The 110,455-nt window shown below is 72.3% G+C and carries 110 protein-coding genes, 3 pseudogenes and 1 riboswitch (2 of these 114 only partly in view); of the genes and pseudogenes, 46 read left to right on the top strand and 67 right to left on the bottom strand.

Annotation, left to right across the window (positions count from 1 at the left end; all coding sequences use genetic code 11):
• Positions 1–374, top strand: partial view of a hypothetical protein gene (locus tag ACWGR4_RS05470; RefSeq protein WP_452132775.1) — the end only. It extends 1,858 nt beyond the left edge of the window; 374 of the gene's 2,232 nt are visible here — the last part of the coding sequence; its start codon lies off the left edge, out of view; the stop codon is at positions 372–374.
• 29 nt (positions 375–403) lie between these two features.
• Here the strand turns inward: ACWGR4_RS05470 and ACWGR4_RS05465 are convergent, their stop codons facing one another.
• The 3 genes from ACWGR4_RS05465 to ACWGR4_RS05455 all read right to left on the bottom strand — a co-directional run bounded on the left by ACWGR4_RS05465 (position 404) and on the right by ACWGR4_RS05455 (position 2,289).
• Positions 404–868: a glycoside hydrolase family 3 protein gene (locus ACWGR4_RS05465; protein WP_380030946.1), complete on the bottom strand. Its 465-nt coding sequence runs from the start codon at positions 866–868 to the stop codon at positions 404–406.
• A 111-nt stretch (positions 869–979) separates the two neighbouring features.
• A complete protein-coding gene (locus ACWGR4_RS05460) occupies positions 980–1,570 on the bottom strand; it encodes a hypothetical protein (RefSeq protein WP_452132776.1) in 591 nt (196 codons plus the stop codon).
• Positions 1,567–2,289 carry a DUF3558 family protein gene (locus tag ACWGR4_RS05455; protein WP_452132777.1) on the bottom strand — a complete coding sequence of 241 codons (723 nt, stop codon included), beginning with the start codon at positions 2,287–2,289 and terminating at the stop codon, positions 1,567–1,569. The genes ACWGR4_RS05460 and ACWGR4_RS05455 overlap by 4 nt, the downstream gene beginning before the upstream one ends.
• A 137-nt stretch (positions 2,290–2,426) precedes the next feature.
• Between ACWGR4_RS05455 and ACWGR4_RS05450 the strand changes: the two genes are divergently transcribed.
• A complete protein-coding gene (locus tag ACWGR4_RS05450) occupies positions 2,427–3,173 on the top strand; it encodes a nucleotidyltransferase family protein (protein WP_380000780.1) in 747 nt (248 codons plus the stop codon).
• Positions 3,174–3,366: 193 nt separating this feature from the next.
• On the opposite strand, the gene ACWGR4_RS05445 is transcribed toward ACWGR4_RS05450, so the two are convergent.
• Together ACWGR4_RS05445 and ACWGR4_RS05440 are read right to left on the bottom strand one after the other, a co-directional pair.
• Complete coding sequence (locus tag ACWGR4_RS05445; RefSeq protein ID WP_380000778.1) at positions 3,367–3,876, bottom strand: MarR family winged helix-turn-helix transcriptional regulator; 510 nt, start codon at positions 3,874–3,876, stop codon at positions 3,367–3,369.
• 194 nt (positions 3,877–4,070) lie between these two features.
• Positions 4,071–5,270 (bottom strand): DegT/DnrJ/EryC1/StrS family aminotransferase, encoded by a 1,200-nt coding sequence (locus ACWGR4_RS05440; protein ID WP_380000776.1) that lies wholly within the window; start codon positions 5,268–5,270, stop codon positions 4,071–4,073.
• Between the two features lie 118 nt (positions 5,271–5,388).
• Between ACWGR4_RS05440 and ACWGR4_RS05435 the strand changes: the two genes are divergently transcribed.
• Together ACWGR4_RS05435 and ACWGR4_RS05430 are read left to right on the top strand one after the other, a co-directional pair.
• Complete coding sequence (locus ACWGR4_RS05435; protein WP_380000774.1) at positions 5,389–6,324, top strand: aldo/keto reductase; 936 nt, start codon at positions 5,389–5,391, stop codon at positions 6,322–6,324.
• Positions 6,321–7,097: a FadR/GntR family transcriptional regulator gene (locus ACWGR4_RS05430; RefSeq protein WP_452130824.1), complete on the top strand. Its 777-nt coding sequence runs from the start codon at positions 6,321–6,323 to the stop codon at positions 7,095–7,097. The genes ACWGR4_RS05435 and ACWGR4_RS05430 overlap by 4 nt, the downstream gene beginning before the upstream one ends.
• A gap of 371 nt (positions 7,098–7,468) precedes the next feature.
• Here the strand turns inward: ACWGR4_RS05430 and ACWGR4_RS05425 are convergent, their stop codons facing one another.
• Genes ACWGR4_RS05425 through ACWGR4_RS05415 form a run of 3 tightly spaced genes read right to left on the bottom strand, consistent with a single transcriptional unit; the run spans position 7,469 to position 10,907 of the window.
• Positions 7,469–8,215 (bottom strand): succinate dehydrogenase/fumarate reductase iron-sulfur subunit, encoded by a 747-nt coding sequence (locus ACWGR4_RS05425; RefSeq protein ID WP_380000770.1) that lies wholly within the window; start codon positions 8,213–8,215, stop codon positions 7,469–7,471.
• Positions 8,212–10,188 carry a fumarate reductase/succinate dehydrogenase flavoprotein subunit gene (locus ACWGR4_RS05420; protein WP_452130823.1) on the bottom strand — a complete coding sequence of 659 codons (1,977 nt, stop codon included), beginning with the start codon at positions 10,186–10,188 and terminating at the stop codon, positions 8,212–8,214. The genes ACWGR4_RS05425 and ACWGR4_RS05420 overlap by 4 nt, the downstream gene beginning before the upstream one ends.
• Positions 10,189–10,193: 5 nt before the next feature.
• Positions 10,194–10,907 carry a succinate dehydrogenase cytochrome b subunit gene (locus ACWGR4_RS05415; protein ID WP_439673787.1) on the bottom strand — a complete coding sequence of 238 codons (714 nt, stop codon included), beginning with the start codon at positions 10,905–10,907 and terminating at the stop codon, positions 10,194–10,196.
• An 88-nt stretch (positions 10,908–10,995) separates the two neighbouring features.
• Here ACWGR4_RS05415 and ACWGR4_RS05410 point away from each other — a divergent pair, with 88 nt between their 5' ends.
• Positions 10,996–11,922 (top strand): LysR family transcriptional regulator, encoded by a 927-nt coding sequence (locus tag ACWGR4_RS05410; RefSeq protein WP_380000764.1) that lies wholly within the window; start codon positions 10,996–10,998, stop codon positions 11,920–11,922.
• Positions 11,923–11,940: 18 nt separating this feature from the next.
• Here the strand turns inward: ACWGR4_RS05410 and ACWGR4_RS05405 are convergent, their stop codons facing one another.
• Complete coding sequence (locus tag ACWGR4_RS05405; RefSeq protein WP_380000762.1) at positions 11,941–12,390, bottom strand: PaaI family thioesterase; 450 nt, start codon at positions 12,388–12,390, stop codon at positions 11,941–11,943.
• 69 nt (positions 12,391–12,459) lie between these two features.
• On the opposite strand from ACWGR4_RS05405, the gene ACWGR4_RS05400 reads away from it, so the two are divergent.
• Positions 12,460–13,191 (top strand): TetR/AcrR family transcriptional regulator, encoded by a 732-nt coding sequence (locus tag ACWGR4_RS05400; RefSeq protein ID WP_452130822.1) that lies wholly within the window; start codon positions 12,460–12,462, stop codon positions 13,189–13,191.
• A 397-nt stretch (positions 13,192–13,588) separates the two neighbouring features.
• Here the strand turns inward: ACWGR4_RS05400 and ACWGR4_RS05395 are convergent, their stop codons facing one another.
• Together ACWGR4_RS05395 and ACWGR4_RS05390 are read right to left on the bottom strand one after the other, a co-directional pair.
• Positions 13,589–14,164: a TerD family protein gene (locus tag ACWGR4_RS05395; protein ID WP_020548622.1), complete on the bottom strand. Its 576-nt coding sequence runs from the start codon at positions 14,162–14,164 to the stop codon at positions 13,589–13,591.
• Between the two features lie 264 nt (positions 14,165–14,428).
• Positions 14,429–16,390, bottom strand: coding sequence for a histidine kinase (locus tag ACWGR4_RS05390; protein ID WP_452130821.1), 1,962 nt, complete (start codon positions 16,388–16,390; stop codon positions 14,429–14,431).
• 247 nt (positions 16,391–16,637) lie between these two features.
• Here ACWGR4_RS05390 and ACWGR4_RS05385 point away from each other — a divergent pair, with 247 nt between their 5' ends.
• A complete protein-coding gene (locus ACWGR4_RS05385; RefSeq protein ID WP_452130820.1) occupies positions 16,638–18,773 on the top strand; it encodes an MMPL family transporter in 2,136 nt (711 codons plus the stop codon).
• 47 nt (positions 18,774–18,820) lie between these two features.
• Here ACWGR4_RS05385 and ACWGR4_RS05380 read toward each other — a convergent pair whose 3' ends face one another.
• From ACWGR4_RS05380 to ACWGR4_RS05355, 6 genes are read right to left on the bottom strand one after another with little or no spacing between them, the layout of a single operon-like run.
• The gene (locus tag ACWGR4_RS05380; RefSeq protein WP_452130819.1) at positions 18,821–20,311 is read right to left on the bottom strand and encodes an ATP-binding protein; all 1,491 of its coding nucleotides are present in this window, start codon (positions 20,309–20,311) and stop codon (positions 18,821–18,823) included.
• 10 nt (positions 20,312–20,321) lie between these two features.
• Entirely contained in the window at positions 20,322–21,050 is a 729-nt protein-coding gene (locus ACWGR4_RS05375; protein ID WP_380000752.1) for a response regulator transcription factor, read from the bottom strand.
• Positions 21,051–21,851, bottom strand: coding sequence for a hypothetical protein (locus ACWGR4_RS05370; RefSeq protein ID WP_452130818.1), 801 nt, complete (start codon positions 21,849–21,851; stop codon positions 21,051–21,053).
• 39 nt (positions 21,852–21,890) lie between these two features.
• Complete coding sequence (locus tag ACWGR4_RS05365; RefSeq protein WP_452130817.1) at positions 21,891–23,111, bottom strand: ABC transporter permease; 1,221 nt, start codon at positions 23,109–23,111, stop codon at positions 21,891–21,893.
• The gene (locus tag ACWGR4_RS05360) at positions 23,108–23,884 is read right to left on the bottom strand and encodes an ABC transporter ATP-binding protein (protein ID WP_380030984.1); all 777 of its coding nucleotides are present in this window, start codon (positions 23,882–23,884) and stop codon (positions 23,108–23,110) included. Before ACWGR4_RS05360 ends, ACWGR4_RS05365 begins: the two co-directional genes overlap by 4 nt.
• Complete coding sequence (locus tag ACWGR4_RS05355) at positions 23,881–25,422, bottom strand: efflux RND transporter periplasmic adaptor subunit (protein ID WP_452130816.1); 1,542 nt, start codon at positions 25,420–25,422, stop codon at positions 23,881–23,883. Before ACWGR4_RS05355 ends, ACWGR4_RS05360 begins: the two co-directional genes overlap by 4 nt.
• Before the next feature lie 269 nt (positions 25,423–25,691).
• Here ACWGR4_RS05355 and ACWGR4_RS05350 point away from each other — a divergent pair, with 269 nt between their 5' ends.
• Complete coding sequence (locus ACWGR4_RS05350) at positions 25,692–26,279, top strand: hypothetical protein (RefSeq protein WP_380000742.1); 588 nt, start codon at positions 25,692–25,694, stop codon at positions 26,277–26,279.
• Between the two features lie 48 nt (positions 26,280–26,327).
• Here ACWGR4_RS05350 and ACWGR4_RS05345 read toward each other — a convergent pair whose 3' ends face one another.
• Positions 26,328–27,473 (bottom strand): epoxide hydrolase family protein, encoded by a 1,146-nt coding sequence (locus ACWGR4_RS05345; protein WP_380000740.1) that lies wholly within the window; start codon positions 27,471–27,473, stop codon positions 26,328–26,330.
• Positions 27,474–27,729: 256 nt separating this feature from the next.
• Here ACWGR4_RS05345 and ACWGR4_RS05340 point away from each other — a divergent pair, with 256 nt between their 5' ends.
• From ACWGR4_RS05340 to ACWGR4_RS05325, 4 genes are all read left to right on the top strand, one after another.
• Positions 27,730–28,341, top strand: a complete 612-nt coding sequence (locus tag ACWGR4_RS05340) for a hypothetical protein (protein ID WP_380000739.1) — start codon at positions 27,730–27,732, stop codon at positions 28,339–28,341.
• A 68-nt stretch (positions 28,342–28,409) separates the two neighbouring features.
• Positions 28,410–28,925, top strand: a complete 516-nt coding sequence (locus tag ACWGR4_RS05335; protein WP_380000736.1) for a pyridoxamine 5'-phosphate oxidase family protein — start codon at positions 28,410–28,412, stop codon at positions 28,923–28,925.
• 118 nt (positions 28,926–29,043) lie between these two features.
• Complete coding sequence (locus tag ACWGR4_RS05330; RefSeq protein WP_452130815.1) at positions 29,044–29,601, top strand: TetR/AcrR family transcriptional regulator; 558 nt, start codon at positions 29,044–29,046, stop codon at positions 29,599–29,601.
• Positions 29,602–29,673: 72 nt separating this feature from the next.
• Positions 29,674–31,239: an MFS transporter gene (locus tag ACWGR4_RS05325; RefSeq protein ID WP_452130814.1), complete on the top strand. Its 1,566-nt coding sequence runs from the start codon at positions 29,674–29,676 to the stop codon at positions 31,237–31,239.
• A 39-nt stretch (positions 31,240–31,278) separates the two neighbouring features.
• On the opposite strand, the gene ACWGR4_RS05320 is transcribed toward ACWGR4_RS05325, so the two are convergent.
• The 3 genes from ACWGR4_RS05320 to ACWGR4_RS05310 form a co-directional block, all read right to left on the bottom strand.
• On the bottom strand, positions 31,279–31,755 hold the full coding sequence (locus tag ACWGR4_RS05320) for a GNAT family N-acetyltransferase (protein WP_452130813.1): 477 nt from the start codon (positions 31,753–31,755) through the stop codon (positions 31,279–31,281).
• Between the two features lie 83 nt (positions 31,756–31,838).
• The gene (locus ACWGR4_RS05315) at positions 31,839–32,246 is read right to left on the bottom strand and encodes a VOC family protein (RefSeq protein ID WP_439673772.1); all 408 of its coding nucleotides are present in this window, start codon (positions 32,244–32,246) and stop codon (positions 31,839–31,841) included.
• A gap of 136 nt (positions 32,247–32,382) precedes the next feature.
• Entirely contained in the window at positions 32,383–33,240 is an 858-nt protein-coding gene (locus tag ACWGR4_RS05310; protein WP_452130812.1) for a helix-turn-helix domain-containing protein, read from the bottom strand.
• A 75-nt stretch (positions 33,241–33,315) separates the two neighbouring features.
• On the opposite strand from ACWGR4_RS05310, the gene ACWGR4_RS05305 reads away from it, so the two are divergent.
• Complete coding sequence (locus ACWGR4_RS05305; RefSeq protein WP_380000724.1) at positions 33,316–33,768, top strand: RpiB/LacA/LacB family sugar-phosphate isomerase; 453 nt, start codon at positions 33,316–33,318, stop codon at positions 33,766–33,768.
• On the opposite strand, the gene ACWGR4_RS05300 is transcribed toward ACWGR4_RS05305, so the two are convergent.
• Positions 33,734–34,480 (bottom strand): HAD family hydrolase, encoded by a 747-nt coding sequence (locus ACWGR4_RS05300; protein WP_452130811.1) that lies wholly within the window; start codon positions 34,478–34,480, stop codon positions 33,734–33,736. The two genes, ACWGR4_RS05305 and ACWGR4_RS05300, sit on opposite strands and share 35 nt — an antisense overlap.
• Positions 34,481–34,519: 39 nt before the next feature.
• Positions 34,520–35,674, bottom strand: coding sequence for an MFS transporter (locus ACWGR4_RS05295; RefSeq protein WP_452130825.1), 1,155 nt, complete (start codon positions 35,672–35,674; stop codon positions 34,520–34,522).
• Positions 35,675–35,839: 165 nt separating this feature from the next.
• Here ACWGR4_RS05295 and ACWGR4_RS05290 point away from each other — a divergent pair, with 165 nt between their 5' ends.
• A complete protein-coding gene (locus ACWGR4_RS05290; RefSeq protein WP_380000720.1) occupies positions 35,840–36,601 on the top strand; it encodes an AraC family transcriptional regulator in 762 nt (253 codons plus the stop codon).
• A gap of 71 nt (positions 36,602–36,672) precedes the next feature.
• On the opposite strand, the pseudogene ACWGR4_RS05285 reads toward ACWGR4_RS05290, so the two are convergent.
• The 3 genes and pseudogenes from ACWGR4_RS05285 to ACWGR4_RS05275 form a co-directional block, all read right to left on the bottom strand.
• Positions 36,673–36,849, bottom strand: a pseudogene (locus tag ACWGR4_RS05285) (AIM24 family protein); the annotation flags it as partial.
• Positions 36,850–37,032: 183 nt separating this feature from the next.
• The gene (locus ACWGR4_RS05280) at positions 37,033–38,100 is read right to left on the bottom strand and encodes a CNNM domain-containing protein (protein ID WP_452130810.1); all 1,068 of its coding nucleotides are present in this window, start codon (positions 38,098–38,100) and stop codon (positions 37,033–37,035) included.
• Complete coding sequence (locus ACWGR4_RS05275; RefSeq protein WP_380000716.1) at positions 38,097–39,533, bottom strand: hemolysin family protein; 1,437 nt, start codon at positions 39,531–39,533, stop codon at positions 38,097–38,099. Before ACWGR4_RS05275 ends, ACWGR4_RS05280 begins: the two co-directional genes overlap by 4 nt.
• 546 nt (positions 39,534–40,079) lie before the next feature.
• Between ACWGR4_RS05275 and ACWGR4_RS05270 the strand changes: the two genes are divergently transcribed.
• Positions 40,080–40,283, top strand: coding sequence for a hypothetical protein (locus ACWGR4_RS05270; RefSeq protein WP_126640583.1), 204 nt, complete (start codon positions 40,080–40,082; stop codon positions 40,281–40,283).
• 344 nt (positions 40,284–40,627) lie between these two features.
• On the opposite strand, the gene ACWGR4_RS05265 is transcribed toward ACWGR4_RS05270, so the two are convergent.
• The 8 genes from ACWGR4_RS05265 to ACWGR4_RS05230 form a co-directional block, all read right to left on the bottom strand.
• A complete protein-coding gene (locus ACWGR4_RS05265; protein WP_126640582.1) occupies positions 40,628–41,278 on the bottom strand; it encodes a LuxR C-terminal-related transcriptional regulator in 651 nt (216 codons plus the stop codon).
• The gene (locus ACWGR4_RS05260) at positions 41,242–42,558 is read right to left on the bottom strand and encodes a sensor histidine kinase (protein ID WP_380000712.1); all 1,317 of its coding nucleotides are present in this window, start codon (positions 42,556–42,558) and stop codon (positions 41,242–41,244) included. The genes ACWGR4_RS05265 and ACWGR4_RS05260 overlap by 37 nt, the downstream gene beginning before the upstream one ends.
• A gap of 120 nt (positions 42,559–42,678) precedes the next feature.
• On the bottom strand, positions 42,679–43,419 hold the full coding sequence (locus tag ACWGR4_RS05255) for an alpha/beta fold hydrolase (protein ID WP_452130809.1): 741 nt from the start codon (positions 43,417–43,419) through the stop codon (positions 42,679–42,681).
• 120 nt (positions 43,420–43,539) lie between these two features.
• Positions 43,540–44,670 (bottom strand): magnesium and cobalt transport protein CorA, encoded by a 1,131-nt coding sequence (locus ACWGR4_RS05250; RefSeq protein WP_380000708.1) that lies wholly within the window; start codon positions 44,668–44,670, stop codon positions 43,540–43,542.
• A 243-nt stretch (positions 44,671–44,913) separates the two neighbouring features.
• The gene (locus ACWGR4_RS05245) at positions 44,914–45,846 is read right to left on the bottom strand and encodes an SDR family oxidoreductase (RefSeq protein WP_452130808.1); all 933 of its coding nucleotides are present in this window, start codon (positions 45,844–45,846) and stop codon (positions 44,914–44,916) included.
• 3 nt (positions 45,847–45,849) lie between these two features.
• Positions 45,850–46,629 carry an enoyl-CoA hydratase/isomerase family protein gene (locus ACWGR4_RS05240; protein ID WP_452130807.1) on the bottom strand — a complete coding sequence of 260 codons (780 nt, stop codon included), beginning with the start codon at positions 46,627–46,629 and terminating at the stop codon, positions 45,850–45,852.
• Between the two features lie 132 nt (positions 46,630–46,761).
• Positions 46,762–47,148 carry a VOC family protein gene (locus ACWGR4_RS05235; RefSeq protein WP_380000703.1) on the bottom strand — a complete coding sequence of 129 codons (387 nt, stop codon included), beginning with the start codon at positions 47,146–47,148 and terminating at the stop codon, positions 46,762–46,764.
• Positions 47,149–47,190: 42 nt separating this feature from the next.
• The gene (locus ACWGR4_RS05230) at positions 47,191–47,964 is read right to left on the bottom strand and encodes an acyl-CoA thioesterase (RefSeq protein ID WP_452130806.1); all 774 of its coding nucleotides are present in this window, start codon (positions 47,962–47,964) and stop codon (positions 47,191–47,193) included.
• Between the two features lie 260 nt (positions 47,965–48,224).
• Between ACWGR4_RS05230 and ACWGR4_RS05225 the strand changes: the two genes are divergently transcribed.
• The gene (locus tag ACWGR4_RS05225; protein WP_380000699.1) at positions 48,225–49,451 is read left to right on the top strand and encodes an MFS transporter; all 1,227 of its coding nucleotides are present in this window, start codon (positions 48,225–48,227) and stop codon (positions 49,449–49,451) included.
• A gap of 49 nt (positions 49,452–49,500) precedes the next feature.
• Entirely contained in the window at positions 49,501–49,755 is a 255-nt protein-coding gene (locus ACWGR4_RS05220) for a hypothetical protein (RefSeq protein ID WP_078978779.1), read from the top strand.
• A 60-nt stretch (positions 49,756–49,815) separates the two neighbouring features.
• Here ACWGR4_RS05220 and ACWGR4_RS05215 read toward each other — a convergent pair whose 3' ends face one another.
• The 4 genes from ACWGR4_RS05215 to hpnH all read right to left on the bottom strand — a co-directional run bounded on the left by ACWGR4_RS05215 (position 49,816) and on the right by hpnH (position 53,258).
• Positions 49,816–50,283: a GNAT family N-acetyltransferase gene (locus ACWGR4_RS05215; protein ID WP_380000697.1), complete on the bottom strand. Its 468-nt coding sequence runs from the start codon at positions 50,281–50,283 to the stop codon at positions 49,816–49,818.
• Complete coding sequence (locus ACWGR4_RS05210) at positions 50,280–51,248, bottom strand: DJ-1/PfpI family protein (RefSeq protein WP_380000696.1); 969 nt, start codon at positions 51,246–51,248, stop codon at positions 50,280–50,282. Before ACWGR4_RS05210 ends, ACWGR4_RS05215 begins: the two co-directional genes overlap by 4 nt.
• A 366-nt stretch (positions 51,249–51,614) precedes the next feature.
• On the bottom strand, positions 51,615–51,938 hold the full coding sequence (locus ACWGR4_RS05205; protein WP_452133366.1) for a hypothetical protein: 324 nt from the start codon (positions 51,936–51,938) through the stop codon (positions 51,615–51,617).
• A gap of 315 nt (positions 51,939–52,253) precedes the next feature.
• A complete protein-coding gene (hpnH, locus tag ACWGR4_RS05200) occupies positions 52,254–53,258 on the bottom strand; it encodes an adenosyl-hopene transferase HpnH (RefSeq protein ID WP_380000692.1) in 1,005 nt (334 codons plus the stop codon).
• A 138-nt stretch (positions 53,259–53,396) separates the two neighbouring features.
• On the opposite strand from hpnH, the gene ACWGR4_RS05195 reads away from it, so the two are divergent.
• On the top strand, positions 53,397–54,005 hold the full coding sequence (locus tag ACWGR4_RS05195) for a TetR/AcrR family transcriptional regulator (RefSeq protein WP_380000690.1): 609 nt from the start codon (positions 53,397–53,399) through the stop codon (positions 54,003–54,005).
• Positions 54,006–54,048: 43 nt separating this feature from the next.
• Here ACWGR4_RS05195 and ACWGR4_RS05190 read toward each other — a convergent pair whose 3' ends face one another.
• From ACWGR4_RS05190 to ACWGR4_RS05175, 4 genes are all read right to left on the bottom strand, one after another.
• Positions 54,049–55,518: a peptidoglycan D,D-transpeptidase FtsI family protein gene (locus ACWGR4_RS05190; RefSeq protein ID WP_452133367.1), complete on the bottom strand. Its 1,470-nt coding sequence runs from the start codon at positions 55,516–55,518 to the stop codon at positions 54,049–54,051.
• Positions 55,515–56,891: an FtsW/RodA/SpoVE family cell cycle protein gene (locus tag ACWGR4_RS05185; RefSeq protein ID WP_452133368.1), complete on the bottom strand. Its 1,377-nt coding sequence runs from the start codon at positions 56,889–56,891 to the stop codon at positions 55,515–55,517. The genes ACWGR4_RS05190 and ACWGR4_RS05185 overlap by 4 nt, the downstream gene beginning before the upstream one ends.
• A 102-nt stretch (positions 56,892–56,993) precedes the next feature.
• A complete protein-coding gene (locus tag ACWGR4_RS05180) occupies positions 56,994–57,758 on the bottom strand; it encodes an ABC transporter permease (protein WP_452133369.1) in 765 nt (254 codons plus the stop codon).
• Between the two features lie 53 nt (positions 57,759–57,811).
• A complete protein-coding gene (locus ACWGR4_RS05175; protein ID WP_452133370.1) occupies positions 57,812–58,534 on the bottom strand; it encodes an ABC transporter ATP-binding protein in 723 nt (240 codons plus the stop codon).
• Positions 58,535–58,740: 206 nt separating this feature from the next.
• Here ACWGR4_RS05175 and ACWGR4_RS05170 point away from each other — a divergent pair, with 206 nt between their 5' ends.
• The 7 genes and pseudogenes from ACWGR4_RS05170 (at position 58,741) to ACWGR4_RS05140 (ending at position 66,761) form a co-directional block, all read left to right on the top strand.
• Positions 58,741–60,006 carry a sensor histidine kinase gene (locus ACWGR4_RS05170; RefSeq protein ID WP_452133371.1) on the top strand — a complete coding sequence of 422 codons (1,266 nt, stop codon included), beginning with the start codon at positions 58,741–58,743 and terminating at the stop codon, positions 60,004–60,006.
• Positions 60,003–60,653: a response regulator transcription factor gene (locus tag ACWGR4_RS05165; RefSeq protein ID WP_452133372.1), complete on the top strand. Its 651-nt coding sequence runs from the start codon at positions 60,003–60,005 to the stop codon at positions 60,651–60,653. The genes ACWGR4_RS05170 and ACWGR4_RS05165 overlap by 4 nt, the downstream gene beginning before the upstream one ends.
• 224 nt (positions 60,654–60,877) lie before the next feature.
• Complete coding sequence (locus ACWGR4_RS05160) at positions 60,878–62,920, top strand: hypothetical protein (RefSeq protein ID WP_452133373.1); 2,043 nt, start codon at positions 60,878–60,880, stop codon at positions 62,918–62,920.
• Between the two features lie 763 nt (positions 62,921–63,683).
• Positions 63,684–64,574, top strand: a complete 891-nt coding sequence (locus ACWGR4_RS05155) for an SPFH domain-containing protein (protein WP_380001147.1) — start codon at positions 63,684–63,686, stop codon at positions 64,572–64,574.
• A gap of 9 nt (positions 64,575–64,583) precedes the next feature.
• A pseudogene (locus tag ACWGR4_RS05150) lies at positions 64,584–64,793 on the top strand (hypothetical protein); the annotation flags it as partial.
• 122 nt (positions 64,794–64,915) lie between these two features.
• Positions 64,916–65,659 (top strand): GOLPH3/VPS74 family protein, encoded by a 744-nt coding sequence (locus tag ACWGR4_RS05145; RefSeq protein ID WP_452133374.1) that lies wholly within the window; start codon positions 64,916–64,918, stop codon positions 65,657–65,659.
• A gap of 31 nt (positions 65,660–65,690) precedes the next feature.
• Positions 65,691–66,761, top strand: a complete 1,071-nt coding sequence (locus ACWGR4_RS05140) for an EamA family transporter (RefSeq protein ID WP_452133375.1) — start codon at positions 65,691–65,693, stop codon at positions 66,759–66,761.
• A gap of 22 nt (positions 66,762–66,783) precedes the next feature.
• Here ACWGR4_RS05140 and ACWGR4_RS05135 read toward each other — a convergent pair.
• A pseudogene (locus tag ACWGR4_RS05135) lies at positions 66,784–67,179 on the bottom strand (class I SAM-dependent methyltransferase); the annotation flags it as partial.
• A 59-nt stretch (positions 67,180–67,238) separates the two neighbouring features.
• On the bottom strand, positions 67,239–67,571 hold the full coding sequence (locus ACWGR4_RS05130) for a YnfA family protein (protein WP_439673740.1): 333 nt from the start codon (positions 67,569–67,571) through the stop codon (positions 67,239–67,241).
• A 127-nt stretch (positions 67,572–67,698) separates the two neighbouring features.
• Here ACWGR4_RS05130 and purB point away from each other — a divergent pair, with 127 nt between their 5' ends.
• Positions 67,699–69,141, top strand: coding sequence for an adenylosuccinate lyase (gene purB, locus ACWGR4_RS05125; protein WP_380000668.1), 1,443 nt, complete (start codon positions 67,699–67,701; stop codon positions 69,139–69,141).
• A 303-nt stretch (positions 69,142–69,444) separates the two neighbouring features.
• The gene (locus tag ACWGR4_RS05120) at positions 69,445–70,986 is read left to right on the top strand and encodes an ATP-dependent DNA ligase (RefSeq protein WP_452132931.1); all 1,542 of its coding nucleotides are present in this window, start codon (positions 69,445–69,447) and stop codon (positions 70,984–70,986) included.
• A gap of 29 nt (positions 70,987–71,015) precedes the next feature.
• On the opposite strand, the gene ACWGR4_RS05115 is transcribed toward ACWGR4_RS05120, so the two are convergent.
• Positions 71,016–71,783 (bottom strand): amidohydrolase family protein, encoded by a 768-nt coding sequence (locus ACWGR4_RS05115; RefSeq protein WP_452132927.1) that lies wholly within the window; start codon positions 71,781–71,783, stop codon positions 71,016–71,018.
• Positions 71,784–71,960: 177 nt separating this feature from the next.
• On the opposite strand from ACWGR4_RS05115, the gene ACWGR4_RS05110 reads away from it, so the two are divergent.
• The 5 genes from ACWGR4_RS05110 to ACWGR4_RS05090 all read left to right on the top strand — a co-directional run bounded on the left by ACWGR4_RS05110 (position 71,961) and on the right by ACWGR4_RS05090 (position 78,384).
• Positions 71,961–72,458 (top strand): MarR family winged helix-turn-helix transcriptional regulator, encoded by a 498-nt coding sequence (locus ACWGR4_RS05110; protein ID WP_452132926.1) that lies wholly within the window; start codon positions 71,961–71,963, stop codon positions 72,456–72,458.
• 5 nt (positions 72,459–72,463) lie between these two features.
• Entirely contained in the window at positions 72,464–73,288 is an 825-nt protein-coding gene (locus tag ACWGR4_RS05105; RefSeq protein ID WP_380000665.1) for a GNAT family N-acetyltransferase, read from the top strand.
• A gap of 95 nt (positions 73,289–73,383) precedes the next feature.
• The gene (gene mug / locus ACWGR4_RS05100; RefSeq protein WP_452132930.1) at positions 73,384–73,944 is read left to right on the top strand and encodes a G/U mismatch-specific DNA glycosylase; all 561 of its coding nucleotides are present in this window, start codon (positions 73,384–73,386) and stop codon (positions 73,942–73,944) included.
• A gap of 780 nt (positions 73,945–74,724) precedes the next feature.
• Positions 74,725–74,978, top strand: a riboswitch (cobalamin riboswitch).
• 77 nt (positions 74,979–75,055) lie between these two features.
• Positions 75,056–77,389, top strand: a complete 2,334-nt coding sequence (locus tag ACWGR4_RS05095; protein ID WP_452132929.1) for a ribonucleoside-diphosphate reductase subunit alpha — start codon at positions 75,056–75,058, stop codon at positions 77,387–77,389.
• A 17-nt stretch (positions 77,390–77,406) separates the two neighbouring features.
• A complete protein-coding gene (locus ACWGR4_RS05090) occupies positions 77,407–78,384 on the top strand; it encodes a ribonucleotide-diphosphate reductase subunit beta (RefSeq protein WP_452132928.1) in 978 nt (325 codons plus the stop codon).
• Between the two features lie 120 nt (positions 78,385–78,504).
• Here the strand turns inward: ACWGR4_RS05090 and ACWGR4_RS05085 are convergent, their stop codons facing one another.
• On the bottom strand, positions 78,505–79,305 hold the full coding sequence (locus ACWGR4_RS05085) for a helix-turn-helix domain-containing protein (protein ID WP_452132925.1): 801 nt from the start codon (positions 79,303–79,305) through the stop codon (positions 78,505–78,507).
• A 157-nt stretch (positions 79,306–79,462) separates the two neighbouring features.
• On the opposite strand from ACWGR4_RS05085, the gene ACWGR4_RS05080 reads away from it, so the two are divergent.
• A complete protein-coding gene (locus tag ACWGR4_RS05080; RefSeq protein ID WP_452132924.1) occupies positions 79,463–80,476 on the top strand; it encodes a zinc-dependent alcohol dehydrogenase family protein in 1,014 nt (337 codons plus the stop codon).
• 93 nt (positions 80,477–80,569) lie between these two features.
• Positions 80,570–80,947, top strand: coding sequence for a VOC family protein (locus tag ACWGR4_RS05075; protein ID WP_380000657.1), 378 nt, complete (start codon positions 80,570–80,572; stop codon positions 80,945–80,947).
• Positions 80,948–81,142: 195 nt separating this feature from the next.
• Here the strand turns inward: ACWGR4_RS05075 and ACWGR4_RS05070 are convergent, their stop codons facing one another.
• Positions 81,143–81,292, bottom strand: a complete 150-nt coding sequence (locus ACWGR4_RS05070) for a hypothetical protein (protein WP_380000654.1) — start codon at positions 81,290–81,292, stop codon at positions 81,143–81,145.
• A gap of 187 nt (positions 81,293–81,479) precedes the next feature.
• On the opposite strand from ACWGR4_RS05070, the gene ACWGR4_RS05065 reads away from it, so the two are divergent.
• Complete coding sequence (locus ACWGR4_RS05065; protein WP_380000652.1) at positions 81,480–82,175, top strand: MOSC domain-containing protein; 696 nt, start codon at positions 81,480–81,482, stop codon at positions 82,173–82,175.
• 3 nt (positions 82,176–82,178) lie between these two features.
• Here ACWGR4_RS05065 and ACWGR4_RS05060 read toward each other — a convergent pair whose 3' ends face one another.
• From ACWGR4_RS05060 to ACWGR4_RS05040, 5 genes are all read right to left on the bottom strand, one after another.
• Positions 82,179–83,606 carry an amidase gene (locus tag ACWGR4_RS05060; protein ID WP_452132923.1) on the bottom strand — a complete coding sequence of 476 codons (1,428 nt, stop codon included), beginning with the start codon at positions 83,604–83,606 and terminating at the stop codon, positions 82,179–82,181.
• 30 nt (positions 83,607–83,636) lie between these two features.
• Positions 83,637–84,233, bottom strand: a complete 597-nt coding sequence (locus ACWGR4_RS05055; protein ID WP_380001137.1) for a LysE family translocator — start codon at positions 84,231–84,233, stop codon at positions 83,637–83,639.
• Between the two features lie 396 nt (positions 84,234–84,629).
• Complete coding sequence (locus tag ACWGR4_RS05050) at positions 84,630–85,304, bottom strand: hypothetical protein (RefSeq protein WP_452132922.1); 675 nt, start codon at positions 85,302–85,304, stop codon at positions 84,630–84,632.
• Positions 85,210–87,174, bottom strand: a complete 1,965-nt coding sequence (locus tag ACWGR4_RS05045) for a caspase family protein (protein ID WP_452132921.1) — start codon at positions 87,172–87,174, stop codon at positions 85,210–85,212. Before ACWGR4_RS05045 ends, ACWGR4_RS05050 begins: the two co-directional genes overlap by 95 nt.
• The gene (locus tag ACWGR4_RS05040) at positions 87,171–88,121 is read right to left on the bottom strand and encodes an antibiotic ABC transporter ATP-binding protein (protein ID WP_452132920.1); all 951 of its coding nucleotides are present in this window, start codon (positions 88,119–88,121) and stop codon (positions 87,171–87,173) included. Before ACWGR4_RS05040 ends, ACWGR4_RS05045 begins: the two co-directional genes overlap by 4 nt.
• An 82-nt stretch (positions 88,122–88,203) precedes the next feature.
• On the opposite strand from ACWGR4_RS05040, the gene ACWGR4_RS05035 reads away from it, so the two are divergent.
• Positions 88,204–89,007, top strand: coding sequence for a hypothetical protein (locus ACWGR4_RS05035; RefSeq protein ID WP_452132919.1), 804 nt, complete (start codon positions 88,204–88,206; stop codon positions 89,005–89,007).
• 61 nt (positions 89,008–89,068) lie between these two features.
• On the opposite strand, the gene ACWGR4_RS05030 is transcribed toward ACWGR4_RS05035, so the two are convergent.
• The gene (locus ACWGR4_RS05030) at positions 89,069–89,530 is read right to left on the bottom strand and encodes a hypothetical protein (protein ID WP_452132918.1); all 462 of its coding nucleotides are present in this window, start codon (positions 89,528–89,530) and stop codon (positions 89,069–89,071) included.
• A 122-nt stretch (positions 89,531–89,652) separates the two neighbouring features.
• On the opposite strand from ACWGR4_RS05030, the gene ACWGR4_RS05025 reads away from it, so the two are divergent.
• Entirely contained in the window at positions 89,653–89,997 is a 345-nt protein-coding gene (locus ACWGR4_RS05025) for a S26 family signal peptidase (RefSeq protein WP_452132917.1), read from the top strand.
• Between the two features lie 217 nt (positions 89,998–90,214).
• Positions 90,215–91,906 carry a dihydroxyacetone kinase family protein gene (locus ACWGR4_RS05020; RefSeq protein ID WP_380000639.1) on the top strand — a complete coding sequence of 564 codons (1,692 nt, stop codon included), beginning with the start codon at positions 90,215–90,217 and terminating at the stop codon, positions 91,904–91,906.
• Between the two features lie 89 nt (positions 91,907–91,995).
• Here the strand turns inward: ACWGR4_RS05020 and ACWGR4_RS05015 are convergent, their stop codons facing one another.
• The 5 genes from ACWGR4_RS05015 to ACWGR4_RS04995 all read right to left on the bottom strand — a co-directional run bounded on the left by ACWGR4_RS05015 (position 91,996) and on the right by ACWGR4_RS04995 (position 96,028).
• Positions 91,996–93,006 carry a serine hydrolase domain-containing protein gene (locus ACWGR4_RS05015; protein WP_452133041.1) on the bottom strand — a complete coding sequence of 337 codons (1,011 nt, stop codon included), beginning with the start codon at positions 93,004–93,006 and terminating at the stop codon, positions 91,996–91,998.
• A complete protein-coding gene (locus ACWGR4_RS05010; protein ID WP_380000635.1) occupies positions 93,003–93,932 on the bottom strand; it encodes a DUF6895 family protein in 930 nt (309 codons plus the stop codon). The genes ACWGR4_RS05015 and ACWGR4_RS05010 overlap by 4 nt, the downstream gene beginning before the upstream one ends.
• Entirely contained in the window at positions 93,929–94,666 is a 738-nt protein-coding gene (locus tag ACWGR4_RS05005; protein WP_452133042.1) for a hypothetical protein, read from the bottom strand. Before ACWGR4_RS05005 ends, ACWGR4_RS05010 begins: the two co-directional genes overlap by 4 nt.
• Before the next feature lie 54 nt (positions 94,667–94,720).
• On the bottom strand, positions 94,721–94,897 hold the full coding sequence (locus tag ACWGR4_RS05000; RefSeq protein WP_380000631.1) for a hypothetical protein: 177 nt from the start codon (positions 94,895–94,897) through the stop codon (positions 94,721–94,723).
• Between the two features lie 237 nt (positions 94,898–95,134).
• A complete protein-coding gene (locus ACWGR4_RS04995; RefSeq protein ID WP_452133043.1) occupies positions 95,135–96,028 on the bottom strand; it encodes a Vgb family protein in 894 nt (297 codons plus the stop codon).
• A gap of 143 nt (positions 96,029–96,171) precedes the next feature.
• Between ACWGR4_RS04995 and ACWGR4_RS04990 the strand changes: the two genes are divergently transcribed.
• Both ACWGR4_RS04990 and ACWGR4_RS04985 read left to right on the top strand, forming a co-directional pair.
• Positions 96,172–96,804: a TetR/AcrR family transcriptional regulator gene (locus ACWGR4_RS04990; protein ID WP_452133044.1), complete on the top strand. Its 633-nt coding sequence runs from the start codon at positions 96,172–96,174 to the stop codon at positions 96,802–96,804.
• Positions 96,805–96,834: 30 nt separating this feature from the next.
• The gene (locus ACWGR4_RS04985) at positions 96,835–97,113 is read left to right on the top strand and encodes a DUF4240 domain-containing protein (RefSeq protein WP_452133045.1); all 279 of its coding nucleotides are present in this window, start codon (positions 96,835–96,837) and stop codon (positions 97,111–97,113) included.
• Here ACWGR4_RS04985 and ACWGR4_RS04980 read toward each other — a convergent pair.
• From ACWGR4_RS04980 to ACWGR4_RS04970, 3 genes are all read right to left on the bottom strand, one after another.
• Entirely contained in the window at positions 97,086–97,889 is an 804-nt protein-coding gene (locus ACWGR4_RS04980) for an APH(3') family aminoglycoside O-phosphotransferase (RefSeq protein ID WP_380000622.1), read from the bottom strand. The two genes, ACWGR4_RS04985 and ACWGR4_RS04980, sit on opposite strands and share 28 nt — an antisense overlap.
• Before the next feature lie 61 nt (positions 97,890–97,950).
• Entirely contained in the window at positions 97,951–99,042 is a 1,092-nt protein-coding gene (locus ACWGR4_RS04975) for an acyltransferase domain-containing protein (protein WP_452133046.1), read from the bottom strand.
• Positions 99,039–99,557, bottom strand: coding sequence for a GNAT family N-acetyltransferase (locus ACWGR4_RS04970; protein ID WP_380001135.1), 519 nt, complete (start codon positions 99,555–99,557; stop codon positions 99,039–99,041). Before ACWGR4_RS04970 ends, ACWGR4_RS04975 begins: the two co-directional genes overlap by 4 nt.
• A 138-nt stretch (positions 99,558–99,695) precedes the next feature.
• On the opposite strand from ACWGR4_RS04970, the gene ACWGR4_RS04965 reads away from it, so the two are divergent.
• Positions 99,696–100,439 carry an SDR family NAD(P)-dependent oxidoreductase gene (locus ACWGR4_RS04965; RefSeq protein WP_380000618.1) on the top strand — a complete coding sequence of 248 codons (744 nt, stop codon included), beginning with the start codon at positions 99,696–99,698 and terminating at the stop codon, positions 100,437–100,439.
• A gap of 6 nt (positions 100,440–100,445) precedes the next feature.
• On the opposite strand, the gene ACWGR4_RS04960 is transcribed toward ACWGR4_RS04965, so the two are convergent.
• Together ACWGR4_RS04960 and ACWGR4_RS04955 are read right to left on the bottom strand one after the other, a co-directional pair.
• Positions 100,446–100,964 (bottom strand): HD domain-containing protein, encoded by a 519-nt coding sequence (locus ACWGR4_RS04960; protein WP_380000616.1) that lies wholly within the window; start codon positions 100,962–100,964, stop codon positions 100,446–100,448.
• 29 nt (positions 100,965–100,993) lie between these two features.
• Entirely contained in the window at positions 100,994–101,734 is a 741-nt protein-coding gene (locus ACWGR4_RS04955; protein ID WP_452133047.1) for a L,D-transpeptidase family protein, read from the bottom strand.
• Between the two features lie 201 nt (positions 101,735–101,935).
• Between ACWGR4_RS04955 and ACWGR4_RS04950 the strand changes: the two genes are divergently transcribed.
• Positions 101,936–102,865, top strand: coding sequence for a Gfo/Idh/MocA family protein (locus tag ACWGR4_RS04950; protein WP_452133048.1), 930 nt, complete (start codon positions 101,936–101,938; stop codon positions 102,863–102,865).
• Between the two features lie 55 nt (positions 102,866–102,920).
• Here the strand turns inward: ACWGR4_RS04950 and map are convergent, their stop codons facing one another.
• A complete protein-coding gene (gene map / locus ACWGR4_RS04945) occupies positions 102,921–103,688 on the bottom strand; it encodes a type I methionyl aminopeptidase (RefSeq protein WP_395786958.1) in 768 nt (255 codons plus the stop codon).
• 47 nt (positions 103,689–103,735) lie between these two features.
• Here map and ACWGR4_RS04940 point away from each other — a divergent pair, with 47 nt between their 5' ends.
• Together ACWGR4_RS04940 and ACWGR4_RS04935 are read left to right on the top strand one after the other, a co-directional pair.
• Positions 103,736–104,002: a helix-turn-helix domain-containing protein gene (locus ACWGR4_RS04940; protein ID WP_380000608.1), complete on the top strand. Its 267-nt coding sequence runs from the start codon at positions 103,736–103,738 to the stop codon at positions 104,000–104,002.
• A 193-nt stretch (positions 104,003–104,195) separates the two neighbouring features.
• Positions 104,196–105,086 (top strand): phosphotransferase family protein, encoded by an 891-nt coding sequence (locus ACWGR4_RS04935; RefSeq protein WP_380000604.1) that lies wholly within the window; start codon positions 104,196–104,198, stop codon positions 105,084–105,086.
• A gap of 168 nt (positions 105,087–105,254) precedes the next feature.
• On the opposite strand, the gene ACWGR4_RS04930 is transcribed toward ACWGR4_RS04935, so the two are convergent.
• Positions 105,255–106,862, bottom strand: coding sequence for an MFS transporter (locus ACWGR4_RS04930; protein WP_452133049.1), 1,608 nt, complete (start codon positions 106,860–106,862; stop codon positions 105,255–105,257).
• Positions 106,863–107,062: 200 nt separating this feature from the next.
• Here ACWGR4_RS04930 and ACWGR4_RS04925 point away from each other — a divergent pair, with 200 nt between their 5' ends.
• On the top strand, positions 107,063–107,770 hold the full coding sequence (locus ACWGR4_RS04925) for a TetR/AcrR family transcriptional regulator (RefSeq protein ID WP_452133050.1): 708 nt from the start codon (positions 107,063–107,065) through the stop codon (positions 107,768–107,770).
• A 69-nt stretch (positions 107,771–107,839) separates the two neighbouring features.
• On the opposite strand, the gene ACWGR4_RS04920 is transcribed toward ACWGR4_RS04925, so the two are convergent.
• Positions 107,840–108,502, bottom strand: a complete 663-nt coding sequence (locus tag ACWGR4_RS04920) for an HAD family hydrolase (protein ID WP_380000598.1) — start codon at positions 108,500–108,502, stop codon at positions 107,840–107,842.
• Between the two features lie 74 nt (positions 108,503–108,576).
• Positions 108,577–110,199, bottom strand: a complete 1,623-nt coding sequence (locus ACWGR4_RS04915; protein WP_452133051.1) for an acyl-CoA dehydrogenase family protein — start codon at positions 110,197–110,199, stop codon at positions 108,577–108,579.
• Between the two features lie 88 nt (positions 110,200–110,287).
• On the opposite strand from ACWGR4_RS04915, the gene ACWGR4_RS04910 reads away from it, so the two are divergent.
• Positions 110,288–110,455: the start of an MOSC domain-containing protein gene (locus ACWGR4_RS04910; RefSeq protein WP_452133052.1), read on the top strand. It continues 660 nt past the right edge of the window; 168 of the gene's 828 nt are visible here — the first part of the coding sequence; its start codon is at positions 110,288–110,290; its stop codon lies off the right edge, out of view.

Raw genomic sequence — 110,455 nt, 5'->3', positions numbered from 1 at the left:
CGATGATCGACCGCGGCCGACGCCTGGTGGTCTTCGCCGAGCGTGCCGATGGACCCGCCCCGTGGTACCGCAACTTCTACCGCTACGGCATGGAGACGCCCTACGAGTACGCGAGTCCGACCGAGATGAACTGCCTGCCCAACCGCGGCGGTACCGACAAGCGGCTGTTCCTGCTGAACAACTTCGTCACCGCGACCGGCGGCAGTCGCACCGACGCCGCACAGGTCAACGCCCGCCCGTTCCTGCTGGATCGGGCCCGGCGGTGCGAGCGCGAACGCGGCGCGCCGGTGAACTTCGTCGCGGTCGACTTCGCCGGTATCGGCGACGCGAAGGGCGCGGTGGACGTGTTGAACATCACCCGGAAATCACACTGATGAACCGTCAATTTATCGACAGTCGGCGGTCAATAGGACAGGCCGTGCCCGGTCTCGAAGAGTGGTTCCGCGTCGGCCGGCAGCGCGTCGACCAGCCGGCCGGCCGGCGCGTAGCGGCCGAACACCACGTCGAGCACGCCCACGTCGTCGGCGCCCCTGGTGCCCAGCAACGCCGCGCAGTAGCCGACCAGATCGGCCACCGCGGCGGGGCGGTACAGGTCGATCACGGCCACCGTGGGCACCGATGCGGCGATGTCCACGATCCGGTCGAGTTCGCCGTCGGCGTGGTCCTCGGGCAGCCGCAGCAGGGCCACGTCGGCGTCGGCGAGATCGCTCACCACGGTCGCGTAGCGGGCCGCGACGCCGATGTCCAGGTGCTCGGTGTACACGCGCAGTGCGTCGCGCAGCGGCAGAGCCGGGCCGCCGCTGGTGCTGATCCGCGAGCTGGTGCGGTTCGTGAGCAGCACGACGGCGTGCGGGTCCCGATCCGGCATGGGTGAGCCCTCCTCCTGGCCGCGGCACGCGCCGCCCTGACCCCGGACCCTACGCGCCGGGGACGACGCCTCGGGCACCAGGTTGCCGGCGCCTACCCAGATTCGGCCCGCTCAGCCCGCCGTCTCGAGCGCGGCCGCGGCGGTGCGGGCCAGTGCGACCAGGCGCTCGCGGTCGGCGGCGGGGACGGTGAGGTCGACCGCGACGACCAGGTCGCCGCGGGCCCGGGCGAAGGCCAGGCCCAGACCGCGGACGGGGTCCTGGTACAGCACCGCGGCCTCGGCGATCCCGGGCAGCGTCTCGCGCGGGCCGCCGCCGGTGGCCGACGAGCGTGCGGCGTCGGCCGGTCCGCCGACCATCGCCTGGGGCAACTGCCCGACGGTGACGGTCAGTACCCGCCGCTCGCGCCCGTCCAGGTAGTCGCAGGTGCGGCCCGCGTCCGCGGGACGGGTGTGCACGGGGCCGATCGCCAGCACCTCCTCGACCCGGGTGAGCGAGAGCAGGTCGCAGCCGCTGCTCGGCGGCGCGTTGCCGGCCGGCGCCGCCCGGGTGGGCCGGGGTGGGGCGCCCGCGGGATCGCCCGGTGTGGGGGTGGCCGAGGCCGCGTGTCGCGGCGCCGGATCGTCGCCGTCGCAACCGCCGAGCAGGCACGCCAGACCCACCACGGCCACCAGGCCGGCGGTGGATCCGACGCGCCCGGTCACACCCGGCCGATCATCGTCCGGGCGATCGTGGCCAGCACATCGGGCGGGACGTCCTTGTCGCTGCGGTCGACGTAGACGTCGGCGTCCAGGTAGGTGTCGCCCACGCGCTTGGTCCACACGACGCCGTTGGCGGAGGAGTCGCGGTAGGTGAAGGCCGCGTCGCCCACGCCGGCGAGCGCCACGGGGTTGTCGCTCGCGCCGATCGTGCCCTTCGCGGCCTGCTCGGCGGTGCTGTACCGGGGATCGCTGGTCGACATCATCACCGTCATCATGGACAACCCGCGCGAATCGCGGTAGTCGCAGAACGAACTGCTCGAAGAGTGGAGTTTCTCGTCCACTTCGGCCTTGACCACCGGAAGCCCGATGAACGAGGCCACCTCGGCGACGGTGAGCAGCTTGCACGGGTCGTTCAGATAGGGCGCCGCGGGCCCGGTCGCGGGCGCGGCGGTGCTGCTCGACGACGAACTCGCGGACGCGCTCGGCGAGGACGACGTGCCGCCGGTGGGCGGCGCGGTGGTGCGGCGCGGCGGGCGGGTGGCGCTTTCGCTGGGGCGATCCGTGGGCCGCTCGCTCGCCCGGGGGCTCGACGCGGGCGGGCTCTCCAGCGCGCGCACGGTGTCCAGCGGGGATCGATTGTCGGTACCGCAGCCGGCCACCGCGCCGGCCGCGGCCAGGGCGAGGAATACCGCGACGCCTGCGCGGACGGTCCTGATGCGCACTTTGGTGTTCCCCCCGATATTCGAAGTGCAGTCGTCCATGAGATGAACCTAGGCCCCCGAGGGTTCCCGAACGAGCGGTACCTCCCTTGGCCGTGCCCGCGGACCCCGAGGCGACTCCCGCACGGGATAATGCGCCCATGACTTCCGCTCCACACTCGACCACCCATCCGGGGGCCCGCGCGGTGACGCAGGCCGTGATCCTCGCCGGCGGGCAGGGTTCACGGTTGCGCCCCTACACCGACGATCGGCCCAAGCCGATGGTGGAGATCCCGGGCACCGGTACCCCGATCATCGGGCATCAGTTGCGCTGGCTGGCCGCCGAGGGCGTGACCGACGTGGTGGTCTCCTGCGGACACCTCGCCGAAGTGCTGCAGGACTGGCTGAAGAGCGCCGAGTTGCCGGTGCGCGTGGTGACCGTGGTGGAGACCGAACCGCTGGGCCGGGGCGGCGGGTTGAAGTTCGCCGCCGCGGCGCTGCCGCGTCCGGACGAGCCGTGGTACGCCACCAACGGCGACATCTGGACCAGGTTCTCGCTCACCGAGATGGCCGCCTTCCACCACGAGCGCACCGCGCTGGCCACGCTCGCGCTGGCTCGGCCCAGGATTCCGTGGGGGGTGGTGGAGACCGACAAGTACGGGCACGTCCTGGACTTCATCGAGGCGCCGCCCTCGCCCTACCTGATCAACGCCGGCGTGTACGTGTTCGCGCCCGAGTTCACCGCACTGCTGCCCGACGTGGGCGACCACGAGCGCACCACGTTCCCGGGCCTGGCGCGGGCGCAGAAGCTGGCCGGGTTCCCGATTCCGCAGGGTGCGTACTGGCGGGCGATCGACACCGCCAAGGATCTGTCGGAGGCGGCCCGGGAGTTGCGCGCCGAGGGCTGAGCCGGCGCGCGGTACTGCGTCGGAACGGGTCCGGCCCCGGTCGCGGTGGCGACCGGGGCCGGACTCTTCTCCCCGGCAATGTCGGCGGTTTCCTCCGGTGGTGAGTGTGTGGTTCGGGATCTCGTCGCGCTTCCCGTGACCCCCGCGGCCACGGGTTTGGGCGGTTTCGAGTTACCGCTTCAAGGCCGCGGAATCAGGACGTGATGCCCGCTCGCGCACCCGGGTTGGCGGTGTCGCGCACCACCCGGAGGCCGTCGAGGAGGCCGTCGAGCTGACCGTCGGCCAGCGGATCCAGCAGCCAGGTCTGGATCAGTTCGACGTGTCCGGGCAGGACACCGCCGATCCGGTCGGCGCCGTCGCGGGTGAGCACCGCGAACAGGGCCCGGCGGTCGGTGGGACAGTTCTCGCGGGCGACCAGTCCTTCCTTTTCCAGGCGGTCCACCACTCGGGTCACCCCTGAGGTGGACAGCGACGTCTGTGCGGCGAGATCGCTCATCCGCAGGCGCTGCTCCGAGGACCGGGCCAGGCGGACCAACACGTTGAAGTCCACCGTGGACAGACCGTGCTCGCCCAGTTGCGGGCTGAGACGGTCCATCAGGCCGGTGTAGACCTCCACGAGCAGGCCCATCGCGGTGATGCGGGGGTCGTCGAAGGGTGTGGTCGTCGAAGGGGTGGGGGATGCGGCTCTCGGGGGAGTGTGCATCCGTCCATCATAGCCAGTAGTTGACAAGTGGAATATGTCAGCTAAATATGTTGTTCAGGTCGATATCCTCAGAACAACTAAACCGTCCACGAGGGCGAGGCGATCCGGCAGGAGGGCCGAGGCCCGGATGCCGGCACACGCGAGGGCGGGGCCGGGTGCGACGCGCACCCGGCCCCGCCCTTCGCCGCGCTGTTTCAGCGGCTCGCCAGGAACGCGTCGACCTGCTCGTGGATGTAGGCCACGTCGCCGGCGTCCATCCGGTGGTTCATCGGCACGATCAGCGCGCGCTCCATCACCCGGTCCGCGTGGGGGTAGCCGGCCGGGTCGGCGCGGTGCACGATGTCCTTGAAGCCGGGCTGGCGCAGGATGTTGCCCGACCACACGGTGCGCGTGGACACCCCGCGCCGCTCCAGCCAGGACTGCATCTCGCCCCGGCTGAACGGGACGTCGTCGTTCAGCAGGATCGGGAAGTTGAGCCAGCCCGTCTCCAGGCCCTCGGTCTGCCTCGGCGCGGTGAACTCAGGCCGGGCGTCGAAGTAGGCGTGATGGGCCGCGAAATGCTCCCGACGGGTGGCCAGGAAGCGGGGCAGCTTGGCGAGTTGGGCCAGACCGAACGCGGCGCCGAGCTCGGACGGCTCGAAGTTCCAGCCGATCTCGTCGAAGATGAACAGGTTGTCGTACAGGACGCCGTCGATCTCCTCGAAGAAGTCGCGATTGCCGCGCTTGGAGCCGAACAGCTGCACCTCGCTGCGCCGACCCCAGCGGCGCAGCAGCAGGCCGCGGTCGCGCAGCTCCTCGTCGTCGGTGAGCACCATGCCGCCGTTGCCGGCGCAGGTGATGATGTGCGACATCGCGAAACTGGTCACCGAGATGTCCGAGCGGGTGCCGGTGGGCGTGCCGCGCAGGGTGGCGCCGAGCGCGTCGCAGGAGTCCTCGACCACCTTGAGGCCGTGCCGGTCGGCGATCGCCCGGATGGTGTCCCAGTCGGGGGCGTTGCCCGCGAGGTTGGGGGTCAGGATGGCCCGGGTGCGCGGGCCGATCAGCGCTTCGATCCGGGCCGGGTCGATCTGGTAGGTGTCCGGCTCGACGTCGACGAGCACGGGCACCAGGCCCGCCTTGACCATCGGCGCGATGTCCGTGGAGAAGGTCAGCGTGGAGGTGATGATCTCGTCGCCGGGCGACAGGCGCAGCAGTTCGATCGCCAGATACAGCGCGGAGGAACCCGAGTTGCACATGAGGCCGTTGCGCTTGCCGAACAACTCCGCGACGCGCGACTCCATGGCCGCGACGTTGGCGCCGATGCCCATCGCCGAGGGGGGTCCGTTCAGAACCGCCAGCATGGCGTCGATCTCGGCCTGGTCGTGCACGCTGCCGGCGTACGGGATCTTGCGCATGAGTGTGCCTACCCTCGTGGTGGTGCCGCGATCGCGGGCGTGACTGACGGTGTGTCAGATAGCGAGGTGTCATAGCTATCATGGCTATGATGGGCGGACAAGACGACGGGAGCAGAGCGTGCGATACACCACGGTGGGCAAGTCGGGTCTGAAGGTCTCCGCGATCGGCCTGGGCTGCAACAACTTCGGCATGCGCATCGATCAGGGCGGCGCCGACAAGGTGGTCGGCGCGGCGATCGAGGCGGGCGTGACCCTGTTCGACACCGCCGACGTCTACGGCGGGGGGCAGTCGGAGGTGCTGCTCGGCAAGGCGCTGGGCAGTCGCCGCGACGACGTGGTGGTGGCCACCAAGTTCGGCGCCAAGGTGGCCGAGGGGCCGTACGGTCGGGGCTCCTCGCGCCGGCACGTGGTGCGCAGTTGCGAGGCGAGCCTGCGGCGTCTGGGCACCGACCACATCGATCTGTACTACCAGCACTACGCCGACCCCGACACCCCGATCGAGGAGACGCTGGGCGCGCTCGACGACCTGGTCCGGGCGGGCAAGGTGCGCTACGCGGGTACGTCCAACCTGACCGCGTGGCAACTCGCCGACGCCGCGCACCTGGCCGGCGGTACCCGGTTCGTCGCCGCGCAACTGGAGTGGAGCCTGCTCGAGCGCACCATCGAGCGGGAACTGGTGCCCGCCGCACGGCACTTCGGCGTCGGCGTGATCCCCTACTTCCCGCTCGCCTCCGGTCTGCTGACCGGCAAGTACCGGCGCGGCGAGGCGTTTCCCGAGGACAGCCGGTTCGGCGCCATCCCGCGCTTCGCGCAGGCGGTGGCCACGGACGAGAACTTCGCCGTCGTGGAACGGCTCACCGACTACGCCGAGGGGCAGGGGCTGACCCTGCTCGAACTCGCCCTGTCCTGGCTCGCCGCGCAGCCCGAGGTGGCCTCGGTCCTGGTCGGCGCGACCCGCCCCGAACAGATCGCGGCCAACGCGGCGGCGGTCCGCGAGCTGACCCCGACCCAGGTCGCGAAGGCGGCCGAACTGGCCGTGGCGGTACCGGCGTGAGCCCCGCGGCGCAGCCGGTCCGCGCCGGCACCGAACGGTCCCTGCACAATGCCGGCATCGCGGACGAACTGGCCCGCCGGCTGCGCCGCCGGATCCTGGACGGCCCGCTCCGGGACGGCGACATGCTGCCCAAACAGGACGACCTGATCACCGAGTTCGGCGTCGGGCGCACCACGCTGCGCCAGGCGTTTCGGATCCTGGAGACCGAGGGTCTGATCACCGTCAAGCGCGGCAACACCGGCGGGGCGGTGGTACACGTCCCGCAACCGGCCGACGCCGCGCACATGTTCGGCATGGTCATGCACGCGCGCCAGGTCCGGCTGGACGACCTGGCGCAGGCGCTGCGGCGACTGGAGCCGGTGTGCGCGGCGCTGTGCGCGGCACGGCCGGATCGGGCCACCGAGGTGGTGCCGTGGCTGCGCGAGGTGCACGCGCGGATGGAGCGGGCCGTGGCGGACGGGCCGGCGTTCATCCGGGCGGCGCGCGACTTCCACGAGGCGCTGGTGCTGCTGTGCGGGAACGAGACGATGAAGATCCTGCTGGGCGCGGTCGAGGTGTTGTGGGCGCAGCAGGAACAGGAGTGGGCCCGGGACGCGTTGGCCGACACGGGTGAGCGGGTGCGACGCGCGGGACTTCGCGAACACGAGCACCTGATCGCGCTGATCGAGGCCGGCGACGAAACCGAGGTCTACCGCGAATCGGTCCGCCACCTGGAAGCCGCCCAGGACTACCCCCTCAAATCCCACTCCGCGACCCCGATCACGTCCCCGTAACCGACCGGGCGCATCCCCCGCGACCCCTCGGCGCCCTCATGCACCGGCGGGCCCGGTCACCTCGAACGCCGGCCGGGCCAAGCCGGGTTGTGGTCGGGACCGAAGTACCGCTGCGCGGCCGGACATGCGTATCCTCCGCGCCGGCCGCCAGGCACTGATCGCCTGCGGCCGGCACCGCGAGGACCGAACCCACCGCCCGCTCAACACCCCGGTGGGCGGGCACCTGCGACGTGCTCGAACATCGCCACCTCGCCGTGGAACAACCAGAAATCGGTTCCCGGCAACGCCAGTACGGCGGCCTGGTCCCGCGCCGGCGAGGCCGGCAACCTGCGCGAACACACACGCGAGTGCCGGCCCGAGCCCGACGCCGGTCAGCGGCCCCGCCACGTGGCACCGAGGACGTCGGCGTTGAAGCGGCCGATGACGCCCAGGGGGATGCCCTTCGGGCAGACCGCCGTGCATTCGCCCGTGTTCGTGCAGCCGCCGAAGTCCGCCTCGTCGTGGGCGTGGATCATCGCGTCGACCCGGGTGTCCTGTTCCACCTTTCCCTGGGGGAGCAGGCCCAGGTGGGTGGCCTTGGCGGCGGTGAACAACATCGCCGAGCCGTTCGGGCACGCCGCCACGCAGGCCCCGCAACCGATGCAGGTCGCGGCCTCGAACGCGGCGTCCGCGTCCGCCTTGGGGATCGGCGTGGCGTGGGCCTCGGGCGCCGAGCCGGTGGGCGCGGTGACATAGCCGCCCGCCTCGATGATCCGGTCCAGGCCGCTGCGGTCCACCACCAGGTCCTTGACCACCGGGAAGGCCGCGGCGCGCCACGGTTCGACGTCGATGCTCTGTCCGTCCCGGAAGTGGCGCAGGTGCAACTGGCAGGTCGTGGTGGCCTTCTGCGGCCCGTGCGGTACCCCGTCGATGACCAGGCTGCACGCCCCGCAGATGCCCTCGCGGCAGTCGTGGTCGAACGCCACCGGCTCCTCGCCCGACTCGGTGAGCCGTTCGTTGAGCACGTCGAGCAGTTCCAGGAACGACATGTCGGCCGACGCGTCGGGCACGTCGTAGGCGACCATGCCGCCCCGGTCCTCCGGACCCTTTTGGCGCCAGATGCGCAGGGTGAGCTTCATGCGTAGTTCCTCGTGGCCAGGGTGACGTTGTCGAAGGCGAGTCGTTCGCGGTGCAGGACCGGCGGGCCGTCCGTGTACTCCCAGGCGGCGACGTAGGCGAAGGAGTCGTCGTCCCGCGCCGCCTCCCCGCCCGGGCTCTGGTGCTCGGCGCGGAAGTGGCCGCCGCAGGACTCCTCGCGGTGCAGCGCGTCCAGGCACATCAGTTCGGCCAACTCCAGGAAGTCGGCCACCCGGCCGGCCTTCTCCAGCGACTGGTTCAACCCCGCCCCGCTGCCCGGCACCCGCAACCGCGCCCAGAACCGGGCCCGCAACTCGGGGATCCGCGCCAGCGCCTCGCGCAGCCCGGCCGCGTCGCGCTCCATCCCGCACTTCTCCCACATCAGCAGGCCCAACTCGCGGTGGAAGTGGTCGGCGGACAGGTCGCCGTCGACCGCGAGCAACCGCTTGACCCGGTCCTGGACGCCCTGTTCGGTCGCCACCACCTCCGGATCGTCCGCGTCCACCGCCCCGAACGGCCCCGCCGCCAGGTAGTGGGTGAGCGTGGTCGGCAGCACGAAGTAGCCGTCGGCCAGCCCCTGCATCAGCGCCGAGGCGCCCAGCCGGTTCGCGCCGTGGTCGGAGAAGTTGGCCTCGCCGACCACGAACAGCCCCGGGATCGTGGACTGGAGGTCGTAGTCGACCCACAGGCCGCCCATCGTGTAGTGCACGGCCGGGAAGATCCGCATCGGCACGGTGTACGGGTCCTCGCCGGTGATCCGCTCGTACATCGCAAAGAGGTTGCCGTACTTCTCCTCGACCGTCGCCGCGCCCAAACGCTCGATGGCGTCGGCGAAGTCGAGGTAGACGCCGAGTCCGCCCGGACCCACCCCGCGCCCCTCGTCACAGACCCGCTTGGCCGCGCGCGAGGCGATGTCGCGCGGGACGAGGTTGCCGAACGCCGGATACATGCGCTCCAGGAAGTAGTCCCGCTCCGCCGCCGGGATCGCGCCCGGCGCGCGGGTATCGCCGCCGGCCACCGGCACCCACACCCGACCGTCGTTGCGCAGCGACTCGCTCATCAGGGTGAGCTTGGACTGGTGCGCGCCGGAGACCGGGATGCAGGTCGGGTGGATCTGGGTGAAGCACGGGTTGGCGAACAGCGCGCCGCGCCGATGCGCCCGCCAGATCGCGCTCGCGTTGCACCCCATCGCGTTCGTGGACAGGAAGTACGCGTTGCCGTAACCGCCGGTGGCCAGCACCACGGCCTCGGCCAGGTGGGTGGACACCTCGCCGGTGACCAGGTCGCGCACCACCACGCCGCGCGCCCGCCCGTCCACCACCACCAGGTCCAGCATCTCGGTGCGCGCATGCACGGTGACATTGCCGGCCGCGACCTGGCGTGACATCGCCTGATACGCGCCGAGCAACAACTGCTGACCGGTCTGCCCACGCGCGTAGAACGTCCGGGAGACCTGGGCCCCGCCGAACGAGCGGGTGTCGAGCAGACCGCCGTAGTCGCGCGCGAACGGCACACCCTGGGCCACGCACTGGTCGATGATCTGCGTACTCAACTCCGCCAGCCGGTGCACGTTGGACTCGCGGGCGCGGAAGTCGCCGCCCTTGATCGTGTCCTTGAACAACCGGGCCACGCTGTCCCCGTCGCCCCGGTAGTTCTTCGCGGCGTTGATCCCACCCTGCGCGGCGATGCTGTGCGCCCGGCGCGGCGAGTCCTGGTAGCAGAACGAGACGACCGGGTGGCCGAGTTCGGCCAGCGTCGCGGCGGCGGAGGCACCGGCCAGGCCGGTACCGACCACGATCACCGGCAGTCGGCGCCGGTTGGCCGGGTTGATCAGCCGCGCGCCCAACCTGCGCTGCTCCCAGCGTTCGGCCAACGGGCCCTCGGGCGCGGCGTGGTCGGCGATCTCGGCGCCGACGGTGTACCGCGCGTACTCGCCGGGCCCGGTGTGCTCGCTGCCTTCGATGTGCTCGGTCATCTCGTTCACCCCACGATTCCGACGGTCACGGCGAACGGCACGGACAGGAATCCGGCCGTCATCAACACGGCGTAGCCGGTCGCGACGCGACCCATCAGCCGTTCGGTGCCCGGCCGTTGCCGGCCGAGGGTGCGGGTCATGCTCCACACGCCGTGGCGCAGGTGGAATCCGACCGCCACCACGGCGACCGTGTAGATCGCGGTGATGTACCAGTGTTCGAAGTCGGCGGTGACGTTGGTGTACGGCTTGCCGGCGGCGCCGGTCGGGTTGGCCACCCCGACGGTCAGGTCGAGCAGGTGGTAGACCACGAACAGGGCGATGATCACGCCGCCCCAGCGCATCGTGCGGGCGGCATAGGAGCCCTGCACGGGCGGGCGGTGTACGTACTTGACCGGCCGGGCCCGCCTGGCCCGGCGGGTGAGCAGGATCGCCATCGCCATGTGCACGACCACGCTCACGGTCAACCCGACGCGGATGATCCACAGGGTGCCCTCGTGCGGCACCAGCGGCTCGCCGATGGTGCGCAGCCAGTGCGCGTAGTGGTCGAAGCTCGACTCGCCGAAGAAGATCTTCAGATTGCCCAGCATGTGGGCGGTCAGGTAGGCAAGGAGCACGGCACCGCTGAGCGCCATCGCGATCTTCATCGTCACGGTGGAGCGGTGCGACGCTCCCTGCCTGCGCCGTCCGGCGGAGCCGGGAGCGCGGGTCAGGGTCGCCATGTCGTCGACGGTAGGGGGACCGAGGTCATGCCGTCCAAGATCGGAAATGCCTTGTTTCGATAGCCGCAGGCTATGCAAGGCTTGATCCATGCAGTTCCAGCAGCTCGTCTACTTCGTCGCGGTCGCCGAGACCCGGCACTTCACCCGCGCGGCGGCCCGTACGCACGTCGCGCAGCCGTCGTTGTCCAAGCAGATCCGGGCCCTGGAGCACGAGTTGGGGGCCGAGTTGTTCACCCGGGTGCGGGGCAACATCGCGCTCACCCCGGCGGGGGAGCGGCTGCTGCCGATCGCGCGGCGGATCCTGGCGGATGTGGACGTGGCCCACCTGGAGGTGGCCGAGCTGGTCGGGCTGCGCTCGGGGCGGGTCCGGATCGGGGCCACGCCGTCGTTGTCGGCGAGTCTGCTGGCCGAGGTACTGCGCAGTTTCCAGGACCGCTACGCCGGGATCCGGTTGCTCGTCGACGAGAACGGCTCGCGCGATCTGGTGCGCGCGCTGCTGCGCGGCGATCTGGACCTGGCGCTGATCGTGGTGCCGCCGCAGGGGGTCGGCGCGGCGCTGACCACCGAACCGCTGCTGCGCGAGGACCTGGTGCTCGCGGGCCGCCCGCCGGTGGCCGGCCCGGCCGTGCCGATCGCGGCGCTGCGGGGGGTGCGCCTGGTGATGTTCCGGGACGGCTACGACCTGCGCGAGGCGACCCTGACGGCGTGTCACGAGGCGGGGTTCGAGCCGGAGTTCGCGATCGAGGGCGGCGAGATGGATGCGGTCCTGCGGTTCGTCGAGGTGGGGTTGGGGCCGGCCATCGTGCCGAGCATGGTGCTGGCCGGGCGGCCCGGCCTGACCGCGACGCCGCTGGCCCCGCCGGGCCTGTCCCGCACCATCGCGCTCGCGCATCGCAGCGACGCCGCGCTCACCCACGCCGCGCGGGCGTTTCGGGAGGAGCTGGTGGCGTTCCTGACCCCCGAGCGACTGCCGGCGGGGGTCGAGCGGATCGGGCGGGCGACCCCGGGCGGGTGACGCCCGCCGAAGGCGGTCTCAGTCGAGCGCCATGACCAGGCACGTCGTGGTCGCCGTCGCGAGCACCCGGCCCCGGTCGTCGGTGAGTTCGGCCTCGGCGGTGCGGATGGTGCGCCCCCGGTGTACGACCCGGCCCTCGGCGCGCAGCGTGCTGCCGTCCAGCGGGCCCGGGCGCAGGTAGCGCACGGAGATGTCGAGCGAGGTGTAGCCGGTCGCGGGCGGCAGCGTGGTGTGCACCGCGCAGGCCATCGCCGAGTCGAGCAGCGTGGCGGCGATGCCGCCGTGCATGGTGCCGATCGGGTTGGCGAACTCGGGTCGCGCGCTCGCGCTGAAGACGACCCGGCCGTCCTCGACCTCCTCGGGCGTCATCCCGATGAACGGGCCGATCCCCGTGGGCATGCCGTGGTCCCGCAGGGCCAGCAGCTGTTCCAGACCGGTCGGTCCCGTGGTCGACGACATAGTGCTCATCCCGAACCCCTCATCTGAGTTGACGTTGTCAAGTTGACAACGTCAACTTGCCGGCTGTCAACTGGGGGCGTGCCCGACACCCGGCGATCCCGCGCCCGCGCCCGACCCGGCGACGGGGCGCTGCTGCGCGGCGAGATCCTGGCGGCTGCCACCGCCCTGCTCGACGAGGCCGGCGACGAGTCCGCGCTGACGCTGCGCGCGGTGGCCGCCCGCGCCGGGGTGACCACGCCCTCGGTGTACCTGCACTTCGCGAACAAGCGGGAGCTGGTCGACGCGGTGTGCCTGGCGGTCTGGGAGGACCTGGGGCGGCGGATGCGCGACGCGGGCGCGGGGATCGAGGATCCCTACCAGGCGATGCGTCGGCACGGCGCCGCGTTCGTCCGCTTCGGGCTCGAACACCCGGTGCAGTACCGCCTGTTGATGATGCGTCCGCGTTCGGGCGAGGAAGCCGAGTGGAGCGCGGCCGACGCGTGCCTGGACTGGGTCGGCGAGGCGATCCGGCCGTGTCTGGAGGCGGGCGTCCTGGTCGGCGACCCGACCCGGCTGGCGCTGCAGATGCTGGCCGCGCTGCACGGCCTGGTGGCGCTGTATCTGACCCGGCCCGACTATCCGTGGCCGGACGATGTGGAGACCATGGCCGACGAGGTGACCCGGATGGCGGGGCTCGGCTCGGCGCTGGCCGGGCGGCTGCGCGGCCCCGGACCGGCGCCCACCACCGGCGCGTTCACGGCGGCGTTCGATGCGCTCGCCGACCGGCTGCGGCGGCCGGATCCGGCCGCCGGGCCCGACGCGACGGCGTGAGGGCGGCGGGCCGCTCCCGAGGGGCAGGAGGGGAGACGGCCGCGCGTGCGACGGTCGAGGGTCAGCGACCCTTGCGCTTGTCCGCCTGCTTCTTCACCTTGTCGACGATCGACTTGACCTTGTCCGGGTTCTGCTTGGCGTAGTCGGTCGCCTTCTTGATCAGCTTGTCGAGACCGGCCATGACGCCCACTCCTTGTTCGTCGCGGGGCGATCGGGTCGCCCCGCCGTGGTTCGGTGTTGCTCTGGTTCAGGATCAACCGCGGACCGGGGCGAATCGTTCCCCCGGGTCGATGCGTACCCCGAGCCCACGGCAGGGTCACACCGAAAATCGGTGCGACCCTGCCGCGCGGCGTGTCCGCGGGCCGTGCCCGAGCGGATCCCCGGACGGGGAGCCGGCTCAGACGTTGACGCCGAAGTCCTTCGCGATGCCCGCGAGACCGGAGGCGTAGCCCTGGCCGACGGCGCGGAACTTCCACTCGTTGCCGTTGCGGTACAGCTCACCGAAGACCATCGCGGTCTCGGTGGACGCGTCCTCGGTGAGGTCGTAGCGCGCCAGTTCGTTGTTGTCGGCGCGGTTGACCACGCGGATGTACGCGTTGCGGACCTGGCCGAACGACTGGTCCCGGGCCACCGCGTCGTGGATGGAGACCGGGAAGACGACCCGCTGCACGTCGGCCGGCACCGAGGCCAGGTCGACGTTGACGGTCTCGTCGTCGCCTTCGCCCTCACCGGTGAGGTTGTCACCGGTGTGCTGGACCGAGCCGTCGGGGCTGGTCAGGTTGTTGTAGAAGACGAAGTGCAGATCGGACAGCACCCGACCGTCGTTGCCGAGCAGCAGCGCGCTCGCGTCGAGGTCGAAGTCCGCACCGGTCGTGCTGCGCGCATCCCATCCGAGACCCACCGCGACGGCGGTGAGGCCGGGCGCGGCCTTGGACAGGGATACGTTGCCGCCCTTGGCGAGACTGACTCCCATGGCAGTGCTTCCTTCCCTCGTGCATATTCGGGTACGGGCGGATCGGGTGATCACCGCGACGGCCGCCCACCGGGGTAAATCTACAGGAATGTAGAAGTCCGATGTGCGCCGCCGTGACGCGCGCATGACGCGCATCGTGCGATCGCCCATGCAGTGATACCCCATCCCACCACGGGTGGACGACAACGGGCTGCCGAACTGTGGGTGCGGTTCCGTCGATTCCGCCACATCCGCCGTTGTCGTGGGGGTTCGCGCGCCCGCGCATCACCCGCGCACGGGCTCCGTCGGCTCCTCGCCGGGTACGCGTCCGGGCGTCCGGCCCGGTATTCGCGCGGCCAGTCGAAAGCCCCCGTCGACCACCCCGGCGGACAACGTGCCCCCCTCGGCCGCCAGTCTGCGACCGAGCGAGCCCAGCCCCATGCCCGCCGCGGTCGGCGCCGGACCCACCGGGGCGCGGACCCCGTCGTTGGTCAGCACCAACACCACCTCGCCGCACGGGTCCACCGCCGCGGTGATCGCACACCGCCTCGCGTCGCTGTGCCGCAGCACGTTGGTGGTGCCCTCGCGCAACACGGTGGCCAGCGCGGTGTCCACGCCGACCGGCAACGCGCCGACCTCGATCGAGACCTCCACCGCCATCCCGGCCGCCGCCAGCACGTCGCGGGCGGAGCGCGCCTCCACGGCCAGCGACATCCCGCGATACCCGCCCGCGACCGTGCCCACGTCCGCCAGCGCCTGCCGGGCCATGGTCAGCCCCTGGGCGACCCGCTCCGCCGCCGACTCCGGGTCCCGATCGGCCAGCCGCAGCGCCAGCTGACTCTCCAACACCAGCGCGGACAGGCTGAATCCGAGCAGGTCGTGCAGATCGTGCCCGAACCGCAGCCGCTCCCGGGCCACCCGCACGGCCGCCAATTCGGCGCGCGCCGCGTTCAGCGCCCGCGCCACGTCGGCCATCCGCACCAGCCCGTACACCAGCGCGGCCCGCTCCAGGATCCACACCACGTGGTAGACGTGGTCGAGCGCGGTCGGACTCCACGTCCCGAAGTACAGGTCGTGGCAGGCGAACCCGATCACCGCGAGCACCCGCCACGGCCCGCGCAGCAGCACAAGGGCGATGCCGGCCAGGAACAACCCGAGCGACCACGTCTTCGCGTCGAACACCACCAGCGGGACGTACGCGAGCGCGACCTGCGCCGCGAACGTCCACCGCCACCCCCGGGGCCGACCGGCCGCGGCCGGCGTGCAGTTGCGGATGTACAGCGCGACGAAGCCGGCGAGCAGCAGCAGGAACAGCGCCTGCCGCGCGGGGGAGTAGTGGCTCGCCGCCAACATCCGCACCGGCAGCGGCACCACGATCAGCACCAGGATCACCACGCGCAGCACCGACACCGCCCGCGGCGTCGGCTCGACCGCGATGGCCGGCGGCGGCGTGCCCGCGACGCTCTTGTGCGCGTGCGCGTAGGCGCGCACCTCGGTCATCGCGCCCCGGGCCTCGGCCAGCGCCTCGGTCAGCGCCGCCCGGGCCCGCTCCGGACACTCGCGCAGCTCGGCGACCAGCGCCTCGCCGCGCTCGACGATGCGGGTCAGACTCGCCCCGACCCCGTCGGTCAGGTGCCGGGTGAAGCGCAGCCGCTCGCGGGCCACCTCGGCGTCGGCGAGCGCGGTGCGCGTCGCGGCCAGCGCGGCCACCAGATCGGTGAGCCCGGCCAGCGCGTACACCGCGAGCCCGACCAGCGCGGCCTGGCCGAAGACCAGGTACAGCGCCTCGACCACGGTGGGCCGCACCGCGAGACCCACCGGCACCTGTAGGGCCACCACCGCCGCGAACCCGACCCAGCCCGCCCACGCGGGCCGGAGCAGCAGCAGCGCGGCGCCGGCCAGGAAGCCCGGGTTGCCGTACCAGGTGTCGTGGAACCAGGTCATCGGCAGATAGGTGAGCACCGCCTGCGCGCCCAGCGTCCACACCCAACCGCGCGGCCGGGAGCCGTCGGCCGGCCGTACGCAGTTGCGCATGTGCAGGGCGACCAGGGTGAGCAGCATGGCCAGCGCGGCGCCCTTGGCCGTCGTGGACAGCCGGGTCGACTGGACCAGGCCGACGAAGCCGCCGAAGAAGAAGCCGCAGGTCACGGTCGCGACCACGACGCGCGCCAGCAGCGGCGCCCACGCGGCGTCGTCCCGGGGACCGGCGGCGATCCGCGGCACGCTGCGACGACCCCTCGACGCCATGACTCTCCCGTGCCGACAACCGGTGCGCTCTACGGACGCGATGTCGGGCCGCCCGTACACCCGGCCGCTCCCGCAACGGCAGGGCAAACCGTACCGACCGGACATCCGACCGTCACCCCGGGGCCCGGTTCCACCGCCGATCACGCGGCGTCACCCGCACGGATCACCCCGCCGGCGGGGCCGACCGGCCCGTTCGATGGTGACGAGAGGTGATCGGGATCCGGCACGAGCAGGAAGCGAGGCGCCCATGTTCGCGGCCCTGGGCGGATTTGTCGTACGCAGGCCCTGGTGGGTCATCCTCGCGTGGGTGATCGCCGCCGGTGTGGTGATCGGTCTGGCGCCGAAGCTGACCTCCTCCACCGACGAGAAGAGCTTCCTCCCCAAGTCCTACGAGTCGGTCCGCGCGTCCGACCTGCGCGAGCGGGCGTTCCCGCAGCAGGAGAACGTGGGCGCGGTGATCGTCTTCCAGCGGGCCGACGGCAAGCCGCTGACCCCGGCGGACAGCGCCGTGGTGGCGCGGGTCTCCACCGCGGTGGAGGCGCGGAAGATCAAGGACGTACTGGGGGTCACGCCCGGCCAGGTCTCGCCGAACGGGCTGGTGCAGACCGCGATGGTGGCCATGCCGGAGGTCAAGGACCCCAACGACGAGACCCCGCAGGACGCGGTCGAGGCGATGCGCAAGGAGGTCAAGGCACAGGTCGCCGGGACCGACCTGACCGCCGGGATCACCGGCTCCGCCGCGCAGGCGCTGGACGAACGGGACTCGTCCGAGACCGCCGGCACCCTGGTCGCGGTGGGCACGATCGTGATCATCGTGCTGCTGTTGCTGATCATCTTCCGCAGCCCGATCATCGCGCTGCTTCCGGTGGTGATCATCGGACTGATCTCGCCGATGGCCACCGGACTGATCGCGTCGGCCAACAAGGTCTTCGACATGAAGGCCGACAGCTCGATCGAACAGTTGCTCACCGTGGTGCTGTTCGGCGTCGGTACCGACTACGTGCTGTTCCTGCTGTTCCGCTATCGCGAGGTGCTGCGCGAGGGGGTCGACCCGAAGAACGGCATGGTGCGCGCGGTCTCCCGGGTGGGCGAGGCGATCGCCTCCGCCGCGGCGGCGGTGATCGTCGCGTTCGCCGCGCTGACCCTGTCCACCCTGGGGATGTTGCGCTCGATGGGGCCGGCCCTGGCGATCGCGGTGTTCGTGACGCTGCTGGCCGGACTGACCCTGGTGCCGGCCGTGGTCTCGCTGCTCGGCACGCGCGTGTTCTGGCCGTCCAAGTCCTGGCGGGTGGCCCCGCACGGCACCGGCTTCGCCCGACTCGGGCGCGGCATCGGCCGGCGGCCGGTGGTGTTCGCGGTGGCCTCCGCGCTGGTGATGGGGGTGCCGGCGATCGGCGCGCTGGGCTACCAGGCCAACTTCGACCTCGCCGGCTCCTCGCTGCCGTCGGACAAGGAGTCGGTCAAGGCGATGAAGAGCCTGGAGAAGGGCTTCCCGCCGGGGACCACCGACCCGACCGAGGTCTACCTCGAGTCCACCACCGGCCGGCCGCTGACCCCGCAGGAGCGGGCCGCCTTCGAGGCGGAGCTGCGCGCGGTGAAGGGAGTCGGCTCGGTGGCCGAGCCGGTGCTCACCCCCGACCTGGCGACCGCGTTCTACTCGGTGGTGCTGTCCGACTCGCCGGCCACCGACGCGGCGCTGTCCACGGTGAAGGACCGGCTGCGGCCGACCATGCACCGGGCCGCGCCGGAGGGCACCGAGGCGCTGGTGGGCGGGATCACCGCGGTCTATGTGGACATCAACCGCGCGGTGGACCGGGACTACTCGGTGGTCTTCCCGGTTGCGGCGGTGTGCATCATGATCATCCTGGGACTGCTGCTGCGCAGCCTGGTCGCGCCGTGGTACCTGATGGCCTCGGTGGCGCTCGGATTCGGCGCCACCCTCGGGGCGACCTCGGTGTTGTTCCAAAAGATCGGGGACCAGCCCGGGCTGATGTTCATGCTGCCGGTGATCATGTATCTGTTCGTGGTCGCGCTGGGCACCGACTACAACATCCTGATGGTGTCCCGACTGCGCGAGGAGGCCCGCGAGGGGCACAACCCGCACGACGCGGCGGCCGTGGCGGTCAAGCACTCCGGGCCCACCATCGCCGCCGCCGGCGTGATCCTGGCGGGCACCTTCGCCACGCTGATGCTGGCGGGCAACTCGACGCTGTCCCAGATGGGCTTCGCGCTCTCCAGCGGGATCGCGATCGCGGCCTTCATCATGGCGCTGATCTTCACGCCGAGCCTGACCGCGCTGATCGGCCATACGGCGTGGTGGCCGGGGCACGGGGACACCAAGCCGGCGGGGGAGAAGGAGCGGGCGAGCGCGCCGGTGGGCTGAGGGGCCGGGTGGGGCGGGACGGGCGTGCGGGGCGCCCCTCCGGGGTCTCAGGGCAGCAGCCGGGCCGCCCGTTCCGGTCCGGGCAGCAGCACCCGGAACGCCGCGCCCTCGCCCGGGGCGGTGCGTACCTCTACCCGGCCGCCGTGTGCGTTGACCAGGGCGGCGACGATGGCCAGGCCGAGGCCGGAACCGCCGCCGGCGGCGCGGCTGCGCGAGGAGTCGACCCGGTAGAAACGCTCGAACACCCGCTGGGCGTGGGCCGGGGTCAGGCCGGGGCCGGCGTCGGCGACCTCGAGGGCCGCGCACCGTTCCGGCGGCCCGGTCCGGCCCACCGCGATCCGGATCGTGGTCCCGGCCGGGGTGTGGGTCAGTGCGTTGGAGACCAGGTTGGCCACCACCTGGCGCAGCCGGGACTCGTCGCCGAAGACCGTCACCGGATGCGCCGGGCCGCCGTCCAGGCCGGTCAGCGTCACCGCGCGGTCCGGGGCCAGGGTCTTGATGTCGTGCACCGCGTCGGCGGCCAGGATGCGCAGGTCCACCGGCTCGTTGCACAGCGGCCGCTGCTCGTCCAGGCGCGCCAGTTGCAGCAGGTCCTCGACCAGGCCGCCCATCCGGATCGCCTCGTCCTCGATGCGGCGCATCGTGCGGGCCACCTCGGCAGGATCGGTGAGCGCGCCCATCCGGTACAACTCGGCGAAGCCGCGCACGCTGGCCAGCGGGGTGCGCAACTCGTGCCCGGCGTCGGCGACGAACCGGCGCATCCGGGTCTCCGACTCGGCGCGGGCCGCGAACGCGGTCTCGATCTGCGCCAGCATGCCGTTGATCGACGTGGACAACCGGCCGATCTCGGTGCCGGGCGCGGGTACCGGGACCCGGTGGGACAGGTCGCCCGCCGCGATCGCCGCCGCCGTCTCCTCGATCCGGCGCAGCGGACGCAGCCCGCCGCGCAGCGCGAACCAGCCGGCCGCGGCCAGTACGGTCAGGCAGGTCAGGCCGATCAGCAGGCACACCGTGCGCATGCGGTCGACCGCCGCCCGGACGTCGTTCAGCGGCTGGGCCAGCACCACGCTGCCCTCGCCGCCCGCCGTCGGCACCGCGAGCACCCGCCAGCGGGTGTCGCCGGACACCGAGTCCGTCTCGAACGGATGCCGGCCAAGGGCCGTCACGGTGACCGTGTCCAGGCGGGGCAGCCGCGGGCCCAATTCCTCCTCGGCGCCGGGCGAGCGCACCCGTTGGCGGGTGGTGCCGTCGGGGTTCAGGTACTCGGCCACGATCCGGCTCGGCAACACGCCGAATGCCCGTCCACGACCGCCGGGCGGCGGCCCGTTGCCGCGCGGCTCGCCGGGGGGTTCGGGCGGGCGGTACGCCATCCCCCGTGCGGCCTGGTGCAGTTGCCGGTCCACCTGGTCGGTGAGGTAGCCGCGCAGCGAGCCCACCACGACGGTCTGGCTGACCAGCAGGGCGACGGCGACCAGGGTCATCGCGATGACCAGCACGCGGATGCGCAGCGACGATCGGCTCGGGTGCGGGAGGCGCATCCCGGCGCCGTCAGGCCGACGGCTGCGGGCGTCGCAGCACGTATCCGACCCCGCGCACGGTGTGGATCAACTTGCCGCCGCCGACGTCGAGTTCGATCTTGCGGCGCAGGTAGCTGATGTACGACTCGACGATGCTCAGATCGCCGCCGAAGTCGTACTGCCAGACGTGGTCCAGGATCTGCGTCTTGGATACCACCCGGCCGGTGTTGAGCATCAGGTAGCGCAGCAGTTTGAACTCGGTGGGCGACAACGACACCGGTCGTCCGCCGCGCAGCACCTCGTGGCCGTCCGGGTCGAGTTCGAGATCGGCGACCACGATCCGGTTGGAGGACGTCGGCACCCCCTCGCCGCCGTGCACCCGGCGCAGCACCGCGTGGATCCGGGCGATCAACTCCTCGAGGCTGAACGGCTTGGTGACGTAGTCGTCCCCGCCCAGGGTCAATCCGGTGATCTTGTCCTTCGTGGTGTCCTTCGCGGTCAGGAACAACACCGGCAGCCGGGTGCCGTCGGCGCGCAGTCGGCGGACCACCTCGAAGCCGTCCAGGTCGGGGAGCATCACGTCGAGCACGACCAGGTTCGGCCGACACCGCGCGACGGCGGCCAGCGCGTCGGCGCCGTCGGCCGCCGAGTCGACCTCGAATCCGGCGAAACGCAGGCTTGCGGAGAGCAGTTCGCGGATGTTCGGCTCGTCGTCGACGACGAGCAGGCGGGTGCGGGCGCCCTCGGCGGGCGTGGCCATCTAGCCCGCCCCGCCGGTCGCGCCGGCGGTGCCGCCCGCGCCGGCCGCCGTGCCCGGGTTGCCCGCGCCGCCGCGGCCGAGGGCAGTGGTGCCCTGGGCGACGGAGGTCGCGGTCACCGCGCCGTCGGCGCCGGTCGCGCCGCGCACCACGACGGTGTCGCCCGGCTTCAGGTCGACGGTGCGCCCGTCGCGGGTCACCTGGATCTTCGTTCCGGCGTCGGTCTTCACCTTCACGATGTTGCCGGCCGAATCTGAGACGTAGATGAAAGAGTCGTCGACGACCTTCACCGTCCCGGTGGTCAGGTCCGAGCCGGAGCCGGAGCCCGCGCCGGACGTGGTGCCGCCGGCCGGGCGGGCGCCCGGTTGGGTGCCGCTGCCGCCGGCGGTGCGGGTGGTGAAGGGGTTCGCGCCCTGCTGCGCCGCGCTCTGCCCGGTGCCGCCGCCCGCGTGGTCCTTCTGTACCTCGACGCCGGCCAGGAAGCCGGCGGACAGGAGCACACCCGCGCTCAGGGCCAGGGTCAGTGCGGGCAGGCGGCGGCGGGGCGGCGCGGCCAACTCGTCGGCGACGTCGCGGGCGGCGGGCGGTCGGGCGAGGATGTCCTCCGGCGACTCGTCCGGCGCCTCGGCGGCGGCCGGTTCGGTGTGGAAGCCGCCGACGAAGCCGGGCGGCTCGGGATCCGTGGGCTCGTGCGTGGTCTCGTGGGCGGGGGATCCGGGCATGCCGGGGTCGGGCGCCGGCTCTCCCGGTGCGGGGTCGAGTGGGCGGGTGTCGTGCGGGTCGAGGCCGGGCTTCGGCGTCATGGTCGGGATTCTCCTCCGGAACGGCGGTGGGTGGTCGGGCTATTCGTGCCGCAGTGCTTCGATCGGCCGCAGCGCGGCGGCGCGCGCGGCCGGGTAGCCGCCGAAGAACAGGCCGATGGCGACCGACACGGCGAACGAGCCGACCACCGAACTCGGCACCACGACAGGCGTGATCCCGACCACCTCGAAGCGGGCCGCGAACAGCCCGGCGGCCACACCGAGGCCGCCGCCGATCACCGACAACAGCGTGGACTCGGCGAGGAATTGGCCCAGGATCGCCCCGCGCGGCGCGCCGATCGCCTTGCGGATGCCGATTTCGCGGGTGCGTTCGGCGACCGTCACCAGCATGATGTTGGTGATGCCGATCCCGCCGACCAGGAGCGAGATCGCGGCCACCGCGGCGAGCAGCACGGTGAACGTCTTGTTGGTCTCGTCGTTGGCGCTCAGCAACGACTGCTGGTTGGTGATCCGGAAGTCGCTCTGTGTCGAATCGGTGATCCGGTGCCGGTTGTTCAGGATCGAGGTGACCTCGTCCTGGGCGAGCGTGGTGTCGTCGGAGGAGGTGGCCTGTACGGCGATCGCGGACAACGAACCGTAGCCGGTCAGGCTGTCGCGCATGGTGGTCACCGGCAGCACGATGGTGTCGTCGGAGTCGGCCGCGCCGTTGCCGCCCTTGGTGCGCAGGACGCCCGCGACGCGGAACGGCACGCCGCCGACCAGGATTTCCTTGTCGATCGGATTCTCCGTGCCGAACACGTTCTCCACCGTGGTGCTGCCCAGGATCGCCACCCTGCGCCGGGAGTTCACGTCGTCGGCGCCGAACAGCGCGCCCTGTCCCAGGTCGTGGTTGGTGGTGGCGAACCAGTCCGGCGTGGTGCCGACGATCTGGGACACGGTGACCGATTGGCCGGCGTAGGTGACGCTCTGGGACGTGGTCTGCACCGGGGCGGCCGACTTCACATGCGGGGCCAGGGTCTGGTCGACCAGGGCCCGGGCGTCGTCGGGGGTGAGGTCCTTGAGCGTGCCGCCCTGTCCGGCCGCGCCGAATCGGCCGCCGCCCGCGGTGTGCGAGACGGTGAGCAGGTTGGTGCCGAGGCGCTGGATGGAGGCCTGTACCGACTTGGACGAGCCGTTGCCGACGGCCACGAGCAGGATCACCGCGCCGACCCCGATCAGTACGCCGAGCATGGTCAGCGCGGTCCGGATCTTGTTCGCGGCCAGGCCCAGGACGGCGAATCGGAGCACTTCGACGGGGTTCACCGACGGGGACCTTCCACGAGCGGACCGGCCGCGACGGGCTCGGAGGCGGTCGGCGCGGATGCGGGGGAGCGCCGCCGATCGGATACCACCAGGCCGTCGACCAGGCGCAGGACCCGTTCGGCGCGGGCGGCGACCTCGTCCTCGTGAGTGATGATCACGATCGTGCGGCCGGCCTCGTGCAGTCGGTCCAGGATGCCCAGTACCTCGCGGGTGCTGTGGCTGTCCAGGTTGCCCGTGGGCTCGTCGGCGAGCAGCAGCGCCGGGGCGGTGACCAGGGCCCGGGCCAGCGCGACACGTTGCTGCTGGCCGCCGGAGAGTTCGTTGGGCGCGTGGTCGGCGCGGTCGGACAGGCCGACCAGGTCGAGCGCGGCACGGGCGCGGCGGCGGCGTTCCCGGGCGCGCACCCCCGCGTAGGAGAGCGGGAGTTCGACCTGGGCGAGCGCGGTGGTGCGCGGGATCAGGTTGAACGACTGGAAGACGAAGCCGATGCGGCGGTTGCGGACCAGGGCGAGTTGGTGCTCGTCGAGCCGACCGACGTCGAGGCCGTCGAGCAGGTAGCGGCCCGAGGACGGGATGTCCAGGCAGCCCAGGACATTCATCAGGGTGGACTTGCCCGAGCCCGAACTGCCCATGATGGCCACGTATTCGCCGACCTCGATGGTCAGGTCGACGCCGCGCAGCGCCTGCACGGCGGCGGCGCCGTGGCCGTACGACTTGGTCACCGCTCGGACGTCGATCACCGGCGCGGGGCGGCCCGCGTGCGGCCCGCTCACCGTGAGCCGCCGCGCGGGAAGCCGCCGCCGGTCGCGCCGCCGTTGCCACCGCCGGGGAAGACCGCGCCGCCGCCCGGGATTGCGCCGCCGCCGGTGCCGCCGCGGGTGGATTGGCCGGAGCGGCCCGACGTGGAGCCGGTGCCGGCGGCGACGGTGCCGATCACGATCTCGTCGCCCTCGGCCAGGCCGGAGAGGACCTGCGTGGTCTGGTCGCCCACCACGCCGATGGTCACCGTACGGCGCTGTTCGACGCCGTCGACGAGGACGCGTACCGAGGCGCCGGAGCCGCCCGTGCCGCCGGGGCCGCTCGTGCCGCCGCCGGTCACAGCCGCCGAGGGCACCTGGAGCGCGTTGTCCGCCTGGGCGACGATCACCGAGATGTTCGCGGTCTGGCCGGTGCGCAGCGTGGACACGTCGCCCTGGAGCGCGATGGTGGCGCCGTACTTGACCGAACCGGCCGACCCGCCGCTGTCCGGGAGCGGATTGACGCTCACCACCTTGGCGTTCAGCCGGATCGCGGAGTTCACGTTGAGGGTGACCGTGGCCGGCTGTCCCGCCTTGACCTTGGCCGCGTCGGCCTCCGAGAAGGACACCCGGCTCTCCATGCCGGTCGGATTCGCGAGCACCACGAATCCGCTCGCCGTGCTGTTCGAGGCCGCGGACGAGCCGCCCTGGCCGCCGGAACCGCCGGAACCGCCCGAGCCGGTGGAACCGCCGGAACCGCCCGAGCCGCCGGCGGAGACGTTGTCGCCGACCTTGCCCGACACCGAGGCCACCACGCCGTCGGAGGGGGCGATCAGGGTGCAGCCGTCCAGGGCCCGTTGCGCGTCGGCGACCTTGTTGTTCGCGGTGACCAGGGCCGATTCGGCCTGGGTGACCGCGGCGGCGTCCACCGTCGTGCTCGGCGACGGGGTGGCCGTCGCGGTTTTGGTGACGGTGACGGTGACGGTCGGGTGCGGCTGGGCGACAGGGGTGGACGCGGACCCGGGCGGCGCCGTCGTGGGCGTGGCGGCGGGCACATCGCGGGAGGCGGCACCGCCGGTGCCGCCGCGTACGGCCGTGTTCTCGATGCCGGAACTCTGGTTGCCACTGCCCTGGTTGCCGCCACCACCGCCGTTGCTGCCGCCTCCGTTGCCGCCCCCGACCGGGGTGCCCGCGCGGGCCTTGGTCAGATTTGCCTGGGCCACGCTCACGGCCGACTTCGCCGCGTCCAGCGCCTCCTGGGCCTGGGCCGGATCGATCCGGGCCAGCACCTGGCCGGCGGTGACCCGGTCGCCCACCTTGACCGCGACCGCGGTGACCTTGCCCGCGGCGGTGAAGGCCACCCCCGTGTCGGAGGGCGAACTCAACGACCCGGACGCGGACACCGTGGCCATCACCGTGCCCTTGGTGACCTTGCCCGTACGCACCCGGCCGGCGCGCGTCGATCCGCCCCCGTCGTCCACCGCCGCGTAGGCGAAGCCGGCGCCGGTGACCAACGCGGCGGCCAGGGTCAGGTTGAGCAGGACCGACTTGCGTCGTAGTCGTACACGCCTCATGGCGGCCAAGCCTGAACCGGACACGTACCCGAAGGCTGTCGGCCGTCTGGGAATTGGCCGGCAACGCGACGGCGGATCGAGGCCGCGAGCCGGGCGCGTATCGGTTGAAAGTGCTGTGATCGCGACAAGTCGTCCGCCCGATGGGGTCCGGGCTCCCAGCGAACTCCCAGGCGGCGCGCGGACAACCACCATCCCGCCGTGCTTGAGTCCGGGGCGGATGGGTGGTGCGCCGTCCGGCGGCCGTTCCCGAGTCGCGTGGGAAGGACGTCATGACGAGGTACCCGGGTCGACCGGCGTGGACCACGGCGGTGGTGCCGGTCGCCGCCTCGGCACTCGTGTTGCTGCTGGCCGGATGTGGTGGGGGGAACGGCGGCAAGAGCACGAGAGTCGCGGGTCCGTCGAGCGCGCCGAGCGCCGGTGCCGACGCCACGAAGGCGTACACCGACTGTCTGCGCGCGAACGGGGTCACGGTGCCGACCGGACGGCCGGGTGGGGGAGCCCGCCCGTCGGGTCGGCCCGATGGCACCGCCCGCCCATCCGATCGCCCGAGCCGCCCGGCCGGCGAACGCCCCTCGGGCTTCCCCGGCCGCCCACGCGCGACCGATCCCGCGCTCCGCAAGGCCGAGGAAACCTGCGCGACGCTGCGCCCCACCCGCACCCCGGGCAGCCGAGGCACAGCCGCCCCGAACGACTCCGGCATCCGGGCATTCGCAAGCTGCCTCCACGACCACAGGGTCGACCTGCCCCCGGGCGGCCCGTCGGCCCTCGACCGCACGGATCCCGCGGTCGCCGAAGCCCTGAAGATCTGCGAGGCACTCCTGCCGACGACACACCCGAGCCCGGCGACTTCGTCGTAGCCGACCCGGACGACGCGGCCCGATCCACCAGGATCCGCCGGACAGGACCTAGCGCAGCAGGCGGAAGAAGCGGCGGATCTCCTCCACGAACAGCTGCGGTTGTTCGAAGGCGGCGAAGTGGCCGCCTCGGGGAAGCTCGTTCCAGTAGCGCAGGTCGCGGAAGCGGTTGGCCGCCCAGCGGCGCGAAGCGCGGATGATCTCGTGCGGGAAGACCGAGCATCCGGTCGGCACGTCGACCGCGGCCAGGTCGGGATCGCGATAGCTCTCCCAATACAGGCGGGCGGAGGACGTGGCGGTGCCGGTCAGCCAGTACAGCATCACGTTGTCGAGCATGTGGTCGCGCGGCAGCGCGTTCTCCGGGTGCCCGTCGCAGTCGGTCCACTGCCGGAACTTCTCCACGATCCAGGCGAGTTGGCCCACCGGGGAATCGGTCAAACCGTAGCCGAGGGTCTGCGGCCGGGTGGACTGGATCTTGCTGTAGCCGGAGTCCCATTCGGAGTGCGTGGCCAGGTCGGCCAGCGCCTGGCGCTCCTCGGGCGTCGGATCTTGCATCGCCTCGGCGTCCGGCATCGCCACCGGCATGTTCAGGTGGATCCCGAGCACGTGCTCCGGGTCCTGGCGACCGAGCGACGCGGTGATCATCGATCCCCAATCGCCGCCCTGCGCGCCGTAGCGCTCGTAGCCCAGGTCGGCCATCAGCCGCGCCCAGGTCCGGGCGATCCGGTCGACCCCCCACCCGGTTTCGGTCGGCCGATCGCTGAAGCCATAGCCGGGCAGCGAGGGCAGCACCACGTGGAACGCGTCCGCCGCGTCCCCGCCGTGGGCGACGGGATCGGTCAACGGGCCGATCACGTCCAGGAATTCGATGACCGAACCGGGCCAGCCGTGGGTCAGGATCAGCGGTATCGCGTCCGGGTACGGCGAGCGCACATGCAGGAAGTGGATGCCCACACCGTCGAGTTCGGCCCTGAACTGTGGATGGGCGTTCAACCTCGCCTCGGTCTTGCGCCAGTCGTACGTGGTGCGCCAGTACTCGGCCAACTCCCGCGTGTACCCGAGCGGAATGCCCTGCGACCAGTCGGCCACGGGCTCCGCCTCGGGCCATCGGGTGCGCGCCAGGCGCTCCCGCAGATCGACCAGCTCGGCCTCGGGTATCTCGATCCGGAACGGCGTGAGGTGCGACGGGGTGGTCATCGGCCGGCAACTCCATCCATGTGGACGTCAGGGCGAATCTCCGGGGCGGGTCTCCAGGGCGGTACTCAACCCGAACACCCGAGCGCATACCAGAGCGGGCCGCCCCCGTTCGGCCCGAATCTCGAACACCGCCGGCGCCGCGTCCGCACCGTCCTCCGTATGGGTGAAGTCAGGCCCCGACGCGCCCGATCGGCTTTCGTCGGGGCCGCCGAAGTCGCCAGGTTGGTGATTTCGTCCCGCTCCCGGAAGGCCCCTGATGAACCGTCACCTCCGCGGCGGAGTCGGCGTCGTCGCCGCTCTCCTGTCCGCCTGCTCACTCGCCGCCGGCGCCCCCGTGGCCGCCGACGCCCGGCCCCCGCTGCCCCAGCCGAAGGCGTCCGCCAACGCCGAGTTGCCGCCCTGGCCGGTGCCCGTCGACAGCGCGCAGCGCGGGGCCGACGTGGGGCTGGCCCTGGACACGATGGAGGGCGCGAAGCAGCACTTCCACGTGCATCTGGACATCTTCGTCGGCCTGGAGCGCGTCGAGGTCGCCCCCGAGCTGGGCATCGACCACAGGTCCGGGCTGCTGGCCGACCTGCACACCCACGACAACAGCGGCGTCCTGCACGTGGAGAGCCACGACGCGAACGCCCGCTTCGTCCTGGGGCAGTTGTTCGCGATGTGGAACGTCAGGTTCGACGACACCCACCTGGGCGCGCTCACCCCCGACGCCACGCACACCTACCGCACCTACCTCAACGGCGAGTTGGTGACCGGCGATCCGGCCCGGATCGAGCTGCGTCCGCACGACCAGATCTCGGTGATGTTCCAGGGCGATCAGGTGCGGATCAAGCCGCCGGCCTCGTACGACTTCCCGATGGGCCTTTAGGGTCGCGCTCGTTCACGACAGTATGGGGGTGGGTGTCGGGCCGTTACGAGGAGACAGGGGTTGCCGCCATGACCGATCTGGAAACCGCGGCCCCGGCCTTCGTCGCCATGGCCCACTCGATCGTGTGGGCCTCGATCGCCACCGTGGACAGCGCCGGCCGCCCCCGCACCCGGATCCTGCACCCCTACTGGGTGTGGGAACACGGTCGGCTCACCGGTTGGGTGGCCACCGCGCCGACCGCGACCAAGCGCGCGCACATCGCCCGCAACCCGTTCGTGTCCTGCAATTACTGGTCGCCCACGCACGACACGTGCGCCGCCGAATGCCGCGCGGACCTGCTCTTCGACGAGGAGGTCCGCGAGCGGGTGTGGCACCTGTTTCGGGACACTCCGGAGCCGCTGGGCTACGACCCTGCCGGGGTGCCCGGGTGGGAGAAGCCCTCCTCGCCCGACTTCGCGGTGATGCGCCTGTCGCCGTGGCGGCTGCGGGTGTTTCCGGGCGCCGGACGGGGGGCCGGGCTCGGCAGCGCGGTGCTGACCTGGCAGGAGCCCCGCCCGGAGCTGACCCCACAGGGCGCGGGCTGACCCGACGCCACGACGCGCCGCCCGACGCCACGGCGTGCCCCTGACGCCATGGCATGCCGCCTGAGTCCGTCGCGTAATTCCTGAGACAGAGTTGTCTCATCTGGGCTAGAGTTGATCCATGCCCACCGACAACGAGCAGGTGCTGCGCGCCGCCGTCACCCTGCTGCTCCGGCGCCCCGCCTCGTCCATGGACGAGATCGCCCGCGCCGCCGGGATCAGCCGGGCCACGCTGCACCGGATGTTCCCCGGCCGCCCGGCGCTGATCACCGCGCTCGGCGCGGAGGCATCCGCCCGGATCGGGCGCGCGATCGACACCGCCGACCTGAGCGCCGACGACGTACCGCGGGCGCTGTGCGACCTGGTCGAGCAGCTGATGCCCTGCGCCGACTACCTGGCGTTCCTGTACGGCGAGAGCTCGCTGGTCGGCGACCCGGACCTGGAGCGGGCCTGGAGCGTGATGGACGAGCAGGTGGCCGCCGTGGTCCGGCGCGGCCAGGAGAACGGCTCGATGCGGGTCGACCTGACCGCGCAGTGGGTCACCGAGGCGCTGTTCTCCTTCGTCGCCGCCGCCGGCTGGGCCGTGCACGAGGGCCGACTCGCCGGCCGCGACGCGGCCCGCTCGGTCACCGAACTCCTGCTCGGCGGCGCCCGGCGCACCCCGGGCAAGCCCGACTGACCCCCCGGGGCGACGCGACACCCGATCCGTCGCCCCACCCCTGGTTCCATCTCTTTTTTTGGACTTTCGATCATGGCAGCTCCCACTTCCTCGGTTCCTGCTCATACCGGCACCGGCAACCCCGCCAAGGGCGCGCCGGGCCGCTGGATCGCGCTCGGCGTACTGACCCTGTCGGTACTGCTCGTGGCGATCGACGCCACCGTGCTCGGCCTGGCCATCCCGTTCCTCAGCGAGGACCTGGAGCCGACCGGCACCCAGCTGTTGTGGATCGGCGACGTCTACTCCTTCGTCATCGCCGGTCTGCTGGTCACCGCCGGCACCCTCGGCGACCGGATCGGCCGCAAGAAGCTGCTGCTCTTCGGCTCGGCCGCGTTCGGCGCGCTGTCCGTGGCCGCCGCCTACGCGCCCAGCGCCGAGGCGCTGATCGCGGCACGGGTCGCGATGGGCGTCGCCGGCGCGTCGCTGATGCCCTCCACCCTCGCCCTGGTCCGCAACATCTTCCCCGACGCGCGCGAGCGCAGCTTCGCGATCGGCGTGTGGGGCGCGATGTCGATGGCCGGCGCCGCGTTCGGCCCGGTCGTCGGCGGCTTCCTGCTCGAACACTTCTGGTGGGGCTCGGTCTTCCTGATCAACCTGCCGGTGATGGCCGTACTGATCGTCGTCGGCGTCAAGATGCTCCCCGAGTCGCGCAACCCGAACCCGGGTCCGTGGGACATGCTCAGCGCCGCACTGTCCCTGATCGGCATGATCGCGACCGTATACGCGGTCAAGGAGGCCGCGACTCACGGCCTGCTTCGCCCCGACGTGTGGGCGGCGCTCGCGATCGGGGTGGGCGCGCTGGTGTGGTTCGGCCGCCGGCAGTTGTCGCTGCCGGTTCCACTGCTCGACATGCGCCTGTTCCGCAACCGGGCGTTCTCCGGATCGGTACTGGCCGACCTGCTCACCGTGCTCGGCATGTCCGGGTTGATCTTCTTCCTGTCCCAGTTCCTCCAACTGGTCCAGGGGCGCAGCCCGTTGCAGGCGGGCCTGGCCGAGCTGCCGGCCACCGTCGGGGCGATCGTGTCGGGTCTGCTCGCGGGCGCGGCGGCCCGCCGGCTCACCCCGCGCGTGGTGGTGACGTCGGGCCTGACCGCGATCGGACTGGCCCTGGGCGCGCTCACCGTGCTCGCCGAGGACACGCCGTACCTCTACCTGGGCGGCGTGCTGCTCCTGGTCGGTGTCGGCGCGGGCTTCTCGTTCACGGTCACCGCCGACCTGATCCTGGGCAGCGCGCCGAAGGAGAACGCGGGCGCGGCCTCGGCGGTCTCGGAGACCGCGTACGAACTGGGCGCGGCGCTGGGCATCGCGCTGCTCGGCTCGGTGGTCACCGGGATCTACCGGGGCCATCTGACGGTGCCGGAGGGGGTGTCCGGCTCGGCGGCCGACGGTGCGCGCGAGTCGCTCGCGGGCGCCGCCGAGGCGGCCGACACGGTGTCCGGGCAGGTCGCCGCCGACCTCACCCACTCGGCGAACGACGCGTTCCTGGAGGGACTGCGGATCGCGGCCGGCGCGGGCGCGGTGGTGCTGCTGGCCGCCGCCGTCGCGGCCTGGTTCATGCTGCGCGGCGCGCAGACCGCCGGGTCCGACGTGGAGCACTGACGACCGGTGCGCCGGCGGGGTCGCCCCCGCCGGCGGACCTCAGAGCGCCTTCGCGAAGCACATGCTGCTCGGGTAGTCCTTGTAGTAGCCGAACCCGGGTATGCGCTCGTATCCGGAGGACCGGTACAGCGCGATCGCCTCGGGCTGCTTCGCTCCGGTTTCCAGGACCACCCGCAGCCGGCCCGCCGCGCGGGCGGTCTCCTCCAGGTGCGCGAGGATCACTCGGGACAGACCGCGCCCGCGGGCATGCGGCACCACGTACATCCGCTTGAGCTCGGCGTCGCCGTCGTTCAGGCTCGGATCCTCCGGCGCCGCGCCGCGGGCCCGCCAGCCCCCGCAGGCGATCGGGGCGCCGTTGTCGTACGCCACGCAGAACAGGCCCTGGGGCGGCAAAAATTCGGCCGGGTCGACCGCCGTCTCGTCGGGGTCGCCGTAGCGGTGCACGTACTCCTGCTGCACATCCGCCACCAGCTTGCGCACATCGGGGTGGTCGTACCCCAGAGTCTCGATCTCCACGGAAGGACGCTAGCCCGTGGGGATGACGCGATCATCGGCGGGCCCGGGCCCGGTCGCGCACCGGCCCGCCGACGCACGCGGGCTCAGACCTTCGGGCGGTAGCTGCCGAAACTCCAGAGGTTGCCCTCGGGGTCGCGGACGGTGTAGTCGCGACCGCCGTAGTCCTGGTCCTTCGGCTCCAGCACCACGGTCGCGCCCGCCGCCACCGCCCGCGCGCAGTGCGCGTCCACGTCGCCGTCGATCACGCCATAGAGCGCGGAGCCGCCGACGGGCCACCGCAGCAACGCGTCGGACCCCTCCGGCGGGTTGCTGCCGAGCATCACCATGGCGTTGCCGAAGGTCAGTTCGGCGTGTGCGACGGTGTCGTCGTCGCCCGGGACCACCATGACCGCGGTCATCCCGAACGCCTCCCGGAGAAAGGTGATCGCCGCCGTCGCGTCGTTGTAGCGCAGGGTCGGGACGAGGTCGGCGATCAGCGTGTTGTCGCTCATGGTGCGCTCCTTGCGGCCGGGTGTGGCGGCCTGTTCCGAGGGTCCGGCGGGTGCCGGGTGGGTCGAGACCAGCCTCCCGCGGGTGACCCTTCGCGGTATTGGACAAACGGGAACGAGCGCCGTCGGCCGGCGCGGGTCAGGCCGCGAAGCCGCCGGTGGGCAGCCGGGAGCCCAGGTGGGCACCGGGCGTGCAGCCCGCGAGCACCTTGAAATCACGATTGAAGTGCGCCTGGTCGTAGTAGCCGGCCTCCGCCGCGACCTCCGCCCACGAGCGCGGCGTCCCCTCCAGCAGCGCGATCGCGTGCCGGAAGCGCAACACCCGGGCCACCTTCTTGGGCGGCAGACCGACGGTCTCCCGAAAGCGGGCGCCGAGCCGGCGCCGGCTCCATCCGATCTCCCGGGCCAGCGTGGTGACGTCGATCCGACCGGCGCTCGCCGTCAGCAGGTCCCAGGAGCGGATCACCTCGGGCAGCGGCTCGGGGCCGATCGCCAGGCGGCGGAGCAGGATCTCGTCGAGGTGGGTGAAGCGGGTCGACCAGTCGGGCGCGGACATCAGCCGGTCGACCAGCGCGTCGCCGTCCCACCCGGGCAGGTCGTCGAGGTGCACCACCCGGTCGGCGATCTCGGCGAGCGGCAGGCCGAGCAGCGTATAGGCGCCCAGCGGAGTCAGGTCGAGTTGGATGCCGGCCTGTCGGCCGTCGTGCTCGACGAGCGTGGGCCCGTCGTGCAGCCCGGCCACGAACGAGCGGGTGGTGCCCGGCGTGACCGGCCCCGCATGCGGGGAGTGGACCCGGATCGGCACGAATCCGATGATCACGGTGATCGAACCGGTGGCCGGCTCGCGGCGGCGCAGCGGCGCGTGGGTGTGCTCGTCGTAGCCGAGGTAGGCGCCGAACAGGGGCGCGAGCGCGGGATGCGCGGGCGCGGACACGGTCGCCATGGACCCGAGCGCGGAGGTGTGTCGGGTCACGTGCAGAGTGTCCGTGGGGACCATGCTGTCCAGTCTCACACCCGGTGCCGACACGGTGCCGACCACCGACCAGACGAAGCACCGACCAGGGAGTATTCGATGCGCATCGCGATCTCGGCCGACCAGATCAAGGGCTGCGGCCTGTACCTCGCCGACGAACTGCGCAAGCGTGGCCACGAAGTGTTGCCGTTCGGCGCCTTCGACCCGGCGCACACGCCCGAGTTCGCCGACGACTGGGCGCCGGTGAGCGCCGCGGCCGCGCGCGAGGTGGCGGCGGGGCGGGCCGATCAGGCGATCGTGTGTTGCTGGACCGGTACCGGTGCGTCGATCGCGGCGAACAAGGTGGACGGGATTCGGGCGGCGCTGTGCTCGGACGCGGAGACGGCGGCCGGCGCGCGGCGCTGGAACCACGCGAACGTACTGGCGCTGAGCATGCGGCTGACCTCGGGGCCGGTGTTGATGGAGATCCTGGACGCGTGGTTCGCGACCGCGCCGAGCCGCGAGGTCGCGGATGTGCTCAACGTGGAGCACGTGGCGGAGATCCGCCGCTGAGCGTGGGTCGGTCGGCGGCGGTGCGATCGAGGTGGTCGGGCAGCTCGGCGAAGTGCCCGATCACCCCGATCGCGGCGGCCAGGCCCGGCGGGCGCCCGGTCGGCGCGATCAACACGGCGCGCATCCCGTACACGTGCGGCGCGGTGGCGTCCTTGCTCGGGGTGTTGCCGACGAACATGATCGCCTCGCGCGGGACGCCGCAGGCGCGTTCGACCTCGGCATAGAAGTCCGGGTGCGGCTTGCGCAGGCCGATCGTGCAGGAGAGTACGACGGCGTCGAAGCAGTCCTCGATGCCCGCCGCGGCCAGGGTGCGCCGGCGTACCGACTCGGGTCGCTGGGTGTCGCACGCGAGGACGCAGACCAGGTCGCCGCGGGCCCGGATGCGCAGCAGCGCCTCGGCGGCCCGGCGGATCACCCGGGAGTCGGGGACCCGCTCGAAGACCGGTTCGAGGGCCGCCTCGGGGTCCGGGACGCGCGCCCCGCACAACCGGGCGGCCCAGTGGATCTCGGTGGCGAAGGAGGTGTGTGTGTCCCGGACCCGGTCGCCCTCGCGGGTGATCCGGTGTACGTGGTCGTAGGCGGCCACGAAGGTGTCCGGGACGTGTGTGCCCGGCAACTCGCGCAGCACCTCCAGGACGACGCGGCCGTCGGGGTTGGGCCCGGGGATCGCCAGGGTGTCCCCGAAGTCGACGGCCAGCGCGCGTACGTTCATGCCCGGCCGGTCCCCGATCCGCAGGCGGCCTACACCGTCCTATCCTGCGGACGCGTCGGCCGCGCGTGACGGGGCGGGCCGGAGGCGGTCCTCGGGCTCGGACAAGGTGCGGCCGAGGTACCAGGCGAGCGCGCACAGCGCGATCAGCGGGGTGAGCGCGATCCGCAGGGTGCTCGCCTCGGCGAGCGCGCCGACGGCGGGGGTGGCCACGCCGCCGATACTGACCGCCAGGCCCAGGGTGACGCCACTGGCGGTGCCGATGCGGTGCGGCAGGTAGTCCTGGCCGAGGGTGACGTGCAGCGAGAACGGGACGTAGAGCGCGATCGAGGTGGCGGCGGCGAACAGGTACAGGGTCGGACCCGGGATCAGCACCAGGCCGGCGGTGGCCGGCACGGACGCGGCGTAGGCGCGGCGCAGGGTGCGGGTACGGCCCCAGCGGGCGGCCAGCCGACCGCCGAGCACGGTCCCGACGGCGCCGCCGGCGAACAGGCAGAACAGCGCGATCGAGCCGGCCGTGTCGCCGCCGGCGAGGTGCCGTTCGGCGAACAGCGCGACGAAGGTGCTCAGGCCGACGAAGACGATCGAGCGGCACACGATGACGGCGGTCAGCCGGGTGAAGGCGGGCCAGTCGTCCGGGCGGGTGGGGGCGGAGGCGGCTCGGGTGGCGGCGGCATATCGGGCCAGCCGGCGGATCACGGAGGCGGTGACGGCGACTCCGGCGAGGGCCGGCAGCAGCAGCCACGGGGTCGCGTCGAGGCCGCCGGCGGACAGGATCGGGGAGGCGATGATCGGGGCGAGGGCGAAACCCACGTTGCCGCCGAGCGAGTACCAGCCCATCGCGACGTGACTGCCTCGGCAGGCCACCCGGGCCAGTCGCGCGGACTCGGGATGGTAGGCGGCCACGCCCATCCCGGACAGCGCGATGGCCGGCCAGGTCAGCGGATACGAGTCGGCCGGTCCGGCCAGCGCGATGCCCAGGCCCGCGCCGGTGGTGCTGAGCGGGATCAGCCAGGGCATCGTCCAGCGGTCGGTGAGGGCGCCGAAGACCGGCTGCACGATCGAGGACAGCAGGGTCGCGGCCAGCACGATCCCGGACGCCGCCACGTAGCCGTAGTGTCGCTCGGCCACCAGGAACGGCACCAGGCAGGGCACGACTCCCTGGTAGAAGTCCACGGTCGCGTGCCCGATGGCCATCATCGGGATGGCCCGTCGGTCGGCGGAGGTGGGCGACGCGTCGGCAGTGGAGGCGGCGTCGCGTGTCGGTCGAAGCTGTTCGGGGTGCCCGGTGGGCGGTGGATTGGTCACTCGTCGATCGTCGACTCGGACACCGTCGGCGGGCTTCCGATAATCTGCCAAGTAATGTCGGTCTCCCGCCAATCCCTCGCCGAGCCGCCGACCGGCCTCAGCACGACCACCCGTCACCTGCCGGCCGGGGGTGGGGTGACGGCGCACCGGCACGAGGTGCACCAGGTCGTCTACGCGGGTCGGGGCGTGTTGTCGGTGAGCACCGACGCCGGCACCTGGGTCGCGCCCGCCACCCGCGCGTTGTGGATCCCGGCCGGCACCCTGCACCGGCATCGCGCGCACGGGCGGACCGTGCTGCACGCGGTGGGCATCCCCGCCGGCGCCGACCCGTTGGACCCGGCCCGCCCCGCGGTGCTCGCGGTCGGCCCGCTGCTGCGCGAGCTGATCATCGCCTACAGCCGCCCCGGCCTCGTGGACGTCGACGAGGGGCGACGCATCCTCGCGGTCCTGCTGGACCAGCTCCGGCACAGCCCCCGGCAGGCGCTGCACCTGCCCACCGGTCGGGATCCGCGCCTGGTGGCGGTCTGCGCGCTGCTGCGGGCCGATCCCGCCGATCAGCGCACACTGGCCGCCCTGGGCGCGGCGGTGGGCGCGGGCGAGCGCACGCTGACCCGGCTGTTCGCGGCCGAGGTGGGCATGACGTTCCCGCAGTGGCGCACCCAGGCGCGCCTGCACCACGCGCTGGTACTGCTCGCCGAGGACGTACCGGTGACCACCGTGGCGCACCGCTGCGGGTGGTCCTCGGCGAGCGCGTTCATCGACGTCTTCCGGCGCGCCTTCGGCCACACCCCGGGGGCGCACCGCGTGTCGGGATGAGCCGGCACGGGTTGCCGTCGCTCGGTTGCGTCGCCCGGCAGACCGGCGACGAACGACGCGAACGTGATGGTCGGCGCGTAGGCGACCACCTGGCCGGTGTCGATCACGACCTGCTCGCCCGCCTCCAGGTCCAGCACGTCCGGCGCGCCGTAGCAGCCCATGATCACCTCGCCCTGCCCCGACGCGTGCACGAGGAAGCCGCCCTCGACCTTGGCGGAGATCTCCACGCCCGCGCTGTGCGCCGTCATCGCGCCGGATTCGGCCCGCATCGCCTCGCCCGGATCGAGCAGACAGCGCGCGGCGGCGAAGGCAGGGCTGTGTCCGACTTCGACTCTCATGCGGCGAACGTGACACGCCCCACCCCCGGCCGCGGACCAAAGCAACCCGACCGGCCGACCGGTGTCACCCGATCGGGGCCGGCCGGGGCGCGGTCACGCGGCTCTGGCGCCCAGCACGCTGCCGAGGAGGTCGTCCAGGCCGACGAGGCCCAGGAGGGTGCCGTCGGCGGCGTGGACCAGGGCCAGGGACGCGCGGCGTTCCTGGAGGGCGGCCACCGCGCGCTGGATCGGGGTGTCCACGGTGAGGGTGAGCACCGCGGTGGCCAGTTCGCCGGCGGTGTTCCCGGACGCCTGGGTACGCGAGGTGAGCACCTTGCGGATGTGCACCACCCCGAACAGCGTGCCGTCCTCGCCGCGCACGAGCAGCCGGTTGCGGCCGTTGCGGCGGGAGACCGCGGCGATCTCCTCCGGTCCCGCGTCGGCCGGCACCGAGTCGATCTCGGCGGTCGGCACGATCAGCCGGGCCAGCGGCTCGGTGTGCGTGCGCAGCGTGCCCGAGAGCACGTCGTGCGAGGCGTTGTCGATCAGGCCCAGCCGGCGGGACTCGCCCACCAGGCGGCGCAGCCCCTCGGCGTCCTTGGGGTGCGACAACTCGTCCTTGGGGTCGATCCGGGCCAGCCGCAGGATCGCGTTGCTGACCCCGTTCATCGCGCGCAGCAGCGGTCGCACCACGCGGGTGTAGCCGCGGAAGGACGGGGCCAGCACGAGCGCGACCCTCTCGGGGCCGGCGATCGCCCACGACTTGGGCGCCATCTCGCCCAGCACCATGTGCAGGATCACCACGACCACCAGCGCGATCGCGAACGCCACCGCGTGCCCCGCCGCGGCCGGCATGCCGACGGCGTCGAAGAGCGGGTCGAGCATGGTGGCGATGGCCGGCTCGGACACGATGCCCAGGCCCAGCGAACACATGGTGATGCCCAACTGGGCACCGGCCAGCATCAGGGACAACTCCCGTACGCCCGCCAGCGCCGACTTGGCGCCGCGCTTGCGCTCGGCGGCCAGCGCCTCCAGGCGGTGTCGCCGCGCGGCGACCATCGCGAACTCGGCGGCGACGAAGAACGCGTTGCCCACGAGCAGCGCGACCGTGACGGCCAGGGCGGGCCACAGGCCCAGCTCCATCGAGCCCAGGCCACCACCGGAGGCCAGGGACGGGGTCATGCGGTCACCTCTGTGGTGCGTGTGGGCTGTCCGGAGCGCCGATCGGCGCTCCATTCGGGAATGTCGCGGGGGAACGCGGGCTCGGAGGTCAGCACCCGGAGCCGGACCAGGGCCGGCACGTGCCGCTCGACCGCCAGCACCTCGATCTCGGTGTACCGGATCGGCTCGTCGTCCTCCTCGGCCGAGCGCCCGGCCCGGACCTCGTCGGGGTCGGGGACCCGGATCCGGTCGCCCACCTCGGGCAGCCGACCCAGGTGCGCGATGACCAGACCGCCGAGGGTGTCGTACGGCCCGTCGGGCAACTCGGCGCCGACGATCCGCTCGGCCTCGTCCACCCGCAGTCCGGCGTCCAGGCGCCACCAGCCGTCCTCCGGCTCGGTGTCGACGGGGTCCTCGTCGTCGCTCTCGTCGGCGATCTCGCCGACCAGTTCCTCGGCCACGTCCTCGTAGGTGACGATCCCGGCGAGTCCGCCGTGCTCGTCCAGGACGACCGCGAACTCCTCGTTGGCGGCCCGCAGTTGTTCGAGCAGCGAGGCCAGCCCGGCGGTGTCGGGGACGAGCAGCGCGGGGCGGGCGATGGATCCGGCGGTGACGTGCGCGGCGTCCTCGGGGGCCACCTCGAGCAGGCAGGCCACGCCGACCACGCCCAGTACGTCGTCGACCCGCTCGCCGACCACCGGGTAGTGCGAGTGGCCGCGCTCGGCGACCAATTCGATCAGCTCGGCGGCGGTGGTCTCGGCGCGGACCCGGACCACGTCCGGTCGCGGCACCATCACCTGGTCCACGGTCAGGTCGCCGAACGCGATCGCGCGGCGCAGGATCCCGGACAGACCGGGATCGAGGTCGCCGTCCCGACCGGCCTCGTCGACGATGTGCGCCAGCTCCTCGGTGGTGGCCCCGCCGTGCAACTCCTCGACCGGTTCGATGCCGATCGAGCGCACGATGCGGTTGGCCAGGGTGTCGAACAGCCGGATCAGCGGGCCGGCGACCTTCAGGTACACGATGGTCGGCCGGCCCAGCAGGACGGCGACACGCTCCGGCTCGGCGATGCCCCAGTTCTTCGGGACCAGCTCGCCCAGCACCATCTGGATCGCGGTGGCGACCGCGAAGCCCAGGACGAGGGCGATCACCGGGACGGCGCCGTCGGGCACCGAGACCAGTTCGAGGAGGGGGGAGATCACGGCGGCCAGCGCGGGCTCGGCGATGAAACCGACCAGCAGGGCCGTCACGGTGATGCCCAGCTGGGCACCCGACAACATGAACGACAGTCGCCCCATCACGGTCATCGCCCGGGCGGCGGCCTTGTCACCGGCCTCCGCGCGACGACGCAGCAGGCTCCGGTCGGCCGCCACGTAGGCGAATTCCTGGGCGACGAAGAAACCGGTACCGAGGGTCAGCACGACGATCGCGGCTATGCCCAGAGCCGCGGTCATGAGACCGCCTCCCGGACGTCGCGGCTTCGATCACAGTCTCGGGAGGGACCGGTACTAGGGGGGTCCGTCTCTTGGGCGGACACACACGCTCCTTGCTCAACGGGCAATTCAGGGTCAAACACTTACCACGCCGAACGTATCATCGCGCGCCCTTGTTCCCCCGAGCCGGGCGATGATGCGGACGAGAGGGGTCGGATTCGGACCAGTATCAAAAGATGCTTGGCTTTCCACCCCGCGTCATGACAATCTGTGCTTCCTCGAACACCGTGAGGTGATGAGGGCCCGTCGGGGGTGTGCGACGCACACACCGCGGCGGGGGAAGTAGCGAAAACCCGCGCCTCCTGCCACAGGCGTCGCGAAGTTCATCCGTACGGGGGAGCGACCCACGCCCTCCCGTCCGGAAGATTGGTACCGGGAACCCGCACCGCCGCAATGACGTTGACAACATCAGACGGGGGCAGCGTGTACGACAGCAGCCCTGATCCGGCCCACGCCGGCTCGCCCGAGGCGCCCGGATCGGACCTCTCAGCGCGCGAGAAGGAGACCATGCCTCGCACACTCGACGACTACGCCGTGTCGCTCGCCGCGTTGAAGGCCTACGACATCACCGGCGTTCGTCCACGCGACCTCCGCCGATTCCGCGACTTCGGCGAGCTGCCCGAAGGGGTGCCCGAGGCCGTCGTCCTCCGGGCCCAACGCATCGTCGAGGAGGAGCGGGACCGCCTGCTGCGCCTGACCACCGGCTCCTGATCGCCGAGCGCGCCACGACGAGGGCGCCGGCCCACCGGGCCTGCCGTCCGTCGCGGCCCGTCCGTACGGCACGGGTGAGTCGCCCCTGCGCCGTCCCGGGCCGAGCGGGTGCGACCACCGTGGGGTGATCGCCCGCTCGTGATGTCGCCGGCCGGTCGGCGGTTCGTGGGGGTTGGCCTAGAGGCCCTGTCCGGCGGATCTTGGCGGGTCCGCGCCGCCCGGCACCGCACCTCGCCGCACCGGAGAAACAGCCGAATGGAACCACTATGCGGCTGCTTCTCCGGCACGCCGATGCACGGCACCGGACGACGCGGCCTGATCCACCAAGATCCGCCGGACAGGGCCTAGTTGGTTCCGTTGAGGTAGGCCAGAACCGCCAGGACACGACGGTTCGTCTCGTCCGATGTGTCGATCGACAGCTTGGCGAAGATGTTCGTGGTGTGCTTGCTCACCGCGCCCTCCGAGACGAACAGGCGGCCCGCGATGGCCGCGTTGGAGCATCCCTCCGCCATCAGCTCCAAGACCTCGCGTTCGCGCGGCGTCAGCTGGGCCAGGGGTTTGTCCCGCACGTTGCGGGCGAGCAGCTTCGAGATCACTTCGGGGTCCATCGCGGTGCCTCCCGACGCGACCCGGCGGACCGCGTCCACGAACTCGTCGGTGTTGAACACGCGGTCCTTGAGCAGATACCCCACCGCGCCGGTGCCGTCCGCGAGCAGTTCGCGGGCGTAGAGCTGTTCGACGTACTGCGACAACACCAGGATCGGCAGTCCCGGGACCTGTCGGCGGGCCTCCAGGGCGGCCTGGAGGCCCTCGTCGGTGAAGGTCGGCGGGAGCCGGACGTCGACCACCGCGACGTCCGGCTTGTGCTGCACCAGGGCCCGGAGCAGTTCGGGCCCGTTGTCCACGGCCGCGACGATCTCGAAGCCGTGCGCCTGGAGCAGGCGGACCAGCCCGTCCCTCAGGAGGGCGAGGTCTTCCGCGAGGACAAGTCGCACGGCAGCTCCATGATTACAGTCGTCGGGCCGCCCACCGGGGAGTGCAGGGCGAGCGTCCCGTCGAATGTATCGAGTCGGCGCTGGATGCCGCGCAGTCCCGTGCCCTTCATCAGATCGGCGCCGCCTTCGCCGTCGTCGGTGACCGTGATCCGCAACGAGCCGTCCGTGTACGTGAGATCGATCTCCACGTGCCGGCCGCCGGAGTGTTTGGCCGCGTTGGTCAGCACCTCGGTGACCGCGAAGTAGGCGGCGGACTCCAGCGGGAGTTCGGGCCGGCCCGGCAGCGAGACGTTGACGTTGACGTCGAGCGGGCTCTCCAGGGCCACCGCGCGCACCGCGTCGGCCAGGCCCCGGTCGGACAACACCGGCGGGTGGATGCCCCGGACCAGGTCGCGCAGTTCGTGCAGCGCCTTCGCGGACGCCTCGCGGGTCTCGGCGAGCAATACGCGGGCCGCGTCGGGGTCGGTCTTCATCAGCGCCTCCGCGGCGCCCAGGTTCATCCCCATCGCGACCAGGCGGGCCTGCGCGCCGTCGTGCAGGTCACGCTCGATCCGACGCAGCTCGGCCGCCGATGCGTCCACCGCGTCGGTCCGACTCTCGGTCAGGTGCTGGACCCGCAGCGCCAACTCGGCCTGCTTGGTGGGGGCGAGCAGGGACCGGTTCCACAGACCGTTGACCCGGGCGAACCACGGCGCGAGGGCCAGGCCGGCGGCCACCTGGACCAGGCCCCACGGCACCGCGAGGCCGGCCCGCTGCACGCTGTTCACCTTGATGAACGTGTACCACTGCGCGTCGTCGACGTGCCGGTAGGCCACCTCCCACAGGAACGGCATCAGCACGCCGTGCAGGCCGTTGACGATCAGCATCATCGGGAAACACGCGATGAGCAGGCTCGACGGCAGGTAGAGCAGCGCCCACAGCAGGTCCCGCCAGGTGGCCGCCTCGGTGATCATGCGCTTGGTGCGCGCCCACAGCCCGGTCACGCCGCCACCCGTGGGCAACCGCCGGTACGGGGTGTCGATCGGGACGTGCGCCCACGAGCGCATCGCCTTGCGGGTCACGTTGGCGGTGGCGCGCAACAGCAACATCAGGGGGAAGAAGAACAGCAGGCCGACGCCTATCGGCAGCAGCGCCATGAACACCACGCACGTGATGAACAGCGCGAGGGCGGGGACCGAGAGGAAGACCAGAGCGAAGCCGCGCCAGGCGCACAGCAGCGCCCAGCCGAGCCGCCACCGGGTGGCCGGCGGGTCGGCTCTGTCTGGCGTGAGCGTGCTCATGGGGTCCTCCCGTGGATCTGCCTGACTGCTGGTGTCATCAGTGTGTCGGGCGCCGACCGGGCAGGTCACGGGGGAGGCACCCCGAACCGGGGTGGGCCTGGGCCCACCCCGGAGCAGGGGTCAGCCGGCGATGTCCGACAACAATTCGGCCAGGTCCTTCGGGCGCGAGAACATCGGCCAGTGACCGGTCGGCAGGCTGTGCACCGTGCGCTGCTCGGCCGCCGCGAACTCGGCCATGAACGGGTGCCCGGCGGCGATCATGGCCTCGACCTGCTCGGCCGGGAACAGGCAGGTGATCAGGTGGGCCGGCACCCGCAGCCGGGCCGGGTCGGCGACCTGCTGCGGGCTCGCGGCCACGGCGTACGGCTGGGGCATCGCGCGGGCGCGCAGTTCGGCGAGATCGGTGTCGGACAGGCCGTCGAGCATCACCGGGTCGGCGGCCGGGTCCCAGGGGTAGACGTAGCGGCCGTCGCCGCGGGCGGCGACCTCGGCCTCGATCCGGGCCCGCTCCTCGGGCTCCTGGAGGTCGGCGAACGAGACGCCCGCGGCCACCGGGCCGGCGTCCACGTAGACGATCCGGGCGATCCGCTCCGGGATCCGGTCCAGCGCCTCGTACGCGGCGAACGCGCCGCCCGAGTGGGCGGCCAGGACCACGTCGGTGAGGTCGCGCGTGGTGATCTCGTCGACCAGGGCCCGGGACTGGGCGGCCAGGTCGACGCCCGCCCCGTCGGTGCGGTCGGGCTCCAGGCCGGGCAGGGTGACCGCGACGACCTCGTGGCCGGCGGCGCGCAGCGGTTCGGCGACCCGGTCCCAGGCCCACGCGCCGAGCCAGTAGCCGGGCACGAGAACGATGTTCGCCATGGTGATGCTCCTCGATCGTGGTTCGGTGTTCGTCCTGCGATCAGGATCCTGTCGCCTATACCTGACAGATCACGACAGGTTTGATGTCGGGAATGGCACGCGCCGGTGGTTTCCGGTGCCTCAGAGCCAGTTCCGGCGCTTGAAGATCAGGTAGAGGACGGCGCAGACCACGAGCATCAGGCCGATCGCGTACGGGTAGCCGTACGCCCAGTGCAATTCGGGCATGTGGTCGAAGTTCATCCCGTACACCGTGCCGATCAGGGTCGGTGCGAATAGGATGGCCGCCCATGCGGAGATCTTCTTGACCTCCTCGTTCTGTGCGTTGCTGGCCGCGGTGAGCTGCTTCATCTCCTCGTTCTGGGCCTGGGTCACCACCACCGCGTTGACCCGCATGATGCCTTCGAGCAGTTGGCGAAAGCCCACCACGCGCTCCACCGCGATGGTCGCGTGGTCCTGGACGTCGCGCAGGTAGCGGCGCAGCTCCTCGTCCACGTGGTACTTGTCGAAGCCGGTGGACAGGTCGGCGAGCATGAGCAGCAGCGGGCGGGTCGCGCGTTGGAACTCGATCACCTCGCGGGAGAGTTCGTAGATGCGCCGGGAGACGTTCGGGGCGCCGAGGAAGGCCTCCGCCTCGATCTCGTCGATGTCGTTCTGCAGTCCGCCGACGACCGGGGCGTAGGCGTCCACGACGCTGTCCAGGATCGCGTAGAGCACCGCCTCGGGGCCCTGGCGCAGGAGTTCGGGCCGCTCCTCCGCCCAGCGGCGCACCGCGGACAGGTCGGGGGACTCGGAGTGGCGGACGGTGACCACGAAGTTGCGGCCGAGGAAGACGTGCAGCTCGCCGAAGTCGACCTCCTCGACGTCGTCGAGGTAGCGGGCGGCGCGCAGGACGACGAACAGGGTCTCGCCGTAGCGTTCGAGCTTGGGGCGCTGGTGGGCCACGATCGCGTCCTCGACGGCCAGCGCGTGCAGGTCGAACTCCTCTGCGGCGGAGAGGAGTTGGCTTTCGGAGGGGCGGTACAGGCCGATCCAGGCCATGGCACCCGGGCGGGCGTGCAGTTCGCGGTAGGTGTCGGCGAGGGTGGTCGGCGAGGCGACGCGTACCCCCTCCACGTAGATCGCCGTGTCGATCAGGCTGTGCTCGACGGGCGGGGGCTCGGGAATGTCCGCCGCGCGAGGGTCCATCGAGCGCTCGGGCGGTTCGGGCGTGCCGTGCCTGCGGGCGCGGAAGGGCAGACGCCGATCGGACATGCGGGGCTCCGGGACACTGGGCGGCGACGAGCACGGACACCACATCGGGCCGCCCGCGCCGGGAGTCGCGGTCGGCTCTTCTTCGTATTGTCCATATTTCCGCGCAGATATCGCGTATGTATGCCATTCAGGGCATCGCCCGGTGCGGGCCCGTGGGAATCCGTCGGGTATGCGCCGGGTGGGCTCGGTGGAAACCGGCCGGGTCGGGGCGGATCGAGGCGCCCCGGCCCGGCCGGAGTGGGGCTACGGCAGCACGAACGGCCCCTTGCCCATCTGCTGCCGCACGGTGACCACCGGCGGGTTGACCAGGCCGCGGCGCTGCCAGTTGGCGCCGTCCACGACCAGGGTGTGCCCGGAGACGAAGCGGGCGTAGGGCGAGGCCAGGAACGTCGCGGCCCAGCCCAGTTCGCGCAGCCGGCCGACCCGCATGGCGGGCTGGCACGGGTCCTTGTCGTGGGTGCCGGCGAGGTTGCCCTTGATGTCGGCGGTCATGTCCTCGTGCGGGAACAGGCCCGGGACCAGTCCGTTGACCTGGATCCCGTACGGGCCCCACTCCACCGCGAGCGTCTCGACCATGTTCTTCACGCCCGCCTTGGCCGCCGCGCTGTGCGCGAAGCCGGGGCCGCCGGTCCAGGCGTAGGACGCGCCGATGTTGACGATCGAGCCGGGGGTGCCCGCCGCCAGGTGTCGGCGGGCGAATTCGCGGGCGCAGAAGTAGGTGCCGTTGAGGGTGATGTCCACGACCGTGCGCCAGGCGTTGGGCGACATCTCCTCGGCGGGTACGGGGAAGTTGGCCGCGGCGTTGTTGATCAGCACGTCGGGCGGCCCGAAGGACTCGACCGCCGCGTCGAAGGCGGCGGTGACCTGCTCGGGTTCGCGGATGTCGCAGCTCACGGTGCGGACCTTCGCGCCGGTTTCGGCCAGCGTCTCGCGGGCCGCCGCCAGGTGTTCCTCCTTGCGACTGGCGACGACGAGGTTCGCGCCGAGGCGGGCGAATTCGAGGGCGATCGCCCGGCCCAGGCCGGTGCCGCCGCCGGTGACGAGGACCGTACGGCCCGCGTAGGTGCCCGCGGGCAGCGCGCTCGCGCCGAGGGCGGGCGGCTCGGGCAGGCCGATGATGCCGTCGGACGCCCCGCTCGTTCCGGTCGTCCCGCTCGTTCCGCTCGTCTCGGTCATGGGTCAGCTCCCCGTGTAGTGGGCGGGCCGCCGTTCGGCGCGCGCGGCGCGGAACTCGGCGTAGTCGTCCGACTTGTTGACGAAGGTCTGGGCGATCAACTCGTCGGCCATCGAGGCCCGCACCGCGGGTTCGGCGAGCCGGGCGAGCGTCCGGCGGGCGGTCTTGATCGTCACGGTCGGCGCGGCGGCGATGCGCTCGGCCATCTCGCGCACGGTGGCGTCCAGCGCGTCGGCGGGCACCACGCGCGAGACGATGCCGTGCGCGTACGCCTCGGCGGCGTCCATCGGCCGCCCGGTCAGCACCAGGTCGGCCGCCACCCCGTGGCCGCAGATCTGGAACAGGCGGGCCACCCCGCCGGTGTCCGGGATCACCCCATGGGTGGTTTCCGGGAGCATGAACCGGGCGCCCTCGGCGGCGACCCGGATGTCGCACAGCAGCGCGCGCTGGAACGACGCGCCGATCGACCAGCCTTGGCAGGCGACCAGCACCGGCGCGTCCAGGTCGAACAGCTGCTGGATGCCGCGATGGCCGCGCGTCATCAACTCGTGGTGCGTGTCCTCGACCCGGTGACCGCCGATCGAGGACACGTCGCGGCCGGAGGAGAAGGACTTGCCCTCCCCGCGCCAGATCACCGCCCGGATCTCGGGGCGTTGGCGCAGTTCGCCGAGGATGCGCCAGAGCAGCGCGTCCATCTCGTCGTCGAACGCGTTGTGCCGGTCCGGGTTGTTGTTGGTGATCGTCGCGATCGGACCGTCGTGGTCGAGGAGCAGCTTGTCCGCCATGACACCCGGGATATCCCAACGGTGCACAGGAATCGAGAGGCGTGGGCCCGGGGGCCGCGCAAGCGGCCAAGATCACAGTCGGCCGCGCGGGCCACGGCCGGGGCCGGTAACCGGGTCGGCGGCGGCGCCCGGTCAGGGGTTGCGCTGGGTCAGGCCGTAGAAGTTGCCCTCGTTGTCGCGGAAGGTGGCCCACCAACCCCATTCCTGCTGTGCGGGCTTGTCCGGGAAGTCGATGCCCCTCGCGCTCAGCTCGGCGTAGGTGCGCTGCAGGTCGTCGCAGGTGAACAGGACGTTGTTCAGGCTGCCGACCTTCTCCATGTCGAAGCGCTGACTGAACAGGATCAGCGTGATGCCGTCGCCCGGCGCGCGGACCTCGATCCAGCGCGGGCTGCCGGCCTCGCCCATGGGGGTGTCCAGCACCTCCTCGAAGCCCATCTTCTCGACCCAGAAACGTTTGGCCGCGTCCTGGTCGCTGACGTTGAGCGAGACCTTTCCGACCTGCAATCCGAGCTGCGACATGCGAACTCCCTCGGCTGGGGCCACCGGCCGTCGGCGGCCCGGCTACCGGTGTTCGACCGGCTCGCCGAACAGTGCCTCCTGACCGACCGTCGCAAACAGCTTTCCCGCCGCGTCGAACAATCGACCGTGCACCGTGCCGTGCGTGCCGTGCAGCGTGGTGCCCTCCTGGTCGAACAACCACCATTCGTCGGCGCGGAACGGGCGGTGGAAGCGGATCGTGTGGTCCAGGCTGGCCCGTGGCATCCAGCGTCCGGCCAGGGTGTTCGCGTGCGGCAGCACCAGCGCGTCGAGGAAGGTCAGGTCGGTCGCGTAGGCGACGGCGCACGCGTGCAGCAGCGGGTCGTCCGGGAGTTCGCCGTCGGTGCGACACCACAGCGCGTTGTGCGGCGGGCGGGCGGTGAACGTCTCGTCCGCCCAGGTCGGCGGGTCGACGAAGCGCATGTCGATCGGGTTGTACCGGACCAGGCCCGGCCTGCGCAGCGGACCGCGCAGCGTGTCCAGGAGCCGTTCCAGGGTGGGCAGCGTGTGCGGGTCGGGCGCGGCGGGCGCGCTCGGGGCGTGGTCGAACGGGCTCTCGGGGCGGGTCACCCGGAAGGACGCGACCAGGTGTACGACGATCCTGTCGCCCTGGAGCACGTCGACCCGACGGTGGCTCAGCGTGCGTCCCTGGAGGGTCCGGGTGATCCGGTAGGTCAGCGGCAGCGTCGCGTCGGCCGGCCGCAGGAACGAGGCGTGCAGCGAGTGCGGCACGCGGTCCGCATCGACGGTGGCCCCGGCGGCGGCCAGGGCCTGGGCGACGAGCCAACCGCCGAACACTCGGAACGCGTCCGGATCGGGACTTTTACCTTCGAAAAGGTCGAACTTGAGCCCGCTGGACTCAAGTTTCTCGGGATTGAGTGCGAAAGGCTCAACTTCGGCTGCCCCCGGTCCACTACGCTCGACCCCCTCGGGCCTGAGTCTGGTGGGCTCAACTTCTGCGACGAATCGGCTGACGGCGCTGCTCATGGCTGCAAGTAGAGCAATGACGGCCGCTACACCGACGACGAGGGGCGTGGTGAAGCGTGGCGTGGAGTGGGATGAACGTGCTCCGGGACCGCAACGCGGGCCTGTATCTGAGCGGGGTGGTGATCTCCGGTTTCGGCAGCAGCGCGATGACCCTGGTCGCCGGGATCTGGGCCAAGACGCTCACCGGATCGGACAGCATCGCCGCACTGATGGCGCTCGGCGTGTTCGCGCCGACCCTGCTCGGCCCGGTGCTCGGCGCGTTCGCGGACCGATGGCCGGCCAAACGGCTGCTCGTGGTGGTCAACACGATGCTCGCCGTACTGCTCACCGCGACCCTCACCGTGCGGTCCGAGGCACAGGTGTGGATCCTGTTCGCGGTGATGCTCGGCTACGGCTTCGGCTTCGTGCTGATCGACGCGGGGGAGTCGACCGCGCTCTCCGCGGCGGTCGCGCCCGGCATCCTGGGCGATCTGAACGGGCTGCGGCTCAGCGCCTCCGAGGGCATGAAACTGATCGCCCCGCTCGCGGGCGCGGGCCTGTTCGCGTGGTCGGGCGGACACACCGTCGCACTGCTGGACGCGGGCACGTTCGTGCTCGCGGCGGGGGTGTTCACGCTGATGCGCTTCGAACAGCCCGTGCGGGAACGCCCGGCGAGCGGATGGGTGGCGGAGACCTCGGAAGGGGTGCGCTACCTGTGGGCGCACCGTCCGCTGCGCCGCCTTGTGGTCGCCGGCGGGCTGGCGATGGTGGTGTCGGGGATCAGCGGTGGGGCGGTCTACGCGGTGGTCGACGAGGGGCTCGGCCGCTCGCCCGAGTTCGCCGGGGTGCTGTACATGGCCCAGGGCGCGGGCTCGGTGGCGGCCGGGTTGGCCGCCGGCGCGCTGATCCGGCGGCTGGGCGCGAAGGGGTTCGCGGTGCTCGGCTTGGTGTTGTTCGCGATCGCCGTGGGGCTGCGGGCGCTGCCGTGGTTGCCTGCGGTGGCGACCGGCAGCGTGCTGAACGGGTTCGGGTTGCCGGCGGTGCACGTGGCGGCGATGACCGTGTTGCAGCGGGAGACGCCGACGCATCTGGTGGGCCGGGTCGCGGCGACGGCCGGGACGATCATGTTCGCGCCCACGGCGTTCGCCGTGCTCGGCGTGGCGGGTCTGTTGGTCGTGGTGGACTATCGGCTCATCCTGCTCGGGACCGCGGCGCTCGGTGTGGCGGTCGCGCTGTACTGCGCGGCGGGGCGCGGGGAGACGGGGCCGCCGGCGGAGGCGACGCCGGCGACCACCCCGGAGGATTCGCGGCATATGTGATGTACGCATGTCCTAGGTGTCGGGCATTCGGCCACCTACGATGATCCGCATGTATGAAGCGGCGGAAATCCCGGCGGAGCTGATTGCCCTTCAGCGGGACCGCGACCACGCGGCCGAGGTGGTCACCACCTTCGCGCGCGAGAACCCCGGGCGACTGGACGCCGAACTGACCCGGCAGTGGTCGGCGGCGGTGCGCGCGGAACGCAACGCCATACACGCGCTGCACGCGCACCCGATGATGGTGCTGGGGCCGAACCGGTTCAAGGTCATGCGCGCGCTGCGGGCCGCGGCCCGGCTGTCCTGACGACGGTCCGGACCGGACAGGGGCAAGAGGGTGCCGGACCGGACCGTCGAACCTCGAAGGCTACGCGCCCGGTCCGACATCCAGACTCCGCTCGAACCGCATCCGGTCCCGACCGGGCCCGTCCAGGTCCGTAACCGGTCCGTGCACGGTGAAGCCCATCGTCGTGTGGAAGCGGATCGAACCGGTGTTGCCCGGACCGGTGATCGCCCGCACCCGGACCCGCCCGGCCGCCCGCGCGAGCGCGAAGAAGCGCTCGTACAACTCGGCCGCCAGGCCCGATCGGCGCAGGTCCGGGCGGACGGCGACGAAGTGGATGTACGCCTCGTCGACACGCGCGGGCGAGAGCAGGCCGATCAGGAAGCCGCCGAGCCCGTCGACGTCCTCGGCGACCAGGCTCGTGGTGTGGAAGTGGTCCAGGAACAGGCGGGGCAGGGCGGGGGTCATCGGCCGGCCCCACCAGTCGTCGACGACCGCGACGATGGCGTCGTAGTCGTCGGCGCGGGCGGCGCGGATCGTCGGTGCGGTCATGCGGTGGCGCTCCCTGGACAAAAGGTCCGGCGATAGTTCTGTGGCGTGGTGCCGCGGCGGCGCAGGAAATGGTGGCGCAGCGTCGCCGCGCTGCCGAAACCGGAGCGCTCCGCGACCGCGTCGATCGACAGTGCGGTCTCCTCCAGCAACTCCTGGGCGAGCAGCACGCGTTGCGCGACGAGCCAGTCGTAGGGCGTGGTGCCGGTCTCCTGCTGGAAGCGGCGGGCGAAGGTACGCGGGGACATCAGCGCGTGCTCGGCCATGCGCTCGACGGTCAGGTCCCGGGCCAGGCGCTCGGTCATCCAGGCGAGCGTGGCCTGGAGCGGGCTGCCGGTCGGCCCGGGCAGCGGGCGGGCGATGTACTGCGCCTGGCCGCCCTCGCGGTGCGGCGGTACGACCATGCGGCGGGCGATCGTGTTGGCGACCCGGCTGCCGTCCTCCAGTCGGACCAGGTGCAGGCAGGCGTCGATGCCGGCGGCGGTGCCGGCGCTGGTGATCACCCGGCGGTCCTCGACGTAGAGCACGTCCGGCTCGACCACGGCCCGGGGGAACAGCCGGGCCAGGCGGTCGGTGTACTTCCAGTGCGAGGTGCAGCGGCGGCCGTCGAGCAGGCCTGCCCGGGCCAGGGTGAACGCGCCGGTGCACACGCTCATGATCCACGCGCCCCGGGCCTCGGCCGCCCGCAACGCGTCCAGGAGCACCGGGTCGGAGGCCACCCGTTCGTCGTGCTCGACGGCGGCCGGGATGGCGATCAGGTCGGCGTCGGCGACCCGGTCGAGGCCGTGTTCGGCGTACAGGTCGTAGCCGGCCTTGGTGCGCACCCGGCCGGGGGTGACCGCGCAGACCGCGAAGTCGTAGACCGGGCAGCCCTCCTCGCTTCGGTCGATGCCGAACACCTCGCACAGCACCCCGAGTTCGAAGGGTGCGACCCCGTCCTGGACGATTACGACCACATTGCGCAGCATGCGACCAGCATGCCGGCGCGATGATCGCGAGGACAGAGTGCGAGTGGCAGGATGTTGCGGTAATCAGGCAGTCCAGCCACTCGATGCATGTGCAAGCAAATGGCATGCTCGGGGTATGACGGTTCTGGCGATTTTCCTGGTGATCACGGTGATTCTCGGTGTGCTGTCCGCCCTGGGGCGGTCGGCCGATACGCGCGATGGGGGCAAGTCCCCGTCGTGGCACCACTGATGCGGTCCGGCGCGGAGCCGGACACGCGAAACGCGCGCCCGGCCGGGGGGACCCGGCCGGGCGCGCGTGGTGTTTCGTGAGGCGGATCGGTCGACGACCGCCGGCGGATGGCGTGGCGGTGGTCGACCGGCAGTCGATCAGCTACGGCGCTTGAGGGCGCGCCAGACGAAGAAGATGATGATCGCGAGCACGATGATGCCGATGATCGCGAAGATGAACTTCCCGGCCTTCTTGAAGAAGCTCTTCTTCTTCTTTTTCTTCTTCGTCTTGGCCGGGTGCAGCTGCGGAACCGAGGCGCGCTGGGCGGTGGTTCGAGCAGAGGTGTCCGCGAGTGTCTGCACACCGGTCGACACGCCGGTCGAGGTGAGCGAGGTCTGCGTCGAGGCGGACGAGACCTGACGCACCTGCGCCCGGTCGGGCGCGGCCTGCGCGGGCGCCGCGGTCAGGACCGCCGCGAACACGGCGAGCAGGATCGGACCGGCGAGACGCCGAAGAAAACGTTGAACCATCTGGACAAGCCCCCATTTCGAACCCCGCGGAACACGCGCCTCGCGGTGTCGCCCCGGCCCCGTGGTGGGCCGACAGCGGGACGAAGCTACCCGACACGCCAGTGTCCACGTGCAGAAAAGAGTCAAGATTTGGTTCGGACGCCCCCCATGCGACACGTGTCAACGCGGCTTCCGCTACGCTCACGCTTCATCAGGTTGTGGTGGCTCGGGCGCCGGTGAGGGGTGCCCGAGCCTCCCAATTTCCGCTGTGTGGCGTTTGTGGGCGGTTCAGCCCGAGACCACCGCGCGCAGGCTCTCCTTGAGTGAACCCATCGTGGCCAGCACGGCCGTCGGCTCGTAGCCGCAGTGCGCCATGCAGTTGTCGCAGCGCGGGTCCTTGCCCCGACCGTAGTTCTCCCACTCGGTGTCGGTGAGCAGCTCCTTGTAGCTCTGCACGTAGCCGTCGCCCATCAGGTAGCACGGCTGCTGCCAACCGAGCAGCGAGTAGGACGGGATCGCCCACGGCGTGCACTCGAAATCGCGCTTGCCCTCGAGGAAGTCGAGGAACAGCGCGGAGTGGTTGAGCCGCCACTTCTTGCGCTTGCCGCCGGAGAAGGCCGCCTTGAACAACGCGCGGGTCTGCTCGACGCCGAGGAAGCGGTTCTGTACCGGCGCCTTCTCGTAGGCGTATCCGGGGGAGATCTGGATCCGGTCGACCTTGAGGTCGTCGTTGAGGAAGTCCAGCACGTCGACGATGGTCTCGGGGGAGTCCGTGTTGAAGAACGTGCTGTTCGTGTAGACCTGGAATCCGGCCGCCTTGGCCATCCTGATCGCGGCCACGGCCTCGTCGAAGACGCCGTCCTTGGCCACCGCCTGGTCGTGCTTCTCGCGCAGGCCGTCGATGTGCACCATCCACGCGAAGTTCTTGTTCGGCTTGAACTTGTGCAGGTGCTTGGGCAGCAGCACCGCGTTGGTGCAGATGATCACGAACTTCTTGCGCTTGAGCAGTTCCTCGACGATCAGGTCGATCTGCTTGTGCATCAGCGGTTCGCCGCCGGCCAGCGAGACCATCGGGGCGCCGCACTCCTCGACCGCCGCCACCGCCTGCTCCACCGACATGCGCTTGCGCAGCACGTCGTGCGGCTGCTGGATCTTGCCGCACCCGCCGCACTTGAGGTTGCACGCGAAGAGCGGCTCGACCTCCACGATCATCGCGAACTTGTCCACGCGCTTGATCTTCTGCTTGACCAGATGCGTACCGATTTTCACAGCCAGGTTCAGCGGCAGGCCCATGACCGTCGCACCTCTCTATCCCCGTACCCGGGGGCGTCGGCGTCCGCTGAAACCGTGCTCGGCGTGGCGTCGTTGCCCGGGGGTGCCCGATGATGACAACATCTTCAACATACAGGCTGTACGTCACGTGGGGGTTGTATGGCGGTCACGCGTCGGGCACAACATGTCGCAGACACCCGTGCGGCCCTGCTGGCCGCCGCCCGTGAGTTGTTCGCGACCCGGGGCTACGCACAGACCGGCACCGAGGAGATCGTGGCGCAGGCCCGGGTGACCCGGGGTGCGCTCTATCACCACTTCAAGGACAAGGCCGACCTGTTCCGCGCCGTGATGGAGACCGTCGCGGCCGAGGCGGCAGAGGCGCTCGTAGCCCACGAGATGAGTCATGCCCAGGACCATCCGAGTGAACCTTGGGATCAGTTGCGACACGGGTTCCAGTCGTTCCTGGATGTGTGTACGACCGGGGACTTCCAGCGGATCGTGCTGGTGGACGGCCCGGCGGTGCTGGGGCCCGGGTCGTGGGACGCGCTGGTGGATGAGCACGGGCACGGGTTGCTCGCGGCGTGGTTGCGGCAGGCGATGGACAACGGCGAGATCGACGAGTTGCCGGTGCCGCCGCTGGCTCGATTGCTGGCCTCGTTGATCTCGGAGGCGAGCCTGTACACCGCGCGTGCCGCCGATCCGGCGGTGGCGCGGCGCGAGGTGGGGGAGGTCATCGACCGGGTGTTGGCGGGGTTGCGGAAGAGCTGAGCGGGGCGGGTCCGCCGCGGCCGGGGCGCGGGGTGCGGGGCGGTCATCGGGACAGGGTGGCGGTCATCACGGCCTTGGCGATCGGGGCGGCGAGGCCGCCGCCGGTGATGTCGGCGCGGTCGGCGGCGCCGTCCTCCACGACGACCGCGACGGCGACGGAGGGCTTCGCGTCGGGGCTCGGCTTGGCGTATGCGATGAACCACGCGTAGGGCACAGCGCGGTTGTGCTCGCCGTGCTGGGCGGTGCCGGTCTTGCCGCCGACGATCGCGCCGTCGATCCGGGCGTTGCCGCCGGTGCCGGTGGTGACCACGTCCTGCATCATGCGCTGGAGTCGGCGGGCCACCGACGCGGGGACGGCACGGGCCAGGGTCTGCCGTTCGGTGCCGCGTACGGTGCTGCCGTCGTCGCGGGTGAGCCGTTCGACCAGGTACGGGCGCATCACCTCGCCGTCGTTGGCGATGCCGGCGGCGACCATCGCCATCTGGAGCGGGGTGGCGCGGGTGTCGAACTGGCCGATCGAGGACAGCGCGGTCTGCGGTCGGTCGGGGCTCTTGGGGAACACGCTCCGGGTGACCGCGACCGGGATCCGCAACTTCGGGTCGTCGAAGCCGAACGCGGTGGCCTGACGGCGCATCACCTCGGCGCCCATGTCCACCCCGAGCTTGGCGAAGACCGTGTTGCAGGACACGGTCAGCGCGTAGCGCAGCGAGGCGTTGCGGCAACCGTCGGCCTCGTTGCCGAGCAGGGTGTGGGTCTCCGGCAGCGGGTAGGGGTCGGGGGTGGTGGTCGGCTCGTCGGGATCGGCGACCGTGCCGGAGGCGAGCGCGGCGGCGGCGGTGACCACCTTGAACGTGGAGCCGGGGGGATAGGTCTCGCGCAGCGCGCGGTTGAGCATCGGCCGGTCGGGGTCGCCGTCGAGCGCGGCCCACGCGGCGCGGGCGGCCTTGTTCGCGCCGGCCACCGTGCCCGGGTCGTAGGACGGGGTGCTGACCAGGGCCAGGATCGCGCCGGTGGTGGGGTCGAGAGCGACCACCGCGCCCTTGTTGCCGGTGCTCGCGAGGCCGTTGAACGCGGCCTGTTGGGCGGCGGGCAGGATGGTGGTGGCCACGTTGCCGGCGGCGGCGCGTCTGCGGGTGACGGCGGTGATCACCGGCCAGGCGCCCAGGCGCGGATCGGTGCCCGCGAGGATGTCGTCCTCGACGCCCTCCAGGAGCGAGGTGCCGTAGAGCTGCGAGGCGTAGCCGGTGACCGGGGCGTAGAGCGGTCCGTCGGTGTAGCTGCGTCCGTAGGCCAGGTCGAAGGATTCGGCCGTGTGTGGAGATCCGGTGATCGGCGCGTCGGCCACCAGGATGTCGCCGCGCGGTTGTTGGTAACGGATGATCTGCGGACGGCGATTGCCCTCCATGTGGTCGTAGGCGTCGGCCTTGTGGGCCTGCACCCAGGTCGCGTTGCCGAGCAGCGCGAGGAGCAGCAGCAGACAGAATCCGGCGGCGCGTCGGGCGGTGACGATCACGCGCGCACCTCCTCGGGCAGGGGTACGGGTTCCTCGATCGGCGTGAGCGGGCGGCGGCCCCGGTCGCTGATCTTCATCAGCAGGGCGATCAGGGCCCAGTTGGTGACCACGGACGAGCCGCCCTGGGCGAGGAAGGGCATGGTCATGCCGGTCAGCGGGATCAGCGCGGTCACCCCGCCGGCGACCACGAACACCTGGATCGCCAGCACGGCGGAGAGTCCGTAGGCCAGCAGCGAGCCGAACGCGTCCGGCGCGGTCAGCCCGGCCCGGAAGCCGCGGGCGATCAGGAGCGCGTAGAGCACCAACAACGCGGCGATCCCGGTGAGTCCCAACTCCTCCCCGACGGTGGCCAGGATGAAGTCGCTCTTGGCGGCGAACCCGACCAGGATCGAGTGGCCCAGGCCGAGCCCGGCGCCGAGCAGACCGCCGGCGGCGAAACAGAACAGCGACTGGGCGAGTTGCCCCGGGCCCAGGCCCGCGTGGATGCTCGCGAACGGGTCCAGCCAGTTCTGTACGCGGCTGTGCACGTGAGGTTCGGCGGAGCCGACCACGAACGCGCCCAGGGCGATCAGGATCAGGCCGACCAGGATCCAGCCGATTCGGGCGGTGGCCACGTAGAGCATCACCACGAACGCGCCGAAGTAGAGGACGGACGTGCCCAGATCGCGCTCCAGGACCAGGATGCCGACCGAGGCCAGCCACACCGCGAGCACCGGTCCCAGGTCGCGGCCGCGGGGCAGGTTCACACCGCAGAACCGGTGCCCGATCATCATCAGCGTTTCGCGGGTGCCGGCGAGGTAGGACGCGAAGAAGACAACCAGGATGATCTTGGCGAACTCGCCGGGCTGCAACGAGAACGCGCCCAGTCGGATCCACACCTTCGCGCCGTTGATCGCGGGGAAGAAGACCGGGACGATCATCAGGAACAGCGCGACGGCGGCGGCGAGATAGGCGTATTTGCCCAGGGAGCGGTGATCGCGCACGGCGATCATCACGGCCGCGAACAGGATCACCCCGATGGCCGACCACACCAGTTGCGAGGACGCGGCCTGCACCTTCGGCGTCTCCAGGTCGAGTCGGTAGATCAACACCAGTCCCAGGCCGTTGAGCAGGGCGGCGATCGGCAGCAGCACCGGATCGGCGTAGGGCGCGAAGAAGCGGACCAGGATGTGCGCGATCAGGACCAGCAGGCCCAGCCCCAGGCCGTATTTCGCGGTGTCCGGGGGGATCGAGCCGTGCCTGGCCAGGCCGACGTTCGCGTAGGCGAAGACCGGGACCAAAACCGCGAACACGAGCAGCAGGAATTCGGTGTTGCGCCGCGTCGGCGGCAGGGGCTCGCCTGCCGCCGTCTTGCGTCGCCGCCATTTGGACATGCGCTCTGGAGTTCCCACAAGTGACCGTGGGTAACCGGAGTGTCGCGGTGGTGGCGGTATCGCGGTGGTGACAGCGTGGTGATGGCTACAGCGCCGTCGCGCCTACACGTCGCGCCGGCGGAACACCGTCACCGCCGCGACCACCGCCGCGATCGCCCACAACGCCATCACCAGCACGCCCGGCCACGGGGCGAGTTCGTAGGCGTTGAACTCGCGCAGTCGCATGATGCGTTGCCCGGCCTTGTCCGGTAGGAACCTGGCCACCTCGCGCACCCCGGGTATCGCGGTGAGCGCGGCCGTGCCGAGGAAGATCAGCGGGATCAGCAGGCCCATCGAGGCCATCGGGGTGCGCAGCACGAAGGTGACGCCCGCGCAGATCACCGCGAGCAGCACCAGATAGACCACCTGACCGAATGCCGTGCGCCAGGTGGCCGCGGCGGTCAACGAGATGTCGCCGGCGGGCAGCAACAACCTGGCCGCCAGGATGCAGGTCAGACTCGAGGCGATCGCCGTGACCAGGGCCACGGCGGTGATCACGGTCAGCTTGGCGGCGGCGAAGAGCCGCCGGTCGGGCACCGCGGCCAGCGAGGCGCGGATGGTGCCCGCGCCGTATTCGCCCGCCACCGCCAGCACCGCGAAGGCCACCAGGGCCAGTTGGCCGAAGTTGACGCCGTAGTGCACGAGGGCGAACGCGTCGTATTCGGCGCCGTCCTCGCGGCGTTGGCCCTCGGCGATGAACGCGTCGACCAGGGCGCCCACCCCGGTGATCGAAAGCACCGTGGTCAGGGGCAGCCAGCGGGTGGACGGCACCGAGCGGAGCTTGATCCACTCGGCCTCCAGGGCCGCCGCGAAGCTCGTCCTGGGCACGCGCGTTGCCCTGGTTTTCCGCGTTTTCGTGGTTTCCTGCGTCGCCGTGGTCATCACCGGCCACCTCCCGCGTATTGCTCGTGTCCGGCGGTCAGCCGGAGATAGACGTCTTCCAGGGACGGGCCGTCGCCGACGAAGTCGGTCAGTGTGGCGTCGGCCAGCAGTCGCCCGCCGGCGATCACCACCAAGTGGTCGGCGGTCAGCGCCATCTCGCTCATCAGATGGCTGGACACGAACACCGTGCGGCCCTCGGCGGCCAGCGAGCGGATCAGCTCGCGGATCCACCGGATGCCCTCCGGATCCAGGCCGTTGACCGGCTCGTCGAAGATCAGCACGTCGGGGTCGCCGAGCAGCGCGGCGGCGATGCCCAGGCGCTGGCGCATCCCCAGCGAGTAGGTGCCGGCGCGGCGGTGGGCCGCGTCGGTCATCCCCACCTGCGCCAGCACCTCGTCGACCCGCGACCTCGGTATGCGGTTGGACCGGGCCAGGTAGAGCAGGTGGTCGTAGCCGCGCCGGCGCCGGTGTACCGCCCCCGCGTCCAGCAGGGCGCCCACGTGACGCAGGGGGTCGGGCAGCTCGCCGTAGGCCCGGCCGTCGATGGTGATCCCGCCCGAGGTCGGGCGGTCCAGGCCCAGGGCGATCCGCATCGTGGTCGACTTGCCCGAGCCGTTGGGGCCGAGGAAACCGGTCACGGTGCCGGCCGCGATCTCGACGTCGAGGTCGTCGACGGCGAGGACGTCGCCGTAGCGCTTCGTCAGGTTTCGGATGCGGATCATCTGTGGTGCTCCCCGGGCCGGTTCGGCCGAGTCGATGCGGAGGGTGTCGGGCCCGAAGATCTCGCCGACACCCGGTGGTCGCCGCCCGGTTGCTGCGGTGCCTCAAGACTGCGACTCGGGGACGTTGGGCCGGATCCCCCAACCGTGGGGACGGTCTCCCCCGGGCGGGGGAGGCCGGCGCCGGGGCTACCCTGGAGGATGGCGGGGTGTTCCGCATCGTTTCGTCCCGCAGCTCGCCGCGCGCCCGGCTCCGTCGCCTCGCCCGGCCCCTGGTCACGGCCGCCACCTACACGCGTGGCTTCCACCTGTTCACGGGCCTGCTCCTGGGCGTCGCGGTGGCCATGGTCTATCCCGGTCTGGAGGGCGACGGCGGGCTCGGCCATCGCGTCGCGCTGCTGGCCATGCCCGTCCCGATCCTGACCGCGTTCGGGCTGATCGCCGAGGCGCGCAGGTTCGAGGGGTTCCAGGCCCGGCTGCTGCTGCGCCCCGGCGACGAGAGCGACATCGCGGTCACCCGGTCGCAGACCTGGCCCGACCGCTGGCGCACGGCGCTGTGGCTGGTGTTGCGGGTCGAACTGGGCTGGCTCGGGCTCGCGCCGGCGGCGTCCGCGATCTTCACCGGCGTGGCGATGATCGGGTCGCCCGCCACCGGCGACGGCCTGGCGTTCGACGGGGCGAGCTTCCCGGGCGGCGCCGCACACTGGTGGCTGGTCCCGCTGGGCCTCGCCGTCATCGTCTCGGCACTGGCCTACCTGGTCGGCGCGGGCCTGCTGCTCACCGTGCTGGCCAAGCGGCTGCTCGGGCCGTCCGCGAGCGAGAAGCTGGCCGCCCTCGAACGGCGCACCGAGCAGCTGCTCGAACACAACCGGCTCGCGCGCGAACTGCACGACTCGATCGGCCACGCGCTGTCGGTGACCGTGCTCCAGGCGGGCGCGGCACGGCAACTGCTCGACACCGACCCGGCCTTCGCCGACCGGGCACTGGACGCCATCGAGGTGACCGGGCGGCAGGCCCTGGAGGACCTGGAGCGCATGCTGCTGCTGTTGCGCGACGCGCCGGAGCCGGCCGCGCCCCGACCCGGGCTGGCCGAGCTGAAGGTGCTCGCCGACACCACGCGCGGCGCGGGCGCCGCGGTCGAGGTGCGGGTGCTCGGCTCGCTCGACGCGGTGCCGGCGGTGATCTCACGCGAGGGCTACCGGATCGTGCAGGAATCGCTGACCAACGTGCTGCGGCACGCCGGTCCGGTGCCGGTCGAGGTCACGGTGGCGGTGCACGGCCACGAGGTCGAGCTGACCGTGCGCAACGACACACCCTCGGCGGAGGCGGGGCGGCGGGGGACCGGCGGGGGCAGCGGCAGCGGGCTGCGCGGCATCCGCGAGCGGGCCGCGCTGCTGGGCGGCGAGGCCACCGCGGGGCCGCACGACGGCTACTGGCGGGTGCATGCCCGGCTGCCCCTACGGTGGGCGTCGTGACGATCCGGATTCTGCTGGTGGACGACAACGAACTGGTGCGGGCCGGCCTGCGCGCCGTCCTGGCCGCACAGCCCGACTTCGAGGTGGTGGGCGAGGCCGACGACGGCGCGGGGGTGCTCGCGCTGGTCCGCTCGCTGCGCCCGGACGTGGTCGCGATGGACGTACGCATGCCCCGGGTGGACGGCATCCAGGCCACCCGCGACCTCCTCGCGCACCTCGATCAGCCGCCCAAGATCCTGATCATCACCACGTTCGAGAACGACGAATACGTCTACGAGGCGCTTCGGGTCGGCGCGCACGGTTTCCTGCTCAAGCGGGCCCGTCCGGCGGAGATCACCGACGCGGTGCGGACGCTGGCCACGGGGGACTCGCTGCTGTTCCCGGCCAAGCTGCGCGCGTTGGCCGAGCGTTTCGGGAAGACCGCGCGCAGCGACGCGGTGGCCCGGGCCAAGCTGACCGATCGTGAGGCCGACGTGTTGCGGGCGATGGCCCGGGGATTGAACAACGCCGAGATCGCCGCGGAGTTGTACCTGGGCACCGAGACGGTCAAGACTCATGTGAGCGCGCTGCTGGCCAAGTTGAGCGCGCGTGATCGCACCCAGGCGGTGATCGCGGCCTACGAGTCGGGGTTCGTCGCGCCGGGCTGACCCCGGGGTGGGGCCGGCGGCCGGCGCGTGGCGCGTGGCGCGTGGCGCGTCGGGAGGTTGTGATCGCGACTCGGGAGGCAGGCGAGGCGATCGAAAAGTGTCACACCAGAAAGATTTTCGTACCATGTGTGACCCCTTCCGAGGGCGCTCGTTGGCCACCGTGCGCACGGCCCCGCACCCAGTCGCGGGCGTCGACCACGGCGCGGCGAGAGGGGACCCATCACATGCCACGCGGCGGTCACGAGAGCGCGTCCGAACCGGCGGCCGAGCCCGTCCGGGACCTCGGAAGCGACCCGGGCATCGGGGGTCGGGTGCGCCGGGCCCGGGCGGGCCTGGCCGACCTGGCCGACCTGTGTCGGCGGCGGCTCGACGGGCGCGCGGTGCACCGGACCGAGGCCCTGGTGGTCGGCCGATACCCCGAACTGGTGCGGCTCGCCTACCTGATCCTGCCGCCCGGGCTCGAGCGGCACCGTCGGGTGCTCATGGCCCACGCCCTGGTCCAGGACGCACTGCCCGGTCGGTGGCGCGACCTCGGGCGTCCACCGGGTGCGGCGGGGATGGGCGACGCGGAACTCGTTCGGCTGCGGATCGTGCGCGGCGCGCTGCTGCGATGTCGATCCACCCGGCGGTGGGCGGCCCGGCCGGCGGCGCTGCCGCAGGTCTGGGGGCTGCGCCTGTTCCCGCCGACCGGCGGCGCCGACGAGCCGGCGATCGAACAGGCGCTGGGCCGGCTGTCCGGGCCGGGGCGGGCCGCCTACGTATTGCGGGTGCTCGAAGGTCTCGATCCGGTCGGGGTGGTCGAACTGCTGCTGATCGCCGGCGTCGAGGACATCGCGAGCGCCGAGGCGGAGGCCGACGCACTCGCGGCCGGCCCGCCGGCCCGCGCCGACGGGCCCGGATCGGCGGCGGAGCGAGTGCTGCACGCCGCCCACTTCGACCCGTGCACGCTCCGGGCAACCCCGTCGGACCTGCTGCGCCGACGGCGCCGGAGGCGTACCGCGCTGGGTGCGGTCGCCGTCGCGGCGGTGCTCGCCGGCCTCGTTTCGTATGCCGGCGACGCGACCGAGTCCGGCACCCGCGTCGCGCCCGCCGCTCGGGTCGTGGTCGGGCCGCCCCGGGTGGTCCCGGCCGGCGCCTGGACCACCACCACCCGGCTGGACTTCGACGTCTGGTCCACCCGGGGCGCGCGTGCCGGCGACCGGGCGCTGACCCGGCGTGCGGTCCGGGCCTGGGTCGAGCCCGAGGCCGGCACCATCGTCGCGTTCGGCCCGGGCGCCGCCGCCGGCCCGCCGATCGGCCCGCCGCGCCTGCTGTACGCGGGCGACGTCGAGGGGGCTGCGGTGGTCCTGGTCACCGACGGCACGCGCCTGGCCCGCTACACCGAGGAGCACGGCCGCCGTCGCCTCGACGTGGCCGCGGCCGACGACTCGGACGCCCGCTCCGCTTCGGCGGTGGTGCTGCACCGGGGCGTGGCGGGCGTGCGGATGTTGCTCGCGCCGTGGGTGGACGAGGCGGCGATGCGGGATCTGCGCCGGCCCGACGACAAGAGCAGGCCGCTGCCGGTCACCGACGGAACCACCGCCCCGATGCCGGATCCGGGCACGGTGGCCAAGGGCTGCGCGACGGTGCCGGTGCTCGAACTGGTGTCCAGGCGGGCCGCCGACGGCCACCCGTACCTGCTCGCGGACCTGGGCGAGGTGTCCGCGACCCACCTCACCTACATGCCGCCGCCGGAGTTCGCGCACACCGGCCGGCCGGCGGAGGCGGCCTCGACCGAGCGCGCGCTGACCGTCTGGTCGCGCACGGCCTGCGTGCTGGAGACGCTGCGCGGGCGGGGGCTGCGGCTGGTGGACAACTGGGAGTTCGCGCACTTCGATCTGCCGGAGGCGGCCGGGGAGGGCATGTGGTCGTGCGTGCACGCGTTCGACCGTCGGGGCGGCGGCGACGTCGTGGTCCAGTTCCTGCCGCCCGGGGCCGACGCGGCCGGGGCGCAGACCGTCGAGCGGCTCGCCGATTCGCCCGCGTGCAGCCGTTCGGCCAACGACATCGTCACCGCCACGTGGTGGCGCGCCCGATCCGGTACCTGGTACCTGGTCGCGGCCGGCAGCCGGGACGTGGTCAAGCTGACCGCCTCCGCCCCCCTCGCCGGCTCGGCGGACGCCCGCCAACTGATCCTCAAGTCCCCCGGCACCACCCCGAACACCACGGCCCGCCCCCAGGTGATGGCCACGCTCAAGTCCGGCGGCACCATCAAACCCCTGACCTGACCCGAAGCGACACACCGGCACCCGACCCCGCCTGAACCGGGTGTCCGCCCGCTCCGCGCTGCGTCGCCGGCGCAACCGACACGACGACGCCCCGGGGGCACGGTCACGGCCCCGGGGCACCGGGCACCGGAGCTCCGGTGCCGCCGTTCGCCACGTTGTCCGCTGCCCGGCCGCCTGCCGCCCGCCCGCGCGCAAGGAACGCGCGGCGGCGGCCGGGTGCCGAGTGGGGGCCATGCCGCTGTCGGCCGTCTGCGTCTTGCGGGGCCGGCCGGTCGTGCGTGCCGTCACGCCGTTTGCTTGCCGAGTGCCCGCGCGGGAGGAACGCCGCCGGCGGCCGGACGTCGGCTCGGCGCGCGGTCCGGACGTGGACCGGCCCGATGCCGGCGTCGAGGCCGTGGTCGGGGTGGGGGTTGTCCGCGCTCACCTGCCGGCTGTCCGTGTCCTGGTGCTGTGATCGTCGGTGGTGCGTGTCGTCGCGCCGCCTGTTCGTCGGCCGGCGCGCGTGGCGGGCCGCTGTTGGTCCCTGCGGTTGCGGTTGGGCCGCTGTGCCACGCCTTGGGGCTGCGGGTTGTTCCTTCGTGGTTCCGTGCCGCTCGTTTCGGCGTTGTCCGTGCGTGCGGGCCGCCTGCCGCTGTCCGGCCGCTCGGGGCGGAGGTTTGGGGGTTGCAGAAAAGTGATATCACTTTGCTATGGTGGTGATGACAGGTTGGTCGAGTGGGGAGTGGGCGTCGTGAGTGATTTCGGGTCCGGGACTGTCGTGGAGATGCCGGCGCCTCAGGTGCGGGAGCGGGTGGTGACGGGGGCGGCCGGGTTGCCCGCGTTGGTCGTGGGGGTGCTTTGTGTTGCCGGGGGCATCGGGTTGACCGTGGTGGGCGCGCTCCTGGACGACGGGGAGAAGGTGGCCGCCGTCACGAGTGGGATCGTGATCATCGTCCTGGCGCTGTTCGGGCTGTGTGGGCTGACCACCGTCGCGCCCGGCGAGGCGCGGGTGCTTCAGCTGTTCGGGCACTACAAGGGCACGTTGCGCAAGGACGGGCTGCGGTGGGTGAACCCGTTCACCGACCGCACCAAGGTCTCCACCCGGATCCGCAACCACGAGACGCAGACCGCCAAGGTCAACGACAACGACGGCAATCCGATCGAGATCGCCGCGGTCGTGGTCTGGCAGGTCGAGGACACCGCGCAGGCCAAGTTCGAGGTGGACGACTTCGAGGAGTTCGTCGCCATCCAGACCGAGACCGCCGTGCGGCACATCGCCAACAGCTACCCGTACGACGACCACGGCCAGGGCGGCATGTCCCTGCGCGACAACGCCGACGAGATCACCGGCAAGTTGTCCGCCGAGATCGGTGCCCGGGTCGCCTCGGCCGGGGTCAGCGTGGTCGAGTCGCGGATCACCCGGCTCGCCTACGCCCCGGAGATCGCCCAGGCGATGTTGCGTCGCCAGCAGGCGGGTGCGGTGGTCGCGGCCCGGCAGCGGATCGTCGAGGGCGCGGTGGGCATGGTCGAACTGGCGCTGAACCGGCTCGAGGAAGGCGACCTGGTGGAACTCGACGACGACCGTCGGGCGGCCATGGTCAGCAACCTGCTCGTGGTCCTGTGCAGCGACCAGGCCACCCAGCCCGTGGTCAACACGGGTTCCCTGTACGCATAGTCGGTCCCCGTGACCGAACGCAAGAAGATCCTGCTCCGGCTGGACCCGGCCGTGCACGACGCGATCGCCAAATGGGCGGCCGACGAACTGCGCAGCACCAACGCCCAGATCGAGTTTCTGCTGCGCCGTGCGCTGGGCGACGCGGGCCGGATGCCGGGTAATGCCGGGCGACCGGCCCGGCGGGGTCGCCCGCCCAGGTCGGCTCCGCCGGCCGGCTCGGCCTCCGATTCCGATTCCGATACCGAGGCCGGTGGAGGCGACGGTGGCGATCGAGGCGACCCTGGCACTGCTGGTCGGCGCGGCGGCGACGGTGGCGACCCTGGCGACGTCGAGACCGCGCCGTGACGACCACCTCGCGGGCCATCTCGCAGGCCACCGCACAGGCGGACCGAACCATCATTCCGAAGACGATCCGACGCCCCGGCGCCGAGGAGGTCGATGTGCACGCGACACTGCCCCAACGAGTGTTCCTGCTGGCCTACAGCCCCGAACGGCAACTCATGCTGAGCCGCACCCACCTAGGGGCGACGCTGCAGGCGGCGGCCCTGTACGAGCTCCACGAGCTGGGCCTGATCCACGACGACGCCGGCAAGGTCCGGGCGACGTCGGGGCGGACGGGGCGGGCCCGAGCGGCCGTGCCGCCGTGTGAGCTGGCGGCCGATTTGCTGGCCCGGATCGAGGCGAGCGAACGGGCGTACCGCTGGCGGTACTGGGTGAAGAAGCGTGACGGCAAGGCCGTCGACCGGGTCGCGGACTCGCTGGTGCACGAGCGGGTGATCCGGCAGGAGACGCGCCGCCTGTTCGGGCTCATCCCGTACCGCCGGTTCGTGCTGCGGCAGGCACCGATGCGCGTCGCGACGGTGAACGCGATGCGGGCCGCGCTCAAGGGCCGGGTCGCCGAGGTGCCCACTTCGGACGCGGCCCTGGCCGTGCTCGCCTACCACGGTGAACTGCGCACGGTGCTCGGCGGCCGGGAGCGCCGGGAGGCGAAGGAGCGGATCAACGAGTTGTCGGCCCGTCTCGGCCCGATCCCGGGCGCGCTGCGCGTGGTGGTACGGGACGCGAAATCCGGGGCCGCCGGCTGAACCGGCTTGACGGTGTCCGTAGTGTCGGGGAATGACCTCCCGCACCACCACCGGCGCGCCCGCGCGCCCGCATCCCGCCCTCACCGACCGGCTGTTGCCGGGGCCGCGAGGGCGTGCGGTGTTGCTGGTGCTCGCGAGTGCGTGCTCGATCCAGTTCGGCGCCGCGTTCGCGGCCCGGCTCTTTCCCCAGGTGGGGCCCGCGGGTGCGGTCACGCTGCGCCTGGTCATCGCCGCCGCGCTGCTGCTCGCCTTCTCCCGGCCGCGGGTGCGCGGGCGCTCGCGCGGCGACTGGCTGGTGGTCGGCGGCCTGGGCGTGATGTTCGCGGGCATGAACATGTGCTTCTACGAGGCCATCGACCGGCTCCCGCTGGGACCCGCGGTCACGCTGGAGTTCCTGGGCCCGCTCGGCCTGGCCGTGGTGTTGTCCCGCCGACTGCGCGACATGGTGTGGATCGTGCTCGCGGCCGGCGGCGTGCTGCTGCTCGGCGGCGGCGGATTCGGCGGTCTCGACCCGGTCGGGGTGGTGTTCATCCTGGCCGCGGCGGCCTGCTGGGCGGGCTACATCGTGGTCGCCTCGAAGATCTCCGCGCGCTTCGACGGCATCGAGGGCCTGGCCCTGGGCTTCGTGGTGGCCGCGGTGCTGGTGACCCCGCTGGGTGTGGCGACGGCCGGCTCCGCGCTGGTCGAGCCGAAGATGCTGGGGTTGGGCGCGTGTGTCGCGCTGCTGTCCTCGGCGCTGCCGTACAGCTTCGAGATGCTGGCGATGAAGCACCTGCCGCCGGCCACGTTCGGCCTGCTGGCCAGCCTGGAACCGGCGGTGGCCGGGATGGCCGGCTTCCTGGTGCTGCACCAGTCGCTGGTGCTCGTGCAGATCGCGGGCATCGCGCTGGTGGTGATCGCCAGCGCGGGCGTCACCCTCGCCCAGTCGCCCCGGGAGACCCGGCGGACCCGGCAGGCGCGGCGGTCTCGGTCGACTCCGGGAATGTCCGATACACCCGGGCCCGGGCCCGATCCACGAGCAATTCCCGATGCAGGTGCCACCCCCACTCCGGCCGCAGCACCGGACGCTTGTGCGGAGTCACCACAACGAACGCCGTCGTGACCTCGGTCAGCGCGTAGGCCAGCGCCGGCAGCCGCGACTCGGCGAGCAGGTGCAGCGCGTAGCTGCACACCACGAGCGAATACGTGCGCCCGGCCAGCGCGCCCGCCGCGATCTGCTCGAACCGCAACGGCTCGGCCGGCCGCCCGGTCCGCTCCAGGTAGGCATCGCCGGTGTACGGATCGACGCCGGTCACCTCCCGCGCGCCCAGGTCGCGCAGCGCCAGGGTGGCCTCGCCGCTGCCGCAGGCCAGGTCGAGGACCGAGGCCGCCAACCCGGGCTCGGCCGCGAACGGCCCGGTCAGCACCTCGGCCAGCACCGCCCGCACCCGCGGTTCGTGCGGGTTGCGGTACTCCGCCCCGTGGCGGGCGTAGAAACCCTCGGCGCCCAGTTCCTCGTATGCGGGCCGGATCTTGTCCATGCCGTCGATTGTCCCCTCGCCGCCGGCCGCGCCGTCGACCGCACCGGTGGTGCGGGGCGTCAGCGGCGCGGCGCGTACATGATCAGCGCCACGCCGACCAGGCACACGCTCGCGCCGGCCACGTCCCAGCGGTCCGGGCGGAAGCCGTCCACGACCATGCCCCAGGCCAGCGAGCCCGCGACGAACACCCCGCCGTAGGCGGCCAGGATCCGACCGAAATTCGCGTCGGGCTGGAGGGTCGCGACGAACCCGTATACGCCCAGCGCGATCACCCCGAGGCCGGCCACCCACCACGGCCGGTGTTCGCGCACGGACTGCCAGACCAGCCACGCGCCGCCGATCTCGGCGAGCGCGGCGAGGGCGAACAGGACCAGGGAGCGCGCGACGATCATGGACGTACCGTAGAGGCGAAGCGCGGCGCGGCCGAACACCCGGCGCACGCGCACCGGGCCCGCCGGGCGTCCACGATCGTGGACGGCCGGTGAGAGCGGGGTCGGCGGCTCGGTAAACTCCCCGGTCGTGACGTCCCAGCCTGTGCGCAAGCCCCGCATTCCGAACGTTCTGGCCAACCGCTACGCCTCCCCGGCGCTGGCCACGCTGTGGTCCCCCGAGTACAAGGTGGTGCTCGAGCGCCGACTGTGGCTCGCGGTGCTGCGTGCCCAGGCCGACCTGGGCATCGACGTGCCCGAGGGCGCGGTCGCCGACTACGAGCGGGTGGTGGAGCAGGTCGACCTGGCCTCGATCGCCGAGCGCGAGCGGGTCACCCGGCACGACGTCAAGGCCCGGATCGAGGAGTTCAACGCCCTCGCCGGCCACGAGCACGTGCACAAGGGCATGACCTCGCGCGATCTGACCGAGAACGTCGAGCAGTTGCAGATCCGCTCCTCGCTCGAACTGGTCCGCGACCGGGTGGTGGCGCTGCTGGTCCGGCTCGCCGAGCTGTCCGCGCAGTACGCCGAGCTGGTCATGGCCGGCCGCTCGCACAACGTCGCCGCGCAGGCGACCACGCTGGGCAAGCGGTTCGCGTCGGCGACCGACGAGCTGCTGGTGGCCTACCACCGCCTCGAGGACCTGATCGCCCGCTACCCGCTGCGTGGGATCAAGGGCCCGGTCGGCACCGCGCAGGACATGCTCGACCTGCTCGGCGGCGACGAGGACCGGCTGGCCGAGCTGGAGGGGCGAGTCGCCGCGCACCTGGGCTTCGAGCACGCGTTCGTGTCCGTCGGTCAGGTCTACCCGCGCTCGCTCGACTACGACGTGGTGACCGCGCTGGTCCAGCTGGCCGCCGCGCCGTCGTCGTTGGCCAAGACGATCCGGCTGATGGCCGGGCACGAGCTGGTCACCGAGGGCTTCCAGCCCGGGCAGGTCGGGTCGTCGGCGATGCCGCACAAGATGAACACACGTTCGTGCGAGCGGGTCAACGGCTTCACGGTGATCCTGCGCGGCTACGCCTCGATGGTCGGCGAGTTGGCGGGCGACCAGTGGAACGAGGGCGACGTGTCCTGCTCGGTGGTGCGGCGCGTGGCGCTGCCGGACGCGTTCTTCGCGTTCGACGGGCTGGTCGAGACGTTCCTGACCGTGCTGGAGGAGTTCGGCGCATTCCCGGCCGTGGTCGCGCGCGAACTCGACCGCTACCTGCCGTTCCTGGCCACGACCAAGGTGCTGATGGCCGCGATCCGCGGTGGGGTGGGGCGCGAGGCCGGGCACGAGGTGATCAAGGAGCACGCGGTCGCCTCGGCGCTGGCGCTGCGGGAGGGCGTCGAGCGCAACGAACTGCTCGACCGCCTGGCCGCCGACGAGCGGCTGCCGCTGGACCGGGCCGCGCTCGACACGCTGCTCGCCGACCGGCTGTCGTTCACCGGCGCCGCGGCGGCCCAGGTGGCCGAGGTGGTCCGCCGGGTCGAGGCGGTCGCGGAGAAGCACCCGGAGGCGGCGAAGTACCGCCCGGGCGCGATCCTCTAGACAAATCGCACCTGCCGCCGAACGGGCCGGGCCATGCGGGAATCCCCGGCATGCCCCGGCCCGTTCGGCGTTCGATGTCCCGGGTTCCTCGGCGCCCCGGCGTCACCGAGGCCGACTCGGGTGCTGCGGTGGCGGCAGGACCGGCGGGCCGCCGGTCGAGCCGGGTTCCACGGCCCGGTGCCGCCGGCCGGTGGGACGGAATCGGTCGCCCGCCCGGCGGGCGACCCGGGGTCGGGGATTGAAATGTGGTCTCGGCGGTCATGGTGGGGGGAGTCGTCGGGAGGAGTGGTGGGTGTGGGGTCGCTGTTGTTTCGGGAAGTGGCCGTCGTGTCCGGGGAGATCGCGGGGGAGTCCGGGCGGACCGCGAAGGCGGAGTTGGTGGCCGGCTGCCTGCGGCGGGCGGATCCGGACGAGGCGACCGTGGTGGTCGCCTACCTCGCGGGCACGCTCACCCAGCGGCAGATCGGTGTGGGGCCCGCCATGCTGCGTGCGGTGCCGCCGCCCGCGGCCGAGCCGTCGTTGACCCTCCTGGAGGTGGACGCCGCGTTGGCCGCGATCGGGGCCACCACCGGCACCGGCTCGCAGGCCGCCCGACGGGCCGCGCTCGACGCGCTGTTCGCCCGCGCGACCGAGGTCGAACAGCGCTTCCTGATCGGGCTGTTGGTCGGCGAGGTACGCCAGGGCGCACTGGACGGGGTGATGGCGGACGCGATCGCCCGCGCCGCCGAGGTCCCGGCCACGGCGGTACGGCGGGCGTTGATGTTGCGCGGCGCCGCCGGACCGGTGGCCGCCGCCGCGCTGCACGGCGGCCGGGCCGCGCTCGACGCGCTCACCCTCGACGTCGGCCGCCCGGTGCGCCCGATGCTCGCCGCCGCCGCGCCGGACGTGGCCGGCGCGTTGGCCAAGCTGCGGGCCAAGGACCCCGCCGCCGAGGTCGCGTCGGAGTGGAAGATCGACGGCATCCGGGTGCAGATCCACCGCGACGGCGATCGTGTCGCGGTGTTCACCCGCAGCCTGGACGACATCACCCCGCGTGTGCCCGAACTGGTCGAGACGGTACGGGCGTTGCCGGTGCGTACCGCCGTGCTCGACGGCGAGGCGATCGCGCTGCGCGCGGACGGCAGGCCGCACCCGTTCCAGATCACCGCCTCCCGGACCGGGACCCGCGACGCCGCGCGGCTGCGGGCCGAGACGCCGCTGACGGTGTACCTGTTCGACGTGCTGCACGTGGACGGCGAGGACCTGATCGACCGCCCCGGCGCGGACCGCTGGGCCGCGCTCGCGGACCTGGCGCCGCCCGAACTCCTGGTGCCCCGGCTGGTCACCGGGGACGACGCGGCGGCGCAGGCGTTCTTCGCCGACGCGGTCGGGCGCGGGCACGAAGGGGTGGTGGTGAAGTCCCTGGACACCCCCTACACGGCGGGTCGGCGCGGCGCCGGCTGGGTCAAGGTCAAACCGCGGCACACCCTCGACCTGGTGGTGCTGGCCGCCGAGTGGGGCCACGGCCGCCGGCGCGGCACGCTGAGCAATCTGCACCTGGGCGCGCGGGATCCGGGCGGGGACGGGTTCGTGATACTCGGCAAGACGTTCAAGGGGCTCACCGACGAACTGCTCGCGTGGCAGACCGAGCGGTTGCGGGAACTCGAGGTGCGCCGGGACGACTGGACCGTGTGGGTGCGACCCGAACTCGTCGTGGAGATCGCCTTCGACGGGTTGCAGACCAGCACGCGCTATCCGGGCGGCCTCGCACTGCGCTTCGCGCGGGTGTTGCGCTACCGGGAGGACAAGACGGCCGCGGAGGCGGACGACATGGACACGGTCCGGGCGCTTGCGGCCCGGGAGTGAGGGGCGCCGACCGGCCCGCCGGCGAGGGCCTACCCGCGCGGACGGTAGAAGGCGTGCGCGTTGTCGTACAGGACGGCGGCGGCCAGGTCCGGCCCGACCGCGTCGGCGATCAGGTCGAGATCGGCGTCCCGGAACGGGCGGGGCGCGCGGGTCGAGGGCAGGTCGGTGCCGGCGAGCAGGGCCCGCGGGTCCACGGCGGCGACGGCGCGCAGCGTCGCGGATACGTCCGCGTCGAACCGGCCGAAACCGGTGGCCTTGACCCTGGCGCCGTGTTCGACCAGCCGCAGCAGATGCGGCAGCCCCTCCCGGGACAGGCCCAGGTGGTCGATGCCCACCCTCGGCAGCGCGGTCAACACCGGCAGCAGGTCGGGCAGATCGCGCGCGTCGAGGTACAGCTCGGCATGCCAGCCGGCGATCGCGTGGACCCGGCGGGCGAGCCGGTCCAGGTGGTCGAGCGTCGCCGAGCCGCCGCGCCGGACATTGAACCGGATCGCCCGCACCCCGGCCGCGTCCAGCTCGGCGATCCGCCGGTCGGGGACGTCGGGCGGCAGCTGGGTCACCCCGACGAAGGTGGGGCCGAGTCGGGCCAGCGCGTCGAGGAGGTAGGTCTGGTCGAAGCCCTGGAACGAGCCGGACACCACCGCGCCGCCGGTCACGCCGAGTGGGACGGCGCGGGCCAGGTAGTCGGCGGTGGTGAAGGTCGGCGGCAGGTAGCCGTGATCGGCCACGAGCGGGAAGCGCGGGTCGACGATGTGCAGATGCGCGTCGAACACGCGACGAGCGGGCGATCCGGACACGGCGGTGCCTCCGTCGGCTGCGGGAACGCCGCATACCGTACCCGGGCGCCGGCCGGGCGTGGCGGATTCGCCGCCGGAGAAGTTGTCAAATGCAACTAATTTCTTCTATGGTTGTGACAGGCAACGAGTCGCCGCGCGGGCGTACGACCGCCCGGGCACAGGAAGGAGCGAGCCGCCATGGCCACCAGGGAAGCCTGTCGGCACCTGCTCACCGAGCTGGAGGGCATCGTCGGCGTACGCCGCGGCCTCGCCAAGGCCGTCCCTCCCGGCAGCCTGCCGCCCGGCTCCGCGGTCCTGTTCGTGCTGGGCCGCAGTGCCGAACCGCTGCGCGCCGGGCGCGTGGCCGAACTCCTCGACCTGGACATGTCCGTGGTCAGCCGACACCTCGCGCACCTGGTCGAACACGGCTGGGTGGCCCGCCGCCCGGACCCGCGCGACGGCCGGTCGGTACTGCTCGGACTCACCCCGCAGGGGCGCGCCGTGGTCGACCGGGCCACCGAGAGCTGCCTCGCGGTGATCGCCGAGCGGCTGGCCGACTGGCCGGACGAGGACGCCGAGCGACTGTCCGAACTCCTGGGCCGGTTGAAGGCGGGCTTCGGGGTGCACGCGGGCTTCGGAGGGAAAGCGGGCTTCGGACACCGGGCCGAACCGGTGCCGACGGCCGTGTCACACTGACCCGCATGCCGAAGTCCGCCGCGGAACTGCGCGCGCATTTGGAGATCTTCTACGACGCGGTGCCCCGCCGGTTCACCCGCACCGAGGCGATCGGCGCGCTGACGCTGTTCGTCCGGGAGGGCGAAGGGTGGCCCTACTATGCCCGACCCACGCTCGGCGGCCTCGCCGAGCCCACCGTCGCGGACGTGCGCGCGGTCCGGGCGCGGCAGAGAGAGTTGAAAGTGCCCGAGACGTTCGAATGGGTCCACGAGAGCACCCCCGCGTTGCGGGCGGCCGCGATCGAGGCCGAACTGCATGTACACGAGCACCCGCTGATGGTGCTCGACCCGGACGAACATCCGGCCGAGCGCCCGGATCTGCCGGACCTGGTGACGCTGCGGCGAATCCGCGCGGACGCCACCGACCTGGCGATCGTGCACAGCGTCGCGGCGATCGGCTTCGCCAATCCCGGCACCGCGCCCGGCTCCGACGGGCCCGCCGAGCGGGACACCGCGGCGCTGGGCCAGGATCCGGGCCTGCTGTCCTACCTCAACGAGCGGTTGCGCAGCGGCGAGACGGTGATGTTCGCGGCGTACAGCCCGGCCGGACCGCTGTGTGTCGGCAGTTACCAGCACCTGTACGACACGACCGAGATCGTCGGCGTGGCCACCCTGCCCGCGGCCCGGCGCAGCGGCCTCGCGGCGGCGGTGACCTGGGAGTTGGCCCGGCACGCGCTGGAGGGCGGGAGCGAGACGGTGTTCCTGAGCGCGGGGGACGAGGACGTCGCGCGGGTGTACGACCGGATCGGCTTCCGCTCGGTGGGGACGGCGATGATCGCGGAGGCGCCGTGAGCCGGCGGGACGAGGCGCGGATCGCCGAGGCGGGCGCGGAGCAGGCGGGCGCGGCGGGCGCGAAGACCGATGCCGCCGCGTCGATCGTGCTGCCGATCCCGCCCGGACGCAATCCCACCGCCGAGGAGTTGGCGGCCGCGCACGGTCGGAGCATCCCGGACGTGATCGCGCCGAACCTGCGGGTGCTGTTCTGCGGGATCAACCCGGGGCTCTGGTCGGGCGCCACCGGGCGGCACTTCGCCCGTCCCGGCAACCGGTTCTGGCCGGCCCTGTACGCCTCGGGCTTCACCCCGCGCCTGATCGAGCCCGCCGCGCAGCGCGAGTTGACCACGCTCGGCCTCGGCATCACCAACGTGGTGGCCCGAACCACCGCGCGCGCCGACGAGTTGACGAAGGAGGAGTACCGGGCCGGCGGCCTGGCGCTCACCGCGAAGGTACGCCGGTACCGACCGGCCTGGTTGGCGGTGCTTGGCATCGGTGCGTACCGCACCGGCTTCGGCCGCCCCAAGGCGGTGGTCGGCCGCCAGCCGGAGACGATCGACGACACCGGAATCTGGGTACTCCCCAACCCCAGCGGCCTGAACGCCCACTGGACGGCCGCGGCCCTCGCCGAAGCCTTCACCGCCCTGCGCACCACGGCCTACCCGCCCGAATAGGAGGGCCGCGCGCGGGGGCGCCATCCGTGCCGCCCACCATGTGCGGCGGCGACCGGGGGTCGTCGTGGGCGACCCGACCCGGGGCGGGGCCGTCAATCGACCGGGTGGCATCACCCGGTTGGTGGTTACTTCGCGCCTCCTCGTGAGGTTGGGCCGGCATGAAGATCCTGCGGGCCCCGTATGGGCCGTGGCCCACCGAGACGTTCGAGACTCCCGTCTACGAGGCGTTGGTCGCCGAATGGCGCGACTCGGGCCGGGAGGTACCCCGGCCGACGGACCGACCGCAAGGCAGCCCGCCCCGACCCGCCCGCCCACCCGGACCGGGCCCGCGCACACGTCGCCCGTGAGCCGGCCGGCAACGGCGGCGTGATCCGGGCCCGGAGGCGACCCGGCTCGTCCCGACCCGAGGGCCGGAGCCGCCGATCCGCTCCGCGTGAATCGGCCGGCCGCGGCGCGATGTGCTTCGTGTCACGCGCCCTCCGACACGCCCGGCGAGGAAGGAATTTGCCGGCCGATCGGTGCGGCGGCCGACGCGCGATCCACCGTCGATCCGGTCCGCCCCCGCCGTGCTCCCGCCGACCCCGGCCCCGTTCCACGCGGCCCGCGCAGGCCCGGTGGGGCCGGACGGGCGCCGGGGGAGCGGGCGTTCGGGGCGCTCGACGCGCGTCGCATTGCTCGCCGGTCGTACCACCGGGGCACGTCTCCGGCGAACCGTGACACGCCGGGAATCGGGACGCGACACAACACCTGGGGGTGCAACGACCACCCCGCCACTACATATATGCTCTGCGACGCAGCTGGTTCGCCCGACCGAAGTTTCCGGGAAGGCGAGGCAAGAGGGAATCCGGTGCGAGGCCGGAACTGCCCCCGCAGCGGTGAGCGGGAACGAAAGTCGTCATAGAGCGCCGGACGCCGAAAGGCGCACGGGAAGCGACGACCGCTAGGCACTCCGCGGACCACCGAGCACACGCCGTGCCCGGCGGTGCCCCGGCATGCCCGCGAGTCCGAATACCTGCCGGCTGCCCGCGCCTTCGGGCGTGGGGTCACCTGTACGTACGAGCTCGCGAGGAGAGAGCACGTGACCGTTGTGGACAGCGTGGGCGCGACCCGGATGCGGGTCGACGAGAGCCCCGAGGACCGCCTTGCCACCCTGGTGCGCACCCAGGCGCGCGATCTGCCGGAGGTCGATCCGGATCGGGTCGTCCGCCGGGTCGTCGCGGGTCTGAACGAGGGTGCGGACCGCGGCGCGGCGGCCGACCTGGCCGTGCGCACCGCCGCCGAGCTGATCGCCGAGGAGCCCGCCTACTCGCGGCTCGCCGCGCGCCTGCTGGCCGGCCGGATCGCCGACGAGGCCGCCGAGGCCGGCGTCGCCTCCTTCAGCGCCGGCATCGCGCTCGGTCACCGCGAGGGCATCATCGGCGCGGACACCGCGGCGTTCGTCGCCGCGCACGCCGCCGAGCTGGACGCCGCCGTCGACGCCGACGGCGACCGCCGCTTCGAGTACTTCGGTCTGCGCACCGTCTACGACCGCTACCTGCTGCGCCACCCCGTCTCGCGCAAGGTGGTCGAGACCCCGCAGCACTTCCTGCTGCGCGTGGCGTGCGGACTGTCCAAGGAGCCCGGCGAGGCGATCGGCTTCTACCGGCTGATGTCCTCGCTGGCCTACCTGCCCAGCTCGCCGACGTTGTTCAACTCCGGCACCGTGCACACCCAGATGTCCTCGTGCTACCTGCTCGACTCGCCCAAGGACGAGCTGGAGTCGATCTACGACATGTACGGGCGCATCGCCCGGCTGTCGAAGTTCGCCGGCGGCATCGGCGTGGCCTGGTCGCGGGTGCGTTCGCGCGGCTCGCTGATCCGGGGCACCAACGGGCACTCCAACGGCATCGTGCCGTGGCTGAAGACCCTCGACTCGTCGGTGGCCGCGGTCAACCAGGGCGGCCGGCGCAAGGGCGCGGCCTGCGTGTACCTGGAGACCTGGCACCCCGACATCCTGGAGTTCCTCGAACTGCGGGAGAACACCGGTGAGGACGCGCGTCGCGCGCACAACCTCAACCTGGCCAACTGGGTGCCGGACCTGTTCATGCGGCGCGTCGAGGAGGACGGCGTCTGGTCGCTGTTCGACCCGAACGAGCTGCCCGAGCTGCCCGACCTGTGGGGCGCCGAGTTCGACAAGGTGTACGAAGCCGCCGAGCGGGACGGCCGGTTCGTCCGGCAGATGCCCGCGCGCGACCTGTACGCCCGGATGATGCGCACGCTCGCGCAGACCGGCAACGGCTGGATGACCTTCAAGGACGCCGCCAACCGGACCTGCAACCAGGCCGCCGAGCCGGGCAACGTGGTGCACCTGTCCAACCTGTGCACCGAGATCCTGGAGGTCACCAGCGACGGCGAGACCGCCGTGTGCAACCTCGGCTCCGTCAACCTCGGCGCGCACGTGGTCGCCGGCGAGGGTATGGACTGGGACAAGCTGCGCGCCACCGTGCGCACCGCGGTGATCTTCCTCGACCGTGTGATCGACATCAACTACTACCCGACCGACCAGGCCGCCGCGTCCAACCCGCGCTGGCGCCCGGTGGGCCTGGGACTGATGGGCCTGCAGGACGTGTTCTTCACGCTGGGCCTGCCGTTCGACTCGGCCGAGGCGCGCGAGTTGTCCACGCTGATCTCCGAGGAGATCTACCTCACCGCCCTGGAGACCTCCTCGGCGCTCGCCGAGGTACACGGCCCGCACCCGGCCTACGCCGAGACGCACGCCGCGCGGGGCCGGCTCCAGCCGGACCTGTGGGAGGGCGTGTACCCGACGCAGACCAAGCGCTGGGACGCGCTGCGCACCCGCGTGGCCGCGCACGGGCTGCGCAACTCGCTGCTCGTGGCGATCGCGCCGACCGCGACCATCGCCTCCATCGCGGGCGCCTACGAGTGCATCGAGCCGCAGGTGTCCAACCTGTTCAAGCGCGAGACGCTGTCCGGCGAGTTCCTGCAGATCAACGGCTACCTGGTGCGCGAGCTCAAGGCCCGCGGCCTGTGGACCCCCGAGGTGCGCGACCGGATCAAGCGCGCCGAGGGCTCGGTTCAGGGCATCGCCGAACTCCCGGAGGACGTACGGGAGTTGTACCGCACCGCGTGGGAGCTGCCGCAGCGTGCGCTGATCGACCTGGCGGCGGCCCGCTCGCCGTACATCGACCAGTCGCAGTCGCTGAACCTGTTCATGGCCGACCCGACCATCGGCAAGCTGTCCTCGATGTACCGCTACGCGTGGTCCACCGGTCTCAAGACCACGTACTACCTGCGCTCGCGCCCCGCGACGCGGATCCAGCAGGCGACCGTGCCCGCGCAGGCGTCCGCCGCGCCGGTCGAGGAGATCTCGGACCTCGCCCCCTCCGATGTCGAGATTATCGCCTGCTCGCTGGAGAACCCCGAAGCATGTGAGGCGTGCACGTGAGCCTGCTCGATCCCGGAATGAACCTCACGCTGCGCCCGATGCGGTATCCGGACTTCTACGAGAAGTACCGGGCGGCGATCCGCAACACCTGGACGGTCGAAGAGGTCGACCTGCACAGCGACCTCGCCGACCTGGACAAGCTCAGCCCGGCGGAGCGGCACCTCGTGCAGCGCCTGGTCGCGTTCTTCGCGACCGGCGACACGATCGTGGCGAACAACCTGGTGCTGAACCTGTACCGGCACATCAACTCGCCCGAGGGCCGGCTGTACCTGTCGCGGCAGCTCTTCGAAGAGGCCGTCCATGTGCAGTTCTACCTGACGCTGCTCGACACCTACATGCCCGACCACGAGGAGCGCGAGCAGGCGTTCGCCGCGGTCGAGCACATCCCGTCGATCCGGCGCAAGGCGGAGTTCTGCTTCCGCTGGATCGACTCGGCGATGGGCCTGGACCGGCTCGAATCGCGGGACGACCGGCGGCAGTTCCTGCTCAACCTGATCTGCTTCGCGGCGTGCATCGAGGGGCTGTTCTTCTACGGCGCCTTCGCCTACGTGTACTTCCTGCGCTCGCGCGGGCTGCTCAACGGCCTCGCCTCGGGGACCAACTGGGTCTTCCGCGACGAGTCCGCGCACATGGACTTCGCGTTCTCCGTGGTCGAGACGGTGCGGGCCGAGGAGCCCGACCTGTTCGACGACGAACTCGCCGAGGACGTACGGCGGATGCTGGCCGAGGCGGTGGACGCGGAGACGGCGTTCGCCGAGGACCTGCTCCAGGGCGGGGTGTCCGGGATGACCGTCGCCGACATGCGCTCCTACCTGGAGCACGTGGCCGACCGGCGGCTGGCCCAGCTGGGCATGGCGCCGATGTACGGCTCGGCGAACCCGTTCGGCTTCATGGAACTCCAGGACGTGCAGGAGCTGTCCAACTTCTTCGAGCGGCGGGTGTCGGCCTACCAGGTCGCGGTCACCGGATCGGTCTCCTTCGACGAGGACTTCTGACCCGGGTCCGCGTGCCCGGGTACACACCACCGCCGTGCCGTCCCGATTCCGGGGCGGCACGGCGGTTTCGTGCGTTTCGGGGCCGGCCGGCCGCGCCGGTTCCGCTCGGCCCGCCCGGGCTCACGAGCGTTCGGCGGCGCGGCGGCGCAAAGCGGTCGCGGTCGCCTCGTCGGCGGGCAGGAACGCCTCCAGGTGGAGTTCGGACACGGTGACGTCGGTCGCCGTCGCGAACGAGGTGAGGGTGGTGAGCAGGCGCAACTCGCCCCCGCTCGCCGGGTCCCGCAACCGCAGCGGCACCGCGAAGCCGAGGTGGTCGGGGCCCGGTTCCACGTTCGGGACGTAGCCGCGCAGCTCCTCGATGAACGTGTCGAGCAGCGGATCGGGGCTGCGCAGCGCCCGGGCCCGCATGTTCTCGATGATGTGATGGCCCCACGCGGCCAGGTTCTCCACCCGTGTCGCCATGCCCCGCGGATGCAGCATCAGCCGCAACATGTTCATCGGCTGCCCGAGCAGTTCCGGGGCCGCGCCGTCGGTGAGCACGTCGATCGCCGCGTTGGCCGCCACGATCTGCCCGTACGGCCGCAGCACCATCGCCGGATAGGGCAGATGGCCCTCGATCACCGCGCTCAGCGCCTCCTGGACCGGCCGCATCATCGGGGCGTCCCAATCGGACTCGGGGAACACCGGCGCGAAGCCGGCGGTGTGCAACAGCGCGTTGCGCTCGCGCAGCGACAGTTCCAGGGATTCGGCGAGCCGGATGATCATGGTCCGGCCGGGCCGGGACCGACCGCTCTCGATGAAGCTCAGGTGCCGCTGGGAGGTTTCCGCGCGCGCGGCCAGCTCCAGCTGGCTCAGCCGCCGAGCGGTACGCCAGCGCCGCAGTTCGGCGGGGAAATCCGGGCCGTGGGTGATCGTGCTCATGGGGCAGTTCTAGGCAGTGCGAGCACCGCGGGCAATTCCCTTGCGGGAATTGTCCTGTCGGCGGCTCGCTCGCAGGATCGTCACCACGGCCCGCCGAGTGGCGGGCCGGACACAGCGGATCGTCGCACCATCGTCGCAACGTGGAAGAGGCACCACCATGAAGAGCTACCACCTGCAGCCGGGCGCCGGAATCGACGGACTCACCCTGCGGGACCACGACGAGCCCGCGCCGGGTCCGGGTCGGGTGCTGGTCCGGGTCCGGGCCTCCTCGATCAGCCTACGCGAGCTGCTCGTCCTGGCCGGCGACTATCCGCTGCCCGTGCGGCCGGACGTCGTCCCGGGCTGCGCCGGGGTCGGCGAGGTGGTCGCGGTCGGCGCCGGAGTGACCCGGGTGGCGCCGGGGGACCGGGTCGCCGCCACCGTCTTCCCGGACTGGATCGACGGGCCGTTCGGCCTGGACTACGCGGCCCAGCTGGGCAGTTCGCGCGACGGCATGTTCACCGAGTACACGCTCGCGGACGAGCGGGCGCTGGTGCACATCCCCGCGCACCTGTCCTTCACCGAGGCCGCCACCCTGCCGCTGACCGCGGTGACGGCGTGGAACGCGCTGACCGGCGGCCGGGCGCCGATGCCGGGGGAGACCGTGCTCACCCTCGGCACCGGGGGTGTGTCGTTGTTCGCCGTGCAGTTCGCCAAGCGGTCCGGCGCCCGGGTGATCGCCACCACGTCCAGCCCGGACAAGGCGGAGCAACTGCGGGCGCTCGGGGCCGACGAGGTGGTCGACTACCGGCAACATCCCCGGTGGGGCGAGGAGGTGCGGCGGCGTACCGGCGGGCGCGGAGTGGACCGCGTCGTCGACGTCGTGGGGGACCTGTCCCAGTCGCTCGCGGCGATCGCGCTCGGCGGCGAGATCGCCTTCGTCGGGCACTGGTTGGGCACGGACGCCCCGGGTCGTACGCCGTCCCCGACCGACTTCTTCAACGCCGGCGCGGTGCTGCGTCCGCTCGCGGTGGGCAGCCGGGCGGCGTTCGAGACGATGAACCGCGCGGTGGACGCGTGGCGGGTGCGGCCGACGATCCACCGCGAGTTCGGCTTCGACGAGATCCCGAACGCGCTGCGCCACCACGCCAAGGGCGGCTTCGTGGGCACCGTGGTGGTGAACCACGGCTGACCGACGATCCGTCGGGTACGGCCGGCAGGCCGGTGCGCGGCGGTGGGCGAAACCCGGTTGGTCCGGCCGACCGCTGCGCGCACAATGGCGCGCATGGCCATCTCCTTGCATCACATCGTCATCGACGCACACGATCTGCCCGGACTCGCGCGTTTCTGGGCCGAAGTGCTGGGCTGGCAGGTGTTGTCCGAGCGCGAGCGCGAGGTGGTCATCGGCACCGAGCCGGGAGCGCCGGTCGGTATCTGCTTCATGCCGGTGACGGACGTGAAGACGGTCAAGAACCGACTGCACCTCGACCTGACCCCCGGCGCCGGTCCCGGCGAGCGGGACGCGGAGATCGAGCGGGTGATCGCGCTCGGCGCCCGCCGCGTCGACGTCGGCCAGACCGGCACCGAGTCGTGGACGGTGCTTGCCGACCCGGAGGGCAACGAGTTCTGCGTGGTACGGGCGAAGGCGACGCTGATCGGTTGAGTGGTCGGCCGGTCGGCCGATCGGCCGGTCGGCCTCGGTCGAGCGGGAATTGGCGCTCGGTGTCGCGGAGGAGGGCCGTGAGACGGTCGGTGGCGGGGCGCGGAGGGGGTGACTGCCCGGGGCGTTCGCGAGCGGTGCGCGGGTGCGGCCGATGCGTTCGCCCCGGCTCGGTGGGTCAGGCCGAGGTCCGACGCGCTAGGTGGTCGGCGGGTTGCCGGAGCCGCTGTTGCCGCCGCGACGGCGGGTGAGTCGGTCGCGCAGGTGCCGCTTGCCCTGCTCGACCTGGCGCGGATTGCGGCGGATGTACCCCTGGATTTTCTTCACGGTCTTCGACAGCGCGCTCATGTCGTGGTCCCTCCCTGATGCCCGGAAACGCGGGCGTCGGCGTCCCCGAGGGCGCCGATAACAGGTGTTTGCCCCGTTCTGGACCGGGATACGCGGTTCGACCTGGCCGAATCCCCCGGAACTCCCCCGGAAAACCGCCGAATCGGTCCGCCGAGGCCCGCCGAGAGGGAGCGGGTAGCCTGCCGGTATGTCTCACGTCCTCTCCGTGAACCTGGCCCACCCGCGCGCCAACCCGGTGAAGGCCGGGATCGACCTGACCGGGATCGACAAGCGGCCGGTCGACCACGCGGTCGCCGTGCGACCCCCGGGGCCCAAATACGGCGGCCACGGCAGCGGACTGGTCGGCGACGAGATCTACGACCGACAAAACCACGGTGGCAACGACCAGGCGGTATACGCCTATGCCCGGGAAAACCTGGACATGTGGGCGGCCGACCTGGGCCGCGAACTCGCCAACGGCAGCTTCGGCGAGAACCTGACCACGACCGACCTCGACGTCGAGGCGGCCCTGATCGGCGAGCGCTGGCGGGTGGGCGGCGCGGCGGGTCCGCTGTTGGAGGTCTCCGTCCCGCGTATCCCGTGCTCGACCTTCGCACACTGGCTGGACGAGCGGCGCTGGGTCCGCCGATTCACCCAACGCGCCCTTCCCGGGACCTACTTGCGGGTGCTGGAACCGGGCGAGGTGCGCGCGGGGGATGCGATCACCGTGGTCTCCCGGCCCGACCACGACCTCACGGTCGGGGTGTGCTTTCGGGCGCTGACCATCGAGCCCGATCTGCTGCCCCGGTTGATCGACGTCGAGGAACTGCCGGGCGAGGCACGCGAGGTGGCCCGGAAGCGCACCGGGGTGATCCCGGTGCAGTTCGTCTCCGACGACGAGTAGCCGCTATCGGCCGCCGACGAACGTCGGCGGGACGCGGTCGTGCCAGGGCAGGGCCTGTTCGAGCAGCGCGGCGACCCGAAGGAGGGTGTCCTCGCGACCGAACGGGGCCACCAGTTGCACGCCGATCGGCAGGCCGTCGGCGCTGTGCCCCAGCGGAAGGCTGATCGCGGGCTGGCCGGTGACGTTGAAGAGCGCGGTGAACGGGCCGTAGGCGAAGATCGTCTCCAGCCAGCCTCGAACCGAGTGCTTCGGGTCGTCGAAGTCCAACGTGCCGTGCGGCGCCGGGAGTTGCCCCAGCGTCGGGGTGATCAGCAGGTCGTGATCGGCGAAGAAGGCCCCGACCGAGCGGGACACCCGGTTGTGCGCGTCGAACGCGGCGATCAGGTCGAGCGCGGTCACCGCGTGCACGTCGTGCAGGATCTGCCGGGTGACCGCCTCCAGCTTGGCCGGGTCGGGCGGGCGGGGCGCGCCGAGCAGTGGTGCGGCGACGAACGACACCACCTCCGGCACCAGCCCGTCGAGCACGCTCTCCCAGTCGACCACCGGGCTCGCCTCGTCGACCCGATGGCCGAGTTCGCCCAGCAGCCCGGCGACCGCCGTGGCCGCCCCCGCCGCCTCGGGGTCGACGGCGACGCCGGACCACGCCCGGGTGGTCACGCCGATCCGCAACGGCGGTACTTCGGCGCCCAGTTCGGCGGCGTAGGGCCGCAGCGGGGTGGGCGCGCCGTACTTGTCGCCCGGTGCCGGACCGGAAACCGCGTCGAGCAGATGCGCGGTGTCGCGCACGGTGCGGGTGAGCGCGAAGTTGTACGAGATCCCGAAGAACGACTCGCCCAGGTCGGGGCCGCACGGGGTACGCCCCCGGGTGGGTTTGAGCCCGACCAGGCCGCAGGCCGAGGCGGGCACGCGGATCGAGCCCGCGCCGTCGGTGGCGTGCGCGATCGGGACCGCGCCGGCGGCGACCAGGGCCGCCGCGCCGCCGCTGGAGCCGCCGACGCCGCGCTCCGGATCCCACGGGTTGCGGGTGATGCCGTACTTGACCGACTCGGTCGCGAAGCTGATCGCCATCTCCGGCGCGGTGGTCAGCCCGAGGGCGACGAGACCGGCGGCCCGGAAGCGGGCCATCAGCTCGCTGTCGTGCGGCATGACCACGCCGGGCACCGCGCGGCTGCCCAGGAAGAACGGGACACCGGCCGCGACCGGCCCGGAGTCCTTGATCAGGAACGGCACACCGGCGAACGGCGCGTCCGGGTCGGCGGAGCGGTCCAGGGCCGGCTCGAACACGGGCAGCGCGAGCCCGTTCAGCTCGGCGTTCGCGACCTCGATCGCCTCCCGGGCGGCCTGCTCGACCTCGGCCGCGGTGACCTCGCCGCTCCGGATCAGGTCACGCAGGCCGACCGCGTCGTACCGGGCGTACTCGTCGAGCCGCATACCGCTCCGCTCCTGGGGGATGTCGATGGGTCAGGCCGTGGCGGGGTGGCTCCGGTCGGTGGCCAGCTTGACCGCGAGGCCGCCGAGCACGGTGCCCATGACATAGCGCTGGATGCGCAGCCACGACGGCCGCTTGGTCAGGAAGATCGCGATCGAGCCGGCCGCGAGGACCAGGACGCCGTTCACCGTCAGACTGATCAGGATCTGGATGGTGCCGAGCACGAACCCCTGAAGCAGCACGTGCCCGGCCTTCGGGTCGACGAACTGCGGGATCAGCGAGAGGTACATGATCGCAGCCTTGGGATTCAGCAGGTTGGTCAGCAGCCCCATGGTGAACAGCCGCCGGTTGGAGTCGGGCGCCAGTTCCTGCGGGGCGAACGCCGAGACGCCACCGGGCCGCAGCGCCTGCCAGGCGAGCCAGCCGAGGTAGGCGGCACCGGCCAGCTTGACCGCGAGGTAGAGCTCCGGCACGACGAGGAACACGGCGGACAGGCCGAGGTTGGCCATCGACATGTAGATCATGAACCCGAGCGCCACACCGAGCAGCGACACCATGCCGGCGCGGCGGCCCTGGGTGATGCTGCGCGAGGTCACGTACATCATGTTGGGCCCGGGAGTGAGCACCATCCCCAGCGCCACGGCGCTGACCCCGATTATTGCGCTTGTCTCGATCACACGTGCCCCCGCTGTCGCACCACCGGCCGTCTGTCGCTTGCAATCCGCAATTCTGTCGCCTTCGCCGTTTTCCCGGCAACCGAGTTGTCCCGTGGGCGCGGCGCCCGCAGCTCACCCCCGACCCAGCCCGAGCCGCCGCCATACGGCGGAGATCCGGGGCCGGACCAGGACGACCCCCTGCTGGGTCGGAGATCGGCCGGCGACCCGGACCAGGGGCACCGTCGTCGTGGTCCCTCTCTCCTCTACGAGTGCGAGGAAGGTCTCCCCCCTCGAATTCTCGGCGATGTCGAGGTCGGGTCGGGTACGGAGGCCATCGACCAGAACTACGGGAGAGGCCGACGGATCTCCCTAGCCGGGGTTGTCCGCGCACGGACGCCATGTCGCGTCGTCGACGTTCCATGTCCGCACTTGGCCCTGGTCGTCGAGAGTGACCGCCGTGGGTCGATCGTGCGCGTCCGCGAAAGCCGCGGCGGCGAGTATCTCGTTCGGATGCGGCAGAGTCCTGGCCGCGGACGGGTCGCCCGGGACCCATACATGCAGGCACGTCGCCGCGGGCGGGAGCGCCAACACCAAGGAGCGATTCCGGGGCCGCAGTTCCTCGATCCACCAGTTGTCGTCGATCTCGTCGACCGAGAACCCCCCTGTGCCGTGGTGCCCGATCACCTGATGCGGTGTCACCGACCGCGGCTCCATCCACACCCGCTCCACGGACGTCGACAAAGCCAGGGCCCGGTCCGCGAATTCGTGCTCGCCGGTCGCCCGGGCCACGAACGCCAGATGGGCGGCCCGATCCTGCTCCCGCTTCCGCAACACCTCCGCGCACCGCTCCACCACCAGCGGCACCATCGAGTTCCCCCGGGCGCGTCGAACGGCTCGCAGCAGATCCAGAGGGCCGGCGGCCAGGACGAACGCCGGATCCGTGATCAGTTCACCGATGGTGCCCGCCGCTCCCGCGTGCGTTGCCAGGTGGTAGCGGACATAGGGCTCCGTATTGTCCCAGTTCGGGCCCATGCCGTCCGGCAAGGGAGGCACCAGGCTCAACAGCGCGGCGACGAAGCACGCCTGGATGTCCACCATGCTCCGGGCAGCCGGCGCCCTTCCGCGCAGGTGGTCCGTCAACTCCTGGTGATAGAGGCGGAAGTACCGATGCTCGCCCACGTCGACCATCGTGAGATAGGAACCCTCCTCGTCCACCAATTCGTCGATGTCGCGCTCGCATACCGCCGCGCCCGACAGCCTGGACGCCACCGCCGTCCATACGCCCGCGCGGGGCAGGCCGTGGCCCTCGGCGAAGGCCAGGGTCGTGAGCAGGGTCAACGCGGTGGCGCGGCGGGTCGCGGGTAGGCGCTCCAGGTAGGAGCGGAACGCGCCGTCGACGTCGGAGGGGAGTTGCGTCGGCCCAGCCCGATGTCCGCACGTCCACCGGCTCCTGCCGCAGCAGGGCGCTTGCCGTCATCCGGGCGACCAGGAAGCAGCGTCCCGCCCGTCGGGCCACCGCCTGTGCGATGACGCGCGCCGTGTCCGGGGCGTCCGTGTACGGCGACCGCACGTCGGCGACGCTCGTGTCGTCCGCGTAGGCGTCGGTGTCCAGGTCCACGATCGGGGCGTGCTTGCACCAGTCGCTCAGCAGTTCGCGCCGCGACCCCACCACCAACCGCAAACACGGCACGTCGCCCAGTGGCCGCAGCAATTCCCACGCGATCCGGCGCGCCTCGACGATGTCGTGGCCCGGGCCCGCCTCGTCCAGCGAGTCCACCACCACGCGATACGGCGCCCGCCGGCCCGCCGGCGCCGCCAACAGCGCGTCCACGCTCGACGCGCGCACGTCCGCCGCGCCGGCCAGGCGGCCGATCAGCGCGTCGATGGTCTGGTGCCGGGCGTTGATCGACACGTCGATCGGGGGTGCGCCGCCGGAGGTGTCGCCTTCGAGTACGATCCGGCCGAGCAGCGCCGATTTGCCCGAGCCGGGCGCGCCGGTGACGGCCAGCGGTCCGCGTCCGCCCGGGCCGGCCAGGCGGGTGCGGACCACGTCGAGGGCGTGTGCGCGGCCGGTGAAGTACGAGCCCGGGTCGTGGACGTGCTCCACGCCGCGTCCGCGTGGCTCGAAGTGGGCGGTCAGGTCGGAGGCTTCGCCCTCCGCCCGGCCGTCCGGTCCGATCTCCGCCGCCGGGTCGAAGGCCGGGTTCGGGAAGAACGGGGGCTGGATCGACTGGTCGGTGACGGAGCATACGGCGCGTTGCGCGTGCCCGGCGGTGACGAAGGCCCGGTTGATCCGGTCGGCGAGCAGCGCGGGGGACAGCCGGCGCTGCGAGGCTCCGTCGCCCGCCGTGTGGGCGCGGGCGAGCTCGGTCACGAAGTGGCCCTCGTCGCTCGCGAGTTCCCGACGACGGGCCGACGCGAGTACCCACGTCCCCGAACCGGGTTCCGCGCCACGTCCCCGGGTCGCCGCGAACGCCGCCGTCACCGCGCCGAGTTCGTCCGCGCCGAGACCGGCATGGCACGCGTCGACAATGAACAGCACGTCACGGACCGGCGATTCGGCCAGGATCGCCGCCAGGTTCTCCAACGACAACCATGTGCGCGGTCGGGTCGCCACCGAGCCCGCGCAGGCCGGCCGATACGGGCCGGCGATCGGCGGGTCGCCGTGGCCGGCGTAGTACACGACCACGACATCACCCGCCGTCAACCCGCCGCCCGCGCACCAGTCCGCCAGCGCGTTCTCGAACTCGTCCGCGTCCGGGTCGCGTGACACCTCGGTCAGTACCCGCTCGTAGCCCATCGCCCCGAACAGGTCCACGATCCGCCCGACATCCCGGTGCGCGCCGCGCAGTTCGCCGAGTTCGCGATAGTGCCGTGTCCCGGCCGCGACCAGATATCGGCGCGGTTCGCTCACTCGCCCGACCCGGTGCCGCCCGCCGCCCACCGCAGCGCCTCGGCCCGTGCGTCGAACCGGTCCGACTCGTCCGCGCGCAACCCGGCCACGATCGCCGTCCCCGTCTCCACCGCCGTCAGGTAGCGCGTCGCGTCGTGCATGTGGCTGCCGTTGTCGACCACCACGTCCCGCACCCGCTCGCCGAAGGTGTGCCGCAACTCGCGCACCACGGCGACGACATCGCCCGAGTCGGCGACGTTGGTCCAGGCCCGCAGCCCCTGCGGCCACCACCCCATGCCCTCGATCGGGGCCGGTCGCAGCCGGGCGTGTACCAACGCGCGCATCCCCAGCGGCGAGCCCAGGGTGACCAGGGTGTCCACCCGGTGCGAGGTGTTGCACAACGTCTCGTAGGCCACCACCGACCCGAGCGAATGGGCCACCACCACCCGGGTCTTAGGGGTGATCCGCGCCGCGACCCGGGCCCGGGCGGGCGCCCGGATGTCCTCGTCGGTGAGATAGCGGACCATCTGCTTCAGGTCGCCGATCAGCGCCCGGTCCAGCACGCCGGTCAGGAAGCGCGCGCCGGTCAACGCGTCCAGGGCCGCCCGCACCGCCTTCAGCCGTACCGCCCGCGAGCCGGCCGCGCCGGCCACACCGCGCGTACCGCCGGAGTCCGGGCCCGGCACACCCGGATCGACCCGCGCGGCCTCCGCCCACCACGCCATCAGCAGGTCGAACTCGTCGTCGTCCACCACGTCGGCCGCGTCGAAGGGCTCGTCGCCCGCCGACCGGGTCCCCGCCGGCCGGAACAGGTCGCCGTAGAAGGCCACCCCGACCTCCTCGGCCGTCGGCACCGGCCCGTCGGCCAGCCGGGTTCCGCCCCGCAGTTCGGGCACCACGTCACGTGCGAGCGAGTCCTCGCTCAGGTACTGCTTGCCGACGCCGTGTACAAAAACGACCTTGGTCACGGACCCCTCCCCCTGATGTCTGCGGCAAGCCTAGCCGGCGGCGTGGGGCCGGTGGCCCGAAAGCCGGGGCTACGCTGGGCCGATGATCCGCACCGACCCTCCCGAGGAAGGCTTCGTCTTCGTGCGCGAGGCGTGCCCCGGGCCGATGGCCGGCGCGGCCGTCGGGCGCCGGATCGCCAAGGCGGACTTCGAGCCGCCGTGCATCGTGGTCGACCGGGAATTGTCGAGCGTGATCGTCGGCGGGTGGCCGGGCCGGCTGTACCGGGTCGCGGTGACCCCGCCCGAGACGGACGCCGAGCGCGCGGCGCTGACGCAGGCCAACGAGGCGCTGCGCCAACCCGCCAAGTACATCCGGGCGTTCACAGTGGACGTGCTCGCCGAACTGCCCGCGTCCGCGCTGTTCGGCCCGCACGGCGCAGCGGTGGTGGACGTCCTCGCCGCGGCCCGCGCGCTCACCCCGCAGACCGCCGCCCGGCTCGCCGCGGCCTCGATCCCGGGTGCCGCCGCCCGCTACGGCGCGGCCTGGAATCGTTGGCTCGCCGATGAGCCGAACGCCGCGCCCCACCTCGACCGCGACCACTCCGCCACCCTCGCCATCCCCGGCGACGGACCGGCCGAGTCGCCGATCGGCAAGGGGTTCCTGGCGGTGTCCGCCGCGATTCGGGCCGCGGCGCGCGAACGCGGCGGCCCGACGGCGTTCGAGACGGTGTACGACGAGGAGGACGGGGAGAGCGAGGAGGTGATGGCCGAGCCGTGGTCAAACGCGCTGGCTCCCCTGCTGCACGCCGCGATGGCGCTCGGCGCGCCCCACCTGATGTCCGCCGCCGACCGGGACGCGCTGACCGCCCCCTGGCGCGCGACCACCGCCGACCGCCCGGCCCGCTGACCCGCACGAAGGCGAACCCGCGCCAAAAGCCCCTTCGCCGACCGCCCCGACGCCCACCGCCCTACCCCACCCCCACCCGCGCCCCGACCGCCGCCACGAAGGCGTCCGCCTCCGCGACCGGGCCCGGGCCGAGGTTGAGATGGGTGTCCGCGTTCCAGGCGCCGAGCACCGTGACCCGCGCCCGGGTGAACATGTCGAGGCTCTCCTCCAGGACGAAGTAGCGCGGCTCGCCCACCACATCCGGCCCCAGGAGCAGGGCGAAGTGCGCCTCCGGCGGATGCAGCGCGGGCGGGAAGCGCACCAGCAGGGCGGTCCCCGTGCCCAGCGGCACGTGCGACAGGGCCAGTCCGTCGGCGGGCAGCCGCTGCCCCTCGGGCAGTTCGCCGCCGACGCCGACCCACAGGTCCGCGGTGCGCGCGTTCAGTTCGTCGAGCGGCGCGGCCAGCAGCCCGGCGGCGTTGCGCAGCGCGATCGAGCGGAAGACCACGTGGGCGAATCGGTAGTGGTGCGGTCGGGAGCTCATCCGGGGCCTTTCGGGTGGGTCGTCGAGGGTTGGTTCGTCGGGCCGGCCGGCGGGCGAAAAAAACCCGTGGCCGGTTCGGCGTTCATCCGTCATCCTGTTCCGCGATGGGAATGATGGACAGCATGGCCGCCAAGGTGGCGCGCGGCGCCACCGTCGAGTTTCGCCCGCGCGGGACCTCCATGGCCCCGCTTATTCGCAGTCGTCAACTCGTGACCGTCGCGCCGGTGGACCCGGCCCGTCTCACTCTCGGGGACATCGTCTTGGCCAGGGTCGCGGGAAAGATGTACCTGCACCTGGTCTCCGCACTGGATGTCACCCGTTCGCGCGTCCAGATCAGCAACAATCGTGGCCGGACCAACGGCTGGACCTCGTACGCCCGCGTCTACGGAATCTGTGTGTCCGTGGACGGCGTACCGCGTCCGGGCGCCGGCCGCAAGATCCGCGAGTCGGTGCCGGCGGACGGGTGAGTGCCGCCGCACCGACCGGAGTCCGGCTCGTGGCGGAAGTCCTGAGGAGGAACCACTCCCGCCACGGGCCGGGCGGTACGACCGCCGGACGGCGATCCACCGCGCCCCGGGACCTTCGGTCCCGATGATCGACACGCGTGTACCGCCCGTCCGGTTGCCCATGATTCGGGACGACCCGGTGGATTCGTCCGCGGCGCGGCCAGGTAGAGATGCAGCCATGAAGAAGCTGATCAATTCCGCCCGCGACGTCGTCCCCGAGATGTTGGAGGGGCTGGCGCTGGCCAACCCCGGCATCGCCCTGCTCGACGGCGCGAACGTCGCGTTGCGCGCGGACGCGCGGGCGTACGCGCAGAGCGGCCGGGTCGCGGTGATCTCCGGCGGCGGCGCCGGCCACGAGCCCGCGCACGCGGGATACGTCGGGCCCGGGATGTTGACCGCCGCCGTGTCGGGGGACGTGTTCACCTCGCCGGCCACCGACACGATCCTGGCCGCGATCCGCACCGTCGCCGGCCCCGCCGGGGTGCTGCTCGTGGTCAAGTCGTATACCGGCGACCGGCTCAACTTCGGCCTCGCCGCCGAGTTGGCCCGGGCCGAGGGGATCGCGGTCGAGGTGGTGGTGGTCGCCGACGACGTGGCGCTGGCCGCGGGGGAGGGCACCGCCGGCCGGCGCGGTATCGCCGGCACCGTGTTCGTGCACAAGGTCGCGGGAGCGGCGGCGGACGCGGGCGCGACGCTGGCCGAGGTCCGGGCGGAGGCCGAGGCGGCGGCCCGCGCGATCGGCACGATGGGCGTCGCGCTCAGCCCGTGCACGGTGCCGGCCGCCGGGCAGCCGGGCTTCGAACTCGGCGAGGACGAGGTCGAATTGGGCCTGGGCATTCACGGCGAGGCGGGGGTACGCCGGGACAAGATCGCGCCCGCCGACACGTTCGTGGCCGAACTCCTGGACCGGATCGTGACGGAGACCGGCCTCGAAGCCGGCGACCGGGTCGCGCTGCTGGTCAACAACCTCGGCGGCACTCCGACCATGGAACTGGACATCGTGCTGCGCGGCGCGGTGCGGGACCTGGCCGGCCGGGGTCTGGTCCTGGAGCGGGCCTGGCGCGGCTCGTTCCTGACCGCCCTGGAGATGGCCGGCGTCTCGCTGTCCCTGCTCCGGGTCGACGACGCCCGGCTCGCCCGCCTCGACGCGGCGACCTCCGCGCCCGCGTGGCCGACGCCGGTGGCGGGCCGGGTGGGCGAGGTCACCGTGCTGCCGGCGGCCCCCGCTCCCGGCACCGCCGACGCCGGCACCGCGCTGACCGAGCCGACCCCGCTCACCCGCGCCGTCGAGGCCGCGTGCGCGGCGCTGACCGAGGCCGAGCCGCACCTGACCGAGCTGGACCGGATCGTCGGCGACGGCGACCTGGGCATCAGCCTGGCCCGCGGCGCCGAGGCCGTCCGGCGCGAGCTGCCCGGCTACGGCGGCGGCCACCCGGCCGCCGTGCTGCGCGGGCTCGCCGACACCGTACGACGCGCCCTCGGCGGCACCTCAGGGCCGCTGTACTCGGTGCTCCTGCTGCGCGCGGCGGGCGCGGTGGAGGCCGACCCGTCACCGCACGGGTGGCGCGAGGCGCTGGCCGCGGGCGCTCGGGCGGTCGGCGAACTCGGTGGCGCCCGGGTCGGCGACCGCACCATGCTGGACGCCCTCGTGCCCGCCGGCGAGGCGCTGGTCGGCGGCGCGAGCCTGGCCGAGGCGATCGACGCGGCCGCCGCCGGCACCGAGGAGACGGCGACCCACAGCGCCCGCCGGGGCCGCAGCAGCTACCTCGGCGACCGGGCGATCGGCACGGTCGACCCGGGCGCGGAGGCCGTGGTGATCTGGCTCCGCGCGGTCGCCGACGCCCTGGACGCGGAGGACGAGAGGGCATGACGCACGACCGCCGCGGCCCGGATCCGGGCCGCGGCGGTCGACGTATCGGCTCGCCCCGGTGTGGGGGAGGGTTCAGCGTGGGGGAGGGTTCAGCCCGCTCCGGCGTCGTCCGCGAGCGCCCGCAACGTGTCGTACGCGACCTGGATGAAGACTCCGCGAGCCCCCGCCGACCGGTTCACCAGCGCGGCGAGCCCCACTCCGGTCTGCGGGCTGAAGCCCAGGAACGAGGTGAACCCGCGCGTCGTGCCGGCGTGGAAGATCAGATCGTGCCCCCGGCGCACCCGCAGGTTCCACACCAGGCACAACCGATCACCGCCGTCGGGGCAGATCAGTCGGGGCCGCCGCACGTCGACCAACGCGCGGGCGAGCGAGGCGGGTTGCACCCCGGAGGGATCCAGGTGCGCGGCCAGATACCGGGTCACGTCCGTTCCGCTGCTGCGCAGCGCCCCCGCCGCGGGCAGTCCCGGCATGTCCCACGGCGGCCGGGGCCGACCGCGCAGATACCCCGTCACCTGCGGCCCGTTCGGGTCGCACGTGGTTATCGTCAGCCCCAGCGGCACCCCGAGCCGAGCCACCACCAGGTCCGGGTAGGGCATGCCGGCGGCGCGCGCGAGCGCGTGTCCCAGCAGTGCCACACCCAGGTTGGAGTAGTGCACCCGGGTGCCCGGCCGGGCGTGCGGTCGGGTCCGGCCGAGCAGGGCGAACAGGCGCTGCTCGGTGTAGCCCGCGTACGGGTTCGAATACCACGCGGGCACCGCCGTGCGCAGTGTGCCGGGCGGCAGCCGGGGCAACCCGGAGGTGTGCGTGGCCAGATGCAGCAGTGTGACGTCCGAGGACCAGCGCGGCCGGGCGCCGAGCGGCAGGTAGGTGATCAGCGGATCGTCGAGCCGGGCCTCACCGCGCGCCACGGCGTCGGCCAGCAACAGCGCGGTGAACGTCTTGGTCACCGAGCCCAGTTCGAACCGGGAGTCGGCGTCCACCGCGGGCCCCCGGCTCACCACCGACGACTCGCCCGCCCGGACCGTGCCCACGACCAGCGCGCCTGCTGCGGGCACGGCCCGCAGCAGCGGCGCCAACAACCGTGCGGGGGACTCGCTCACGCGGGTACGGGGGCCGGCGCGGTGCCCAGGGAGCGCGCCAGCGTGATGGTGCCGGCCACGATCGCCACCACGGCGGTGTGCTCGTGGTCCTTGAACGCCTGCTTCGGGTCCTCGTCGATCGGGTCCGCGTCGCGCGGCAGCAGCCCGTCCTCACGCTGCGCCGCCGCGAGCCGCTCCCAGCCCTGCGCGTCGCAGACCGGCTCGGTCAGACACGCGTCGACCGCCAACAACTCGCCGACCAGGTCGAACTGCGCGACCTCGGCCCAGATGTCCACCCACACCGGCAGCCAGATCCGCAGATAGTCACGGATGTCGGCGGGCAGCAGTTCGGGATGCGCGCCCCAGTCGGTGAGGTGGAACACCGTGTGGGTCATGCAGTACGCGGTCATCCAGTCGATCACCCACGGCTCGGGCGTCATGCCCAGCCAGGTGTCGGCGGCGAGCGCGGGCCAGTCGAAGCGGCGGTTCACTCCGGCGACGCGGCTTGCGTTGGCCACCGCGAGCCGTCGGTTGGGCATCAGTTCGATGCCGTGTACCGAGCGCAACTCGGCCAGGTGCTCCTGCAACCGGTCCATCTGCTCGTGCCGCAGGCCGGCTCGGGTGAAATGCGCGTACGTCTCCAGCGGATCGGTGATCAGCGGATGCCGCACTTGGCGCTCGTAGAGGAAGTTCCCGGACTGGAACTGCTCCCAGGCGAAGTCGATCAGGCTGCGCGCGGTGGCCAGGTCGCCGGGTCCGGCGACCCCCTCGCGCAACATCAGGGAGGTGGCCAGCGCGGTCTCGCCGAGCGGTTTGTACGCGCCGTCGCGGTCGTTGAAGTCGACGATGGTGTGCGTGGGCAGGGTGCCGAACTCGGCGTTGTCGTGCAGCCAGCGCAACGCCCGCGAGCCGATGGTGTGCGCGGTCTTGAGCACGTCGGCGTTCATGAGCCCTCCAGCCCGGTCACGTGTTGGGCGATGCGGGTGTCGAGCACGGTACGGGTGCTGCCGCCGCCGAACAGCCGGACGTGGCGCAGCAGCGGCGCGAGGTCGAGCGGTACGGCGATGCCGTCGGCGGCCACCCACGCGAGCCAGCGGGCGATCCGGGCGGCGGTGCGGTAGTCGCGGCGCAACATTGCCCGTACCAGCCCCCGGGACAGGGCCTCGGCGCCCTCGCGGGCGGCGGTGTGGATGGGGCCGTCCAGGCCGGGCAGGGCCAGGGAGGACAGTTGGGCCATGCGTACCGACCAGGTCTGCCACGACGACGCGTCGGCGACCTGGGCCCCGTCGCCGGGGACGGGTACGTCCACGGTCAGGCCGAAGCGGGTCAGGGTGCGGGCGGTCGCCCAGTCGCGCCAGGTGACGATCCACGCGGTGTCGGGCGAGGCGCCCACCGCGTCGGGCGGGAAGACGGCGAACGCCCTGGCGGCGGCCTCGGCCCGATCGGTCGGGACGGGGGTGTCGCGCAGGACGTGGGGGGCGAGCGCGTCCGAACCCAGGACTCGCAGGCCGGGCAAGTCGGCGTCGGCGTCGCGGGTTTGTGCCGCGTGCAGGTCGTCGGCGGCGAATCCGGCGGGGACGACCGCGCCCCCGGCGTCCATGAGGACGCCGAGGGCCTGGCCTGCCACTCGCTCGACCGCCGCCGTGTAGTCCTCGTGTGGCGAGGTGCCGGCGAAGGGCATGGTGGAGATCAACTTTCCGTCGGAACCGGTGGTGTCACGGACAACTCGTCCGGGTCACCGCTCCTTCGGGGGCTTCGGGGACAGCAGAAGGCCGGCCAGCAGCACGCCGACGCCGAAGTCTTCCGGCACGAACAGCGGGGCGTCGCTGATGGTCGTCTCCTCCTCGATCATGAGCGTCGCGACAGTGCCGGCGTGGACCGGCGTGGCCTGACGAACGTGCTGAGTAAGCATCGGGTGCTCCCTCTTCGTGACTTCATCGCCGGGCTCGGCGATGCCCCGTGCTCATCGACCATAGGCACTTTTTGTGAGGCTTTGCACCATTTCGTGATTGGTGTCGGCTGCGGTTCATTTAGCGTGCGCGGGCGCGTGTTGGGGCGCACGGGGGGCGTGTTCGGCGTCGCGTCGGATCCGGGAGGGGGCGGCGGATCGGGCCGGTGAATCGGCGTTCACCAGCGGTTTTCGGGTGATTCAGGGCTCGATGCGGGCCAGGCTGCCGGTCTCCAGGGCGACCCAGATCGCGCCGTCGGGGCCCTGGGTGAGGCCGTGCGGTTCGGCGGCGACGCCGGGCAAGTCGTACTCCGTCAGAGTGCCCTCCCGGGCGAGTCGGCCGACCCGGTTCGCGGCCCATTCGGTGAACCAGCAGTGGCCGGTCGCGTCCAGCGCCACCGCGTGCGGGCGAGACTCCCGGTCCGGCAGCGGGAATTCGGTGAACTCGCCGGTCGCCGTGCGGCGACCGATCGCGCCCGCGCCGATCTCGGTGAACCACACCGAGCCGTCGGGGTCGGCCGCGATCCCGACCGGGGCCGCGCCCGGGGTGGGCAGCGGGTATACGGTCACCGCGCCGGTCGTGGTGATCCGGCCGAGCGCGTTGGCGGCGTTGAGGGTGAACCACAGCGCGCCGTCGGCGCCGGTGGTGATCGCCGACGGGAACGCGGCCGGGATCGGCAGGTCGAACGTGGTGACCGCGCCGGTCGGGTCGATCCGGCCGATGCGGTTCGCGGCGGTCTCGGTGAACCACAGTGCGCCGTCGGGGCCGCGGGTGATCCCGTACGGCCCGGAATCGGCGGTGGGCAGGTCGAAGTGGGTCACCGCGCCGGTCGGGGTGATGCGGCCGATGCGGTGGGCCTTGTACTCGGTGAACCACAGCGCGTCGTCGGGGCCCGCGACCAGCACGGTCGGGCCGCAGGTCGGGTGGCCGAGATCGTGGATCGTGGTCTGCCCGTCGGCGGGGTCCAGTCGGCCGATGCGACCGGCGTGCACCAGGGTGAACCACAGGGCGCCGTCCGGGCCGACGGTGATCGAGTACGGGCCGGACTCGCGGTCGGCGACCGCGAGTCCGGTGATCGCGGCGGGGGTGGTCATCCGGGCCTTCTCTCGTTCGGTGCGACGCGGGCGGATGCTTGCCGGCGGATGCCGACTGGCAGATAAATGCAACCTTGTTGCGTTAGTATGAGTATGACGGATGGAGCGTTGCTAATGCAACCGGGTTGCTTTTGGGGTGTCGGGTGAGTGGTGTGGGTGAGGCGCGACCCGGGGGGCGCACCGCGCGGACCCGGGACGCGGTGCGGCGGGCGACGCTGGCCGAATTGGCGGACAAGGGCTTCGACGGGTTGACCGTGGAGGCGGTCGCCGTGCGCTCGGGGGTGCACAAGACGACGGTGTACCGGCGCTGGCGCAACGCGGCCGGGCTGGCCGCCGACGCGCTCGACCTCGCGGCGGAGGAGCCGTGGCCGCTGCCCGACACCGGTGTGCTGCGCGACGATCTGCGGGCGATCACCGCGATGGTGGTGTCGGGTTTCGAGGACCCCGGGCGCGGGCCGATCGCTCGGGCCCTCGTGGGAGCGGCGGTGCGGGATCCGACCACGGGCGCGGCGCTGCACGGCTTTTTGGTCGGTCGACTCGCCCAGGCCGAGGTGGTGGTGCAACGGGCGGTCGGGCGCGGGGAGTTGCCGGTGGGCACCGATGCGGGCGAGGTGGTGCGCACGGCCGTCGGCGCGCTGTACTACCGCCTGTTCATCACGCGCGAACCGGTCGACGCCGGCCAGGCCCGCCGCGCGGCCGACGCAGCCGAGGCAGCGGCCCGCGCCGGAGTCTTCGTCCGAAACCCCCCGGCCACCGAACCCACCGACCCGCCCTGATGTCGGCACCGACGGTCATAGTGCCGCGCCATGGACACGGACGAATTCCGGACCCTCGTGGAGATCGCCCGGGCGGCCGACGGGCCGTATGCGCCGGCACTGGTCGACATACTCGCCGCGCACCCGCCGGAGCGGGTCCTCGACTACGACGATCGGTTTCGCGAGGCGCGCGAAGCGCTCTACCTATGGGACCTGTGGGCCGCGGCCTACCTGATCGGGGGCGGCTGCTCCGACGACGCCTTCATGGACTTCCGTGCGGGGCTGATCGCCCAGGGGCGGGGTCAGCAGAACTCGTCGAGTAGGCGGTAGAAGCGCAAGCGTTGTGGGTCGAGGGTGTTGTCGGGGTCGTAGCGGGCGAGGAAGCGGGCCGTGTGCTCGGGGGAGTACTGGCCGTGGTCGTCGTCGAGGAGGCTGCGGGTGAGCAGAGCCGGGTCGGCGTGGCGGTCGGTGCGACCCAGGCGGCCGAGGTCGATCAGGCCGGTGACCCGCGCGGTGTCCGGGTCGAGGAGCACATTGGGCGGGCAGTAGTCGCCGTGGCCGACCACCAGGTCTTCGGTGGGTGGGACTGTCGCGAGCAGTTCGGCGAGCAGTTCGGGACCGGTGCGGCCCGCCCGTTCCTCGTCGACGTCGTCGAGATCGACCAGGCCGGCCGCGATCGCCTGCTCGGCGGCCGGCACGGTGACCGCGAGTGTGCGGTCGAACGGGCAGTCGGCGACGGGCAGTCGATGCAGGTCGCGGGCCAGGTCGGCGAGCGCGTCCACGACCGCGTCGCGCTGCTCGGCGGGCCACGGGTCGGCGGCCGAGCGGCCGGACACGGCCCGGGTGAGCAGCCAACCCCCGGCGTCGTCCACGTCGTGGTCCAGGATCTCGGCGACCGGCAGCCCCTGTTTCGCCGCCCAGGTGCCCCGGGCCACCTCAGCGGACACGTGGAAGCCGGAATCCGGGTGCCCGTTGGGCGTGCCGATCTTGAGATACAGCTCCTCGCCGCCACGGCCGCGCAGTCGGTACACCCCCGCCCCGGACATGCCGTCGGTGACCGGTTCCCGGGTGTACGCCGCGAAGCGACGTCGAAGATCGTCCCTCATCCCGGCATCCTCGCCCGGAACGTCGGTCGCGCGCCGGCGGATTTTTCCGGATGCGAGAGGGTCACAACGTGAACCAGCCGGTGCGTACGTGCCAGTGGCGGCCGGTGTGTAGGTGGTCGGCGATTGCGCGTTGTAGGGATGTGTTCCGGGGGAGGGATGTGGTGGGTAGGTCGGGGTTGCCGAAGACGAAGCCGATCGGGGCGGTGTCGTCCGGCTGGGGGCCGGTCGGGTCCGAGTACAGGTGGAAGCGGCTTTGGAAGCGGATGATGTTGGACTCGGGCGGCAGGTACTCGCGCAACTGCGGGTCGAGCAGCCACGAACCGCAGACCGCGACCGTGTAGCGCTCGCCGGGGTAGTGGCGCGGGAAGAACGCGCGGGCGAGGTCCAACGACTCGTCGCACGCCGCCGGGGACATCGGGCCGAGGAAATCCGGGATGTGCAGCTCCAGCGCGGGGTCCTCGGGCCCGTGGTCGAGCCCGAGCGCCCTGGCGCTCGCCGCCGCTCTCTCGCGCATCGTCGAACGTTGGAACTGGAGCCGGCCGAGCTGGTACAGCTCGCCGCGGAAGTGGTAACCCGGCCAGTGCCGCGCGCTCAGCCCGCCCGAGCCGTGCCTGCGCCGATGCAGCGCCATGTGCCGGCCCAGGTCGGCGAGGGTGCGGCGGGACACCTCGGGCGGGATGCCGAGCCCGTGGTGGTGGGCCAGTACGTGCGGGAGCGCGGCCACGTACACGTACACGTGGAACCACCGGCCCGCCACGCCCGACGCCGCCGGCAGCGGCGGAAAGGGGCGGCGCCGCGTCGGCGTGCCCATGTCGGCCACCAGTACCCGGACGGCCCGTTCGAACAGCTCGCGCAGCACCGGATCGGCGAGCAGCACGGACCGGGCGGAGAGCAGTTCGTTGACGTCCTCGTGCGGGACGGACAGGTCCAGGAGCACCGCGGCGAGCCGCTCGCCGGCGGGCAACTCGACCTCGATCCGGCCGTCGGCCTCGGCCGCGGTCAACGCCGCGACCCAGGCCGCCGCCGGCGCGTCCGCGCGCAGCAGCGCCGCGGTGTCCGGCACCGTCGTGGGCGCGGCCGGTGGTGATTGCGGATGCGGGCGACCCGGCTCCGCGCCGGCCGCGGCCCGGCGGCCCCGCGGGCGGCCGATCACGCGACGGAAGCGCGCAGGTCGATCGAGTAGAAGTACTTGTCGTAGCGGCGCGCGCCGACCGCGACGAAGTCGTGCAGCCGGCCGTACTCGACGAAGCCGAGCGAGCGATACAGCCGCAGCGCGCCGACGTTGTCGCCCCGGGCATCGAGGGTGAGGATCTCGACCGCCGCGGCCCGCGCGTCGTCGAGCAATGCCTCGGTGAGCCGCCGGCCGATGCCGCGGCCGTGCGCGGGCAGCGCCACCGCGAGCTTCTCCAGGTCGGCGTTGGGCCGATGGGTCGGCCGGGTGTAGCGCCGCCAGTAGCCGAACCCGAGCAGTTCCTCGCCCGCGTACGCGAACCGCAGCGCGGCGTCGCCCGACCGCTGCGCCTCGGCGAGGCCGGTGAGCAGGTCGCCCACCTCGGCGAGGTCCGGCGGATCCACCCAGCCGAGTGCGGCGCCGGCGCGGATCAGCTCGGCCAGGATCGCCCGCAGCGGTTCGGCCGCGGACGCGGCGGCCTCGGCTCCGCGCAGCACGACGGGTCGGGGGTCCGGGGCCGGGTCGGTGCGCGCGGCCTGGTTCGGGTTCGGGTTCGGCGTCACGCGGACAAGGCTATTGAGTCGGCGGCGAGTACGGGGAGCGGGCCCGGGCCGGGAATCCGGCAGACTGTGCCCGTGAGTGGAACCGTTTTGGTCCTCGGAGGCCGCAGTGAGATCGGGGTGGCGGTCGCGGAGCGGCTGATCGCTCGCGGGGCGCGCACCGTCGTGCTGGCGGCGCGGCGCAGTCACGACCTCGACGACGAGGAGGCGCGGCTGCTCGAAGCCGGCGCCCGGCGGGTGGACCGGGTCGAGTTCGACGCGGACGATCTGGCCACGCATCGGCCGATGCTGGACGACGTGATCGCCCGGCACGGGGCCCTGGACGTCGTGGTCACCGCGTTCGGCATCCTGGGCGACCAGCGCCGGGCCGAGGTCGACGCGGCGCACGCGGTCGCGGTGGTGCACACCGATTACACCGCGCATGTGAGCGTGCTGACCCATCTCGCCGCCGTGTTGCGCGCGCAGGGGCACGGCCGGCTGGTGGTCTTCTCGTCGGTGGCCGGGGTCCGGGTACGGCGGGCGAACTACGTCTACGGCTCGGCCAAGGCCGGTCTGGACGGATTCGCGAGTGGTCTGGCCGACGCGCTCGCGGGCAGCGGGGTACGGCTGTTGCTGGTCCGGCCGGGGTTCGTGGTCGGACGGATGACCCAGGGCATGTCGCCGGCGCCGCTGTCCAGCACGCCGGAACAGGTGGCGGACGCGACGGTGCGGGCGCTGGTGCGGGGCCGGGGCGAGGTGTGGGTGCCGGGCACGCTGCGGCCGGTGTTCGCCGGGATGCGGGTGTTGCCTCGGGCGCTGTGGCGGCGGTTGCCGCGCTGAGCGGGGTCAGAACAGGAGCGAGTCGGTTTCGATCGTGGTCGCGAAGTCGTCGAGGGCCTGGAAGATTTCCCACTCCGGGCGGCCCGAGGCGGTCGCGAGGAGCGTGATCAGGTCCTGTTCCAGGGCGGCCACCCGCTTCCCCTTCCAGACCTTGTCGGACAGGCTGACCAGGAGTTCGTCCGGGTCGGTCGGGTTCCAGGCCGCGTGGGTGCGGGCGAAGCGGGCCCGGGAGGGGGACACGCCCTGGGCGGTGAGCAGGTCGTAGCCGGCCTGCTCGTGACACGAACCCGGCCCGGACAACTCCTCCGGGTGCAGGGTCTTGCCGATGTCGTGGGTGGCGGCGCCGAACAGCACCGCGTCGCGGTCGAAGGCCAGTTCCGGGAAGGTCGCCGCGACCCAGTCGCACAGCCGGCACGCGACGTCGTGCACGATGCGCAGATGTTCGACCAGGCGGGGGCAGGGGGTGAGTTGATCCAGCAGGGTGATCACTTCGGCGGGCAGCGGACGGAGCTTGGCGGAGGTCACCCGGACAGGGTAAGAGCCTTGCCGCGAGGTCAGGAAGCGGGGCCGTCCTGGGCCAACGCCGGGCCGTCGCCGAGTACCACGACCGGGTGCGCGGCCGGGTCCAGGACGCGCAGCAGCGCCACCAGCGCCTCGGGCGGCAGGGTGACGCAGCCGTGGGTGGCGCCGCCGTGGTCGATGTGCAGCCAGATGTCGCCGCCGAACGCGTCGCCGCGCGGGCGGACCGGGTCCAGCGGCGAGGTCCCGGGCACCCGGTTGTAGTCGATCGCGATCACGTGGTCGAAGGTGCCGGCCAGGGGCTCGCCGGCGAAGCCGGTGCCGTCGATCGCGAAGTCGTCGGAGCGGTCGTAGGACAGCCGGGTGCCGGGATCGGGGCGCAGGCCGCCGGCGTCGGTCAGGGTGTACACGCCGATCGGCGTGCGCAGGTCGTTCTCGTGGTGGTCGAACGTCCAGCCTTCCCGGCCGTTGTGCGCGGGCCACGCGTCGCGGGCCCGCCAGCCGTCGGACTCGCGGGTCCAGAACGAGGCGGTGCCGGAGTCCGCGTCCCGGCCGTCGCCGACGACCAGCAACAACTGGGCGGTCTCGGGCGGGATTTGCGCCGCCAGGCGGGCGCCGATGGCGGAGGGGAGGGGGACGCCGGTTCGGGCGGGGGCGGGCGGAAGCGTCGCGCCGGAATTCGGGGCGCCGGCGGCCGCGTGCCGGGCCGGGGGCAGGCCGGAGAGGGCCAGTGCGGCCGGGACGGTCAGGAACAGCGAGCGGCGGGGGATGGTCATTCCTCCACGACTACCCCCTTCGGGCGAGTCATTCCGGCAGGGCGGGCGGTGTGTTCGCCGGTGCCACCCGCTCGGTGGTGTTCGGGGTCACTCGATGGTGGGCGTGGTGCGGGTGGACGGGGCTCGGGGTGTGGGCTCGGGGTGTGGTTGGGTTTTGGTGGTCCGGTTGGCCCGGGCGGTGTGGGTGTGCAAGGGGGCGGTATGCGGGTCGGAGTGGTCGGGGTCGGGCGGATCGGGGGGTTTCACGCCCGGGCGTTGAGCGGGATCGCGGCGGTCGAGCGGGTCGTGGTGGCGGATGTGGATCGGGGGCGGGCCGAGGAGTTCGCCCAAGCGGCCGGCGTCGCGGCGGTCGGGCTCGACGAGGTGTTCGCGGCGGTGGACGCCGTGGTGGTCGCCGCGCCGACGTCGGCACATGTCGGGCTGCTGCGGGCGGCGGCGGACGCGAAGTTGCCGATCCTGTGCGAGAAGCCGATCGCGCTCGACCCGATCGTCGCGCGCGAGGCGGTGGCGTATGTGGAGGCGCGCGGGGCCGGGCTTCAGGTGGGTTTCCAGCGCCGATTCGACCCGATGTACATCGCGGCGCGGGCGGCGGTCGCGGCCGGCGGACTCGGCACGGTGACCCGGGTGCACGCGGTGAGCGTGGATCGTCGGCCGCCGCCGGCCGCGTTCGTGCCGACCTCGGGCGGCATCTATCGGGACACGCACATCCACGACTTCGACATCGTGCCGTGGGTGACGGGTGTGCCGATCGTCGAGGTGACCGCGATCGGGGCGAACCGGGGCGCGGCGGTGTTCCGGGAGCACGACGACGTCGACGTGTCGGCGGTGCTGTTCCGGCTCGCCGACGGCACGCTCGGCACCGCGCACGCGGGGCGGCACCATGAGCCGGGCTACGACGTGCGGCTGGAACTGGCCGGCACCGCCGGGACCCATGCCTGCGGCGGCGTCACCGAGGGCGACTTCCTGACCCGATTCGGCGACGCCTACCGTGCGGAGCTGGCCGCGTTCGTGGCGATGGCCGCCGGTCGCATCGCCAGCCCCTGTCCGGGCGCCGACGCGCTCGCGGCGCAGGCCGTGGCCGAGGCGTGTGTGGTGTCCCGGCGCGAGGGGCGCACGGTTCGGGTGGGGTAGGTCCCGGTTCGGGTGGGAGCCCCCGAGCGGGGCCGAGGGCTCCGGGGGTGTGGGTTCAGGGCAGGGTCAGGATCTGTGGGCCGTCCTCGGTGATCGCGATGGTGTGTTCGATGTGCGCGGCGCGGGAGCCGTCGGAGGTGTGGAACGTCCAGCCGTCCCGGGCGGTGTAGCACGCGTCCTTGCCGCCGGCGAGCAACATCGGCTCCAGGGCCAGGGTCAGGCCGGGGCGCAGCGCCATGCCGCGTCCGGGGCGGCCCTCGTTTTGTACGTGCGGGTCCTCGTGCATCGTGCGGCCGATGCCGTGGCCGCCCCAGTCGCGCGGCATGCCGTAGCCGGCCCCGCGGGCGACCGCGCCGATCGCGGCGGAGATGTCGCTCAACCGGCCGCCGGGTACGGCCGCCGCGATGCCCGCTTCGAGTGCGCGCCGGGTGTCGGCGATCAGCGTCAGGTCCTTCGGGCGCGGCGTGCCGACGGTGAAGGTGATCGCGGCGTCGCCGGTCCAACCGCGCAGGGTCGCGCCGCAGTCGATGCTGACCAGGTCGCCGTCGCGCAGCCGGTAGTCGGTCGGGATGCCGTGCACCACGGCGTCGTTGACCGAGGCGCAGATCACGCCCGGGAACGGGACGGGCGCGAACGACGGCTGGTAGCCCAGGAACGGGGACGTGGCCCCGGCCTCGCGCAGGATCGTGTGCGCGACCTCGTCCAGTTCCTTCAGCGACACGCCGATGGCGGCGACCTTGCGGGTCGCCTCCAGGGCCTGTCCCACGACTCTCCCGGCCTCGCGCATCGCGGCTATTTCGGCTCGGGTCTTGATTTCGACCATGGGTCCCCTCCTCGACCAATTCTTATACCGGTATTAGTATCACGGTCATGGTGCGAACCCCGCTGACCCCACTGGAACGAGCGCGCGGCCTGCAACTGGGCGCGCTGCTGCGCGGCGCGCGCGGCGAACGCAGCATCGGCCACGTCGCCGTCGCGGCCGGACTGTCGCCGGAGACGCTGCGCAAGATCGAGACCGGCCGGGCGCCGACCCCCGCGTTCTTCACGATCGCGGCGCTGGCCCTGGAGCTGGGACTGTCGCTGGACGAGGTCGCGGCGGTGTGCGCGATTCCCGATCCGGACGCGCTTTCCGCCTAGGGTTTGAAGACACGCCCCAGGTTTGCTCAGGGCGCCGGGCGGAGCAGCGTTTCGATGTTCTTGGCCGATGGCGACCAGGAAGGTCAGGATCGCCTCGTTGTTGCGCAGCGTGCACCCGGCAGGCTTGTCGTCGGGCGGCGCCGTGTCGGCGACCGCCGGCGAGTGAACCCGTCGCCGAACAGGAGCCCGATCCGTGTCCGTGGCCGTGTCCGAGTCCAAACCGATGCCGAATGCCGAAACGCTTGCCTGGTTGCGGGAGATCGTCGGCGATCTGCCGGTCGAGCCCATGGGGGTCGGCGCCAACCGGCTCTACACGGTCGGCGATCTGGTCCTGCGGGTATTCCACAACGCGGAGCGGCTGGCCCGGGACCCGTGGTACCGCCCCGAGCAGGAGGCGCGCACGCTGCGTCTGCTCGCCGAAACCCCGGTCCCCGCGCCGGAGTTGGTCGCGGCGCGGTTGGCGGGGGCGGAGCCGGCGCTGTTGACCACGAGGGTGCCGGGTACGCCGGAGCCGCCGGCGGACCCGGCCGTACTGGTGGGCCGGGCGGCCGAGGTGTTGGCGGCGATCCACGCGGTCGACGCGAGCGGGGCGGATTTGGTGGAATACGCCACCTATTACGATCCGGCCGTCGACGGGGCGCGGGCGGTACCGGCGTGGACCACCCGGCCGCACGTGTGGCAGCGCATGTTCGCCGCGCTCGCGGAGGAACCGCCGTCGGCCGTGCCGGGGTTCATCCACCGGGACTTCCACGGTGGGCAACTGCTGTGGCTGGGCGAGGAGATCGGCGGGGTGGTCGACTGGACCACGGGCTGTGTCGGTCCGCGCGGGGTGGACCTGGCTCGGATGCGGCTCAACCTGGCGCTCACCCACGGGGTGGCGGTGGCGGAGGAGTTCCTGCCCGCGTACGCCAAGGCCTCGGGGCGGATGGCGGAGCACCATCCGTACTGGGACCTGCTGGACGCGGGGGACGCGTTGTTGGATTGGCCGGAGCCTCGTACGGGGGTCGAGCTGGTGGAGTGGCAGCGGTTCGAGGCGTGGGTGGGGCGGGCGGTCAGGGGTGCGGTGCGGCTGCGCCTTGGTTGAGGTTGGGTTGGTGTGCCCGCGCGCTCCGCGCGTTGGGGTTTTGCAGCGTCGGTGGCGCCGGCCCGGCCCCTGGGGCGAGCGCCATCCGACGCGTGCGGCCTTCGTGGTGCGTCGGCATCCGGGATCCGGGCTGCCCCGCCCGGCAGGTGCGGGTGAGGGTTCCGGGGGTTAGGCGACTGGTTGCTTTGTGAGGTTGGGGGTTGGGGCTTTGTCTTGAGTTGCTTGCTTTTGGGTGGCTTTGGTGTTGTTGGGGAGGATCAGGGCGACCAGGACTGTGCCTGTTGCCAGGATGATTCCGCCGATCAGGCTCGTGTGGGCCACCGCCTGGGTGAAGGCGTGGTCGGCGGCTTGGATCAGGGCCTGGGCCTGTTGGGGGCCGGCTACGTGGCCTACCTGTTCGGCTGCGGCCAGGGCGCCACCGATGGAGTCCTGGGCCACGTTCATGGCCTCCGGTGGCAGCTTGCCGTCTACGGCCTTGGTCAGTTCCGACTCGTACGAGGTGGCCAGCACCGAGCCCAGGATCGCGATGCCGAGGGCGCCGCCGAGTTCCACCGCGGTGTCGTTGACGCCGCCGCCCGCGCCCAGTTCGTTTTCCGGGAACGAGCCCATGATCGCCTCCGTGCAGGGCGACACGCTCAGCCCGATCGCGAGGCCGAGCAGAAGCAGCGGGGCGAGGAAGTCGGTGTAGCCGGAGCCGTCCGAGACCCGGGTCATCAGCAGTACCCCGAGGGTGCCGAGGGCCATCCCGCCGGTCACCGTCACCCGCATGCCGAGCCGCGGGGTGAGCTGCCCGGTGGCGATCGCGCCCAGGCAGACCGCGCCGGCCAGCGGCAGCAGTCGCACGCCGGTCTCCAGCGGGCTGTAGCCGAGCACGAACTGGAGGTGCTGGGTGAGGAAGTAGATCGCGCCGAAGGTGCCCAGGAAGAACAGCAGCACGGCGAGCATCGACCCGGAGAAGACCCGCTCGCCGAACTTGCGCAGGTCGAAGATCGGGCGCGGGTGCCGCAGTTCCCAGCCGATGAACGAGCCGAGGCCCAGGACGAAGAGGACCAGCGCGGTCACCGGGCCGGTGCCCCAGCCGAAGTGCGGGCCCTCGATGATCGCGTACACCAGTGAGCCGAGCGTGACGATGGACAGCGCGCCGCCGACCAGGTCGAGCCGACCGTAGTCGTGTGCCTTCGACGGCGGGACCACGAACAGCGCGGCGACCAGGGCGATCAGCGCGACGGGCACGTTGATCAGGAAGGTCGAACCCCACGCGTGGCGCTCCAGGAGCCAGCCGGCGATCAGCGGACCGAGGGCGATCGCCAGGCCCGAGGTCGCGGTCCACGCGGTGATCGCCTTGGCCCGCTCGCTGCGCGGGAAGGAGGCGACCAGCAGGGACAGGGTCGCGGGCATGATCACCGCGGCACCCAGGCCCATCACCGCGCGGGCGATGATCACGCCGCTGGTCGAGTGCACCAGGGAACCGGCGACGGAGCCCGCGGCGAACACCACCAGACCGGTGATGAGCGCGCCGCGGCGGCTGTACTTGTCGCCGATCGCGCCGAGCACGAGCATCAGCGCCGCGTACGGGACGGTGTAGGCGTCGATCACCCATTGCAGGTCGCGGCTGGACAGGCCCAGGTCGCGGGTCATGTCGGGGGCCGCCACGATCAGCGAGGTGTTGGCCATGACGATGATCAGCAGGCTCAGGCAGAGCACGCCCAGGGCCCACCAGCGGCGGGTGTACGGCCGGTCCATGCGATCGACCGGCGTGGTGGCGAAGACGGACATCGAACGCCTTTCGGGGCAGGCGGCCGGCGCAGCCGCAGTACTTGCACAACGATGTGCAACTTAGTTGATTGCACACAGCTGTGCAAATATTGTGGAACGAGTCGGGTGAATCGGGCGGTTCGGCGCGTCGGAACGGAGTGTCGGTGCCGACGGGGCCGGATCTCTGGCAGGCTCCAGGTCACCCCAGGGAGGAACGCGCGATGGAGACGAAACCGGGCGCCGCACGGATTCCGGCCGGTGCCGCAGCGGCCGACGACGCAGCGGTCGGCGACGCGCCCGCGGTGCCCGCCGCCGCGAGTACGCCGCCGCGTCGGCGCAACGCGCAGTCGAACCGGGAACGGATCCTCGCGGTGGCCCGCAGCGAACTGATCCGCGACGCCGACGCGTCGATGGACGACATCGCGCGCGCGGCGGGAGTGGTGCGGCGCACCGTGTACGGGCACTTCCCGAGCCGGGAGGCGCTGGTCGCGGGGCTCGCGGAGGAGGCGCGGCGGGACATCCTGGCCGCGGTCGAGGGTGCGCGCCGTGCGGGCGACTCGCCCGAGGAGGCGGTGGCGCGGTTCGATCTCGCCGCGTGGGAGGGCGGGGAGCGCTATCGGCTGCTGATCAGCTTCGCCCAGCGCAACCTGGAGGACGGCGGGATCCCGGCCATGCTGGCACCGGTCCGAGAGCGCTCGATCGAGCTGATCGCGGCCGGCCAGCGCAGCGGCGTGTTCGCGGACCATCTGCCCGCGTCGGTGCTGGCGCTCGCGCTGGAGGGGATGTGCGTCGCGCTCCTCCAAGCGGCCGAGACGGACATCGTGGTGACCGCCGAGGACCAGGCGGCGGCGGCTCTGGTGGCCCTCGGCGTACCGGCCCCCCGGGCGGTCGAGGTGGTCGCCCGAGTGGTCGCGACCAACCAGGACTGACCCGCAGCGGGCAGCCGCCGCCACCGGCGGCCCCCGCCGACCGCCCCGGCGGGCCGGCCGTGTCGTGGGTCAGGGGGTGCCGGTGATCAGGGCCGGCAGGTCTCGCATCGACTTGAAGACCGTGGTGGTCGGGCCCTCCAGCAGGTGCGGGGGGATCAGGTCGCCCGCGTAGGCGAATGAGCGCATGCCTGCCGCGCGGGCGGCGCGCAGGCCGTTGAGGCTGTCCTCGACCACGACACAGTGTTCCGGGGCGACGCCCATCCGGGCCGCGGCGTGGAGGAAGACGTCGGGGGCGGGCTTGCCGTGAGCGACCTCGGTCGCGCTGAATATCCGGCCCGCGAAGCGGTCGTACAGGCCGGTTCGGCCGAGGGTGTGGGCCATCTTGTCGTGGCTGCCGCTGGAGGCCACGCACGTGGGCAGACCCAGGTCGGCGAGGGTGTCCACGGCGTACTCGATGCCCTCGACCGGACTCAGGCCCGCCTCCACCTCGTCCCGGTGCCGCGCCTCGAAGCCCCGGGTCCACTCGGCGGCCACGTCCGGCCCGACCCGCTCGGCGATCTGCTCGGCGATCGCCGTGGAGGAGCGGCCGACGAACCGCTCGATCACGTCGGCGGGGGTCAGCGGCCAGCCGTGCTCGGCGCCGAGCGCCACGTGTACCCGGATGGCGATGGGTTCGCTGTCCACGAGGACGCCGTCGCAGTCGAAAATGACAAGTCCGACAGAGTTGATCATGAACGGGAGCATAGGGCGTGTGTTCTGTTCCGGTCAGGATTCCCGTTCCCGTGCCCGCTCCCGTCCCCGTTGCGCTACGCGCCGGGGACCCGAGCGAGCAGTGGCGCCGTGTCGGTGCCCGCCGGCAGCGTGCCGAAGGTGTGCCCGCCCTCGCGGGCCAACCGCGTCGCGCAGAACGCGTCGGCCGCCGGGTTCGCGTACCGCACGAGCAGCGCGCCCTGGAGCAGTACGGCCATCGACTCGACGAGCCGCCGGGCCCGGAACTGCGCCTCGCTCGGATCGGCCAACTCCTTGCGCAGCGCCGCAGCCGCCGCATCGAGTCGGCGATCCGCCCCGGCGACCGCGTCGATCTCGGCGAAGTACGCGTCCACGCACGCCGGTTCGCGAGCCATCGCGCGCAACGCGTCGAGCGCGGCGACGTTGCCGGAGCCCTCCCAGATGGACACCAGCGGCGCCTCCCGGTACAGCCGAGGCAGCCCCGACTCCTCGACGTAGCCGTTGCCGCCCAGACACTCCAACGCCTCGGCCGCGTGCATCGGACCGCGCTTGCACACCCAGTACTTCGACACCGCGACCGCGATCCGGCGAAACGCCGCCTCGGCCGGATCCCCGTGCAACGCCCGGTCGGCCGCGCCCGCGAGCCGCATCGCCACCGTGGTCGCCGCCTCCGACTCGATCACCAGGTCGGCCAGCACGTTGCGCATCAGCGGTTGGTGGATCAGCGCCGCGCCGAACGCCCACCGGTGCGCCGCGTGGTGCGCCGCGCGGACCGCGCCGACCCGCATCCCGACGGCCGCGCCGATCACGCAATCGAGCCGGGTGGCGTTGACCATGGTGACGATGGTCCGCACCCCCTCGCCCTCGGTGCCGACGAGGCGGGCGTACGCGCCCTCGTACTCGATCTCGGCCGACGCGTTCGACCGGTTGCCGAGCTTGTCCTTGAGCCGCATCAGCCGGAACGTGTTGCGCGTGCCGTCCGGGAGCACCCTGGGGACCAGGAAGCAGGACAACCCGCCGGGGGCCTGGGCCAGGGTCAGGAACAGGTCGGACATCGGCGCGGAGGTGAACCACTTGTGCCCGGTCAGCCGGTACGACCCGTCCGCCGTCGGAGCCGCGAGCGTGGTGTTGGTCCGTACGTCGGAGCCGCCCTGCTTCTCGGTCATCGACATGCCGGCCAGCAGCCCGCGCTTGGCGGTCGGCTCGCGCAACCCGAAGTCGTACGTCCGCGCCGCCAGCAACGGCTCGTAGCGCTCGGCCAGTTCCGGCTCGACCCGGAGCACCGGCACCGACGCGTAGGTCATCGACAGCGGGCACATGTGCCCCGCCTCGACCTGACCCCACGCGTACAACTTCGCCGCGCGCGCGACGTGCGCGCCGACGCGGTCCTCCTGCCACGGGCTCGCGTGCAGGCCGTGCTCGATCGCGACGGTCATCAACTCGTGCCAGGCCGGGTGGAACTCGACCTCGTCGATGCGGTGCCCGGTGCGGTCGTGGCTGCGCAGGATCGGCTCGTGCTCGTTGGCCAACCGGCCCCACTCCTGCGCCGGTTCGTCCCACGCGCGCAGGCCCAGCTCGCGCACCTCGGCCTCGGCCCAACCCGCCTGTTCGCGGTGCAGGGCCTCGAACAGGGCTGGGTCGGCGGCGGCCTCCCGCGCGGTCGGAGCCGGGACCTGATTGGTGACCTCGTGCGTCGACATGTCCGGTAGTCAAGCAGTGCTACGCGTCGGTAACAAGGGTCGCGCGGTCGCTCGGCGCACGTGTCGCGGCCGTCGATAGGCTCGGGCGATGATCTCCGTAGTCGAACTGATCCACTACCCCGTCAAGGGGTGCGCCGGCATCCCGGTGGAGCGCACCCTGCTCACCCCCGCCGGGCTCGCCCACGACCGGACGTTCATGGTGACCGATCCGGACGGCGTCTTCCGCACCCAGCGACGGGATCCGCGCCTGGCGTCG

Source organism: Embleya sp. NPDC055664, assembly GCF_053618075.1.
Note: the sequence above shows the minus strand (reverse complement) of the source record. Positions and strands in the feature narration are given on the sequence as shown.

Excerpts from the sequence above, each read along its gene's own strand:
- ACWGR4_RS05465 (WP_380030946.1), bottom strand. The coding sequence starts at position 868 with ATGCCGGATCGGGACCCGCACGCCGTCGTGCTGCTCACGAACCGCACC.
- ACWGR4_RS05450 (WP_380000780.1), top strand. The coding sequence starts at position 2,427 with ATGACTTCCGCTCCACACTCGACCACCCATCCGGGGGCCCGCGCGGTG.
- ACWGR4_RS05445 (WP_380000778.1), bottom strand. The coding sequence starts at position 3,876 with ATGCACACTCCCCCGAGAGCCGCATCCCCCACCCCTTCGACGACCACA.
- ACWGR4_RS05440 (WP_380000776.1), bottom strand. The coding sequence starts at position 5,270 with ATGCGCAAGATCCCGTACGCCGGCAGCGTGCACGACCAGGCCGAGATC.
- ACWGR4_RS05425 (WP_380000770.1), bottom strand. The coding sequence starts at position 8,215 with ATGAAGCTCACCCTGCGCATCTGGCGCCAAAAGGGTCCGGAGGACCGG.
- ACWGR4_RS05420 (WP_452130823.1), bottom strand. The coding sequence starts at position 10,188 with ATGACCGAGCACATCGAAGGCAGCGAGCACACCGGGCCCGGCGAGTAC.
- ACWGR4_RS05415 (WP_439673787.1), bottom strand. The coding sequence starts at position 10,907 with ATGGCGACCCTGACCCGCGCTCCCGGCTCCGCCGGACGGCGCAGGCAG.
- ACWGR4_RS05410 (WP_380000764.1), top strand. The coding sequence starts at position 10,996 with ATGCAGTTCCAGCAGCTCGTCTACTTCGTCGCGGTCGCCGAGACCCGG.
- ACWGR4_RS05405 (WP_380000762.1), bottom strand. The coding sequence starts at position 12,390 with ATGAGCACTATGTCGTCGACCACGGGACCGACCGGTCTGGAACAGCTG.
- ACWGR4_RS05395 (WP_020548622.1), bottom strand. The coding sequence starts at position 14,164 with ATGGGAGTCAGTCTCGCCAAGGGCGGCAACGTATCCCTGTCCAAGGCC.
- ACWGR4_RS05390 (WP_452130821.1), bottom strand. The coding sequence starts at position 16,390 with ATGGCGTCGAGGGGTCGTCGCAGCGTGCCGCGGATCGCCGCCGGTCCC.
- ACWGR4_RS05385 (WP_452130820.1), top strand. The coding sequence starts at position 16,638 with ATGTTCGCGGCCCTGGGCGGATTTGTCGTACGCAGGCCCTGGTGGGTC.
- ACWGR4_RS05380 (WP_452130819.1), bottom strand. The coding sequence starts at position 20,311 with ATGCGCCTCCCGCACCCGAGCCGATCGTCGCTGCGCATCCGCGTGCTG.
- ACWGR4_RS05375 (WP_380000752.1), bottom strand. The coding sequence starts at position 21,050 with ATGGCCACGCCCGCCGAGGGCGCCCGCACCCGCCTGCTCGTCGTCGAC.
- ACWGR4_RS05370 (WP_452130818.1), bottom strand. The coding sequence starts at position 21,851 with ATGACGCCGAAGCCCGGCCTCGACCCGCACGACACCCGCCCACTCGAC.
- ACWGR4_RS05355 (WP_452130816.1), bottom strand. The coding sequence starts at position 25,422 with ATGAGGCGTGTACGACTACGACGCAAGTCGGTCCTGCTCAACCTGACC.
- ACWGR4_RS05350 (WP_380000742.1), top strand. The coding sequence starts at position 25,692 with ATGACGAGGTACCCGGGTCGACCGGCGTGGACCACGGCGGTGGTGCCG.
- ACWGR4_RS05345 (WP_380000740.1), bottom strand. The coding sequence starts at position 27,473 with ATGACCACCCCGTCGCACCTCACGCCGTTCCGGATCGAGATACCCGAG.
- ACWGR4_RS05340 (WP_380000739.1), top strand. The coding sequence starts at position 27,730 with ATGAACCGTCACCTCCGCGGCGGAGTCGGCGTCGTCGCCGCTCTCCTG.
- ACWGR4_RS05335 (WP_380000736.1), top strand. The coding sequence starts at position 28,410 with ATGACCGATCTGGAAACCGCGGCCCCGGCCTTCGTCGCCATGGCCCAC.
- ACWGR4_RS05330 (WP_452130815.1), top strand. The coding sequence starts at position 29,044 with ATGCCCACCGACAACGAGCAGGTGCTGCGCGCCGCCGTCACCCTGCTG.
- ACWGR4_RS05325 (WP_452130814.1), top strand. The coding sequence starts at position 29,674 with ATGGCAGCTCCCACTTCCTCGGTTCCTGCTCATACCGGCACCGGCAAC.
- ACWGR4_RS05315 (WP_439673772.1), bottom strand. The coding sequence starts at position 32,246 with ATGAGCGACAACACGCTGATCGCCGACCTCGTCCCGACCCTGCGCTAC.
- ACWGR4_RS05310 (WP_452130812.1), bottom strand. The coding sequence starts at position 33,240 with ATGGTCCCCACGGACACTCTGCACGTGACCCGACACACCTCCGCGCTC.
- ACWGR4_RS05305 (WP_380000724.1), top strand. The coding sequence starts at position 33,316 with ATGCGCATCGCGATCTCGGCCGACCAGATCAAGGGCTGCGGCCTGTAC.
- ACWGR4_RS05300 (WP_452130811.1), bottom strand. The coding sequence starts at position 34,480 with ATGAACGTACGCGCGCTGGCCGTCGACTTCGGGGACACCCTGGCGATC.
- ACWGR4_RS05295 (WP_452130825.1), bottom strand. The coding sequence starts at position 35,674 with ATGGCCATCGGGCACGCGACCGTGGACTTCTACCAGGGAGTCGTGCCC.
- ACWGR4_RS05290 (WP_380000720.1), top strand. The coding sequence starts at position 35,840 with ATGTCGGTCTCCCGCCAATCCCTCGCCGAGCCGCCGACCGGCCTCAGC.
- ACWGR4_RS05280 (WP_452130810.1), bottom strand. The coding sequence starts at position 38,100 with ATGACCCCGTCCCTGGCCTCCGGTGGTGGCCTGGGCTCGATGGAGCTG.
- ACWGR4_RS05275 (WP_380000716.1), bottom strand. The coding sequence starts at position 39,533 with ATGACCGCGGCTCTGGGCATAGCCGCGATCGTCGTGCTGACCCTCGGT.
- ACWGR4_RS05270 (WP_126640583.1), top strand. The coding sequence starts at position 40,080 with ATGCCTCGCACACTCGACGACTACGCCGTGTCGCTCGCCGCGTTGAAG.
- ACWGR4_RS05260 (WP_380000712.1), bottom strand. The coding sequence starts at position 42,558 with ATGAGCACGCTCACGCCAGACAGAGCCGACCCGCCGGCCACCCGGTGG.
- ACWGR4_RS05255 (WP_452130809.1), bottom strand. The coding sequence starts at position 43,419 with ATGGCGAACATCGTTCTCGTGCCCGGCTACTGGCTCGGCGCGTGGGCC.
- ACWGR4_RS05250 (WP_380000708.1), bottom strand. The coding sequence starts at position 44,670 with ATGTCCGATCGGCGTCTGCCCTTCCGCGCCCGCAGGCACGGCACGCCC.
- ACWGR4_RS05245 (WP_452130808.1), bottom strand. The coding sequence starts at position 45,846 with ATGACCGAGACGAGCGGAACGAGCGGGACGACCGGAACGAGCGGGGCG.
- ACWGR4_RS05240 (WP_452130807.1), bottom strand. The coding sequence starts at position 46,629 with ATGGCGGACAAGCTGCTCCTCGACCACGACGGTCCGATCGCGACGATC.
- ACWGR4_RS05235 (WP_380000703.1), bottom strand. The coding sequence starts at position 47,148 with ATGTCGCAGCTCGGATTGCAGGTCGGAAAGGTCTCGCTCAACGTCAGC.
- ACWGR4_RS05225 (WP_380000699.1), top strand. The coding sequence starts at position 48,225 with ATGAACGTGCTCCGGGACCGCAACGCGGGCCTGTATCTGAGCGGGGTG.
- ACWGR4_RS05220 (WP_078978779.1), top strand. The coding sequence starts at position 49,501 with ATGTATGAAGCGGCGGAAATCCCGGCGGAGCTGATTGCCCTTCAGCGG.
- ACWGR4_RS05215 (WP_380000697.1), bottom strand. The coding sequence starts at position 50,283 with ATGACCGCACCGACGATCCGCGCCGCCCGCGCCGACGACTACGACGCC.
- ACWGR4_RS05210 (WP_380000696.1), bottom strand. The coding sequence starts at position 51,248 with ATGCTGCGCAATGTGGTCGTAATCGTCCAGGACGGGGTCGCACCCTTC.
- hpnH (WP_380000692.1), bottom strand. The coding sequence starts at position 53,258 with ATGGGCCTGCCGCTGAACCTGGCTGTGAAAATCGGTACGCATCTGGTC.
- ACWGR4_RS05195 (WP_380000690.1), top strand. The coding sequence starts at position 53,397 with ATGGCGGTCACGCGTCGGGCACAACATGTCGCAGACACCCGTGCGGCC.
- ACWGR4_RS05185 (WP_452133368.1), bottom strand. The coding sequence starts at position 56,891 with ATGTCCAAATGGCGGCGACGCAAGACGGCGGCAGGCGAGCCCCTGCCG.
- ACWGR4_RS05175 (WP_452133370.1), bottom strand. The coding sequence starts at position 58,534 with ATGATCCGCATCCGAAACCTGACGAAGCGCTACGGCGACGTCCTCGCC.
- ACWGR4_RS05160 (WP_452133373.1), top strand. The coding sequence starts at position 60,878 with ATGCCACGCGGCGGTCACGAGAGCGCGTCCGAACCGGCGGCCGAGCCC.
- ACWGR4_RS05155 (WP_380001147.1), top strand. The coding sequence starts at position 63,684 with ATGCCGGCGCCTCAGGTGCGGGAGCGGGTGGTGACGGGGGCGGCCGGG.
- ACWGR4_RS05140 (WP_452133375.1), top strand. The coding sequence starts at position 65,691 with ATGACCTCCCGCACCACCACCGGCGCGCCCGCGCGCCCGCATCCCGCC.
- ACWGR4_RS05130 (WP_439673740.1), bottom strand. The coding sequence starts at position 67,571 with ATGATCGTCGCGCGCTCCCTGGTCCTGTTCGCCCTCGCCGCGCTCGCC.
- ACWGR4_RS05110 (WP_452132926.1), top strand. The coding sequence starts at position 71,961 with ATGGCCACCAGGGAAGCCTGTCGGCACCTGCTCACCGAGCTGGAGGGC.
- ACWGR4_RS05105 (WP_380000665.1), top strand. The coding sequence starts at position 72,464 with ATGCCGAAGTCCGCCGCGGAACTGCGCGCGCATTTGGAGATCTTCTAC.
- ACWGR4_RS05095 (WP_452132929.1), top strand. The coding sequence starts at position 75,056 with ATGCGGGTCGACGAGAGCCCCGAGGACCGCCTTGCCACCCTGGTGCGC.
- ACWGR4_RS05090 (WP_452132928.1), top strand. The coding sequence starts at position 77,407 with ATGAACCTCACGCTGCGCCCGATGCGGTATCCGGACTTCTACGAGAAG.
- ACWGR4_RS05085 (WP_452132925.1), bottom strand. The coding sequence starts at position 79,305 with ATGAGCACGATCACCCACGGCCCGGATTTCCCCGCCGAACTGCGGCGC.
- ACWGR4_RS05080 (WP_452132924.1), top strand. The coding sequence starts at position 79,463 with ATGAAGAGCTACCACCTGCAGCCGGGCGCCGGAATCGACGGACTCACC.
- ACWGR4_RS05075 (WP_380000657.1), top strand. The coding sequence starts at position 80,570 with ATGGCCATCTCCTTGCATCACATCGTCATCGACGCACACGATCTGCCC.
- ACWGR4_RS05070 (WP_380000654.1), bottom strand. The coding sequence starts at position 81,292 with ATGAGCGCGCTGTCGAAGACCGTGAAGAAAATCCAGGGGTACATCCGC.
- ACWGR4_RS05065 (WP_380000652.1), top strand. The coding sequence starts at position 81,480 with ATGTCTCACGTCCTCTCCGTGAACCTGGCCCACCCGCGCGCCAACCCG.
- ACWGR4_RS05060 (WP_452132923.1), bottom strand. The coding sequence starts at position 83,606 with ATGCGGCTCGACGAGTACGCCCGGTACGACGCGGTCGGCCTGCGTGAC.
- ACWGR4_RS05055 (WP_380001137.1), bottom strand. The coding sequence starts at position 84,233 with ATGGTGCTCACTCCCGGGCCCAACATGATGTACGTGACCTCGCGCAGC.
- ACWGR4_RS05035 (WP_452132919.1), top strand. The coding sequence starts at position 88,204 with ATGATCCGCACCGACCCTCCCGAGGAAGGCTTCGTCTTCGTGCGCGAG.
- ACWGR4_RS05030 (WP_452132918.1), bottom strand. The coding sequence starts at position 89,530 with ATGAGCTCCCGACCGCACCACTACCGATTCGCCCACGTGGTCTTCCGC.
- ACWGR4_RS05025 (WP_452132917.1), top strand. The coding sequence starts at position 89,653 with ATGGCCGCCAAGGTGGCGCGCGGCGCCACCGTCGAGTTTCGCCCGCGC.
- ACWGR4_RS05020 (WP_380000639.1), top strand. The coding sequence starts at position 90,215 with ATGAAGAAGCTGATCAATTCCGCCCGCGACGTCGTCCCCGAGATGTTG.
- ACWGR4_RS05010 (WP_380000635.1), bottom strand. The coding sequence starts at position 93,932 with ATGAACGCCGACGTGCTCAAGACCGCGCACACCATCGGCTCGCGGGCG.
- ACWGR4_RS05005 (WP_452133042.1), bottom strand. The coding sequence starts at position 94,666 with ATGCCCTTCGCCGGCACCTCGCCACACGAGGACTACACGGCGGCGGTC.
- ACWGR4_RS05000 (WP_380000631.1), bottom strand. The coding sequence starts at position 94,897 with ATGCTTACTCAGCACGTTCGTCAGGCCACGCCGGTCCACGCCGGCACT.
- ACWGR4_RS04995 (WP_452133043.1), bottom strand. The coding sequence starts at position 96,028 with ATGACCACCCCCGCCGCGATCACCGGACTCGCGGTCGCCGACCGCGAG.
- ACWGR4_RS04985 (WP_452133045.1), top strand. The coding sequence starts at position 96,835 with ATGGACACGGACGAATTCCGGACCCTCGTGGAGATCGCCCGGGCGGCC.
- ACWGR4_RS04980 (WP_380000622.1), bottom strand. The coding sequence starts at position 97,889 with ATGAGGGACGATCTTCGACGTCGCTTCGCGGCGTACACCCGGGAACCG.
- ACWGR4_RS04955 (WP_452133047.1), bottom strand. The coding sequence starts at position 101,734 with ATGACCATCCCCCGCCGCTCGCTGTTCCTGACCGTCCCGGCCGCACTG.
- ACWGR4_RS04950 (WP_452133048.1), top strand. The coding sequence starts at position 101,936 with ATGCGGGTCGGAGTGGTCGGGGTCGGGCGGATCGGGGGGTTTCACGCC.
- map (WP_395786958.1), bottom strand. The coding sequence starts at position 103,688 with ATGGTCGAAATCAAGACCCGAGCCGAAATAGCCGCGATGCGCGAGGCC.
- ACWGR4_RS04940 (WP_380000608.1), top strand. The coding sequence starts at position 103,736 with ATGGTGCGAACCCCGCTGACCCCACTGGAACGAGCGCGCGGCCTGCAA.
- ACWGR4_RS04930 (WP_452133049.1), bottom strand. The coding sequence starts at position 106,862 with ATGTCCGTCTTCGCCACCACGCCGGTCGATCGCATGGACCGGCCGTAC.
- ACWGR4_RS04925 (WP_452133050.1), top strand. The coding sequence starts at position 107,063 with ATGGAGACGAAACCGGGCGCCGCACGGATTCCGGCCGGTGCCGCAGCG.
- ACWGR4_RS04920 (WP_380000598.1), bottom strand. The coding sequence starts at position 108,502 with ATGATCAACTCTGTCGGACTTGTCATTTTCGACTGCGACGGCGTCCTC.
- ACWGR4_RS04915 (WP_452133051.1), bottom strand. The coding sequence starts at position 110,199 with ATGTCGACGCACGAGGTCACCAATCAGGTCCCGGCTCCGACCGCGCGG.